General features: G+C 64.8%; 88 protein-coding genes and 1 tRNA gene (2 of these 89 running past the window's edge). 50 read left to right on the top strand and 39 right to left on the bottom strand.

The window, feature by feature from the left end; translation table 11 throughout:
- A protein-coding gene (locus tag FHW78_RS09015; protein ID WP_183639562.1) for a DUF3667 domain-containing protein crosses the window boundary here: on the bottom strand, nt 1-601 show its 5' end (the start). Its footprint begins 635 nt before the window's first position; 601 of the gene's 1236 nt are visible here — the first part of the coding sequence; it begins with the start codon at nt 599-601; the stop codon falls past the left edge of the window.
- A 99-nt stretch (nt 602-700) separates the two neighbouring features.
- Between FHW78_RS09015 and FHW78_RS09010 the strand changes: the two genes are divergently transcribed.
- Both FHW78_RS09010 and sppA read left to right on the top strand, forming a co-directional pair.
- Nucleotides 701-2068 (top strand): MATE family efflux transporter, encoded by a 1368-nt coding sequence (locus FHW78_RS09010; protein ID WP_183639561.1) that lies wholly within the window; start codon nt 701-703, stop codon nt 2066-2068.
- 90 nt (nt 2069-2158) lie between these two features.
- A complete protein-coding gene (gene sppA, locus FHW78_RS09005) occupies nt 2159-4072 on the top strand; it encodes a signal peptide peptidase SppA (RefSeq protein ID WP_183639560.1) in 1914 nt (637 codons plus the stop codon).
- 279 nt (nt 4073-4351) lie between these two features.
- On the opposite strand, the gene FHW78_RS09000 is transcribed toward sppA, so the two are convergent.
- Nucleotides 4352-4573, bottom strand: a complete 222-nt coding sequence (locus FHW78_RS09000) for a hypothetical protein (protein WP_183639559.1) — start codon at nt 4571-4573, stop codon at nt 4352-4354.
- A gap of 57 nt (nt 4574-4630) precedes the next feature.
- Here FHW78_RS09000 and FHW78_RS08995 point away from each other — a divergent pair, with 57 nt between their 5' ends.
- Complete coding sequence (locus tag FHW78_RS08995; RefSeq protein ID WP_183639558.1) at nt 4631-5407, top strand: SDR family oxidoreductase; 777 nt, start codon at nt 4631-4633, stop codon at nt 5405-5407.
- 54 nt (nt 5408-5461) lie between these two features.
- Here FHW78_RS08995 and FHW78_RS08990 read toward each other — a convergent pair whose 3' ends face one another.
- From FHW78_RS08990 to FHW78_RS08940, 11 genes are all read right to left on the bottom strand, one after another.
- Nucleotides 5462-6085: a DUF4124 domain-containing protein gene (locus FHW78_RS08990; protein WP_183639557.1), complete on the bottom strand. Its 624-nt coding sequence runs from the start codon at nt 6083-6085 to the stop codon at nt 5462-5464.
- The gene (locus tag FHW78_RS08985; RefSeq protein ID WP_183639556.1) at nt 6085-6801 is read right to left on the bottom strand and encodes a DUF4124 domain-containing protein; all 717 of its coding nucleotides are present in this window, start codon (nt 6799-6801) and stop codon (nt 6085-6087) included. Before FHW78_RS08985 ends, FHW78_RS08990 begins: the two co-directional genes overlap by 1 nt.
- Nucleotides 6802-6847: 46 nt before the next feature.
- Complete coding sequence (locus FHW78_RS08980) at nt 6848-7411, bottom strand: Sua5/YciO/YrdC/YwlC family protein (protein WP_183639555.1); 564 nt, start codon at nt 7409-7411, stop codon at nt 6848-6850.
- A gap of 68 nt (nt 7412-7479) precedes the next feature.
- Nucleotides 7480-10038 (bottom strand): DNA topoisomerase I, encoded by a 2559-nt coding sequence (locus tag FHW78_RS08975; RefSeq protein WP_183639554.1) that lies wholly within the window; start codon nt 10036-10038, stop codon nt 7480-7482.
- Between the two features lie 172 nt (nt 10039-10210).
- Complete coding sequence (locus tag FHW78_RS08970) at nt 10211-11161, bottom strand: RDD family protein (protein ID WP_183639553.1); 951 nt, start codon at nt 11159-11161, stop codon at nt 10211-10213.
- 12 nt (nt 11162-11173) lie between these two features.
- A complete protein-coding gene (locus tag FHW78_RS08965) occupies nt 11174-12076 on the bottom strand; it encodes an RDD family protein (protein ID WP_183639552.1) in 903 nt (300 codons plus the stop codon).
- Nucleotides 12077-12107: 31 nt separating this feature from the next.
- Nucleotides 12108-13202, bottom strand: coding sequence for an RDD family protein (locus FHW78_RS08960; protein WP_183639551.1), 1095 nt, complete (start codon nt 13200-13202; stop codon nt 12108-12110).
- 99 nt (nt 13203-13301) lie between these two features.
- On the bottom strand, nt 13302-14015 hold the full coding sequence (locus FHW78_RS08955) for a GYF domain-containing protein (RefSeq protein ID WP_183639550.1): 714 nt from the start codon (nt 14013-14015) through the stop codon (nt 13302-13304).
- 30 nt (nt 14016-14045) lie between these two features.
- A complete protein-coding gene (locus FHW78_RS08950) occupies nt 14046-14519 on the bottom strand; it encodes a DUF494 family protein (RefSeq protein WP_141455174.1) in 474 nt (157 codons plus the stop codon).
- A 42-nt stretch (nt 14520-14561) separates the two neighbouring features.
- Nucleotides 14562-15701 (bottom strand): DNA-processing protein DprA, encoded by a 1140-nt coding sequence (dprA, locus tag FHW78_RS08945; RefSeq protein WP_183639549.1) that lies wholly within the window; start codon nt 15699-15701, stop codon nt 14562-14564.
- A 76-nt stretch (nt 15702-15777) separates the two neighbouring features.
- Nucleotides 15778-16947, bottom strand: coding sequence for a LysM domain-containing protein (locus FHW78_RS08940; RefSeq protein ID WP_183639548.1), 1170 nt, complete (start codon nt 16945-16947; stop codon nt 15778-15780).
- Nucleotides 16948-17078: 131 nt separating this feature from the next.
- Between FHW78_RS08940 and def the strand changes: the two genes are divergently transcribed.
- The 6 genes from def to FHW78_RS08910 all read left to right on the top strand — a co-directional run bounded on the left by def (nt 17079) and on the right by FHW78_RS08910 (nt 24119).
- Nucleotides 17079-17594 (top strand): peptide deformylase, encoded by a 516-nt coding sequence (def, locus tag FHW78_RS08935; RefSeq protein WP_183639547.1) that lies wholly within the window; start codon nt 17079-17081, stop codon nt 17592-17594.
- 103 nt (nt 17595-17697) lie between these two features.
- Nucleotides 17698-18618, top strand: coding sequence for a methionyl-tRNA formyltransferase (gene fmt, locus FHW78_RS08930; protein ID WP_183639546.1), 921 nt, complete (start codon nt 17698-17700; stop codon nt 18616-18618).
- A complete protein-coding gene (gene rsmB, locus FHW78_RS08925) occupies nt 18615-19925 on the top strand; it encodes a 16S rRNA (cytosine(967)-C(5))-methyltransferase RsmB (protein WP_343205551.1) in 1311 nt (436 codons plus the stop codon). Before fmt ends, rsmB begins: the two co-directional genes overlap by 4 nt.
- A 64-nt stretch (nt 19926-19989) precedes the next feature.
- A complete protein-coding gene (locus FHW78_RS08920) occupies nt 19990-21252 on the top strand; it encodes an O-antigen ligase family protein (protein ID WP_183639545.1) in 1263 nt (420 codons plus the stop codon).
- A 12-nt stretch (nt 21253-21264) separates the two neighbouring features.
- Entirely contained in the window at nt 21265-22938 is a 1674-nt protein-coding gene (locus tag FHW78_RS08915) for a glycosyltransferase family 39 protein (protein ID WP_183639544.1), read from the top strand.
- Nucleotides 22939-23081: 143 nt separating this feature from the next.
- Nucleotides 23082-24119: a glycosyltransferase gene (locus FHW78_RS08910; protein ID WP_183639543.1), complete on the top strand. Its 1038-nt coding sequence runs from the start codon at nt 23082-23084 to the stop codon at nt 24117-24119.
- 106 nt (nt 24120-24225) lie between these two features.
- On the opposite strand, the gene FHW78_RS08905 is transcribed toward FHW78_RS08910, so the two are convergent.
- The 4 genes from FHW78_RS08905 to FHW78_RS08890 form a co-directional block, all read right to left on the bottom strand.
- A complete protein-coding gene (locus tag FHW78_RS08905) occupies nt 24226-24795 on the bottom strand; it encodes an RICIN domain-containing protein (protein WP_183639542.1) in 570 nt (189 codons plus the stop codon).
- Between the two features lie 289 nt (nt 24796-25084).
- Nucleotides 25085-25642, bottom strand: a complete 558-nt coding sequence (locus FHW78_RS08900) for an RICIN domain-containing protein (RefSeq protein WP_183639541.1) — start codon at nt 25640-25642, stop codon at nt 25085-25087.
- 311 nt (nt 25643-25953) lie between these two features.
- Nucleotides 25954-27861: an asparagine synthase (glutamine-hydrolyzing) gene (gene asnB, locus FHW78_RS08895; protein ID WP_183639540.1), complete on the bottom strand. Its 1908-nt coding sequence runs from the start codon at nt 27859-27861 to the stop codon at nt 25954-25956.
- Between the two features lie 2 nt (nt 27862-27863).
- Nucleotides 27864-28682 carry a glycosyltransferase family 2 protein gene (locus tag FHW78_RS08890; protein WP_183641290.1) on the bottom strand — a complete coding sequence of 273 codons (819 nt, stop codon included), beginning with the start codon at nt 28680-28682 and terminating at the stop codon, nt 27864-27866.
- Here FHW78_RS08890 and FHW78_RS08885 point away from each other — a divergent pair.
- Entirely contained in the window at nt 28678-29742 is a 1065-nt protein-coding gene (locus FHW78_RS08885; protein ID WP_183641288.1) for a CDP-glycerol glycerophosphotransferase family protein, read from the top strand. The genes FHW78_RS08890 and FHW78_RS08885 overlap by 5 nt on opposite strands.
- 4 nt (nt 29743-29746) lie before the next feature.
- Here FHW78_RS08885 and FHW78_RS08880 read toward each other — a convergent pair whose 3' ends face one another.
- The 4 genes from FHW78_RS08880 to FHW78_RS08865 are packed head-to-tail and all read right to left on the bottom strand — an operon-like array spanning nt 29747 to nt 34181.
- The gene (locus FHW78_RS08880; RefSeq protein WP_183641286.1) at nt 29747-31240 is read right to left on the bottom strand and encodes a PH domain-containing protein; all 1494 of its coding nucleotides are present in this window, start codon (nt 31238-31240) and stop codon (nt 29747-29749) included.
- 44 nt (nt 31241-31284) lie between these two features.
- Complete coding sequence (locus FHW78_RS08875) at nt 31285-31806, bottom strand: PH domain-containing protein (RefSeq protein ID WP_183639539.1); 522 nt, start codon at nt 31804-31806, stop codon at nt 31285-31287.
- Complete coding sequence (locus FHW78_RS08870; RefSeq protein ID WP_183639538.1) at nt 31806-33245, bottom strand: SEL1-like repeat protein; 1440 nt, start codon at nt 33243-33245, stop codon at nt 31806-31808. Before FHW78_RS08870 ends, FHW78_RS08875 begins: the two co-directional genes overlap by 1 nt.
- A gap of 36 nt (nt 33246-33281) precedes the next feature.
- Complete coding sequence (locus tag FHW78_RS08865) at nt 33282-34181, bottom strand: lauroyl acyltransferase (protein WP_183639537.1); 900 nt, start codon at nt 34179-34181, stop codon at nt 33282-33284.
- Nucleotides 34182-34233: 52 nt separating this feature from the next.
- On the opposite strand from FHW78_RS08865, the gene dtd reads away from it, so the two are divergent.
- The 3 genes from dtd to FHW78_RS08850 all read left to right on the top strand — a co-directional run bounded on the left by dtd (nt 34234) and on the right by FHW78_RS08850 (nt 36813).
- Nucleotides 34234-34674, top strand: coding sequence for a D-aminoacyl-tRNA deacylase (gene dtd / locus FHW78_RS08860; RefSeq protein WP_183639536.1), 441 nt, complete (start codon nt 34234-34236; stop codon nt 34672-34674).
- Nucleotides 34675-34786: 112 nt separating this feature from the next.
- Complete coding sequence (rpoD, locus tag FHW78_RS08855; RefSeq protein WP_183639535.1) at nt 34787-36643, top strand: RNA polymerase sigma factor RpoD; 1857 nt, start codon at nt 34787-34789, stop codon at nt 36641-36643.
- Between the two features lie 94 nt (nt 36644-36737).
- Nucleotides 36738-36813: transfer RNA gene (locus FHW78_RS08850), tRNA-Ile, on the top strand.
- A 125-nt stretch (nt 36814-36938) separates the two neighbouring features.
- Here FHW78_RS08850 and proC read toward each other — a convergent pair.
- Genes proC through FHW78_RS08815 form a run of 7 tightly spaced genes read right to left on the bottom strand, consistent with a single transcriptional unit; the run spans nt 36939 to nt 46624 of the window.
- Nucleotides 36939-37760 (bottom strand): pyrroline-5-carboxylate reductase, encoded by an 822-nt coding sequence (gene proC, locus FHW78_RS08845; protein ID WP_183639534.1) that lies wholly within the window; start codon nt 37758-37760, stop codon nt 36939-36941.
- Nucleotides 37757-39757 carry a S9 family peptidase gene (locus tag FHW78_RS08840; protein ID WP_255443174.1) on the bottom strand — a complete coding sequence of 667 codons (2001 nt, stop codon included), beginning with the start codon at nt 39755-39757 and terminating at the stop codon, nt 37757-37759. Before FHW78_RS08840 ends, proC begins: the two co-directional genes overlap by 4 nt.
- Nucleotides 39754-40746, bottom strand: coding sequence for an alpha/beta hydrolase (locus tag FHW78_RS08835; protein WP_183639533.1), 993 nt, complete (start codon nt 40744-40746; stop codon nt 39754-39756). Before FHW78_RS08835 ends, FHW78_RS08840 begins: the two co-directional genes overlap by 4 nt.
- A complete protein-coding gene (locus FHW78_RS08830) occupies nt 40743-41381 on the bottom strand; it encodes an FMN-binding negative transcriptional regulator (protein WP_183639532.1) in 639 nt (212 codons plus the stop codon). The genes FHW78_RS08835 and FHW78_RS08830 overlap by 4 nt, the downstream gene beginning before the upstream one ends.
- The gene (locus tag FHW78_RS08825) at nt 41381-42820 is read right to left on the bottom strand and encodes an amidase family protein (RefSeq protein WP_183639531.1); all 1440 of its coding nucleotides are present in this window, start codon (nt 42818-42820) and stop codon (nt 41381-41383) included. The genes FHW78_RS08830 and FHW78_RS08825 overlap by 1 nt, the downstream gene beginning before the upstream one ends.
- Nucleotides 42817-44352, bottom strand: coding sequence for an amino acid permease (locus FHW78_RS08820; protein ID WP_343205550.1), 1536 nt, complete (start codon nt 44350-44352; stop codon nt 42817-42819). The genes FHW78_RS08825 and FHW78_RS08820 overlap by 4 nt, the downstream gene beginning before the upstream one ends.
- 22 nt (nt 44353-44374) lie before the next feature.
- The gene (locus tag FHW78_RS08815) at nt 44375-46624 is read right to left on the bottom strand and encodes a TonB-dependent receptor (RefSeq protein WP_183639530.1); all 2250 of its coding nucleotides are present in this window, start codon (nt 46622-46624) and stop codon (nt 44375-44377) included.
- 268 nt (nt 46625-46892) lie between these two features.
- Between FHW78_RS08815 and FHW78_RS08810 the strand changes: the two genes are divergently transcribed.
- Together FHW78_RS08810 and FHW78_RS08805 are read left to right on the top strand one after the other, a co-directional pair.
- On the top strand, nt 46893-47405 hold the full coding sequence (locus FHW78_RS08810) for an Lrp/AsnC family transcriptional regulator (RefSeq protein ID WP_183639529.1): 513 nt from the start codon (nt 46893-46895) through the stop codon (nt 47403-47405).
- Nucleotides 47406-47720: 315 nt separating this feature from the next.
- Nucleotides 47721-48428 (top strand): hypothetical protein, encoded by a 708-nt coding sequence (locus tag FHW78_RS08805; protein WP_183641280.1) that lies wholly within the window; start codon nt 47721-47723, stop codon nt 48426-48428.
- Nucleotides 48429-48502: 74 nt separating this feature from the next.
- On the opposite strand, the gene FHW78_RS08800 is transcribed toward FHW78_RS08805, so the two are convergent.
- The 4 genes from FHW78_RS08800 to FHW78_RS08785 are packed head-to-tail and all read right to left on the bottom strand — an operon-like array spanning nt 48503 to nt 52682.
- Nucleotides 48503-49198 carry a hypothetical protein gene (locus tag FHW78_RS08800; protein ID WP_183639528.1) on the bottom strand — a complete coding sequence of 232 codons (696 nt, stop codon included), beginning with the start codon at nt 49196-49198 and terminating at the stop codon, nt 48503-48505.
- Between the two features lie 40 nt (nt 49199-49238).
- Entirely contained in the window at nt 49239-49799 is a 561-nt protein-coding gene (locus tag FHW78_RS08795; RefSeq protein WP_255443172.1) for a hypothetical protein, read from the bottom strand.
- A complete protein-coding gene (locus tag FHW78_RS08790) occupies nt 49796-50899 on the bottom strand; it encodes a BsuBI/PstI family type II restriction endonuclease (RefSeq protein WP_183639527.1) in 1104 nt (367 codons plus the stop codon). Before FHW78_RS08790 ends, FHW78_RS08795 begins: the two co-directional genes overlap by 4 nt.
- A 1-nt stretch (nt 50900) precedes the next feature.
- Nucleotides 50901-52682, bottom strand: a complete 1782-nt coding sequence (locus tag FHW78_RS08785; RefSeq protein WP_183639526.1) for an Eco57I restriction-modification methylase domain-containing protein — start codon at nt 52680-52682, stop codon at nt 50901-50903.
- A gap of 310 nt (nt 52683-52992) precedes the next feature.
- Between FHW78_RS08785 and FHW78_RS08780 the strand changes: the two genes are divergently transcribed.
- From FHW78_RS08780 to FHW78_RS08740, 9 genes are all read left to right on the top strand, one after another.
- Nucleotides 52993-54591 carry a hypothetical protein gene (locus FHW78_RS08780; RefSeq protein ID WP_183639525.1) on the top strand — a complete coding sequence of 533 codons (1599 nt, stop codon included), beginning with the start codon at nt 52993-52995 and terminating at the stop codon, nt 54589-54591.
- Nucleotides 54592-54948: 357 nt separating this feature from the next.
- Nucleotides 54949-55254: a hypothetical protein gene (locus FHW78_RS08775; RefSeq protein WP_183639524.1), complete on the top strand. Its 306-nt coding sequence runs from the start codon at nt 54949-54951 to the stop codon at nt 55252-55254.
- 200 nt (nt 55255-55454) lie between these two features.
- The gene (locus FHW78_RS08770; RefSeq protein WP_183639523.1) at nt 55455-56444 is read left to right on the top strand and encodes a cyanophycinase; all 990 of its coding nucleotides are present in this window, start codon (nt 55455-55457) and stop codon (nt 56442-56444) included.
- A 1278-nt stretch (nt 56445-57722) separates the two neighbouring features.
- Nucleotides 57723-60719, top strand: a complete 2997-nt coding sequence (locus tag FHW78_RS08765) for a TonB-dependent receptor (RefSeq protein WP_183639522.1) — start codon at nt 57723-57725, stop codon at nt 60717-60719.
- Between the two features lie 470 nt (nt 60720-61189).
- Nucleotides 61190-61660 carry a hypothetical protein gene (locus FHW78_RS20170; protein ID WP_343205549.1) on the top strand — a complete coding sequence of 157 codons (471 nt, stop codon included), beginning with the start codon at nt 61190-61192 and terminating at the stop codon, nt 61658-61660.
- A gap of 491 nt (nt 61661-62151) precedes the next feature.
- The gene (locus tag FHW78_RS08755; protein ID WP_183639520.1) at nt 62152-62583 is read left to right on the top strand and encodes a hypothetical protein; all 432 of its coding nucleotides are present in this window, start codon (nt 62152-62154) and stop codon (nt 62581-62583) included.
- 182 nt (nt 62584-62765) lie between these two features.
- On the top strand, nt 62766-63074 hold the full coding sequence (locus FHW78_RS08750) for a hypothetical protein (RefSeq protein WP_183639519.1): 309 nt from the start codon (nt 62766-62768) through the stop codon (nt 63072-63074).
- Between the two features lie 186 nt (nt 63075-63260).
- Nucleotides 63261-63587 (top strand): hypothetical protein, encoded by a 327-nt coding sequence (locus tag FHW78_RS08745; RefSeq protein WP_183639518.1) that lies wholly within the window; start codon nt 63261-63263, stop codon nt 63585-63587.
- A gap of 445 nt (nt 63588-64032) precedes the next feature.
- Nucleotides 64033-64404, top strand: a complete 372-nt coding sequence (locus FHW78_RS08740; RefSeq protein ID WP_183639517.1) for a YciI family protein — start codon at nt 64033-64035, stop codon at nt 64402-64404.
- A gap of 181 nt (nt 64405-64585) precedes the next feature.
- On the opposite strand, the gene FHW78_RS08735 is transcribed toward FHW78_RS08740, so the two are convergent.
- Genes FHW78_RS08735 through FHW78_RS08725 form a run of 3 tightly spaced genes read right to left on the bottom strand, consistent with a single transcriptional unit; the run spans nt 64586 to nt 69039 of the window.
- The gene (locus FHW78_RS08735; protein WP_218533433.1) at nt 64586-67432 is read right to left on the bottom strand and encodes a TonB-dependent receptor; all 2847 of its coding nucleotides are present in this window, start codon (nt 67430-67432) and stop codon (nt 64586-64588) included.
- Between the two features lie 54 nt (nt 67433-67486).
- Entirely contained in the window at nt 67487-68482 is a 996-nt protein-coding gene (locus FHW78_RS08730) for a FecR family protein (protein WP_183639515.1), read from the bottom strand.
- Nucleotides 68479-69039, bottom strand: coding sequence for an RNA polymerase sigma factor (locus FHW78_RS08725; RefSeq protein ID WP_183639514.1), 561 nt, complete (start codon nt 69037-69039; stop codon nt 68479-68481). The genes FHW78_RS08730 and FHW78_RS08725 overlap by 4 nt, the downstream gene beginning before the upstream one ends.
- 823 nt (nt 69040-69862) lie before the next feature.
- Between FHW78_RS08725 and FHW78_RS08720 the strand changes: the two genes are divergently transcribed.
- From FHW78_RS08720 to FHW78_RS08700, 5 genes are all read left to right on the top strand, one after another.
- The gene (locus FHW78_RS08720) at nt 69863-70087 is read left to right on the top strand and encodes a helix-turn-helix transcriptional regulator (RefSeq protein ID WP_183639513.1); all 225 of its coding nucleotides are present in this window, start codon (nt 69863-69865) and stop codon (nt 70085-70087) included.
- Between the two features lie 230 nt (nt 70088-70317).
- Nucleotides 70318-74472: an OmpA family protein gene (locus tag FHW78_RS08715; protein ID WP_183639512.1), complete on the top strand. Its 4155-nt coding sequence runs from the start codon at nt 70318-70320 to the stop codon at nt 74470-74472.
- Between the two features lie 18 nt (nt 74473-74490).
- Nucleotides 74491-78219 carry a hypothetical protein gene (locus tag FHW78_RS08710; RefSeq protein ID WP_221188929.1) on the top strand — a complete coding sequence of 1243 codons (3729 nt, stop codon included), beginning with the start codon at nt 74491-74493 and terminating at the stop codon, nt 78217-78219.
- Between the two features lie 74 nt (nt 78220-78293).
- Nucleotides 78294-81248 (top strand): right-handed parallel beta-helix repeat-containing protein, encoded by a 2955-nt coding sequence (locus FHW78_RS08705; protein ID WP_183639511.1) that lies wholly within the window; start codon nt 78294-78296, stop codon nt 81246-81248.
- A 154-nt stretch (nt 81249-81402) separates the two neighbouring features.
- Nucleotides 81403-81615 carry a helix-turn-helix transcriptional regulator gene (locus tag FHW78_RS08700; protein WP_183639510.1) on the top strand — a complete coding sequence of 71 codons (213 nt, stop codon included), beginning with the start codon at nt 81403-81405 and terminating at the stop codon, nt 81613-81615.
- Between the two features lie 447 nt (nt 81616-82062).
- Here the strand turns inward: FHW78_RS08700 and FHW78_RS08695 are convergent, their stop codons facing one another.
- Nucleotides 82063-83217 carry an SDR family oxidoreductase gene (locus FHW78_RS08695; protein ID WP_343205548.1) on the bottom strand — a complete coding sequence of 385 codons (1155 nt, stop codon included), beginning with the start codon at nt 83215-83217 and terminating at the stop codon, nt 82063-82065.
- A 196-nt stretch (nt 83218-83413) separates the two neighbouring features.
- Between FHW78_RS08695 and FHW78_RS08690 the strand changes: the two genes are divergently transcribed.
- Entirely contained in the window at nt 83414-83785 is a 372-nt protein-coding gene (locus tag FHW78_RS08690; protein ID WP_183639509.1) for a YciI family protein, read from the top strand.
- 296 nt (nt 83786-84081) lie between these two features.
- Here the strand turns inward: FHW78_RS08690 and FHW78_RS08685 are convergent, their stop codons facing one another.
- A complete protein-coding gene (locus FHW78_RS08685; protein WP_183639508.1) occupies nt 84082-85155 on the bottom strand; it encodes a LacI family DNA-binding transcriptional regulator in 1074 nt (357 codons plus the stop codon).
- Between the two features lie 460 nt (nt 85156-85615).
- Here FHW78_RS08685 and FHW78_RS08680 point away from each other — a divergent pair, with 460 nt between their 5' ends.
- From FHW78_RS08680 to FHW78_RS08650, 7 genes are all read left to right on the top strand, one after another.
- Nucleotides 85616-88792: a TonB-dependent receptor gene (locus tag FHW78_RS08680; protein ID WP_183639507.1), complete on the top strand. Its 3177-nt coding sequence runs from the start codon at nt 85616-85618 to the stop codon at nt 88790-88792.
- Nucleotides 88793-88958: 166 nt separating this feature from the next.
- A complete protein-coding gene (locus tag FHW78_RS08675) occupies nt 88959-89702 on the top strand; it encodes a SapC family protein (protein ID WP_141455216.1) in 744 nt (247 codons plus the stop codon).
- A 3-nt stretch (nt 89703-89705) separates the two neighbouring features.
- Nucleotides 89706-90728: a cupin-like domain-containing protein gene (locus FHW78_RS08670; RefSeq protein WP_183639506.1), complete on the top strand. Its 1023-nt coding sequence runs from the start codon at nt 89706-89708 to the stop codon at nt 90726-90728.
- Between the two features lie 24 nt (nt 90729-90752).
- A complete protein-coding gene (locus FHW78_RS08665; RefSeq protein ID WP_183639505.1) occupies nt 90753-92282 on the top strand; it encodes a tryptophan halogenase family protein in 1530 nt (509 codons plus the stop codon).
- 199 nt (nt 92283-92481) lie between these two features.
- On the top strand, nt 92482-93975 hold the full coding sequence (gene xylB, locus FHW78_RS08660) for a xylulokinase (protein WP_183639504.1): 1494 nt from the start codon (nt 92482-92484) through the stop codon (nt 93973-93975).
- A 36-nt stretch (nt 93976-94011) separates the two neighbouring features.
- Entirely contained in the window at nt 94012-95346 is a 1335-nt protein-coding gene (xylA, locus tag FHW78_RS08655) for a xylose isomerase (RefSeq protein ID WP_183639503.1), read from the top strand.
- A 51-nt stretch (nt 95347-95397) separates the two neighbouring features.
- Nucleotides 95398-96807 (top strand): sugar porter family MFS transporter, encoded by a 1410-nt coding sequence (locus FHW78_RS08650; RefSeq protein ID WP_141455221.1) that lies wholly within the window; start codon nt 95398-95400, stop codon nt 96805-96807.
- A gap of 276 nt (nt 96808-97083) precedes the next feature.
- Here FHW78_RS08650 and FHW78_RS08645 read toward each other — a convergent pair whose 3' ends face one another.
- Nucleotides 97084-98145, bottom strand: a complete 1062-nt coding sequence (locus tag FHW78_RS08645; protein ID WP_183639502.1) for a LacI family DNA-binding transcriptional regulator — start codon at nt 98143-98145, stop codon at nt 97084-97086.
- Nucleotides 98146-98339: 194 nt separating this feature from the next.
- On the opposite strand from FHW78_RS08645, the gene FHW78_RS08640 reads away from it, so the two are divergent.
- The 10 genes from FHW78_RS08640 (at nt 98340) to FHW78_RS08595 (ending at nt 111950) form a co-directional block, all read left to right on the top strand.
- Complete coding sequence (locus tag FHW78_RS08640) at nt 98340-100460, top strand: alpha-glucuronidase family glycosyl hydrolase (protein WP_255443272.1); 2121 nt, start codon at nt 98340-98342, stop codon at nt 100458-100460.
- A 50-nt stretch (nt 100461-100510) separates the two neighbouring features.
- Entirely contained in the window at nt 100511-102457 is a 1947-nt protein-coding gene (locus FHW78_RS08635) for a sialate O-acetylesterase (protein WP_183641272.1), read from the top strand.
- A 92-nt stretch (nt 102458-102549) separates the two neighbouring features.
- On the top strand, nt 102550-104241 hold the full coding sequence (locus FHW78_RS08630) for a glycoside hydrolase family 43 protein (protein WP_183639500.1): 1692 nt from the start codon (nt 102550-102552) through the stop codon (nt 104239-104241).
- Between the two features lie 12 nt (nt 104242-104253).
- On the top strand, nt 104254-106959 hold the full coding sequence (locus FHW78_RS08625; RefSeq protein WP_183639499.1) for a glycoside hydrolase family 3 protein: 2706 nt from the start codon (nt 104254-104256) through the stop codon (nt 106957-106959).
- Between the two features lie 61 nt (nt 106960-107020).
- Complete coding sequence (locus tag FHW78_RS08620; protein WP_183639498.1) at nt 107021-108526, top strand: MFS transporter; 1506 nt, start codon at nt 107021-107023, stop codon at nt 108524-108526.
- The gene (locus FHW78_RS08615; protein ID WP_183639497.1) at nt 108523-109560 is read left to right on the top strand and encodes a glycoside hydrolase family 43 protein; all 1038 of its coding nucleotides are present in this window, start codon (nt 108523-108525) and stop codon (nt 109558-109560) included. Before FHW78_RS08620 ends, FHW78_RS08615 begins: the two co-directional genes overlap by 4 nt.
- Entirely contained in the window at nt 109550-110386 is an 837-nt protein-coding gene (locus tag FHW78_RS08610; RefSeq protein ID WP_183639496.1) for an aldose epimerase, read from the top strand. The genes FHW78_RS08615 and FHW78_RS08610 overlap by 11 nt, the downstream gene beginning before the upstream one ends.
- A gap of 37 nt (nt 110387-110423) precedes the next feature.
- The gene (locus tag FHW78_RS08605) at nt 110424-110576 is read left to right on the top strand and encodes a hypothetical protein (RefSeq protein ID WP_181444231.1); all 153 of its coding nucleotides are present in this window, start codon (nt 110424-110426) and stop codon (nt 110574-110576) included.
- Between the two features lie 275 nt (nt 110577-110851).
- Complete coding sequence (locus FHW78_RS08600; protein WP_183639495.1) at nt 110852-111337, top strand: hypothetical protein; 486 nt, start codon at nt 110852-110854, stop codon at nt 111335-111337.
- Nucleotides 111338-111365: 28 nt separating this feature from the next.
- Entirely contained in the window at nt 111366-111950 is a 585-nt protein-coding gene (locus FHW78_RS08595; RefSeq protein WP_183639494.1) for a TetR/AcrR family transcriptional regulator, read from the top strand.
- A 14-nt stretch (nt 111951-111964) separates the two neighbouring features.
- On the opposite strand, the gene FHW78_RS08590 is transcribed toward FHW78_RS08595, so the two are convergent.
- The gene (locus FHW78_RS08590) at nt 111965-112456 is read right to left on the bottom strand and encodes a lipocalin-like domain-containing protein (protein WP_183639493.1); all 492 of its coding nucleotides are present in this window, start codon (nt 112454-112456) and stop codon (nt 111965-111967) included.
- A 105-nt stretch (nt 112457-112561) separates the two neighbouring features.
- On the opposite strand from FHW78_RS08590, the gene FHW78_RS08585 reads away from it, so the two are divergent.
- The 3 genes from FHW78_RS08585 to FHW78_RS08575 all read left to right on the top strand — a co-directional run.
- On the top strand, nt 112562-113410 hold the full coding sequence (locus FHW78_RS08585; RefSeq protein ID WP_183639492.1) for a LysR family transcriptional regulator: 849 nt from the start codon (nt 112562-112564) through the stop codon (nt 113408-113410).
- Between the two features lie 155 nt (nt 113411-113565).
- On the top strand, nt 113566-114351 hold the full coding sequence (locus FHW78_RS08580) for a phytanoyl-CoA dioxygenase family protein (protein WP_183639491.1): 786 nt from the start codon (nt 113566-113568) through the stop codon (nt 114349-114351).
- Nucleotides 114352-114880: 529 nt separating this feature from the next.
- Nucleotides 114881-115343, top strand: the 5' portion of a protein-coding gene (locus FHW78_RS08575) for a TIM barrel protein (RefSeq protein WP_255443270.1). 368 nt of this gene lie beyond the right edge of the window; the window shows 463 of its 831 coding nt (coding positions 1-463); it begins with the start codon at nt 114881-114883; its stop codon lies off the right edge, out of view.

The following is a 115343-nucleotide window of genomic DNA, read 5'->3' as shown; positions in this document are numbered from 1 at the left end:
GTGCCGGCGTGGCGGTGGGTCCGGTGGCCTCCAGGGGCTGCTGCAGCGAAGGGTGGGTGGGATCCAGCTCGGCGATGCGTTCCCGCGCCTGTTCGCGCAGTGCCTTGATGCTGCGATCGAAACCGGTGCTGGCGCCGGGGATGTCGCCGACCGCCGCCTTGCCTTCGAGCAATCCGCGAATGGCTTCGTCGCGCTGGCGTTCGACTTCGGCGACGGTCGTCTCTTCCTCGAAATTGCTCTTGACCACCGCGTCGGACGAGGGTTCGCCGATGTGCACGGCGAACTGGGCGATGAAGAAGGTCAGCACGCTGACGATCACGAACAGCCGCAGTGGCGCGACGTAGGGCGCGCGGTGCCCGGACAGGTAGGCGTTGGCCAGGCGGCCCGGCGCGCACAGCGCACGCAGGGTGCGGAAGATACGCCCGTCCAGATGCCAGAAGGATTCGAACACTTCCTCGATGGCGTGGCCGGCATGCCGCAGCGGATTGTGCGATGTCTGCCCGCAGTGATGGCAGAACTCGCCCTGCAACGGCGTGTCGCAGTTTTCGCAAGTGGCGGGTGCATGGTCGTCTTGACGCAAGGCGTCGGTCTGGCTGCTCATCTGCGGTTGTGCTTCCCCTGGCGCGAGCGGGTAAGATACCGGCCTCCCGTGACCCGGTGCCAGCGCGCGACCGCGCGACCGTAGTCCGGCGGTCTCCCCATGTCCTCCACCGTCTCCCATTCGCCGCGTTTCGGCGATGAGGTCCGCGCTTCCGCGAAACTTGCCCTGCCGCTGGTGTTGGGCCATGTCTCCACCGGCCTCATCGGCTTCGTCGACAACGTCATCGCCGGGCACCACAGCACCCAGACCCTGGCCTCGGTCACGGTCGGCACGGCCCTGCTATGGCTGCCGATGATGGTGCCGATCGGCACGCTCATCTCGCTCACCGCGTCGGTGTCGGAACTGGATGGCGCGAATCGCCGCGACGAAATCGGGCCGCTGTTCCGCCAGGCACTTTGGCTGTCGCTGGGCCTGGGCCTGCTGATGTTCGGCTTCCTCAGCCTGGCGCCCTACGCGCTGGGCGCGTTCGGCATCGCCCCGGACATCATTCCCGGCGCGACCGGTTTCCTGCATGCGATCCGCTGGGGCGTGCCGGCGCTGACCTTCTACTTCTGCATGCGCTATCTCAGCGAGGGCATGCACTGGACCCTGCCGACCATGTTGCTGGGCTTCGGCGGCCTGCTGGTGCTGGCGCCGGTCGGCTACGTACTGACCTTCGGCAAGTTCGGCCTGCCTGAAATGGGCGCGGCCGGACTCGGCACCGCCTCGGCGATCACGATGTGGGTGCAGGCCAGTTGCTTCGCGCTGTACCTGTGGAATTCGCGTCGCTTCGCCCACCTGAAGCTGTTCAGCCATTTCGAACCGCCGCGCTGGGCCGCGATCGGGCAACTGCTCCGGACCGGCCTGCCGATCGGCATCACGGTGCTGATGGAGGGCAGCCTGTTCATCGTGACCGCGCTGCTGATCGCGCGGCTGGGCGCGGTGTCCGCCGCCGCGCACCAGATCGCCATCAATGTCGCCGCGCTGTGCTTCATGGTGCCGATGGGCGTGGCCGAGGCCACCACCGTGCGGGTGGGCCATGCGCTGGGCGCCGGCGATCCGGCCGGCATCCGCCGGGCCGCGCATGCCGGTTACGCGATCGTGCTGGCCACCCAGGCGCTGTCCGCGCTGGTGCTGTTGTTCGGCCACGACGCGGTGGTGTCCCTGTACACCCAGGACCTGGCGGTGGCGGCCCTGGCCGGCACGCTGCTGTTGTACGCGGCGGCCTTCCAGTTCCCGGACGGCATCCAGGTGCTTTCGGCCGGCGCGCTGCGCGGGTTGAAGGACACCCGCGCGCCGATGTGGCTGGCGATGTTCTCCTACTGGGGCCTGGGCATGCCGCTGGGCGCCGGTTTCGGGCTGTGGCTGGGCTGGGGTCCGCAGGGCATGTGGCTGGGCCTGATCATGGGCCTCACCGCCGCCGCCATCAGCCTGGGCTGGCGCTTCAACCGCAGCAGCCGGCGCCTGCTGGCAGCGGACGCGACTTGACCGACATTGGCGCACGGTGACTAAAGGGGCATGCCGCCCCGGGGGCCGACCCGTTAAGCTGGCCCCAGGAATACCGGAGTCTCCACCCCCATGAACCAACCGCCTCCCGCCCGCGGACCCGTCGCCACCTTCTTCGTTGGCGCCTGGAACGTGGTGAATTTCGCCCGCAAGCTGTTCCTGAACGTGCTGTTCTTCGGCTTCCTGCTGTTCCTGATCATGTTCATGATCCTGCTGGCCGGCATCAGTTCGAGCAGTGCGGTCAAGCCGGTGATCGATCGCACCACCCTGGTGGTCGCGCCGGAAGGACGCCTGGTCGAGCAGTACAGCACCGACCCGGCGACCCGCGCGCTGGCCAAGCTGCTCAACGACAAGGACGCCGAGGAAATCCAGCTGCGCGATCTCGTGCGCGCGATTGACGCGGCGCGCGAAGACAAGAAGATCGAGCGCATGATGCTGCGCGTGGACAAGCTGCAGCCGACCGGTTACGCCTCGCTGCGTGAAGTCGCCGCGGCGCTGGAGCGCTTCCGCGCCTCGGGCAAGCAGATCGTGGCGTTCGGCGAGAACCTGGGCCAGCACCAGTACCTGCTGGCGGCGCAGGCCAACGAGGTCTATCTGGATCCGATGGGCGGCCTGTTGCTGGAAGGCCTCGGCCGCTATCGCCAGTATTTCCGCCAGGCCCTGCAGGAAAAGCTGGGCGTGGACGTGCACGTGTTCCGGGTCGGCGAGTTCAAGTCCGCGGTCGAGCCCTATGTGCTGGACGCCGCCTCGCCGGAATCCAAGGAAGCGGATCTGTTCTGGATGAACGACGTGTGGCAGCGCTATCTGGGCGACGTCGCCAAGGCACGCAAGCTGACGCCGCAGCAATTGGCCGCGGGCATCGATACGCTGCCGGAAGGCATCGCCGCCGCCGGTGGCGATCTGGCCAAGTTCGCCCTCCAGCAGAAGCTGGTGGATGGCCTGAAGACCCGCGAGGACGTTGAGAACCTGCTGATCGAACGCGGCGTGGCCGACGAGGATTCGGACACCGGTTTCCGCCAGGTCACCCTGGAGGGCTACCTCGCCCACCTGGACACGCAGCGCGCGGCCACGCTGGACAAGCGGCCGCAGATCGCGGTGGTGGTGGCCGAAGGCGAAATCACCGACGGCGAACAGCCGGCCGGCCGCATCGGTGGCGAATCGACCTCCGCGTTGCTGCGCGAAGCGCGTGACGACGAGGACGTGAAAGCGGTGGTGCTGCGCGTGGATTCCCCGGGTGGCGGCGTGTTCGCTTCCGAGCAGATCCGCCGCGAGGTGGCCGCGCTGAAGGCCGCCGGCAAGCCGGTGGTGGTGTCGATGGGCGATCTGGCCGCCTCCGGCGGTTACTGGATCTCGATGAACGCCGATCGCATCTATGCCGACCCGTCGACGATCACCGGCTCCATCGGCATCTTCGGCATGATTCCGACCGTGCCGCGCACGCTGGAGAAGATCGGCGTGCACACCGATGGCGTGGGCACCACGCGCTTCGCCGGCGCGTTCGACATCACCCGTCCGCTGGATCCGGCCGTCGGCCAGGTGATCCAGTCGATCATCAACAAGGGCTACGCGGATTTCACCGGCAAGGTCGCCGACGCGCGCAAGAAGCCGGTCGAGGCGGTGGACGAAGTCGCCCGCGGCCGCGTCTGGAGCGGTGCGCAGGCCAAGGAGCGCGGCCTGGTCGACGAACTCGGCGGCATGCAGGCGGCGACCGACTACGCCGCGAAGCTGGCCAAGCTCGGTGCCGCCGACAAGTACCGCGTTCGCTACATCGAGCAGAACGCTTCGCCGTTTGCCCAGTTCATGGGCCGGATGGCCGGAAGCCGCATCGGTGCGTTGTGGCTGAAGGATTCCGACATCGCCCGCGCGATGCTGGCGCAGCGCCTGCCGGAAGCCAACACGCAGTTGCGATTCGTCGAGGAAGCCCTGCAGGACCGCCAGGGCGGCGCGCCGGTCAAGGCGCTGGCGTACTGCTTCTGCGGATTCTGATCGCACGACGCGCGCCAGTGGCGGCAAAAAAAGAGCCCTCCGCAAGGAGGGCTTTTTTGTGGCTTTGCTTTGCCTCCCCCTTCTCCGAAGGGGGACTGAGGGGGATTTGCTCTTCCGCGCAAAAGCAAGCCCTCCCCAATCGCCGCATGGCGGGTCAATCCCCCGGTCGCCCGCGGCGCCCACCCCCTTCTGCGAAGGGGGTATTCGTGGAGGCGTTCCGCAAGCGCGCGGAGGTTTTTTGTCGCCGGTCTGCCACCTGCCGATACGGTTCGCGCGGGGTTACTGCTGCTCGGCCGCGTCGATCGCGGCGCGCTGCTCGTCGGCCGCCTTGCGGGCCGCTTCCTCCACCGCCTTGGCCTTGTCGATGGGGGCCTGGAGGGCATCGCGCAGGTGGGCGGCGCTCGCGGCCTGGGGTTCCGGTGGGCGCTCGGTCGGCGGTGGCGCCGGTCGGCAGGCGCACAATGACAAGAGCAGCAGGCAGGCGATCGGGCGCGTTTTCATGCAATGCCCCTCCGGTATGGCTGGCGGTATGCTACCCCCATTCGAACGGAGTGGCGCATGGCATCCCATCGTTGGCGATTGGACGGGCAGACTGCATTGATCACCGGCGCCAGCGCCGGCATCGGCCTGGCAATCGCGCGCGAGTTGCTGGGGTTCGGCGCGGACGTGATGCTGGTGGCCCGTGACGAGGATCTGCTGGACGCTGCGCGCGACGATCTGGCCGAGGAATTTCCCGAGCGCGAAGTGGCGACAATGGCCGCCGACGTGGCCGACGACGAGGAGCGGCGCGCGATCCTCGACTGGGTGGAGGATCATGCCGACGGCCTCAATCTGCTGATCAACAACGCCGGCGGCAATGTCACCAAGGCGGCGGTGGACTATACCGAGGACGAGTGGCGCGGCATCTTCGAGACCAATCTGTTCTCCGCATTCGAACTCTCGCGCTACGCCCATCCGCTGCTGACCCGCCACGCCAGTTCCGCCATCGTCAACGTCGGCAGCGTGTCCGGCATCACCGCCGTGCGCAGCGGCGCGCCCTACGGCATGACCAAGGCCGCGCTGCACCAGATGACCCGCAACCTGGCCGCCGAATGGGCCGAGGACGGTGTGCGGGTCAACGCGGTGGCGCCGTGGTACATCCGCACCCGTCGCACGTCGGGACCGCTTTCCGACGCGGATTACTACGAGGAAGTGATCGCGCGCACGCCGATGCGCCGGATCGGCGAGCCCGAGGAGGTCGCCGCGGCGGTGGGATTCCTGTGCCTGCCGGCGGCCAGCTACGTGACCGGCGAATGCATTGCCGTGGACGGGGGCTTTCTTCGCTACGGATTCTGAGCCGATGCCCACCCGGAGGTGGTTGCTGCCGCTCAAGTTGCTGCTGCCGCGGGTTCAGCCGCCGCAGGTGCTCTCGGCCAGGATGCGCTGCACACGCTCGAACTCGGCCTTGTTCTTCTCGCTGGTTTCCGTGCGGGTGAATCGCCAGGCCACTTCGGCTTCGTCGCGGCGCTTCTTCCACGCTTCGCACAAGCCTTCGTCGGGAACCCGGGCGCAGGTGTCCCGCACCACTTCGCAGGCCTGGCCCGCGCCGCCCTGCGGATTGCCATCCAGCCCGATGGTCTGCAGCGGCTCGCAGCGCGAGGCGGGCTCGCTGTCCTCGGTCAGGTAGCCGCCGCCGTCGCGGGTGGTGCAGCGGAACAGATTGGGGGGCGGCAGGTGCGCGGCCGTCGCGACCGGTGTGTATTCGGCTGGCGCCGTCGCTGCCGCCGGGACCGCGGCTTCGGGCGCAGCGGCGGGCGTCGCCGGTGGGGCGGCGGCGGGCGTGGATGCCGCCGGTGCCATCGGTACGGTCGCCAGCGCCGGCATCCGCTTGACCTGCTGCCGGCTGCCCTTGGGGCAGGGCATGTTCTGCACGGTGAGCGCGCCGGCGGCATCGGTGCACCGGTAGATCACCACTTCGTCCGCATGCGCGGCCGGGGCCGCCAGGAGCATCAGCCAGGCGAGACGGTAGGACATCAGGGATTCCCGCAATCGTTGGCCATGCGCGCATCGATGCCACGCTGTTCCAGATCCAGCGTGCGTCGCTCGCTGGGCATCGCGCTGCCGTAGCGGCGCAGGATTTCATAGCGGCGATCGGACAGCCGCGCGCAGACTTCCGCCTGCGGCAATTCGTGGCATTGGTCGCGAACCCAGATACCACCCGCCGGCACGATGACGTTGCCGGGCCCATGCCCGGGAGGACGCGGTGTCGGAGGCAGCGGCGTGGGATTCCCGCTCTGGAACGTGATGTTGCCGCCGTTGCCGATCGGGATATGCCCGGAGATGCTGCCGCCATGCGGACGGGGCCAGGCCGGATAGGGATAGCCACCCGCCCAGTAGGGCACGAAGCGCGGGCGGCCTTCGCCATCGTCGCTGGTATAGCGCTCGCCGTCCGGGGTGATGCATTCGTACATCGCACGCGGCGGATTCCGGTAGACGATGCGCTCGGTGGGCGCCGGAACCGGCGGCGCGGGCGTGATGCTGGGCATCGCCGGTCGCGCGACCGGCGCCGGATCGCGTGGCCGCTGCATGCTGCGGGTCTGTTGGGTCTCGCCGGGCAGGCAGGGAGAATCCCGCAGCGCCACCTGCCCCTGCTTGCCGACGCAGCGGTAGATCGTCACTTCCTGCGCGGCGGCGATCCCGCCCACCGGAGCGAGCGGGAAAAGCAGGCAGGCGGCCAGGACGATGCGCATGCCCGCATCTTGCGCGCGAACGGCGGCAGGGACAATGCGGACGGATTCAGGCCCGGAACTGCGCGCCGGTACGGGCGTCGCGGATCGAGGAGGGGCGATCCAGTCCGCCGGTTTCGCCTTCGCTGACGCCGTCCAGGCGCTCGAGCAGCGCGGGATCCAGACCCGCGCGATCGCGCGGTGCCGGTTGCCCGCTCAGGTTGGCGCTGGTGGAGACCAGCGGGCCGCCGAAGCCCCGGCACAGCGCGATGACCGTGGGATGCGCCGTGACCCTGACGGCGATGCCGTCATGCTCGCCGGTAAGCCAGCGTGGCACCCGTGCGTTCGCCGGCATCACCCAGGTGTGCGGACCCGGCCAACTGGCCAGCACCTCGGCCAGCCGATCGGTCGGCAGCGCGTCCAGATCCAGGCAGGCGCGAAGCTGTTCCAGATCGGCGGCGATCAGGATCAACCCTTTCTCGACCGGACGCTCCTTGATCGCCAGCAGGCGCCGCACGGCGGTTTCATCGAACGGATCGCAGCCCACGCCCCAGACGGCTTCGGTCGGATAGGCGATAACGCCGCCGTGCTGGAGCCATTCCACGGCGGCGGACAAGGGCAGGGGATCGTTCATGGCGCGATTCTGCCACGGCAGGCCCGCGTGTCCACCGCGCCCCGCGGGGCGCGGCTTGAGGCAGCGAATCAGAACGGCGCGTCGTCGCTCTGCTTCTTGGCGACCCGCTTCTTGCCGGGTTCCACCTTGGCCGGGGTCAGCAGCGACTTGGCCGGTTCGGTGACGGTCACGGCGGCCTTCTTCGCGGTGGCCTTCTTGGTGGCCGGGCTCTTGGTCGCGGTGCTCTTGGTCGCGGTTTTCTTCGTCGCCGTCTTCTTGGCGGCGGCCTTCTTCGGCGCGGCTTCCTTCTTCACCGCGGCCTTCTTGGCGGTGGCCTTCTTGGCGCCGAAACCGCGCCGCGCGGGCTTGCCGGTTTCCTCCAGTAGCTGCTGCACTTCGGCCAGGGTCAGCGAGGCGGGCTCGCGATCCTTGGGAATCTTGCCGTTGAGCTTGCCGTCGCTGATGTACGGACCAAAGCGGCCGTTCAGCACCTGGATGTCGCTGCCGTCGAATTCCTTGATGATGCGGTTGCGGGCGATTTCTTCCTTTTCGTTGATCAGGAAGACCGCGCGGGCCAGATCGATCGTGTACGGATCGTCTTCCTTCTTCAGCGAGGCGTAGGTGCTGCCGCGCTTGGCGAACGGACCGAAGCGGCCGATGCCGACGCTGACTTCCTCGCCGTTGTCCTGGCCCAGCTTGCGCGGCAGCTTGAACAGCTCGATCGCTTCGTCCAGGGTGATGGTGTGCATCGACTGGCCCGGACGCAGCGAGGCGAATTCGAGCTTCTCGTCGGTGTCCTTGTCGCCGATCTGGGCGTAGGGCCCGAACCGGCCCAGGCGCACGCTGACCGGCTTTCCGGACTTGGGATCGGTACCGAGTTCACGCGCGCCCGTGGCCTCGCTGCGATCGACCGATTCCTTCTTCTCCTCGATCAGTTCCTTGAACGGGCCCCAGAACTTCTCCATCAGCGGGACCCATTCCTCCTCGCCGCGAGAGACCGCGTCCAGCTCGTCCTCGAGCCGGGCGGTGAAGTCGTAGTCCACGTATTGGGTGAAGTGGCCGCTGAGGAACTTGGAGACCGCGCGGCCCACGTCGGTAGGCTTGAAGGCGCGGCCTTCCATCTCGGTGTACTTGCGGAACAGCAGGGTCTGGATGATCGAAGCGTAGGTGGAGGGACGGCCGATGCCGTATTCCTCCAGCGCCTTGACCAGCGCGGCTTCGGTGAAGCGCGGCGGCGGCTGGGTGAAATGCTGGTCGGCGTGGATGCGGTCCAGCGGTACCCGGTCGCCCGGTTTCATCGGCGGCAGCTTGCGGCCTTCGTCGTCGTCTTCCGCGCCCTTCTGGTCCTTGCCTTCCTCGTACACGGCCAGGAAGCCGGGATCGATCACGGTGGTGCCGCTGGCGCGGAAGCTGTGCTCGCTGCCCGCGGCCAGGTCGACGCTGACGGTGTTGAGCGTGGCCGGCACCATCTGGCAGGCCACCGCGCGCTTCCAGATCAGTTCGTAGAGCTTGCGCTCGTCGTCGCTGAGGAAGCGGGCGACCTGGGCCGGGGTGCGCAGTGCCGAGGTCGGGCGCACGGCTTCGTGCGCTTCCTGCGCGTTCTTGGACTTGGTCTGGTAAGTGTTGGGCTTGTCCGGCAGCGCCTGGGTGCCGTAGTCGCGGGCGATGACGTCGCGGATCTCGTTCAGCGCCTCGACCGACAGGCTGACCGAGTCGGTACGCATGTAGCTGATCAGGCCGACCGTGCCTTCCTCGCCAATCGCCACGCCTTCATACAGCTTCTGCGCGACCTGCATGGTCTTGCGGGTGGTGAAGCCCAGCTTGCGCGCGGCTTCCTGCTGCAGGGTAGAGGTGGTGAACGGTGGCGCGGGCCGGCGCTTGCGCTCCTTGCTGGTCACGTCGGTGACGTGCAGCGAACCCTGCGCGGCCTGCTGGATGCGCATGCGCGCGGCTTCGGCGGTGTCGCCGTCGGTGACCGTGAACTGCTCGAACTTCTGGCCGTCCAGGCGGGTGAGCTTGGCGGTGAAGGACTGGCGCGGGTGCGCGCATTCGGCCTCGATGGACCAGTACTCGCGGGCGATGAAGGCTTCGATTTCCTCCTCGCGCTCGACGATCATGCGCAGCGCGGGCGACTGCACGCGGCCGGCGGACAGCCCGCGCTGGACCTTGCGCCACAGCACCGGCGACAGGTTGAAGCCGACCAGATAGTCCAGCGCGCGGCGCGCCTGCTGGGCATCGACCAGTTCGTTGGCGATCTGGCGCGGCTGGTTCATCGCCTCGCGGATGGCCCGCGGGGTGATTTCAGTGAACACCACCCGGTGCAGCGGCTTGTCCTTGAGCAGGCCGCGCTCCTTCAGGATTTCCGCGATGTGCCAGCTGATCGCCTCGCCCTCGCGGTCCGGGTCGGTCGCCAGATAGATGTCTTCGGCCGCCTTGGCCGCCTTGGCGATCGCATCGACGTGCTTCTCGTTCTTGTCGATGAGGTCGTAGCGCATCGCGAAGCCGTTGTCCGGATCCACCGCCCCCTCCTTCGGCACCAGGTCGCGCACGTGACCGTAGGACGCCAGGACGTGGAAGTCCTTGCCGAGGTATTTGTTGATCGTCTTGGCCTTGGCCGGCGATTCGACGATGAGGAGGTGCTTGGACATGTCCTTCCGATGGGCGGTGGGGGCGGCGCGTGGCCGGCAAGGGTGGCGCAAAAGCGGGCGGCAGAGAAGCCGACGCCCGGAGCCGTGGCCCCGGGCGTTCAGGTTTCGCTATTTACTAGTGGAATCATGCCCGGGCACGGCTGTCAACCCTGAACGGGTTCCGTGAAGCCCGTCACCTTCCGAAAACGCCTCCCATGGCGGCGACCAGCGCACCGGCCGCCAGCAGGAACATCAGGGACAGCAGTCCCCCCAGGGCAAGGGCAATCCAGGTGACCACGCCCAGCTTCGGCTGCTGGCGCTCCGGATAGTGGGTGTAGGCCCACTTGTCCACCACCAGCGTGCCGCAGATCAGGTCGTGCAGGGCCTGCTTGCGGCCGGTGAAGGCCGCCATCAGGTAGCCGGCCATCAGCAACAGCGTGCTGACGAAGGTCGCGAAGAACCGGCCGATGGCGCGCCAGAAGCTGATCGGCGCGCCCTGCGTGTCCACCACCTTGATGCCGATCGCCATCTTGCCGGGCGTGGCCTGGCGGGGAGAGGCATGGAACCAGGCGAAATAGCCGGCCATCACCACGATCTGCACCAGGTAGGACGCGACCTGCAGCACCACGACAAGCAATGGCTGGGTCGCGCCGGCCATGACCAGCGGCAGCATCGCGAGCCCGGTCACGGTGCTGATCACCGTGGTGATGATGGTCAGCAGGAAGCTGTCGATGACATAGGCCGCCGTGCGTTTCCAGAAACCGGCATAGACGACCTCGCCGCCCTGCACGACCTGGGACACGAGCCCGACCGCGGCCTCGGGCGCGGCATACGGGGACGCGTCCGTTTCAGGCATGGTGTCCGGGGGCGGGAACGACGCGGTATCGGTAACGGCCTCGGCCGTCGACCCGTCCTTTTCTTCCGCGACTTCTTCCGCGACAACCGGCGGTTGCTGGAAACGCGCGCCGGTGTCCAGGCCCAGTTCCCGGGCGAAATCGCCGGCTGCCTGCCATTGCGACAGGCCGTCGCGCCAGATCAGGGTCGCGTGGGAAATCCGTCCGCCGGCCAGCAGATCCCGCAGCATCGCGGCATCCACCGGGCCCTGCGGCTGCCGCGCCTCGTCCGCGTAGTACCAGTGCTTCATCGCCCGCCGGGATTACTGGTTGCCGCCGGCGATGGCGGCCATGCCCATGGCGAACACGAAGAAGCCGATATAGGCGACGAAGAACAGGCCCGCCAGCACGATGATCGTCCAGGTCACCGCGCCCAGGTCGCGGCGCTGCCGTTCCGGATGGGCGGTGAAGGCCCAGCGGTCCACGACCAGGGTATCGGCGATCATGTCGTGCAGGGCCTGCTTGCGCTCGGTCAGGCCGACGGTGAATGCTGATATCAGCGTCGTGACGCCGCAGCTGACCAGGTTGAGGAAGAAGTACGCGCACCAGCGACCGAAGCTGCGGCCCAGGGTGAGCGCCTGGCCATCGGTGCGTGCCACCTTGATGCCGACCGCGAGCTTGCCCAGGGTCGCCTGCGACGCGGACGCGTGCATCCAGGTGAAGTAGACCGCCTGGGCCAGGATCGGCAGCACATAGAAAGCCAGGATGAAGGTCACCCCGAGGGTGCCGCGCATCATGTCGTTGGCGAATGCCTGCGGATTCAGCGCGGCCGCGCCGCCGGTGAGCATGAGGCCGACCAGGGCGACCACCAGGGTCACCACCATCATCACCATGCCGTCGATGAAGGAGGCGGCGAAACGCTTCCAGAAACCGGCCATCACCACCTGGCCGGCGAACACCGGCGCGGACTGCAGCGGAACGTGTGCGGCCGGTGCCGCGTACGGCGAAGCCGGCTCGTTGACCACGGTGGCAATGGCGGGCGCGGCGGCCGGAATCGCCAGGCCCAGTTCCGCGGCCATCTCGCCCAGCGGGCGCCAGCCGTCCATGCCTTCGCGCCAGACCAGCGCATCCGGCGTGATTTCGCCGCGCTGGAAACGCGTGCCCAGTTCTTCCGTGCTGATCGGACCCTGGCGCTGCTCGCCGATGGCGAAAAACCAACTGCTCATTTTCTGTACCGCTCCTGTTGCTGTTGCTTGTTCAACCGAACCGCTGCGTGGTCGCGGCCAGGCCGATGACGAAGAAAATCAGGACCACGCCCGCCACGATGACCAGACCATACAGGCCCAGCACCACGATCGCGACCAGACCCAGCTCGCTGCGCTGGCGCTCCGGCTCGCTGGTGTAGGCCCATTTGTCGACCACCACGGTGTCGCAGATGATGTCGTGCAGCGATTGCTTGCGCGCGGTGAACGCGGCCATCAGGTAGCCGATGAAGAGCGTCAGCGTGCTGAGGATGGTGGCGAAGAAGCGTGCCAGCGCGCGCAGGAACGAGATCGGTTCGCCATGGCTGCGCACCACCTTGATGCCGATCGCCATCTTGCCCGGCGTGGCGTAGTTGAAGGTGGAATGGAACCAGGCGAAGTAGAGCGCGTTCAGGGCCAGCGTGCTGAGCGAGGTGGTGATCGCCGTGGCCAATTCGCCACCGCCGGCGAGATCGCTGAGGATCACGCCGAACAGTTCGCCGCACAGGCCCACCACCAGCGACAGGATGAAGCCGTCGATGATCGTCGCGGCCGCGCGCTTCCAGAATCCGGCGTAGACGACATTCTGGTCAGCGACGAAGGAGGGCTGCGCCTGCAGCGGCGCGCGTGCGGCCAGGTACGGGTTGCGGGAGGCAGCGGTCTCGCCGGTGCCCGCCGCGGCCATGCGCTCGATGATCTCCGGACGCTCGTACACCGGCGTGGGCGAAGGATCGCTGCCGAGATTGAACACCGCGCGGCTACCCACCGGTGCGGCCGATGGTGCCGGCATCCGTTCGGGCGGCGCGGTGACGGCGGCTGCGACCTCTTCGGCTTCCACGCGTGCGATCGTCGGCGGCGCGGGAACCGTTGGTGGCGCCGGAGGCGCGAACGCGGCGGGCGACGCGGGTGAGGCATCGAACGGTGCCCGCGGCATCTCCAGCAGGCCGAGCTGCTGGGCCAGGTCCGCCAGTGGTCGCCACTGCATCATTCCGTCGCGCCAGACCAGCGTGTCCAGTGCGATCCGTTCGCTGTGGAAGTGCTGTTTCAGTTCATCCGTGGACAACGGGCCGAGCGGTTGCCGCTCGGCCCCGGCGTAATACCAAGTGGACATGCTGGTTTCCCCAAACCGTTGCGCTGCGAACGTTACCGCAAGCGCTCGTCAACGCCTAGATGGGCGACCACCGCGGGGCGGGATCGCCGGCATGCGGCGTCAGCCGCGGCACCGCTCCGGCAGCAGCGGGTCCTCGATGTCCGAGGTGCAGCCCCAGCTGCGGGACTGGCCGTCGTAGAAAATCCAGATGGCGTGGTCGTCCATGCGCGAATTGCCGGTGCCGCGGACGCGCACCTCCACTCCGCACGTGCCGTCGTCGAACTCGCCGACGAGAATGCCGGCGACATGCGGGGATGCGTAGGCGGCTTCCGGCTGGAAGCCGTCGGCGTCGTTGTCGGGGCAGCGGCCTTCGGCCAGATGGCGTTCAATCAGCGGCTTCAGCGCGTCGCCCGCGGCGATCGGTTCCATCAGCTTGGCGCGCGAGGTGTATTGCTGGTACGCGGGTATGGCGATCGCCGCCAGGATGCCGAGAATGGCCAGCATGGGAATGATCGCCGCCAGGCAGATGATCAGGATGATCGTGCCGCGGCTCATCCCTCGCGGTGCGGGCGCGATTGCCGGAGCGCCCGGGCGCGGGCTGGCGTGGCCCGGCGCGCCGGGAAGCGGCGGCGGCATCGGCGCGGTGGCCGACGCGGTAGCGTCCAGGCCCAGCTCGGCGGCCACGCTGCGCAAGGGTTGCCATTGCGCCATGCCCTCGCGCCAGACCTGGGAATCCAGCATCAACTGGCCCCGCCGGAAGCAGGCCGCCAGTTCCTCCGTGGTCAGTGGTCCAACGTTCCGCCCCGGTCCTTCCGCGTAATACCACTGGGCCATGCTTTCCCCCGAAAGCAGGTTGAAGTCGGCTCAGTGTACCGGTTCAGGTTCGTCCACGAACATCTGCGTTTCCATCCACGCGTAAGCCGCTTCCGAGCCGGGCTGGTTGAACAGCACCATCAGCACGACCCATTTCAGGTCGTCCAGATCCAGCTCGTCCTGATCCAGCGCCATCGCCCGATCCAGCACCAGTTCGCGCTGATCGGCATCGAGGATGCCGTGCTGTTCCAGGAACATCAGGAAGCCGCGGCCTTCCACGTCGAGCTTTTCCAGCTCCGGGCCATGGAAGATGCGGGTCGGGCCGCCCACGCGCGGTTGCGGCGCGCCGGGCCGCTGATCGGCCAGGGCGTCGAGCCAGTCGAAAGCCTTGTTGATTTCGGCGGGGCTGAAGCCGGCCTGGATCAGGCCGTTCTGGAGAGAGTCGCGATCACGGACGGGGTCCGCGTCCTCGGTGAAATAGTGTTCAAACAGGTACAGCAGTACATCCAGGATGCTCTCTTTCATTGCCCCTCGGCCTGCGCACGGTGGCGCTGTGGAGGAAAGAAACTAGCCTTTGCGGCAGTAACGGCCGTGTTCGACCGATACGCGCCCATCCAGTTCCATGGCGAGCAGCATGGAGGACAGGGCGGCGGTCGTCAATCCGGTCCGGTCCACCAGTTGATCCATACCCGTTGGGTCGTGACCAAGCGCGCGCCACAACTTCTGGTAGTCGGGGTCCCGGCCGCAGCCGGCCGGAAGCGACCGCTCGGGAGGGGTCTGTTCAGGTTCGCCGAGCTGTTCGCGCAGGATCCGGACCGTCCCGGCCAATTGCGGGGCGAGGGCGTCCAGCAGTTCGTCCCCGCGTTCGATCAGGCCGGCCCCGTCGCGGATCAGGCGGTGGCAGCCGCGCGCCATCGGATTGTGGATGGAACCGGGCACGGCGAACACGTCGCGGCCGCTGTCCGCCGCCTGGCGGGCGGTGATCAGCGCGCCGGAGCGCTCGGCGGCCTCGATCACCAGCGTGGCCAGCGACAGGCCGGCGATGATCCGGTTGCGGCGGGGAAAGTGGCTGGGATGCGCGCCGGTGCCCGGAGGATGCTCGCTGACCACCGCGCCGTGCGCGGCGATGCGATCCCGCAATGGCGCGTGCCGGCGTGGATATGCCTGTTCCGGACCGGTGCCCAGGACCGCGACGGTGGTTCCTTCGACCTGGCCCAGGGCGCTCTCGTGCGCGGCGGCGTCGATGCCGGCGGCCATGCCGCTGGCCACCACGACCCCCGCCCGGGCCAGCGCGGCGGCGAACGCCGCGGCGTTGTCGCGTCCGCCGGCGGTCGGCGAGCGGCTGCCGACCACGGCCACCGAGGGACGCCACAGCAGTGCCGGATCGCCATCGACGAACAGCGCCAGCGGCGGATGCGGGCAATGGCGCAGCAGCGGCGGATAGTCGCCCGAATCCCAGCCGATCAGGTGATGGCGGGGCGAAGCAGCCAGCCACTCCCGGGCGATTGCCAGTCCCGCAGCGGCCGGCGCCGCGAAGGCGCTGACCTGGCCATCGTCCAGTCCGGCCGCCCGCCATCCGCGCGGCCCGGCCGCGAACGCGGCGCCGGGGCTGCCATGGCGTTCCAGCAGGCGGCGGCGGGCGGCGCTGCCGCCGCCGGCCAGGGTCAGGCGCAACAGGGCCTCGGAGTCGTCTTCGTGGCGGGACATGAGGCCAGCCTAGTGCGGAGACGACGACGGCGCCCTCGGGCGCCGTCGCGGTGTTGCGTAGGGTTTGTCCGAAGACTCAGTAGGTGGCGTCCGGATGCTTCAGCTCGTAGCCCACCCGGGTGGCCTTCACCCCTTCCATCACCAGCCCGTAGCTGACCTTGTCGAAGGTGCGGAACACCATCACGTGCGCGGCGTACTCGTCCGGCAGGCTGACCCGGCCGGCGCCGTTGCGCGGCGAATCGTCCATGCGCGAGGAATTGGGCCAGCGCACCTTGTTGGCGACGTGATCGCCCCGGCGCCAGACCGACAGCACGGTGCCATTGTCGATGCCTTCGCGGCTGCCGCCGGAAATGGCGACGACGTCGCGCGGACCACCGGACGTCAGCGCGTTGGCGACGGCCAGGATCTGCAGCTTGCCTTCGGCGATGGCCGTGGCCGGCGGATGCGGGAAGAACTGCAGGTCGTACGGCTTGGCCTCGACCGGGACCACGCGATCGCCGGCACGGACTTCCTTGCCGCTGTCCTGCAGGGTCAGGGTGACCGTTTCGCTGCCGGGCACGAGGCCGCGGGTGATGGTGCCGACGTTGACCTGCTCAAGCTCGTAGCCCAACAGTTCGACCGGACCGCCGTCGGACAGCGCCGAGCTGGACCACTGGCGGTTCCAGTCCGCCGGCGCGCCCTTGATGCGGGCGCCGCGGTAGTCCAGGTCTTCCTTGTAGGTCAGGTACTCGCCACTGGATTTCACCCGGGTCTGGGTGTAGCGCAGGCCCGGGCGCACGATCGCGTAGCGCTGGCCGGGCTGGGCCTGGTCCAGCCCGAGCACGTACACGTTCTGGCCGGCGGTGGCGCGCAGCATGTTCTCTTCCAGCCCGGCGACGTACGGCAGATGCTGGAAGCTGTCGGCGATGCTCAGGTTCTTCAGGAACGGCTCGACGTCGGACAGCGGAATCGCGTTCAGCGGGGCTTCCTGGCGCGGACCGGCCTGGACCGCCACGCGATCCAGATAAGCCAGGCTGAGCACGTCGCCGGGGTAGATGAGATGGGGGTTCTTGATCTGCGGATTGGCCTGCCAGATCTCCGGCCACAGCCACGGCTTCTTCAGGAAGCGGGCGGAAATGTCCCAGAGGGTGTCCCCCCGCTTGACCACGTACGTGTCCGGGTGGTCCCCCGCCATTTCTGCGGCGGCGGCATAGCTGCCCACGGTAATCGCCGCAACGGCGAGAACCGTACGAAAATGTTTAAACATGGCTGTATCTACCTGATTCCCCGACAGGTGGTCCGCACTATAGTCCAGAAAACCCGGCGCAACGCAAGCGCCCGAGTTAGAATCCGTGAGGCCTTGCCGGATTCCACTGGCGCCCCCATCTCGGACACACCATGGCACTGCTTCCCATCCTCGAATTCCCCGATCCCCGGCTGCGCACCAAGGCGGTGCCGGTCGACCCGGCGCGGGTGACCGAGCTGGCCTTCCAGACCCTGCTGGACGACATGTTCGAGACCATGTACGAGGCCCCGGGCATCGGCCTGGCCGCCAGCCAGGTGGACGTGCACCAGCGCTTCATGGTCATCGACATCAGCGAAGAGAAGAACGACCCCCGGGTCTTCATCAATCCGGAGATCGTCGACCGGGCCGGCGACCAGGTCTACCAGGAAGGCTGCCTGTCGGTTCCCGGCATCTATGCCGACGTCACCCGTTCCAACGAAATCACCGTGCGCTTCGTCGATCGCCGGGGCCAGGCGCAGGAACTGCGCGCCGACGGCCTGCTGGCGGTCTGCATCCAGCATGAAATGGATCATCTCGACGGCAAGCTGTTCGTCGACTACCTCTCGCCGCTCAAGCGCGAGATGGTGCGCAAGAAGCTGGCCAAGCAGCGACGTCAGGCAGCGGCCTGACGGCCGCGGGATTGGTGATTCGGGATTTGGGATTCGCAAGAGCCAGGTTGCGGGTCGCGCCGGCCGCCATCCTCCTTCTTCCTCTCCGGATACCTCGTCTTCCATGAGAATCGTTTTTGCCGGCACGCCGGCGTTCGCCGTTCCCAGCTTGCGCGCGGCGCACGCGCGCAATGAAGTCGTCGCGGTGTACACCCAGCCGGATCGGCCCGCCGGCCGCGGCCGCGGGCTGACGCCTTCGCCGGTCAAGCTGGAGGCGATCCAGCGCGGCATCCCGGTACTGCAACCGGAATCGCTGAGGAAGAAATCCTCGCAGGAAGCCCTGCGCGAACTGGCCCCGGACCTGATGATCGTCGTCGCCTACGGCCTGATCCTGCCGCAAGCGGTGCTGGACATCCCGCGTTACGGTTGCTGGAACGTGCATGCGTCGATGCTGCCGCGCTGGCGTGGCGCCGCGCCGATCCAGCGCGCGATCGAAGCCGGCGACGCCGAAACCGGCGTCTGCCTGATGCAGATGGAAGCCGGGCTGGATACCGGCCCGGTGCTGCTGTCCCAGCGCACGCCCATCGGCGAACAGGAAACCGGCGGGCAACTGCACGACCGCCTGTCCGAACTGGGCGCGCGCGTGCTTGCCGACGGGCTTGGCCTGCTGCGTGCGGGCATGCGCCCGGTGGCGCAGCCGCAGCCCGAAGCCGGTGCCACGTATGCGCACAAGCTGGAAAAGCACGAAGCGCGGCTGGACTGGTCGCAGCCGGCCGACGCGTTGGCGCGCAAAGTGCGCGCGTTCGAACCCTGGCCGGTGGCCGAGGCGAGCGTGGCCGGCGAACGCCTGCGCATCCATGGCGCGGTCGCGCTGGATCTGGCGCACCGGGCCGAACCCGGCACGCTGCTCACGGCGGGCCGGCAGGGCCTGGACATCGCCTGCGGCCAGGGCGCGCTGCGCCTGCGGGTGGTCCAGCGCGAGGGCGGCAAGGCGATCACCGCCGCCGACTACCTCAACGCGCGCCGGGATCTGGTGACCGCGTGAATCCGGGCACCGGCGCCGCCGTGCGCGCACTGGCCGCGCGCATCCTCGATGCGGTCGCGCACCGGGGGCGTTCGCTCAAGGCGGAACTGGCCGCCGGCCTGCCGCGCCTGCCGGACCCGCGGGATCGCGCGCTGGCCGAAGCGATCTGCTTCGCCGCGTTGCGCCAGCGCGTCCGCTATGACGAAGCCCTGCGCCGCTGGATGCAGAAACCGCTGGGCCGGCGCGACGGCGAACTGCGGGCGCTGTTGTGGGTCGGCTTCGCCCAGATCGATGCATTGCAATTGCCGGCGCATGCCGCGCTCTCTACCACTGTGGAAGCCGCGCGGGAACTGAAGCGCTCGCACCAGGCCGGGATGGTCAACGCGATCCTGCGCCGCGCGCAGCGCGAAGGCCTGCCGGCCGCCGCACCCGAACAGGCCTGGCCGGCGTGGCTGCGCGAGCGAGTGCGCCAGGACTGGGCCGGGCAGGCCGATGCGGTTTTCGCCGCGAGCGCCGAAGCCGCCCCGCTGTGGCTGCGGGTCAACCGCGCGCGCATGCCGGTGGCGGATTATCTGGAGCGCCTGCGACAGACGTTGCCGGAACTCGTCGCGTCCGCCTCGCCGTTGGCCACCGATGCGATTCGCGTCGATACGCCGGTGGCGGTCGCCGCGTTGCCGGGCTTCGCCGACGGTGACGTGTCGATCCAGGACGGGGCCGCCCAACTGGTGGCCGATGCGCTGGCGCCCGCCGCCGGCGCGCGGGTACTCGATGCCTGCGCCGCGCCCGGCGGGAAGGCGGCGCACTTGCTCGAACGCGACGGCACCTTGCGTCTGCTGGCGATGGACGTGGATGCACGACGCCTGCAACGCGTGGGCGAAACGCTCGCGCGGGTCGGCGTGCGGGCGCAACTGCGCGCCGCCGATGCGGGCGAGCCTTCGATCTGGTGGGACGGCCAGCCGTTCGACGCGGTCCTGCTGGACGCGCCGTGTTCGGCGACCGGCATCGTCCGTCGCCAGCCCGACGTGCTGCTGCACCGGCGGCCGGAGGACATCGACGCGCTGCGCGCGCTGCAGGCACGCCTGCTGGATGCGGCGTGGACCCTGCTGCGGCCGGGCGGCATGCTGCTGTATGCGACCTGCTCGATCCTCAAGGACGAGAACGAGCGCCAGATCGACGCCTTCCTGGCGCGCACGCCCGACGCCCGCACCGAAGCGCTGGACCCGCGCTTCGGCCATGCCTCCGGCGCCGGCCGCCAGCGCCTGCCGGGCGAGGATGGCATGGACGGCTTCTTCTACGCCAAGCTTGCCAAGCATCTGCGAACATCGTGACGGTAGCAGAGTAAAGACCACTGTCCATGGCAACGCAGGCGAATCGCTCAGCGCGGGTAACGATGTGAAGAATATCCAGAAAAAGGATGTTTCAGCCGTAGTGCTGGGACACAGCGTTGCCCGTTTGGCCGTCCTCTTGCTCGGTTGCGCATTGGTCGTGGAAAAAGGATTGCTGATATTCGGGGTCTTGCTCGTGGTGTCGTCGTTGGTAGCTTGGCGGCAACAACCGTCACCGCCCTCGATATGGCCCTATGGACTGAAAACGGTGGGTTGGCTCGCGGTTGCAACGAATGTCGTCGTACTGTGCTCGCTGCTATTGCACGACCAACCCTTGCGGACTCTGGACAATGTCAGCCGGCTGTTGCTGATTCCATGGTGCGCATGGCTGGCGTCGACGATGGATATCAGGCGAAGTGATCTGTGGTGGAGCAGCGTCTCCGGACTAGTGTTGGCGTTTGCCGTGGCCTGCTGGCAGGTGAGTACCGGGACAGAGCGGGCTGGACTGGGGAATCCGATCGTGTTCGCCAATCTCATCCTGGTCCTCCTCGTGGTGGTCACGTTCCTGGGGCCGGACTTCCAGCGTCCTTCGGCGAGCCTGTTGCGATGGCTTGTGGTGGGATTGGGAGTCGCCGCTATTGTCATGACGGGGAGCCGAGCCGCACTCGTCACGTCCATCCTGCTGATGCCGATTTCGGTGGCTTGGAAGGAGGAACGGTGGAACTGGCGTCGATTTTTCGCATTCCTTGGCATCAGCCTAGTGGTGATATTGCTGATTGGGAACACGCCATCGTTGGTCGACCAGATGCGACTCGATGCCGTCGTCCCCAATGTGAATGCTTATCTCAAGGGCGATCCGGATTCGCCAATTGGCGCAAGATTCCAGTTATGGAAAATGGCATGGGATACGTTTCTTCAGCACCCCATCTCCGGTATCGGAATCCAGCGGTTCGGCTCGCTTGTTGATCAGCTACCGGGATGCGAGACGCGTTCGCCCATGGGAATGTGCGTGTTGGGCCATGCACACAACGACTTGGCGGAATGGGCCGCGACAATGGGGATTCCGGGATTGCTGATGATCTTGGCGATTTATGGCATTCCGATCGCGTTGTTCATGCGTCTGGGGCGAGCTGCAATGGACCTCGAAACGAAGACTGTTGCCCGGACCGGACTGGTGGTTGTGTTTGTATATGTCGTGGCCGGATTGTCGCAATCGATGTTCGCCCATGCGTTGAGCGCAAGCGCGTACGCGATCATTGTCGGATTTCTCCTAGGGCAGTCCGGCCGTCGTCGTGTTTCCCTGAGTACCGGAACGTCCGCTATCTCTTGAGAATCTTCTGACATGTCCAAAGTAATCAAAGAACAGCATTACTTCTGGTGGTTCCTGCTGTTCGCGTTGGTGGTAATCGGCGCGGGGCTGGGCATGCGCGCGCCGTGGCCGGCCGACGAGCCGCGTTTCGTGCTGGTGGCCAAGCAGATGTGGGAGTCCGGCCAGTGGCTGTTCCCGCACCGCGGCCAGGAGCTCTATCCGGACAAGCCGCCGCTGTATTTCTGGATGATCGCGTCCATCTACGCGGTGGTGCGCCACTGGAACGTCGCCTTCCTGATTCCGTCGCTGCTGGCGGCGCTGGGCACGCTGGTGCTGACCTACGACTTCGCACGCCGTACCTGGAACCGCCAGGCCGCGCTGTGGGCGGCCGGCGCGGTGCTGTGCGCGATGCAGTTCGTCTACCAGGGCAAGCGCGCGCAGATCGATCCGACCGTGGTGTTCTTCATCACCCTGGGCATGTACGGCCTCGGCCGGCACATGCTGCTGGGACCGAACTGGCGCTGGTACTGGCTGGGCTGCTTCTCCGCCGGCCTGGGCGTGATCAGCAAGGGCGTGGGTTTCCTGCCGTTGCTGGCGCTGATTCCCTACGCGCTGATGCGCTGGCGCGGCTGGCAGGGACTGACCGAGCCGGCGCCGAAGGGCGCGGGCCGATGGTGGCTGGGCGGGGCCAGTTTCCTGTTGGCGATCGCGCTGTGGTTCGTGCCGATGGTGGTGACCGCGTTGACCAGCGGGGATCCCGAGCACCGTGCCTATCTCAACGAAATCCTGTTCCGCCAGACCGCCACCCGCTACGTCGCCGCATGGCACCACCAGGCGCCGCCGTGGTACTTCCTGGAAGTCATCGCGCTGTTCTGGTTGCCGTTCTCGATCTTCATTCCCTGGCTGATCAAGCCGTGGCGCGAGGCCTGGCGCCAGCGCGACGCGCGGGTGTGGTGGCCGCTGGCGTGGATGCTGCTGGTGCTGCTGTTCTTCAGCGCCAGCCCGGGCAAGCGCGATATGTACATCCTGCCCGCGCTGCCGGCGCTGGCGTGGGCGGCGGCCCCGTTCCTGCCCGCATTGGGCGAGCGTCGCGGCGTGCGCGCCGGGTTGCTGGTGTTCGCGGTGGCGCTGGGCGGCTTGCTGCTGGTAGCCGGAGGCATGGCGCTGACCGGCGATCCGCGTTTCGAACTGAAGCTGGAAGCCGAGCGCGGCCTGGCCGGCGATCCGCATGCGGATCACCTGTGGCTGGCGCTGGCGGTCATGGGGGGACTGATCGTCGCCGCCGCGTTGTGGCTGCGGCGCGCGCGCGCGATCCCGCTGACCCTGGTGACCGTGCTGGTGCTGTGGGTCGGCTACGGCATGGCGCTGGCGCCGTTGCTGGACGGCGAGAACTCGGCGCGCGACGTGATGGCCGAAGCACGCGCACGCGCCGGCGTGGACACCGCCATCGGGCTGGTGGACTGGAAGGAACAGCAACTGCTGCAGGCGCAAGGCGAGGTGACCGAGTTCGGTTTCCGCGCGCCGGTCGAGCTGCAATGGCAGCGCGGCCTGGCCTGGCTGCGAGAGACTCCTGAACAACGCGTGTTGATGATCCAGAACGAGTCACTTCCCGCATGCGTCGAGCGCCCATCCGCAGTGCCTCTCGGTACCGCAAACCGACGTAGCTGGTGGCTGGTCAACCATCAAGCCTCTATTGACTGTGAATGATTTCGCGCATTCAGCCCCAGCCCAGCATGCTGAACGCCATCGGTTACCGCTGTGCGCCTGCCGTGGCAAATCGTTACTGTAGATAGGGGGAAGGCTACAATGTTGCTGTTCAGTGTAGGTGTACTTTGATTGGGGACAGGCGCATGCGCGTCAATCTGATTGCTTGGGACAACGGCGTGGGTTTGAGCCGAGATCTGCGGTTGATCCAGCGGACACTCCAACGAAGCGGAATGGTGGTTACTCTTCAGCCGGCGAGAGGGCGGGGAAAGCTGCGCAAGTGGTTTGGGCCATGGGTGCGACGAGTCAAGACGTGGTGGGGACTCGTGCGCAACGGTCGATACGGCTTTGACATCAACCTGCAACTGGAGCATCTGAAGCCCGAGTTCCTGCCGCTGGCAGGGCGCAATATGTTCATTCCCAACCCGGAATGGTGCCTGCCCAGTGATGTGAAGCTGTTGCAAAAGATGGATCGGGTTCTCGTCAAGACCCGGCATGCGGTTGAGATTTTCCAACAGCTTGGGTGCGATGTGAAGTACATCGGATTTACAAGCGAAGACCGCTATGACGGCGGCGCGGTTCCGCGTCAACGAACTTTTTTCCATCTAGCCGGGCGCAGCAGCGCAAAGCAGACGGATGTGTTGCTGGAAACCTGGCTGCGCCATCCGGAATGGCCGCTGCTGACCGTAATCCAGCACCCATCGAAAGCGAAGGCGCTCGCACCCGTCCACAATATCCACCACCGGATCGACTACATCGACGATACGGAACTCCTGCAGTTGCAGAATGAGCACCTGTTCCATATCTGTCCCTCGGAAACCGAAGGTTTTGGTCACTACATCATGGAAGGTCTGAGTGTGGGAGCCATCGTCCTGGCCACGGATGCGGAACCCATGAACGAACTGGTGAGCAATGAACGCGGCATACTAATTCAGCATGTCGCCACGCGGCCACAGAATTTGGCAACCTGCTATCTGGTGGATGGTGCCGTGATAGAACGGGCGGTGGCCGAGGCACTGGCGTTGCCAGAGGAAGAGATCGTGAAGCGCTCGGCCGCGGCGCGAGCCTTCTTCAAACGATCAGACGAGGCATTTGCATCACGCATGGGACAGGCTGTATCTGATGCCGGTCAGATAGCTCCCGCCCGTAGGGCGTTTCTCAATCTCTTTGGACGTAACGTGTAGACGGCGAAATACCCGGAAACACGTAGGCATCCCAAGCAGTCATACCCATTTTCCTGACAGGGCACTCGCCGGCCGCTGGGACCGGCGAGTGCTTGTGGTCAACGCATCAGAGTGGCCAGATCGGCGGACCCTGGACCGGGATGAAGGTTCCCCTGAACATCTGCTGGGGCCAATAGCTCGCGGAAGCGCAATCCCATTGCTGCAGTACGGTTCCGTTGCTCGAGTACGGAGCATCCATGCATTTACCGCTACGGATGTTCATGAACTTCGAGCGGTCACCCATATTGGGGCCACGGGTCAAACGAATCCATTGCTGGCTTGGGTTGTTGACGTCACAGATCCGCTGCACGAGGCGGGCGCCGTTAGCAATGGAATCGTTCTCGACGGCGATACAAGTGGCATTGTTGAAGTTCTGGAACATAACCCGGATTTGATCGTTGCCGGCATAGGGAAGGCCATAGACCCACCAGAGCTGGTGGTTGTAGTTGTTTGCACATCCCCAAAGCTGCAGAGTTACGTTGTTCGACATGTCGCCTGCGGTAAAATCCAGGCACTTGCTGGCATTGTTATCCAGACGCATCTGGAAAACTCCGACAATGTCCAATGCTTCGCTGCGGAACGATACAAGCAGGCCGGCAGCCAGCGCGGTTGCGGACAGTACGCGAGCAATACTCATACGCTACAACTCCTTGTCATTTTGAATAATCTGCGCGCGGATCATCCACGCGCTCTACCATTCTGGGTGATCATCTGGGATGAAAATTGTGATGTGAAGCGAGATATGGCAATCGAAGATGTTTTCGCACATGCGTGCGAAAAAGGCTTCGCAGTACCTATAAACGGAGCGTCGATGCTATGTGGCTAGACGAGAGAAAACGAAAGATTATGAGAGCATGGCGCCACCCTGATCGGATGGCGCCATGTCACCACGCAGATTTTCGGTATGTAAACCGCGTGCTACGTGATTATGGGGCGTACGGAGGAATCTCTACTGCCCTGAACATTTGCTGCGGCCAGTAGCTAGCAGAAGCGCAGGTCCATTGCTGCAGCACGGTTCCGTTGCTGGAATACGGCGCGTCCATGCACTTGCCGCTGCGAACGTTCATGTACTTGGACTTGTTGTAAAGATAGGGATCGCGAGTCAGTCGAACCCACTGCTGGCTGGGATTATCCAAATCGCATGCGCGTTGGACGATACGCGCACCGTTAGCGAGCGAGTCATTCTCAACCGCGATACAGGTGCCATTCGAGCGGCTGATAAAGTTCACACGGACCTGCTGGGAACCGGGCGTCCAAGGGTAAAGCCATGCGAACCATTGTTGCTTGTCGGTCTGGCAGCCCCAGACCTGCAGCGTGACGTTGTTGGAGGTATCACCCTCCGCAAAATCCCAGCACTTGCTGAAATCGCTATCCAATCGCATCTGGATACGAGCTTTGATAATAGGCTCTACCGCCTGGCTGCTCGCGGACGCGAACAAGGAGACCAACAACAATGCACCGGAAAAAACGCGAACCATACTCATGAATACAACTCCATTGTTTGAGTAGCAGAAGCGTATTGACTAATACGCTCGCTCATTCTCCGTTCAGCGGCCTAAACAAGCAAGCATGCAGATCGAACACCGTCTTCATACTGTCAACTTGGAGGCGGATATTCCTCCACTTGGGCGATGGGGAACATCGAGGTGGCCGTGCGCGTTGCCCACGCGAGCAAGTGACGCTCCGTCTTTTTGCTGATCGAGCTGACAGCAGAGTTGGATATCGCCGCGAGCGCAATGGAGCGAACTCAATGCACTGACGCGCCTCTTGCTCGTATCGAAATTCGTAATTGCATTCATTGTTGCTCGCGCCACGCCTGGAACATCAGCACGCCCCACAGGTGCGTGTGCCACTTGCGCTGGCCGGCGAGGAATTCGCCCCAGATGGCGCGGATCGGCGCCGGATCGAAATGCCCTTCCTCGCGCAGGCGGCGCTCGTCCAGCTGCGCCTCGGCCCAGTCGCGCAGCGGACCGCGCAGCCAATCGCCGACCGGCGCGCCGAAACCCGACTTGGGCCGATGCACCAGCGCGGTCGGCAGGTAGCGTTCCAGCAGGCGCTTGGGCAGGTGCTTGAGCTGGCCATCGCGGTACTTCATCGCCAGCGGCAGCGACCAGGCGAACTCCACCACCCGCCAGTCCAGCAGGGGCGCGCGCGCCTCCAGCGCCACCGCCATGCTGGCGCGGTCGACCTTGGTCAGGATGTCCTCGGGCAGGTAGCAGGCGAAATCCAGCGCCATCAGTTGGTCGGCGGGACCGCCGTTGGCCGGCAGCGCGGCCGGATCGTCGTAGGCGGTGATCGCGCGGTGGGCACCGCGCACGACCGATTCCGGCCGCCGCCAGCGGCTGACCCGCTGCAGGGCGACGCCCTGCAGATCGCCGGTCGCCAGTTCCGCGCGCGCGGCGGCCAGTCCGCCCAACCGCGAGCGTTCGCCAGGATTGCCGGCCAGCCGGGCCAGCAGGCGCCGCGGCAGGCGCGCCAGCCGCGCGTCGTTGCGCAGCGCGCGCAGGTAGCGGCCATAGCCGAAGAACAGTTCGTCGCCGCCATCGCCCGACAGCGCCACCGTCACGTGCTGGCGGGCCAGCCGGCACAGCAACGCGGTCGGCAACTGCGAGGAATCGGCGAAGGGTTCGTCGAACATCCGCGCCATGTCCGGCACCAGATCCAGCGCGGCGCGGCCGTCGGCGTGCAGTTCGGTGTGATCGGTGCGCAGGTGCCGCGCCACCGCGGTGGCATAGGCGCTCTCGTCGTGGTCGGTGTTGTCGAAACCGATCGAGAAGCTGCGCACCGGCCGCGCCGACTGCGCCTGCATCAGCGCGGTCACCAGCGAGGAATCGGTGCCGCCGGACAGGAACGCGCCCAGCGGCACGTCCGCCTCCATGCGCAGCGCGACCGCGTCGCGCAGCAATGCATCCAGCGCGTCCAGCGCGGCGCCCTCGTCGCCGTCGAAACCCTGCGCGATCGCGGCTTCCTGGCGCTGGCGCGCATTCCACCAGTGCAGTGGCGCGCGCAGCGGATCGTGGCCGGCGTCGCCCGCCGCCAACGCGGCCGGATCCAGGCGCAGCAGGGTGCCGGCCGGCAGCTTGTGCACGCCGCGCAGGATCGCGTACGGCGCGGGGATGTAGTCCAACCGCAGCAGCAGCGCCAGCGCGTCGGGATTCACCTCGTGGCGCAGGCCCGGATGGGCGCGCAGCGCGGACAGCTCGCTGCCGAACACCAGCGTGCCGTCCGTCGTCCAGCCGTAATACAGCGGCTTCTTGCCGACCCGGTCGCGCGCCAGCCACAGGGCCCGCTCCTGGCGATCCCAGGCCGCCAGCGCGAGCATGCCGTTGCCGCGCTCCAGCGCTGCCTGCACGCCCCACTGGGCGATGCCCGCCAGCAGCACTTCGGTGTCGGAGTGGCCGCGGAACCGGTGTCCCAGCGCTTCCAGCTCCGCGCGCAGCGCGGCGTGGTTGTAGATCTCGCCGTTGAAGGCGATCACCCAGCGGCCGTCGGCCGACACCATCGGCTGGTGGCCTTCCGGGCTCAGATCCAGGATCGACAGGCGCCGGTGCGACAGCACCAGGCCGATATCCGCGTCCACCCAGGTGCCGCTGTCGTCCGGACCGCGGTGGGCAATGGCCTCGCCCATGCGCCGGCCAAGGGCGTGGAGTTCGTCCGCGCCCGTGCGCGGTTGGGGCGACCAGGCGCCAGCGATGCCGCACATGGTCAGGCCTTGTTCGCAGGTTCGGGGGAAACGGGAGTCACGACCGGCTGCCCGGTCTGCAGCAGCCACAGCATGACGGTCTTCTGGCGCACGTAGTTGGCGCGCACGTAGGCGTAGACCAGGCCGTGCCAGCCATCGAGGAAGCCGCCGCGCAGCAGGTAGCCGCGCCAGAAGCGCCAGGCCGGCGACAGCACCAGCTTGGCCAGGGTGGCGCGCTTGCCGCGCGCGAAATCGTGCTCGGCCATCATCCGCGCGTAGCGCTGGGTCTTGAGCAACTGCTGTTCCAGCGAACGGTACGGGTAATGGATCAAGTCCCCGCGCAGGGTCTTCACCGCGCCGTCCACGCTGGCCGCTTCGTGCACCTCGCGCTTGCCGCGCCAGCCGCCACGGCGGCGGTCGAACAAGCGCAGCACCCGATCCGGATAGGCGTTGCCGTGGCGCAGGAAGCGGCCGAAATAGTCCGACAGGCGGGCGAACCGGTAACCGGCCGCGCCCTCGAAACCGGTCGCGCGCGCCGACTCGATGGCGCCGCGCAAGGTGTCGTCCACGCGCTCGTCCGCGTCCAGGCACAGCACCCAGTCATGCCGGGCCTGTTCGATCGCGAACTGCTTCTGGCTGCGGAAGCCGTCGAAGGCCCGTTGCAGCACCCGCGCGCCCGCCGCCTGCGCGATCGCCACCGTGGCATCGGTGGAATACGAATCCACCACCACGATCTCGTCGCAGAACGCCAGCGAGGCCAGGCAGTCGCCAATGCGGTCCGCTTCGTTAAACGCGATAATGCAGGCCGAAATCGGGACCCGGTGGTTCGAGGAGGCGTTGATGGCGGATTACCTGTTGTTTGCGACGGAACGCTATGCGCTGCCCATCTTGCAGCCGCTGGCCGATGCGCTGCAAGCCGCCGGACACGGCGTGCACGCCTGGTTCGTCGATGGTGCCGCCGGCTCGCGGCTGCCTGCGCCGGTGAGGATGATCGAACACGCGCGCCAGGCCGTCGACCTGCGCCCGCGCGCGGTGTTCAGCGCCGCCAACTGGGTGCCGACCTTCGTGTCCGGCGCCAAGGTGCAGCTGTTCCATGGCTTCAACGTGGAGAAGCGCGATGCCGCGCGCGGCCACTTCCGGGTGCGCGGCATGTTCGACCTGTACTGCACGCAGGGGCCGGCGACCACCGCGCCGTTCGAGGCGCTGGCCCGTGAGGCCGGTCACTTCAAGGTGGTCGAGACCGGCTGGCCCAAGCTGGATCCGCTGTTCGGGCCGGAGGACGCGCGGGTCCGGCAATGGCGCGCGCAGGCCAACGGGCGGCCGGTGGCGATGTTCGCGTCGACCTTCACCGAACGCCTGAGCGCGGCCCCGCACCTGCATGAGGCCATCGCTGCGCAGGTGGCCACCGGCGAGCGCTTCTGGCTGCTGACCCTGCACCCCAAGTGCGCGCCGGACCTTTTCGCGCGCTATCGCGCGCTGGCCGGCGCGAATGCCGTGTTCGTCGAGACCGAGGATCTGATCAGCGCCGAGCGCGCGGCCGACGTGCTGGTGGCCGACACCACTTCGGTGGTCAGCGAATTCGTGGTCCAGCGCAAGCCGGTGGTGACTTTCCGCAACCGTGCGCCCAAGCCGCACATGATCGACTTCGACGATCCGGCGCGCCTGCCGGAGATGCTGGCGCGCGCGTTCGCACCGGACGACGCGTTGCGCGCCGCGCTGGCCGACTACGCCACCGCGATCCATCCGTATCACGACGGGCATTCCTCGCAGCGGGTGATGATTGCCACCGAGCGGCTGCTGCGCGGCGAACTGGGTCGGCTGGCCCGCAAGCCGTTCGGCAGCCTGTGGCGCGGGCTGCAGATCCGCAAGGACCTCGGCTACTGGGGACCGGCCGCGCGCTGAGCGCTCACCAGCGCAGGCGGCGGCGCGCCAGCGCCTGCGCCAGTCGCTCGTAGATCGCCCGCGCTTCCGGCTCGGGCAGGAAGCGCAATCGCAGGGGCGAGGCCAGACCGCTGTCGCCGGCGGTGTCCAACCACAGCGTGGCCGTGCCCAGCCAGCGATCGATCGGCGAGCGCGCCAGCCGCAGCGCCTGCAGCTTGTCGACCTCGGCGAACCGCCACCAGCGCCACCACCAGCCGCCGCGCACCGCGATCAGTTCATCGCCGGCCGTGTAGCCGGAACGGCGCGCGTTCTGCCACGCGGCCCAACCGGTCAGCGGCCAGGCCAGCAATGCCAGGCCCGCCCAGGCGCCGAACGGAAACCACAGCGCGAGCGCCAGCAGCGGCGTGAGGATCAGCCCGGGTAGCCACAGCCGCCACGCCGCCCGCGCCGGCATTGGCTGCCAGTGCGTGGGCGGCCAGTCCGAATGCGGCAGCAGATGGCGGACCAGCGCATCGCAGGCGTCCCGCGTGGCGATCGGCGCCAATACCTTCAAGGCCCGGCCATCGTCGTGATCCACCCGGCTGGCCACGGCGGTATCGATGTGCAGGCTGCGCCGCTTCAGCCAGCGTTGCACCACGCCTTCGCGCAAGGTCCAGGCCTGGATGCGCCGGCGCGACACGCTGGTGCGCAGGCGCGTGAGCAGGCCGCGTTCGACGGTCAGGCGGCGATCGGATTCGCTCAGGCGAAAGCCATGGAACTGCACCAGCGCCAGCAGCACCGACAGCAGGCGGGTCAGCACCAGCACCAGCGCGAGGATTGCCAGCGCGGCGAGCGCGCCGCTCTGCCACGTCCATTCCAGATGGCTCGCGTAGCCGAAGGCTTCGCGCGAATAGCGCCGCACCAGCCCCGCCATCATCTTATCGGGCAGCACCTGCCAGGCCAGGCCGAACGCCGCCGCGACCACCACCATGCCGCGGTTGGAGGCCAGCCCGAGCCGGATCACTTCGGTCAGCGGCAGCGCCAGCAAGGTGTTCGAAGCGGGCGGGGACGGCGCATCGGTCATCGATGCCGGCGCGGCCTGGCCGCGATGCCGGATCAGGTTCTCCAGCGCGGTGGCCGCCGACAGGCTCAGCACCCGCATCTCCGCTTCGGGCTTCTGCCCGCCGGCCGACTCCAGCCGTACTTCCGCCACCTGGAACAGGCGATGCAGCAGCGACTGGTGGATGCCCACGTTGTGGATGCGCGCGAACGGAATCTCGCGCAGGCTGCGATGCAGCCAGCCGCTGCGGATGGTCAGGCCATCGCGGCCAATCCGGTAGCGATAGGTGAAGTACTGGACCACCGACAGGATCACCAGCACACCGACGGCAATCAGCGGACCCAGCGAGGCCCACAGATTGTCCGGATCCCCGCGTCCGCCGAACACCACCAGCGCGATCAGCGGCAGGATGAACTGCTTGAGCTGCTGCACCAGCACGAACAGCCACGACCACGGATGCAACCGCTGCTCCACCGCCATCGGCGCGTCGGCAGCGGAAGGAAGCGGGGGAGGCTCGGGAACGCTCACAACGCGTCGTCGAGGTCGAGTTGCCGGGCCAGTCGATCGCGCAGGCGTTCGGCGTCGGCCGCGTCCATCGCCTGCACGCTCACCGTGGCCTGGCGGGTGCCGGCGGTGTGCACGACCAGCGTCGCCAGGCCCATGCCGCGTTCCAGCGGGCCGCGTTTCAGGTCCAGGTGCTGCACGCGCGAAATCGGCACATGGGTTTCGCTCTGCCACCAGTTGCCGCGCCGCACCGCGAAGCCGGACTCGTCCAGCTTCCAGCGCGTGCGCAGGTGCCGGCGCAGGCTCAGCCAACCGCACAGCACCGCGCCGATCAGGAACACGGCCGGCGCGGCCAGCCACGGCGACAGCCAGCCGGACGCCTGGCTGACGAACGCCGCGCCCACCGCCAGCGGGATGCCGATGATCGCGCCGCCCAAGGCGGCCAGCACGCCACCGCGCGGCGGCACGGGCTGCCAGCCGGACGCGGTGTCCGGCGCGGCGGGCGGTGTCGCGTCTGGCGTTTCGACGGGGAGGTCGCTCATCAGCGACTCTCCGCCTTCGCCTGTTCGTACATGCTGTAGTCGAGCACGTAGTCGCGACCCTTGCGGTAGTCGGACAGCCGTCCCTTCATGCGCTTGAGGGTGGCGGCCAGCGCCTTGCGGTCGGTGTACTCCTCCGGGGCCTTGGCCACGGCCTCGGTCTGGTAGGCGACCGCCTGTTCGAATTTGCCGTTGGCGGCGAAGGCCGCGGCGACAGTGTCCAGTTCGCCCGACGACAGCTTGTCCTTGCGTTCGATCATGAACCGCGCCAGCTCCAGCGCGCGGGCCGGGTCACGCTGCCCGGGGACCGGGCAGGTCGCCAGTGTCCACACCTGTTCGTTGCGCGCGTGCTCCACGCCCGCTTCCTCCGCGCGCGCCTGCCAGTCGACCGCCTGCCGGCAGTCCTGTGGCAGACCGGCCAGTCCCTCGGCGTAGAAATGCGACAACTCCACCATCGCCATGCCATTGGAGGCATTGGCCGCGCGCTGCAGATGCGGCAGCACGCGCCGGTAGAGGGCATCGCCGAACTGCGAAGGGTCCTGCATCAGCAGACCGGCGGTATACATCGCCGCGCGCGTGTTGCCGTTGTTGCTGGCGCGTTCCAGCCACTCCAGCGCCTGCTTCGGATCGCGCTGCACGTACTGCGGATTCTCGTCCAGCATCATCGAACCCAGCGCCAACTGGGCCAGGCCGTCCTCGGCCTCGGCCTTGCGCCACAGCGCCTCCACCCGGAAGCGGAACACGCTGTCGTAGTCCGGCCACTGCTCATTGAGGCGGATGCGCGCGGCGGCATCGTCCACCGGCGCGCGATCCAGCACCGCCAGCCGCGGCGGCTCCGCTTCCAGGATCCGCCCGAGCACGAACTCGGTCATCTGGGTGCTGGTGACGCCGGCATTGGTGGCGGACTGGTCGAAAGCCGCCGACGCCGCCAGCGCCGAGGATTCCAGCCGGTACTTCCAGCCGTCCTTCTCGCGCACGAAATCCGGGCCGAACTGGAAATTGCTCTCGGTCGGCGGGCCCAGCTCGGACACGGCGTGATCGCCGGAAATGGTCACGTGGGTCAGCGAGACGGGGCCATCCTCCTCGTCGCTGCGCACCGAAATCCAGCCCTTGCTGGCGAACAGGCGCGCCAGCGCGACGCCGTCCATCTTCTTCAGCGCGGCCTCGTCCTGGGTGGCGCGCAGCAGGTAGGCCTTGATCCGATCATCGGAAGGCAGGCGCCGCAGCTGGTCGGCCGAGGCGTACAGCGCGGCGTCGCGCAGGAAAGTGAAATGGGTGAAGCTGGAGGCCGCCAGCAGATCCGCGCTTTCGGGCTTGTTCGCGTTCACCAGCTCCGCGTAGCGATCCCAGGCGCGGCTGACCGCGTTCATTTCGGCCAGATCATCGCCCGCCGCCAGCGCCGGCGCCGCCCACAGCGCCAGCCACAATCCCATTGCACGCATGTCGTCCCCTTGTCGCGTTCGAATCGTCACGCGGGTTCAGAGGTAAGGATTGTCCTCGCCGCTGCCCGGTGGCCGCAGGGTATAGCGTTTGTACGTCCACTGGTACTGGGCCGGATCGCGACGCGCGATCCGCTCCACGCCGGCGTTGAGCGCGGTCACCGCCACCACCGGATCCGGATCGGCGATGGCCGGCTCGGCCGGTTCGATGTGCAGGGCGAAATCCGGGCCGTCGCCGATCCGCTCGCACCAGGCGAACAGCACCACCGCGCCGGTGCGCTCGGCCAGCCGCGACAGCAGCGTCATGGTCAGCGCCTGCACGCCGAAGAACGGCGCGAACTCGCCGTCGCCGGCCTTGGGCTGCTGGTCCGGCAGGATCGCCACCACGCCGCCGTCCTTGAGCTGCTTCCACAACTGGCGCACCGCCGGTCCCTCGGCGCGCACCTGGGTGATGTTGGCCGCGCCGCGCGCGCGCAGCAGGAAGGCGTCGCCCACCGGCGACTCCGGCACCCGGTACACGAACGCGTACGGCCCGCGCGAGGCCAGCCACTGGTTCAGCAGTTCCCAGTTGCCGTAGTGGGGCGCGGCGATGATCACGCTGCGGCCGGCGGCGCGGGCCTGGTCGTACAGCTCGGCGCCGTGCAGCTCGCGCAGGCAGGCCAGGTTCCGCGCGTGCGGCTGGGTCCAGAAGCGCAGGGTTTCCATCAGCTGGCGGGTGGTGGCGCGCAGGATGTCCCGGTGCAGCGCCTGCCGTGCGCGGTCGTCCAGGCCGGGGAAGGCCAGCTCCAGGTTGCGCCGGGCCACCCGGCTCTCGCGGGCGTCGGTGCGCAACCACAGCCAGGCCAGCCGGTTCCCCAACCACCGCAGCAGCGGCCAGGGCAGGCGCATGAACCAGGCGATCGCGGTGTAGAGGAGGAGGGCGGTGGTCTGCGGCTTCATCGTGATCAGTCTAGCGGTTGACCGTGACCGGCCGGGCCGCGAGCATGGCCGCATGCTTGCCTTGATACAGCGGGTCACCCGGGCGTCGGTGACCGTGGACGACGAAACCGTGGGCGCCATTGGTGGCGGCCTGCTGGCCCTGGTGGCGGTGGAGCCGGGCGATGCCGAGCCGCAGTTCCAGCGCATGGCCGAGCGCCTGCTGGGCTACCGGGTGTTCGCCGACGACGCCGGAAAGATGAACCGCTCCCTGACCGATACCGGCGGCGGCCTGTTGCTGGTCAGCCAGTTCACCCTGGCCGCCGATACCCGCTCCGGCATGCGTCCCAGCTTCACCACCGCCGCCCCGCCGGAGGAGGCTGAACGGGGATTCAACCGACTGGTCGAAATCTGCCGGCAAAAACACGCGCCAGGGGTGGAAACCGGGCGTTTCGGCGCCCATATGGTCGTCAGCCTGGTCAATGACGGGCCCGTGACCTTCCTGCTCCGCCCCTGACGTCAAGACAGGCGGACACAGCGTCCCCACGATGGTTTTCAGGGACGAGGGGTGGCCCGGGCTGGTATAATACTAGGTTCCTTCCTCCTCTCCTGCCGGTGGCGCAACCTCCATGGCCAACGAACGTCCTGCCCAACAATCTGAAATCAAGCTGCTGATCAGCAAGGGTCTTGAGCAGGGCTACCTGACCTACGCCGAAGTCAACGATCACCTGCCGGACGACCTGGTCGACCCGGAACAGATCGAAGACATCATCGGCATGATCAACGGCATGGGCATCGACGTCCATGAAGTCGCCCCCGATGCCGAAACCCTGCTGCTGTCCGACGGCAACACCGGCGGTCGCGAAGTCGACGAGACCGCGGCCGAGGAAGCCGCCGCCGCGCTGACCTCGCTCGACACCGAAGGTGGCCGCACCACCGACCCGGTGCGCATGTACATGCGCGAAATGGGCACCGTCGAGCTGCTGACCCGCGAAGGCGAAATCGCCATCGCCAAGCGCATCGAGGAAGGCCTGGGCCAGGTCCAGGCCTCGCTCGGCAACTTCCCGTGGTCGATCGAACTGCTGCTGGAAGAGTACGAACTGCACAAGACCGGCAAGAAGCGCTTGGCCGAAGTCGTGGTCGGCTTCAACGACGTCGAAGAACCGGCGGAAGAAGTGCCGGAAGCCGTCGAAGCCTCTGACAGCGACGCCGACAGCGACGACGAAGACGAGGATGGCGGTGACGACGCGGCCGAAGAGGCGGCGCCCACCGGTCCGGATCCGGAAGAAGTCGCCCGCCGCATGCAGGCGCTGGCCGACGGCTACGCCAAGTTCAAGAAGGCGCACGCCAAGAGCGGCCCGGACAACAAGGCCGTCACCAAGATCCGCACCGAGATGGCCGAGGTCTTCGTCACCCTCAAGCTGCCGCTCGCCCTGACCGACACCCTGGTCCGCAAGCTGCGCGACGTGGTCAACGAGATCAAAGACCACGAGCGCCGCGTGATGCACCTGTCGGCCAACATCGCCAAGATGCCGCGCAAGGACTTCCTGCGCGCCTGGGAAGGCAACCAGACCAACCTGGGCTGGGTGGACGAAGTCCTCAAGCGCAAGCAGAAGTGGTCTTCCGGCCTGCGCGAGGTCAAGGACCAGATCATCGCCGAGCAGGAAGCCACCATCGCCGTCGAACAGGCGATGCACCTGCCGCTGGCCGAGATCAAGGAAATCAGCCGCGCCATGGCCTACGGCGAAGCCAAGGCCCGCAAGGCCAAGAAGGAGATGGTCGAGGCCAACCTGCGCCTGGTGATCTCCATCGCCAAGAAGTACACGAACCGCGGCTTGCAGTTCCTCGACCTCATCCAGGAAGGCAACATCGGCCTGATGAAGGCCGTGGACAAGTTCGAATACCGCCGCGGCTACAAGTTCTCGACCTACGCCACCTGGTGGATCCGCCAGGCGATCACCCGCTCGATCGCCGACCAGGCGCGCACCATCCGTATCCCGGTGCACATGATCGAGACGATCAACAAGCTCAACCGCATTTCCCGCCAGATGCTCCAGCAGTACGGCCGCGAAGCCACCCCGGAGGAGCTGGCCAAGGAAATGGACATGCCCGAGGACAAGATCCGCAAGGTCATGAAGATCGCCAAGGAGCCGATCTCCATGGAAACCCCGATCGGCGACGACGAGGATTCCCACCTGGGCGACTTCATCGAGGACACCAACGTGGAGTCCCCGATCGACAACACCACCAACATCAACCTGCAGGAAACCGTGCGCGACGTGCTGGCCGGCCTCACCCCGCGGGAAGCCAAGGTGCTGCGCATGCGCTTCGGCATCGACATGAACACCGACCACACCCTGGAAGAAGTGGGCAAGCAGTTCGACGTCACCCGCGAGCGCATCCGCCAGATAGAAGCCAAAGCCCTGCGCAAACTGCGCCACCCCAGCCGCTCCGAGCAGCTGCGCAGCTTCCTGGACATCGATTGATTCCAGCCAGCAGGCAAACCGAGCAAACGAAGAACCCGCCGCAAGGCGGGTTCTTCGTTTCCACCCCCGCCCCCCGCTACAATGCCCCGGCAGCGGGCCTATAGCTCAATGGTTAGAGCAGAGGACTCATAATCCTTTGGTTCCAGGTTCGAGTCCTGGTGGGCCCACCAAAAGCACTCCGGGCGTGCTCGATGTTCGGGCCGCAACACGCCGTCACTTCCGATGTCGTTGCGAATGAGCCGGCTGCGTATCCCCCACCCAAGTGGACGATTCAGTGCACGGGCCTGTCGCAGGTTCAACCGAACTGTCCCGCCAGCGCTCGTCCGCGTGCATGCGCGGCGTCTACGGCCTCATCGATCAGCTTCGCCCAACCGCTATTCTCCAGGGTCTGAATGGCCGCTTCGGTGGTTCCTCCAGGAGAGGTGACCCGTCCGCGCAGTTGCGCCGGGGATTCTCCCGAGACTTGCAGCATGCGCGCGGCGCCAAGCAGGGTTTGCACCACGAGATGGTGTGCGATCTCGGGCGGCAGATCGCGCGCGCAGGCGGCGCCCTCCATGGCTTCGGCCAACCGGTACAGATAGGCCGGGCCACTGCCGGAGATGGCGGTGACCATGTCCATCTGTGTCTCGTGCTCGATCCAGACGGTGGTGCCGGTGCTGCTGAAGACCGCCTCGGCGACCGTCCGCGACGTGACGTCCAGCGCGGGATCCGCATACAGCGCGGTGATTCCCGCGCCGATGGCCGCAGGCTGATTCGGCATGCTGCGCACGAGGGTGTCGATCCCCAGCCATTGCCTCAGCTGCGCATGGGTGATGCCGGCCATGACCGAGATGACCAATGGTCGCGTCCGCGCCGCCTGTCCGGCCAGCGCCTCGCAAACCGCGCGGGCCACCTGTGGTTTCACTGCCAGCACCCACAAGTCGGCGGTGGCGACCGCGTCGATACCCTGCTCGAACACCCGGACCTGCAACTGCGTGGACAAGGCATCACGGGTGGCCGCCACGGGATCGGCCACCGTGATCCGTGCCGGATCCCGGCCCTGGCTCAGCAATCCCTCCACCAGGCAGCGCGCCATGTGCCCGCCCCCGATGAAGGCGACCTCCATACCGAAACTCATGGGGACCGCCCCGTTCCCAGTTGCCGATCCAGCCAGTCCAGAACACGTTGCTGTACGTCGCGACCGTGGGCGGTTTCGAAGAACCAATGCGGTCCTCGCGGATAGGTGACCATGGTCACCGGCGTGCCGTTGAAGACGAGTGCGCGATGCAACATCTCGCCCTGCGACAGCGGCACGCGCTTGTCCTCTTCGCCATGCAGGATAAGCACCGGCACTTTCACCCGGTCGGCGTAACGAATCGGCGAGTGCGCGTCATAGCGCGTGCGCTGCGTTACCGGATCACCGAAATAGCCTGGCAGGTAGTCGGGCGTGTCGGTGGTGAGCGCCATCGCGCCGATGTCGATGACGCCCGCTCCGACAATCGCGGTGCGGAAGCGATCACTCTGCGTGACCGCCCAGGCCGCCATGTAGCCCCCGTAGCTCCAGCCGCCGATGGCCAGTCGCCGAGGATCGACCACACCTTCCTTTTCCAGCATGTCCAGGCCATCGAGGATGTCCTGGAAATCCCCGCCGCCCCAGTCGCCACGCGCCATTTCGGCGAAGGCATGGCCGCCGCCTTCCGAGCCGCGTGGATTGGGCAGGAACACCGCATAGCCGTGGGTCGCCAGCAGCTGCGCCCAGTCATGCCAGGAGCCCAGCCAGCCCGACCACCAGGCCCATGCCGGGCCACCATGGCCCTGCACCAGCGTGGGCAATGGCGTGCCGGGTTTCCAGCCGGGCGGCGTGACCAGCAGGCCGGTGATGCCCAAACCATCGCGCGAGGACGTCCAGGCCAGTTCCCGCACCTGGCCGTGCGCCCATCCGGCGACCTGCGGATGCGTGTCGGTGCGCGCGGTGAGCTTGCCGCCATCCAAGGTCCATACCTCGGCGGGCTGGTCGTCACGAATGCCCAGATAGGCGCTTCGACCGGTGCTCGTCGTGGTGAATGAAGCAAACGGAATCCGGGGCCGTGCGACTTCGCGCCACTGACCGGTCGTCGCATCCAGACGCAGGAACGCACCCCGCACACCGCGCTGGCCCAAGCCCAGCAGGGTGCGATCATCCTGCCAGCGCGCCAGCCACAACGTGCCGTTCCAGCCGGGCGCCAGCACCGTCTTCCGATCATTCCCGAGGTCGTGCACGGTGACGTCGGCGACCATGCCGTACTCGCCCAGGTGGCCATAGAGCAGTCGCGTTCCGTCGGGCGACCATTGCAGGGGATGCGCCGACGCGCGCGCTTCCAGTTCCTTGGCCAGCTCGCCGGTATCGGCGTCAATCAGCACCACGCGCGAGCGATACCAGTAATCATTGAGGGTGGTGCCACGGGATACCCGCATGGCAAGGCGTCGCCCATCCGGGGACCAGGCCAGGTCGTGAACCTGGAGATCCGGCGCGGTCAGTGCCCGGGCTTCCCCGTTGCTCAGGTCACGCAGCCACACGCGTGAGAACTGTGTGGAGTGATCCGCCAGCGCCGCGTCATCCTTGGCCTCGCGTGCGGCGACGGTGGCGGCACTGGGTGCGTCCGCAGCCAGATAGGCGATGCGACTTCCGTCGCGCGCGACGTCGAACGCACTGACATCACCGGGCGAATGCGTCAGGACGGTTGGATTTTCGCCGTTCGCGTTGACCCGCCACACCTGGGCGTCGGCCACGTCCTTGGAGTCATCCGCCGCGGATGAAGGTCGAGTGGAGATGAAGTACAGGTAGCCGCCGTCCGCACTCCATCGTGGATGTTCCTCGTTGGCGTCTTCGGGAGCGATGACTTCCTGGGCGTCCCCTTTGCCCGTCGCCGGCACGCGCCAGATGCGACTGAGCGGCCGTTTCCCGTGGCTCCGGGGTGTCCCCACGGTATAGGCGATCCAGCGGCCCTCGCGATCGATCTGCGGATCGCCGACGATCTTGAGCGCCATGATCATGTCCGGCGTGGGGATCACCGGTGACGCCTGTGCCAAGGCCAATGTCGGTAGAGCCGCCATCATCAGGCCGATGACGAACAGACGGTGAAGCATCGGCCTCATGCAGGGAGTCCTTGCGAGGAGAAAACAGGAGTGTGTCGGCGTATCCATTCTGCCCCACGGGCAATGGCGTCGCGCGCCTGATCGGAGACCGACATCGCCTCGATGAAGCTGTGTGGCGCGCCGGGATAGACGTGGGTGCTTACCTGCACGCCGGCCTGTTCCAGCCGCTGCGCCATGGCTGCGTTCTGTTCGGCCAGGACGTCGCGGTCGCCCCAGAGCAGCAGGGCGGGTGGCAAGTCATGCAGTTCCGCAAGAAGCGGCGCCGACAGCGGAGTGACCGTGCGTTCCGCCTCGGGCCCCAGATACGCGGCCCAGAACTCGTCCATCTCCGCGCCGCTGAGCATGTCCTCGGATGTCCCCAGGCTCTGTCGCGCAGCAGCGGATAGAACCGGCGTCCAGGCGCCATAGTTGAGGACCAACGCCGATATGCGCGCCAGCTGTCCGGCCTGGCGAAGGCGCAGCGCGGCCGCCACGGCAAGATTGGCGCCGGCGGAATCACCGCCCAACGCAATACGCCTGGCATCGATACCCGCATCGGCGCCGTGCTCATGCAGCCAATCCAGCGCGATGACGGCCTGGTCGAGCGCGGCCGGATAGGGATGTTCGGGGGCCAGACTGTAGTCGATTGCCACCACCACCCGGCGCGAAGCGTCGGCGTACTCCCGCAGAAGACGGTCATGCGTATCGAGTCCGAACATGCACCATCCGCCGCCGTGGAAGTACACGAATGCGGGGGAGGGCTGCGCCTCCATGACCTGCGGATACAACACGCGCAGACCAAACTCACCGTGCGCAGAGGGCAGGCGATAGTCCCGGGTGGCAAGCATGCGCGGACCGCCCTCACGCCACGGCGTGCGCGCCTGGGCCGCGATGAGCCGGCGCTCGGGCCAGTCCAGCGCGCGGCCACCGCGCAGCCGCGCGCCTTCCCGGCAGACGTCTTCGATGAAACGGCGGATCTGCGGGTCCAGCGCCTCCAGGCTGCGGCTCATGCGCGCTCCTTCGCATCACCGGCGAAATCCCGCATCCAGCCGACCAGTGCGTGCTCGCCACCGGCTTCCAGACCCGTCAGCAATTGAGCGAAGTCATGTCGCGCTTCGTCCTGGCCAAGCTTGAAGGTGGCTCGCACCTCGCGCACCGAACCACGCAACGCCACAACGCCGGAGGCCAATCGCGCATAGCGCTCGCCCATCTCCTCCAGCGACCAGGCACGCGGACGATCGGACTCCATCTGCGCCGTCAGCGCCTCGAGTTCCGTCCGGATGTCATCCTCGTCCGAACTCACCGTGACCTCCAGGTCGAAAGCCACGGCGGCATAGTTCCAACTGGGCGCCTGGGTGCGGTCATCCAGCCAGCTGGGAGACACATAGGCCTGCGGCCCCATCACCAGCGCTTGCGCGCGGCCGTCGCGTTGCAGGCGAGCGACATGCGGATTGCGCCTGGCCAGATGGCCGCGCAGCGCCAACAGCGTGCCGTTGGGGTCGCACTCCGCGCGCAACGGAAGCGGAGTGAACGCGGCATCCTCGCCACCGCATGACACAAGCCAGGCGAGCGGATGGGCGGCCAACAGGCGCAGCACGTCGTCCTGCGTTCGCGCCGCGTAGCGGCTGTCACGGGCATGTCCCATCAGCGGATCTCCTTCACTGCGGCGGCGGCGGAAACATCAGGCCAACGGCCATGCCAGGGCGCCGCCTGTTCGAGTTCGGCCGCCAGTTGCAGCAGCAGCGGTTCCTGCCCGCGATCGGCGGCGAACTGCACGCCAATCGGCAATCGATCGCTTTGCCCCAGCGGCAACGATATCGCCGGCGTGCCCGCCAGATTCTGTAGCGGGGTATAGCTCATCCAATGGAACATCGCGGGAAGCAGTTCTTCGAAATCGCGATCCGGCGTCAATTCGCCCAGCCGGGGAGGCGGGCTGCGCAGCGTCGGCGTCAGCAATACGTCGATATGTTGATGAAGTGCGGCGAACGCGGTGGGCAGCGCGGCCACGGTCGCATACGCCTGTTCCAGCTCCGCCACCCCGCAACGCGTGCGATGGTAATGGGCGAGTCCGTGCGTCCACGGCTCCAGCGATCGGGCGGCGAAGTCGTCGCCACCTTGCGCGACCGCCATCTCCACGGCATCCAGGCCAAGCCTGGACCACAGCGTGTACAGCGCCTGCCATACCTCCGAACCGGGCAGCGGATATTGCGTGGTCTCGACCTCGTGGCCGAGCGACGAACAGAGTGCGATCACGTCCTCCAGCACGCGGGAAACCGCAGGATCGGGCGCCAACCCGGGCAAGGAGGCGTCAACCACGCCGATTCGCAAACGCCTGGGCGGGCGCGTCAGCGCCTGCACGCTGAAGTCGGCATCCGGGTAGGCGGCCGCGAACGCCCAGGCCGTATCGCGCACACTGCGCGACATCAGGCTGTCGGCCACGATCAGATCCTCGATGGCATGGCGACCACGCACCGCCACCGTGGCGCCGCGCCCGGGCTTCAGGCCGACCACACCACAGGCAGACGCTGGAATACGGATCGATCCGGCGCCGTCGCTGCCATGGGCCAATGGCACGATGCCGGCGGCGAGCGCGGCGCCCGCGCCACCGCTGGAACCGCCGGGCGAATGATCCAGGCGCCAGGGATTGCGCGTGACCGGGCCGAGCAGGGGCTCGGTGGATCCCATCAGACCGAACTCGGGCATGGCGCTCTTGCCAATCGCCACCAGTCCGGCCGCATCAAACCGCTGGACGAAGGGCGGCGCGTCGGTCGCCGGAACACTGCTGCGCGAACGCGAGCCGCCACGCGTGGGCATGCCCGGATAGCGCACCGAATCCTTCGGCAGCCACGGCACGCCGGCCATCGGCGCGTCGGGGGAAACGCGCGAGGCGCGATCCAGCGCGCCCTCGAAGTCGGCATGGCTGAGCGCGCCCAGCGTGGGATCGAGATGGCGTGCGCGCACGATGCCGGCGGCGGTCAGCTCGCGTGGCGAGAGCTCGCCGCGACGCACCAGGGCGGACTGATCGTGCGCATCCAGGCAGCCCAGCTGCAGCGCCTGGGCCAGGGGAAAAGCTTGAGAGGTCATGCGTTGGAATCCTGGACTTGCCGGCGTGCCCGGCGCTGGCCATAACCGAGATAGAGCAAGGCGCCTGCCAATACGTAAACCACCAGGATGCTGGCGGGCAGCACATCGCCGCGCCGCACCTGCGCCACCATGTCGCCCAGTACCGGGGCCATCATCGCCAGGCACATCACGATGCCCAGCACGGGGACCACGCCAATCCACGTGCGGCCTATCCACACCCCGCCCAGCGGCACACGAAAACCGCCGCGCAGGTCCGGACGCCGGGAACGCAGCCACATCACCGCGATGCACACCACGATGAAGGCCGAGGCGATGCCCAGGCAGATCAGATCGCCCAGGATGCTGATGGGCAGCAGCGCCGCCAGCAGCGCGCTGGCCGCGCCAAAGGCCACGCTGGCCAGCCAGGGCGTCCCCAGCTTTGGATGCACGCGGGTGAAGAAGGCCGGCAGCAGGCCATCGCGGGCGATGCTCAGGCTGATACGCGAGGCGCCGTAGGCATTGGCCAGCAACACCGAGCCCAGTCCGGTCAGTGCCCCGATCTTGATCAGCACCGCGAAGCCGGGCCAACCGATGCGATCCACCGCCAGCGCCACCGGGTCCGGCACGCCGAGTTCGCGGAAAGGCACCAAGCCGGTCAGCACCGCGCCCGCGGCGATGTAGAGAACGGTGCAGACCACCAGCGAACCGAGGATGCCCACCGGAACATCCCGACGCGGCTGGCGCGCTTCGGCGGCCGCCATCGAAACGGTCTCGAACCCGAGGTAGGCGAAGAACAGCATCGCCGCCGCCCGCAGCACGCCAGGCCAGCCATAGGCAAAGCCGCCTTCGTTCGCCGGCAGGAACGGCCGCCAGTTGGCCGCATCGATGAACTGCGAACCCACCGCCACGAACGCCAGCAACACCGCGATCTTGATCAGCACCAGCACCAGGTTCGCCCAGGCCGAGCGCCCCACGCCGGCAATCTGCACGGCCGCCGCGGCCAACACCGCCAACATCGCGACCAGATTGATGCCGCCGCTGAACGCCAGTTCGGTATGCCCGCCCTGCTGACTGGCGGTGACGCTGGAAGTGGCCAACGCCAATGGCACCGCGACATGCCAATCACCCAGCAGGCTGGTGAGATAGCCGGCAAACCCCGCCGCCACCGCCGCGGCCGCCAGCAGATACTCCAGGATCACCATCCACGCCAACGCCCACGCCGCACCCTCGCCCAGGGTCACCTGGCAGTACGAATACGCCGATCCCGACACCGGGATGACCGAGGACAGCTCCGCATAGCACAGGCCGGTGAACCCGCAGGCCAACGCCGCCAGCACGAAGGCCAGCACCACGGCGGGACCGGCGAAGCTGGCCGCCGCCGTGCCGGTGACGACATAGATGCCGGCGCCAAGAATGTTGGCCACGCCCAGCACCAGCAGGCTGCCGGCGCCCAGCCGCCGATGCAGGCCGGCACGCTCGCCATCGGCCACCACCGCCTCCAGCGACTTGCGGCGGGTGGCCAACTGCCAGCGTCCCATCGAACGCGCTTTCACTAAGCCGCTCCCTTCCATCGCGTCAGTAGCGCCAATGCACGGTCACGCCGTAGGTGCGCGGCCGCACCACGCCCTGGCCGATGCCATTGGTCTCGGGCACGGTGCGGGTAATGCCGCGCTTGTCGGTGAGATTGCTGCCGAACAGGGTCACCTCGGTGTTGCCGAAGGTCATCCGGTAACGCAGATCGAACAGGTTGTAGTTGCCCTGGCGATTCGGAGTGACGCCCGGCACCGCGGAGTTGAGGTCGCTGATGCCGCCGCCGACATACTGGTGCGACAGCGAAATCGTCGGCGAGAAGCGCGTGTCGAAGTGGTAGCTCAGCAGATTGCTGACCGTCCAGTCGGCCGAACCCGGCAATTGCGAACCGGCCGGCGCGGTGCCGTAGTAGAGGATGAACAGATCCTCGTCCAGCCGCGCGCGCTGCCAGGTCGCCGAACCCTGCCATTCGAACGCATCCGTCGGACGCCAGGTGGCGGCCATCTCGATGCCGCGGCTGTAGGCCTTGCCACCATTGCTCGCGTAGTTGAACAGGTCCGGCGTCTGCAGGCGCAACTGGATGTCCTTCCAGTCCACGTAGAACAGCGTGGCATCCAGCAGAAGACGGCCATCGGCCCATGTGGTGCGCGTACCGAGTTCGTAGTTGATCAGGCTGTCGCTCTTGGAACCCGACGGCACCGGATACGCGCTGAGGCCGGCGGTGTTCGGCTCACCAAAGCGAAAGCCCTCCGAGACCAGGCCATAGACCATCACATCGGCGCTGGGCTGCCAGGTCAGCGCCACCTTCGGGTTGAAACCGTCCTCCTCGGTCTGCTGCCGGGAAATGATCGGATTGCCGGGATAGGTCGAGAAGCCGACCTGGGTGCTGGTTGTTTGCACCTTGTTGCGGAACAGGCGGCCGCCGGCGGTGAGCTTCCATTGTTCATTGAAATGGAAGCTGGCCTCGCCAAAAAGCGCGGCCTCCGAGCCGGCGAGATCGGTGAAGTAACTGTTGAATATCTGCCCGTCCGGCGCGATGACCGCGCCGCTGCCCGGCCCGAACAGCGGCGACCGGTCGAACGCTCCCGCAGCGCCTTCGGCGCCGATGCGTTCGTACAGATCCTTGTCCGAGTCGAAGTACATGCCGCCAATCAGCCAGTCCACCCGGCCGCCCGGCTTGGACGCCAGACGCAGTTCGATGCTCTTGCCCCGGCTCTCGCCGCCGGACACGATGTACAGCGGCGTGCTCAGGTCCAGGCCCAGGTCGGCGTTGTAGGCCGCGCGGATGGGCGTGTAGTCGAACCGCCAGTCCTGCTGCTTCTTCTGGTGCGCCAGCAGCGCCGTCAGATCCGCAAAGCCGAGATCCTGATCCAGCCGCAGGCTGTGCACGGCAATCTTGGTGTTGGTGAATTCCGGCAACGCGGTGTTGCGCTCCAGGTCACCGAGGCCAACGATCTGGTAGCTGTTGTCGTCGCTGTCGCTGTTCTGCAACAGGCTCAGCCAGGTCAGGGTGGTCGCTTCGCTCGGAGTGAGCACCACCGACAGGCGGCCGCCCTCCAGCGTGCTGTCATTGGCGCCTTTCCGGCCCGTGCCGATGTTGTCCAGAAAGCCCGGCGCATCGCGGTACTGCGCCACCGCGCGCACCGCCAGCAGGTCCTCCTTGAGCGGCACGTTCACCATCGCCTTGGCGGCAAAACCCACGTCGGCGTTCTTGGTCTGGCTGACGGTGAGCTCGGCGGAGGCATCAAACCCGCTGGCATCGGCCACGTTGGCCACGTAGTTGACCGCGCCGCCCATCGACGCCGATCCGAACAGCGTGCCCTGCGGCCCGCGCAGCACCTCGACGCGATTGAGGTCGAAGGCATCCACATCGGGAATGGCGATGGTCCAACCCGGCTCGGTCAGCGGCACCTCGTTGAGGAAGTAGCCCGTGGTCGGCTGGCCCTGCACATTGCCCGAGCTGGTGGCGATGCCGCGCATCACCACATGGGAAACGCCGGGCTGGTAACTGTTGAACACCACGCCGGGGGTGCGCTGGATGTAGTCGGCCAACGACTGCGCGCCCAGGTCCTGCAACTGCTGGTCGGTGACCGCCGAGACCGAACCGGCAATCTCGCGCACGGACTCGTTCAACTTGCCGGCGGTGACCACCACGGTTTCCAGGTTGGTGGCGGCGTCCGGGTCGGCTTGCGGCGCCGCGTCCTGTCCCCAGGCAGGCGTACTGGCCATCAGGCCGAAACAGCAACCGAAACGGATGGCGCGGGTGAGCTTGCGAAGACGCGGATGCGATGACATGACACGGTTCCCCGGGATGGCGATGGAAAGGGCCGCCGGCGGCTTTCGCGCCTCGGCCAACATGGCTGACCCGAGTGAAAGTGAAAAAGGCCACCGCTGTCCAGCAGAATCAACGGGTGCCGGAACGGAAGTAACCGGTTGATTCAAATGGTATTGCTGGTCGGTAGACCGAAGATGTGGTTGGTCTCCCGCAAAAAATATGCAGAATCTGCGGCGAGGACCGCCAAATGGTGAACAACCTGCGGCACCCCCCAACCGCCGGACAGCCATGACCGCCAAAACGCCGGACCGCATCGACCTGAAGATCCTGGATGTGCTGCAGCAGGACGCGCGCATCACCAACCAGGCCCTGGCCGAGCGGGTCGCGCTCTCGCCCAGCGCCTGCCTGGCCCGCGTACGCACGCTGGAGGCCAAGGGCCTCATCCGCGGTTACCGCGCCCACGTGGCCGTGGACCGCATCCGCTCGGCGACCGTCGTGCTGGCCCAGGTCTCGTTCAAGCAGCACGCGCTGGAAGAATTCACCGAATTCGACCGCCGCATCCTGGCCATGCCCGAGGTCGTGGAGGCCTGCCGGATTTCAGGCGCCTACGACTACCTGCTGCGGGTCATCGTCAACGACGTACACCACTGGAAAGACATCGCCCGCCTCCTGCTCGGCGGCGACTACGGCGTGGAGAAGATCGTCTCGTACTTCCTGATGGACGAGGTCAAGCCGTTCAGTGGGTACCCGCTGGTGGAGGCGTCGTCTACGCGGCGTGGGGGGCGGGGGGAACTTGGGTGATCCGCTCGGTACAGTCGCTTGCGACGGTCGGTTTTCGCAGGCGGGAGCGAGAACCAGCACATTGAAGTTATTTAATTCGTTAGAATGACCATCTCAGAAAAAGCAGTTAGTTTATTGACGTTTTTTCTTGGAACGAGCGTTTTTTGGGGAGGCCAATCCGTTTTTGCCTTCGCACGAGTCGTAAACGGATATCTGAGAGAAGTTACGCAAGACGACTATATATCGGGTCTGCGTGGTTGTTTACTGGTCGCAGATGCCAATTCTAGAGTTATGGTGAAGGGGTGATGATGGATTTGGAAACCGGAAAACGGGTAAATCAATCTTCGTGAAAAAGTGGTCTCGAACTTCGATGCTGCAAATTGGGAAGAGATCGGCCTGCTTACTGGCCATTCCAAGGTCATCGATAATCATCCTCGTCTCCTGAGAAGTCTTTATTGGGGCGATGAGGACTATGCAGGGAATGTCTTGGTAGTTCTTTCAGAAATAGCAAAGAAAAATCTGGCTGCGATTGCAGTCATTGAAGATTACGTGAAAAACCAATTCCCTGAAGAATCGGTATTCATATCCGCTAAGCCGTCAGAGCGAAAAATCACGTTTGCGCCAAGCGTTTTTTCAACTCCAGATTCGAATGTGGAATCCGACTTGGTAGCGGTGATGATGCCTTTTGGCGCTGAGTTCTCGCCAGTACATCGCGCCATCGTCGCCGCCAGCAACGAGGTGGGCCGCCGTTGCCTTCGTGTCGATGACATCTGGGAAGAGAGCACAATCATCCAAGATGTTTTTAATCTCATCTTCCGGGCCCACGTCGTTGTCGTAGACTTTAGTGGAAAGAATCCAAATGTTATGTATGAGACAGGAATTGCTCATACATTGGGAAAGCATGTGATTCCTATTTCGCAGTCACTTGACGACGTCCCTTTCGACATCAAGCATCATCGTGTCCTTAAATATCTCCCTAATGCCGAAGGAATGCAGGCACTTCAATCCGCGCTTGCCGTAAAACTAAGGCAGGTGTCACCCTAATACTGACCAATTTGCCGAATTTATAAACGAAAATTGGCAGGTCAATGAATTCTGGCTTGTGGTTCAGAGGCTTGTCATTCCTTGGTTGCCGTTTTTAATTGTTTAGCCGGTGAAAAGCCTAGCCCTTTGATAAAGGTGCTGCATCTTTCTTCCAACTCACTCATTGTTGCAGTCCACTCGAGGATCTTAGGAGGACTACCGGACCACATCCTGATTTCAATGTTTCTATAACGGTCCTTCCGTTCCTGGCGTTGTTGATCAAGCAGTGTACTGTCAGGCCGCTCTCTACAATCTCGTCGGAAGGATTCCATCTCTCGCGTCGCTTGGCGGATGTCTTCGATTCCGTCGAGAAGTTGGCTAGCCAATTCCTTAAACCTAGGCTCCAATGTGACACTGGCCCTAAAGGAAGCTGCCCGAAAGGCATCAATTGACGTCACATGGTCTATATATGTCTGCTCACGCCATCCATCGTGAGCGCGAATCCTGAAGTCATCGTCTGATTCGCCAGGATAGGCCTGCATTCGTAATGATTCTTGCCCACGCTGGTACGGGTAATACATCAGCTCAAGGCAACGCAGGGCAATGCGGCCGTGTACGACCAGATCTTCAGCCAGCGCTTGCCCGCGTTGAAGCAGGATTTGCTGCCGCCAAACCGTGCGGGCCTGCCAAGCGGCTACAGCAAGGACAACAGTAGCAACTGCACCTACCCATGCACCAATGGTTCCAAGAAGCGGAATAATCGAAGCGTGACTTGCGATCCCAGATGACATACGAGTTCCCCGATTGTCTCGTGAGCAAGCTCATTCCGCCTCAAGATACTGATTGGAGCCAGAGAGCAGGAGCGACGAGGTGGTCAATGTCTATGTTGTATATTTCGTGGCCGGAACGGATGACGTACCTAGAATGCACAGTTTCTCCTGCTCGGTAGTAGCGGGATTCTTGGAGAAATCGTGGTCGATCGATACCACCGAGCAACCACATTCTTTTTTCGGCAATCTGGTATGTCAAAAAGAAGAACTGATCGACAGGTTCTGCGGAATGCTTTGCTGAAATCTGGGCTGTATAACCGGGTCTGGGCGCCACCTGACGTTTGACGGCCTTGACCCCGATGCTAACGCCTGTTGGCGATACGAAATCCGCACTTCCGGCGGCGTTATCTCGGATCCATGTGAAAGGTGCGGGACGCAGGCTCCGAACCCAAGAGTCGAAGACGATCTCCCCGAGATCGCCTACCCATCGCTCGTCACTAGCGACTTCTTGATACAGATTCCTATAGAGCCGGTCTCTCTCACCTCGAATGCGTTTAGCATCAACCTCTTGCTGTTCACTAACAGCGATCCAAGTTCCCTTCCATGACGTACCTGCGTTCATGAGTCTTGCTGCGCCCCACGGCTCAAGAAACTCAACGATGAAGCGCTATGCATTTCAATGACATGGTGAGGCTCGGAAACGCACCAAGCGTAAGAACCCCACGCAAGTTCGGAAACTCCTTTCCGGAACACCGAGGTTCCTCTATCTTGATAAGCGGTGAGAAACGCAAGGTTCTTTTCATCGAATCCCGCTGAGAGCGCCAAGGCCGTTAGCGCCACTTTTCGCTCGCGGGTAATGGGACCGTCGCTCGCGACCACTTCCACGAAAACGACAAGCATCTCGGATCCTTCCGCCCCCTCATGACCCAGGTCGACAAGAATGATGTCGGGCAACATCTTGGACGGGTCTATATTTAGCTTCAACGCTTTCATCAGCGCATCGTCCTTCGCAACCACCTTGTTGCCAGATTCGCTGATCCAAAGAACGGCTGGTTGCTTCAGGAATCTGGGCGCGAAGACTTCAATGACTGCTTTGGTGATGACACTGGATGGGCCTGGCTTAAGCGACCGGACTTCCCGCTGACCAGGAAAGGTCACTGCTACGGCATCAAGCGCGGAGGTGATGCCGTGCTTAACCAGCTGAACGCGTGACAGAGCGGCTTTAGATAGATGCCTTGCTTGCCAAGCGTCGATCTTTGCGTGAAGTTCATTACCCGTCAGACCTGGCCGAAAAAGATCAGCGAAGGAAGATGCCAGCGCATAGCGAGGCTTGGATGAAGTAGGGGCCAAACCCTCGCGTTCAATCACGGCACCCATCGAAATGAACGCAGTTCGGATAGTCTCGTCTCGCACTTGTTCGCGGCTATTGCTTGCGTACCAGGGGAGCTGGGAACGCTCTTTCTGGTTGGAAAGAGACTTCTTAATCCACGCAATCCGCTGTTCCTCATCCAAAAGAGCGCCTTGCTCCGGAGACATCTCGGTCACTTGACTCGGCCGAAGCCATTGGTCGCTCCCTTGGATAGCGCCCACGTAGAACATCGTGTAGATGACTCGGACAGCTGTCTCGCGGATGGCATAGTTCCGATGTTCGATACCATCGGGAAAAATCACGGGCAAGCGTTCCCTGATCACATCCATCGTGGGAACTTGTGGAAGGGTCACTTCATCGTACTCCGTAACAGAGGGCTATTTCTCGCTCAATCATGTCGGCTGGAGCTTTATTGTTGACCATCAGATCGATTCGCCGTAGGTCGCGGAAAGATGGCATCGGAATGGCGTTCAATTCATATGCCGAAACGGCAACACTGCCACTAATGCAACGAAATGCTCGGTCGACGACTTCACTGTTGAGTAGGGCAGTCACAGTGGCAGGCGATACCTGCAGGGAGGCACCGGCTTGCGGAGTCACCATGTTCAAATGATTCTCCACAACAACACCACGATGCTTATTCAAGAATTCTTGAGGTAACAAGGCCGCCATAAGTCGGCGACTCTGTTCTTTTGATGTTGTCCGTTGAACCAGCACGCAAGAGCGATTCGTAATCAGGTGCTGTTGACGTTCGCGAACTTCAACATAAGGCAAGTGATTGCGGCGCTCTGCGCTGTATTTGAATCCTTGGGATGTGACCGACTCTGCCCAGACTAAAGGTAGGGATTTGGCAGTTGCTTTGTGCATCAACTGGTCTTTGTGCCGATTCCATACGAGAGGCCCTGTGGATACCGAGTAGCCTAGATCTGAAAGGCGCGTAGACATTTTTGACAGCGATTGCAGGAAGTCGGCATCTGATGCATTCCGGGGAAGAATCCAAGGGGCACCAGAAACGTCGATCTTCACCTTGCCAATATGCTCAATCCTGGCCGTATTCAGTCCTTGAGGCACGAGGACCGATACAGTGACTGGCGTGATCTTTTCCTTCTTTAAATAAGTGGTCAGTAGAGTCTCCTGAAGAACATTGTCGAAAACTCCATTTCGATCAGCAACAAAATCGAAGGCTACGGGAGCCGCTTCCTGAGTAAGCAATGTACGGAGTGCTTTGAAGTACTGTCCTCCCAGGAAAGACGTGGGAGTCAGATAGGCGACCACACCACCTGATTTCGTCAAGCGGAGTGCCAAGTCCGTGAATAGCCCGTAGAGATTTGCATGTCCGAAGAGCGAACGTGCGTAGCGCTTTCGCAGAGGTTCTGGCAATGAAATCCGACCATATGGTGGATTACCGATCACCAGATCAAACTCTCCAATATCCTGGGGCTCCAAAGCATCTGCAACGACTACTACGTCAGCCAGACGCCTCTTTGCCTTTACACAGAGAGGCATGATTGCAGCTTCAAGCAGAACTCGTGTCATCCATGCGGCAAAGGGATCGATTTCGATGCCACGCAAGCGCTTGCCAAGGCTTTTTAGCAACCAATCGGCCGAAGCACCTTTCGCGCGGTCTACCATTCGTAGAGCGACAGGCGCCAGAAAGGCGCCGCCGCCACAAGCAGGATCAATGACACGTCCGTAGGTAAAGTCGAAGCCAGCCTCCTCAGCAAGGTCCAGCAGCCTGGCGACCAACGGCGGGGGCGTGTAGAACGCCCCCAATTCAGACCGCAATTCCGAAGGCAATGTCACTGTATATATCGAGCCGACGAGATAGCCCGCGTCCTCGACAGGGAACTGAGCAATCAATCCACCGATGCTGTGGGCAACTCGCCGGACGTCTTCAGTTAGCCGAGGAAGGCCTTCGGGCCTAGGCTTCACTTTCATGGTAGTACGGTGGCGTTGGGCTACCTCTTCCCAATACGCCTCAATAACTTCTGCACAAAAGGCACGACCATGGGCCAGGCGGCTCTTGTCTGTCTTCTTGGATTCCGCGTATCCCTTAGCCATAGCTTTGCAGGCCTGATAGCGCTGCAGGAGTGAATGGCTCGAGTCGGTAGGGGAAAGAAAAGCTTCAAAATTCATATACATACACCCGCCGCCAGCTAGCTGGTAACTCGATTTGGCAGGCGATCACGTCACTGACAGCCCATCCTGCTGGATGGTAAAAGATAACATCTGCCAGGACGGTACACAGCCCACCCCCTTGCCTGAAAGGGAGGCGAGTCCGTCGCGGAATACTCCCCCCCTAGGCCCCGCTTTTTTCGCAGATCGGGCTCTCACCCACTGAGATCGCGGGCGTTTCGACTCTGGAAGGCAGAGGTCACTGCGTGCGCGCGGAATTTCAGCATCGTCCGTAGAGGGCCGAATCGACGTGTACTTGAAAGAGGGTGGAATGGACGAGCGTATCGCGCGGCTGAAGACATCGAAAGAAGCAGGCATACTGGTTGAGAATGCACGACGGCTTGGCAAACTGGAACTGGCAGCGCAAGCCCAACAGCGTGCAAATGAACTTAGAGCTATCGAGGAGGGCTATAGAAGTCCCGCCGAGCAGGCCATTGCTGCGGCGCTCTACGCCTATGAAGAACAGCAGAGCCGGCTAAAGGGACGTACCTTTCGCGCAACCCGAACCCGCCAGATGCTATCTAAACACGGAGCATTGGCTGCGGCCGAACGCATGGTTTTGCAACGCAAACCTTCTAGAGGATTTGAAGTTCTCGAAGACGCGGGTCTGCAGGAACTCAGTTTTGAAGCAATCATTGATCGCTTCTCTGATGAATTCTCTACTCAGGCCGTACAGGCCGCGCGAGCCAGGCTAGAAGGTAAACCTGCGTCATTCATATCCTCGCCGAGCACCTCCTCTCATGACCAAGCATTGAACATGACGATTGCTAACCTTCCCGTCGTCTTGGATGCAGAAGCGGAAGCGTTTATAGAAGGATTTATGGATCCCGGAGTATGGTTTCAGGCGCGCTGGCTCCCGCGTTACACCGCCATCATCAGGGATATCTCCGATGCCATGGCAGCGGATCGCCCTCAGGACGTCTTTGAAATTTTGTGGAAGAGCGCTGAAAACAGCATCAGTAACGCTGGCCAAGGCATTCTGAAATACGACACTGTAGAAAGGATGCGTCAAGAGCTTGTCGAAGTAATCCGAGATATCTATGCGGATGGAAGTCCAGAGAACTTCAATCAAATCGTCGCGCGGTTCAACGATTGGAAAAGAAAGGGCCATGTCGGAATGGTGCCTCGTTTATTGATCGCCAGGGCCTTCGCTGGAATCCATCCGCGCCTGTATCACACTACCGTCGATTCCCATAGTCAGAATCTGGTTATTGATTGGTTCGCTGCGCATACTAATTTCAGAGCTCCGCGATCCGATAGCTGGTCGGTCCAAGCTCGAGCTTTGGTCATTCATATAGATCGAGCAGGAGTTTTTGGAGACAACTTCCTTGTTCGAAACATCTTTCCTTGGTTCGTCATAGAACAAATTCGTGCTCGTAGCTCGTCAAAAAGCCTCAAGCCAGGACATTCACCGCGTCCGGAGGTCGCGTTTGCGAACCTTCCATCACGTCAGCGGATCATTTCGCTTCGACACAATGTCATACAGACAGCTCTATTCTCTAAGCTGTCTGTGGAATTTGGTAAGGATAGAGTGTGGACTGAGTACCCTACGGGTACGGGTGGGTACGCTGATGCCATTGTTAGACACCCAGATGGTTACTGCCAACTATATGAAATAAAAATTGCTGATACGTCGGCGAAGGTAGTGAGGCAGGCGATTGGACAATTGTTGGAGTACGGATTTCGACCGGGGGGCTTGGAGGCAAAAAAGCTATTTATCGTTGGAGAACCGGTATTGGATGATGTGACGCGTTCATTTCTGGTCCGTCTGCGCGAAGATTTCAATATCGAAATCGACTATATGCAAGTAGAGCTGTTCGATGAGTCAGGGGTCCCTGTGCTTCAGAAGCCAGTAGAGCAAGAGTTTTAGCTTCAGGATGGCCTCTTTGTTGATAAGAATCATTGCTATGTCAAAGTGCACTCGTCATCCGACTAACATTGAACGCCAAAGCATTGAACGCGTTCGATGACGAAGGCAGACTCGTCGCCGGAGTCTAGAAACTCCACACAAAGCGGTTCCACCTCCGACAAACGGGTGGATTCTTGTGCACTGGTTCTTCATGAGTGCATGACCGACGCAAGATGCTCCGCGTCGGGAGGGCGGCTAATAAAAGACCTCGTCTTGAGGGAATACGCCCGCCGGCTTTGTGCGGTTTTCTAGCCTCCCGACATCCCCGTTTGCGTTTCAGCGAACGGGGTTCTTTCCCCACGGACTGGAGTACCGCCGATGAGTTCTGATGCCCCCGCGACCCCGTTGCCACGCACGGGTTATTTCTTTTCCGAAGCCGCGATCTACGAGCTGAAGCAGTTGCGCAACCAGCTCAATCTGATGAGCTGTCTCAGCGCTGCGTGTGGTGGCGATGAGGACAACGAGCCGACCATGGCGATTCACCGCTGGTATGCGAGCTTCGAGAACATGGAGCGCCAGGTGGACCGGATCATGAGCCAGTCGGAGTGGATATCGGTCCGGCCGGCTGAGCCTGGTGACGGCCTGAAGCGGAAGGTGCTGAAGCGCAAGCGCGCGATGCGCTAGCACCGGGCGACGGCCATGCCAGGGCGATGTGTTCCGCTCTGGCATGCGTTGACGGGGCAGGGCCTGTCCTGGAGAGCCAGGGTACGGGCGTAAGAGGGGTTTTCGGGCATGGCGCCCACACGCGACCGCCTGTCGCGGTGCGTGGGGGATTGGGACAACTGGCTCGTCTGGGTTTTTGTCACCCAACGATGAGGTGTTCCATGCGCAGTCTGCTGCTGTTCCTGTTCGCTTCGGTCCTGGCTACTACCGCGATGGCCGGCAAGGCCCCGCCTTACACGTATGTCCGCGTCGGCAGCGCGAGCGATGTCTCGCCGGCCACCACGTCCGGCACCGTCCTGATGGGCGGCGGCAGCGATGTGGATGCCGCCTTCCAGTGGCTGTGCAACCTGGGCGGCAACGGGGATTTCCTGATCATCCGCGCCACCGGTGCCGATGCCTACAACCCGTACGTGCAGGGCCTGTGCCCGAACGCGAACTCGGTCGCCACGCTGATCATTCCGGACGCGACGGCGGCAAACCATGCGGACGTCGCGGCCATCATCGCCAAGGCGGAGGTGGTGTGGATTGCCGGCGGCGATCAGTCCAACTACATCAATTTCTGGAAGGGCACGCCGGTGCAGTCCACGCTCAACGCGCGCATCGCGCAGGGCGTGCCGGTGGGCGGCACGAGCGCCGGTCTCAACGTGCTCACCCAGTTCGTCTACAGCGCGAACGCCAGCCAGGGCGCGACCAGCAGCCAGGCGTTGGCGGATCCGTTCAACCGCTATCTGACCTTTGACCGTAACTTCGCCGCGGTGTCGACGCTGCAGGGCATCATCGGCGACCCCCACTTCGCCGCGCGCGACCGCATGGGCCGCAACCTCGCCTTCCTGTGCCGCGTGGCGGCCAACGGCTGGAGCTCGGCGCCGCGTGGCATCGCCGTCGATGAAGCGACCGCCTTGCTGGTCGCCAACGGCGGCTATGCCAGCGTGGTCGGCACGGGCAAGGTGTACTTCCTGCAAGCGCCGGGATTGCCGCAGGTGTGTTCGGCCAAGCAACCGCTGACCTACCGCAACATCGGCGTCGCGCGCATCGCCGCCGGCGATGGTTTCGATCTGGTCACCTGGGCGCCGGTAGGTGGGGCCACCTACACGGTCACGGCCGAAGCCGGTGTGCTGAGTTCCACCCAGGCGGGTGGTTCGGCTTACTGAAAGCCCGCCCATACAGCGCCCGAAAGGGCGATGTCCATGGCGGTGGACAAACCGCAGTCGATGGCCATGCCAGGGCGATGTGTTTCGTCCTGGCATGCGCCGCGCGGCTCTGTCGGGTGGTAGAACTACCCGACACCAATGGAGATGGGCCGCAGTGCGGCCCATCCGTTCACCCTTGCAGCATCAACGCCTGGTCAAGGACAGATCTGGCTGACTTGCGCATTGCAAGACAGAGAGCCGCCTACCGGGTAGCTGCCTGCGCACCCCAGAACCACCGTGCCGGCACCCGTGGCGGAAACCGTCTGGCCCTCCAACATGAGTCCACTGAACCCAGGCGCCGTAACAAAGCATCTGGAGCTGGTACCACCGCCGGATGCAAACGTGCATTCAACGATCGCCGGTCCCTTTATGGCTGCGAGACCCTGCGTGGTACCTGCCCAATTCGCGGAGCCCGAGAGAGTCTGTTCAGGCGAACAGGTGGTGTCATCAACCTTTGCGGAACAAGACAATGACCCACCCACCGGGTAGGTCCCGGTACACGAAAGAGTGACCGTGCCTGGCCCGCTGGTCCCGATTGATTGTCCGGCCGTCAATAGACCACTCCAGCCGGGGGCTTGAATGAAGCACCGGGAGCTGGTGCCTCCCCCTGATGCGGATGTACACGTGACCTTGGAGGCCGACGACATCGAAGCACTACCCGTGGTCGAACCGTTGCTGTTTGCCGTCGCGTAGATTGTTTTCGTTGTGGCGCCAGCGGTCGCGGCGAAAAATAGTCCAGTCATCAGAACCGCAAACACGCAGGATGACATCTTGCTCTTCATGGATTCACTCCTTGATTAGACGATTGATTCTTCCACCACCTTGCCGCATCCATTTGCGACAGGTTTCCAATTGTTTCCCGCCATAAGCAGGTTGATTGTGACGTGGATCAGCAATCTGCACCTGGCCGCAGTTCTGGAGGACACGATGCGCGCACACGACGGCGCCGCGTTCCTCGACCCGACGGCCAACGCGTAGGAACCCGGGGGCGGTCAGCTCTGCCACCAGGCAGCCATCGATGTACGGGAAGACTTGGCGGCCACGCCAGGGCGACATGTTCCGCCCTGGCATGCGCCGCGCGGCCAAAGCGCAAAAACGGCAATGGCGCTGCAAATGTGAGAATAAATACTTTGAAATCAAATACTTGCAACTGAATCTTTCTCTTCCTATGGTCGTTGCCGGTCCGCGTCGCGCGTTCGCGCACGCGGACCGTTTTTCTGCAAACGACAGAGGGGAGTCATGCAAGTCCGTAACCAATCCAGATTCAAATACCACCCACTCCGGGGAGCGGTACTGCTGGCCTTGGCCGCGTGCGTTCCGGTTGCCGCCATCGCCCAGGAGTCCGAATCACCACCGGCCAGCGAAACCACCGACCTAGATAAAGTGACGGTCACCGGTTCGCGCATCCAGCGCGTGGGCTTCGTCACCTCGTCGCCGGTGATGGCGATCAGCGCGGAGGACATCCGGGCGCTGGGCGCGACCAATATCGGCGATCTGATGGCGCGGATGCCGCAGTTGACGCCCACCTACACGCTGGGCAACTCCACGCGTTTCATTGGCACGGCGGGTCTGGGCCTGCTGGATCTTCGTGGCATGGGAACCTCGCGCACGCTGGTGCTGGTGAACGGACGGCGTCATGTCGGATCCAGCCCGGGCTCGACCGCGGTGGACACCAACACGATTCCGGTGGAATGGATTGAGCGGGTCGAGGTCATCACGGGCGGCGCTTCGGCGGTCTACGGTGCCGATGCGGTGGCCGGCGTGGTCAACTTCATCATGAAGAAGTCCTTCGACGGTTTCGAGCTTCGCGGCCAGCATGGCGCGGCCGAGGAGGGGAGTTTCAACCGTTCTTTCGTCAGCTTCTCGGCCGGGCGCAACTTCGCGGATGACCGGGGTTCGGCTGCCTTCTCGCTGGAATACAGCAAACAGGATCGGTTCGGACGTGGCGATCGCAAGATCGGGCGTGAATACCTCATCACCGTGCCCAATCCCAACTACGACCCGTCGCGACCGTCCAGCCAGGACAACCCGCAGACCCTGTATCAGGGACCGGGTGGCCTGCATTCCCTGTCCACCGGCGGCACCTTCACCCTGGGGCGTTTCGACTTCCGGGACCCGACCACGTATGGCAACCGCTACCTGTTCAATCCCGACGGGACCTTCCGTCCCAACCGCTACGACGGGGTGGTGACCAGCAATTCATCGTGCGTGGATTGCGACTTCCTTGATCTGGATGCCGTGGCGAATCTCCAGCCGGCGTTCGACCGGACCAGCTTCAATACGGTCATCAACTTCGATCTGAATGACGCGCACCGGTTGTTCTTCGAAGGCAAGTACAGCAAGACCGAGTCCCACTACCTCGGGCAATCCAGCTTCGACCAGCCCATCCGCATCCGGCGCCAGAACCCGCTGGTATCCGCCGAGCTCGGCGCGTTGATGGACCAGCACGGCGTCAGCCTGCTGTCGTTGAACCGTTTCAACCTGGATGCGGGACGCCGGGGCGAGGAGGTCGATCGCCAGACCGTGCGAGCCGTTTTTGGCGTGGAAGGCTTCCTGGGCAAGGACTGGACGTACGAGGCGTCCGTCAACTTCGGCCAGACGACGATTGATCGAGTCAACTTGAACAACCGTATCAACGAGCGCTGGCAGGCAGGACTGGACGTGGCCCGCGACGGAAACGGCAACCTGGTCTGTCGGACCACGCTCGATCCGTCAGCGATCAATCCGCACACCGGCACGGTCTATTCGCCGCTCGCCCGCACCGGTTGCGTACCTTTCAGCGTCTTCGGCCATGGCGCGGTCAGCCAGGAAGCCGCCAACTGGTTCAACACCAACTCCTTGAACAGTTCCAAGCTGGAGCAACGGGTGTTCACCGCCTCGGTGGCCAACAGCAACCTGTTCACGCTGCCGGCCGGCGATGTCGGGTTCGCCGGTGGCGTCGAATATCGCAAGGAGACCAGCCGCGAGAATACCGATCCGTTGTCGGCGCTTGGTTTGACCTTCCTCAACGCCATTCCCAGTCAGGGTGGCGAGTACGCGGTCAAGGAGGTCTTTGCCGAGACCACTGTTCCGCTGCTGGCTGACCTGCCCGGCGTGGAGCGATTGGCTCTGGATCTGGCGGGACGCTATTCCGACTACAGCAACATGGGATCCACGACCACCTGGAACGTGGGCATCGACTGGACCGTCCTGCCTTCGCTGCGCTTCCGTGCCACCAAGGCCCGCGCCGTCCGCGTGCCTTCCATCGGCGAGCTTTACAGCGGGCAGATGGAGAACTACGCGTTCATCGCCGATCCCTGCAACTACAACCAGGTCAACTCGAACCGGCCCGACACGGCCAAGGATCCGGCGCTGCGGCGGGCGAACTGTTCGGCACTGGGTATTCCGGTGGGTTGGGTCGACAGCTTCAGCGCCACCCGGCCGGGCATCAGCGGCGGCAATCCGAAGCTGCAGCCGGAAACCGCGGAGAGCCTGTCGTTCGGGTTTGTCTGGCAGCCCGAATTCCTGGAAGGATTCGGCATGTCCGTGGATTACTGGCGCGTTACCCTGGAAGACGCCATCGGGCGTGTCACCGGACAGACCAACGCCACCCGCTGCGTGGATTCGCCCAGCGGCATCGACAACAAGTTCTGCTCGTTCATCACCCGCGCCCCGGTGGGTGGGTATACGGATGCCAAGGGCAATGACTTCCCCGCCCACAGCATCACGAGCTGGACGGGCATCAACGAGAACATGGCGAAGTCGCGCCGGGAAGGTATCGATGTGGAGATGGACTACCGCTTCGGCCTGTTCGAGGGCGATGCGGTCGTGCGCTTCACCGGCACCCGGATGCTGCAGCACCGCGAATGGAGCTTCCAGGACTTCCCGGACGAGTTCGAGGAGTACGTCGACTCGATCACCTCGCCCCGCTGGCGCGCCAACCTCCAGGCCAAGTACAACCGCGGCAACTGGCGCGGCTCCTGGGACGTGAACTTCGTGCACCGCAACCTGCGCGTCAGGCCGTCCAGCTACGAGAGCAACCCGGGCTCCGCCCGACCCATCCGCAACGCGTCCCACGCCGTCCACAACATGCAGGTGGGCTACCGCTTCGCCAAGACGGACGTCAGTACCTATCTCGGCATCGACAACGTCTTCAACCGCAACCCACCGCTCAACTACTTCGGCTCCGGCACCGGCTCCGCACTCTACGACAGCATCGGTCGCCTGCTGTATGTAGGCGCGACCTACCGATTCTGAGTTTCCCCCACGATCCCCTTGGACCCGGCGCAAGCCGGGTTTTTTTATCCACGCAATGTAAGAACAGAGATCAGAGTACCTTTTCAGTGTTCTGACACCCAAATTTTAACGCCAATCCGGGCAGCATGCGAAAGGGTAAAGTTGAGCGCTAGATAAGTGCCAGTATGGAAGTGGATGTTAGCCGCTTTTTAAGCGCCGACCGAAGCCGGCGGAACAAGACGAAAGATGCTGATGTGCGTCGAAACTTCCTTGACATCGGGCACCCTCCAGGTTCATTGAAGCGGGGCGGTGAGCGGGGTGTCGCATCAACCCGCCGCTACGACTTCCGCCTGGACGCGGACACCCGGGGAAACCCGGCGGACACCAATTCTCCGTCCTGCGTCCACTTCCTGGGCCTCATCACCCGCGATACCTCCTCGCTGGGCAACGGTAAAGTGACTCGCTACGCTGCCTATCCCGTCAATCAGGCGATGACCCGATCGGAAGGATTCGACGCCACCTGGAAGTACGCGCTGGATACCGACCGCTGGGGAAAATTCAACTTCCAGCTTAACTACACCCACGTCACAAAGCTGGACCTGCAACGGTTCGCCGATGACGAGGTGGAGAACATCCGCGACCACCGCCGCTACTTCAACTATCGCAGTCGCGCCAACTGGCTGGTGGGCTGGGAGAAGAACGATTGGCGCACCAACCTGTACGGCTATCGCTACGGATCACTGCCCAGTTGGGACGAAACCCATCGCATCGCGTCTTACTTCCTCTGGAACCTGGACGTGCAGAAGAAGATTACGCCCAAGGCCACCATCGGCTTCAGCGCGGTCAACGTCTTCAACAAACTGCATCCCCGAGACGACAGCTTCACCAGCTATCCCTTCTTCTGGCGTTCCTACAGCCCAGTGGGGCGGCAGGTGTTTGCCAACTACCGGGTTACCTTCTGATTTGCCGAAGTGTCCTTTGCTGTCCCCTTGGACCCGGCGTTAGCCGGGTTCTTTTTATACAGTCGTGAGCAGGTTATGCCATCTATCCGCGCATGCGGAGTGGGTTCCTAAACCGTGCAGGATCTCAAGACCTGTCATCAATGAGAAAGACGCCTGTTGCTCAGAGGGTTGTTTCCAAAAAAAATGCCCCGTCCTAAGACGCTGCGTCGTCACCTTCGGTGCTCTATCTGGCGGGCTGATAGGCCCAGGCCTCCCCAGAAAGAAGGCAGAACATGCCAAACGTCGAAAAATGATATCTTCGCTTTAGGATAGGGGGATATGGATATCCAAAGAAATTCTGATGTTTGGCGAAGGATCTTCACCTCCAGGGTCACTGCGCTGCGATCATTGCAGGAGCTGGGGGAGGACTAGCTTGCCGTGGACGACAGGAATCGTGGGCTTTGGCTTGCTTTCCAGCGGGGTTCGAGCAAATGGCGCTATGGAGAACGCCAATGAATGTGGATGCGAGTAACAGAGTTCTTATCAGGCGCCACTCAGCGTTTAACACGTTGCAGCAGCCACTTTTCCACTACTCGCCTGAATCTGGAAAGATCGATCCAGAACCCAACATTCGTCTAGAGGCCAGTGGATGGCTCATCGATTTTGAGAAGGTCATTGCTGGTGCGAGTAGAGTCATCTTCTTTCGTCACGATGGTGCGCGCTATATTTCGTTGGGTAATCGTGTTTTTGAGATGGGGGGAAAATCATCCGTTGAGCATCGGCGAGGAGTTTTTGTCTCAGAGTTGAAAATCGTAGACGAGCGAGGCGGCGAGCACACGGTAAAGTATGTTACCCCCTGGTGGCGTCTTATATTTGATGATGGTAGTCATCCTGATCTCCAGTTCCCGCTCGAAGCATTTTCCAAACAATACGCAAATATGTGATCTTTAAAAGAAGGTGGAGAAAACAGGGGTGCGGCATCTCGTCACAACGAATGCCTTGCAGGAGAAGCGGCGCGCAGCGCTGGAAGAGGAGGCTTGTGCGTCGTCGGCGTTGCCCCCATCCGCCTTCGGCACCTTCCCCCGCCAGCGGGGGAAGGGACTCGTTAGTCTCCATGGAATTAATGATGAAAGTAGACATTGATTTTTCAGTTTTCACTTCTCCAAGTGATGCCTATGGAAATGTCACGGGGAGCCTTGAACTTTGCGCTTTGCCGGTTGTAGGAGACAGGGTTTCATTCTTATTTGCTCGGGAATCTTCTTTGCCTGGTTCCAGTTTCGATGGATTTCTTGTGGTGACAGAGAGGAGATTTGATGCTGAGCAAGGCACTTGCACGATGGGCTTGGAGGAGTTGGTGGCAACGTCAGCCTCTGAAGCCGAAATGCTCATGAAGTACTTTGAGGCTGGGTTCGGGCTCTTGGCTTATCGTTACTAGTATTTTTTGGGACGCATAAAAAAAAACAGAGGTCGGAGCACTTTCTGATGGCGAGGGCCAATACAGAGAGTGCCGTTCTGGCCCTATTTCTAGAATGACAAGCACTGGCGCAGCCAAAGAAATAGGTTGCAATGTGGTGGAGTACGACAGGCACATGGCTCTTCAACTTCCAGGGATACCTGATCCATGAAGTGCTACGTCTTTGTCGATTGCAATATGGTTGATGGCAGGCATGCCGGGTTTGCGGCCGGGATGTTCGATCTGTCTAGAACTCCCCAGTTGAATGACTACTTGTCGATCGGAAGTAGCTTGGAGATAGGCAAGACCGCCAAAGGTATGTCATTCAAGGTTTCAGAAGTTCGGGTGCCCGGTGAAGCAGTCAAAGCATCGAGCGACATTGAATGGATGGTGTCATGCGATGAAGATGTATTTCATGATAGCGACGCTGTTGAAAGATCAGCGCAGGCGCTGGAACGAATGGGCTTTGTTAGTGACCCCGCCTCCACCGCCTGATCCTGCAGCCCATAGATGAGGCTCGATGGTGCTGCTTCTGTTAGCGTTGGAGTTAAATTGTGAATCTATCGAAGTTCATTATTCCAGTAGCGATAGCCCTTATAGGGCTGCGAATTTTTTCCTCTCAGTTTTTCAGGAGCAGCAAGTACGGGTTTTCGTTTGATTTTGGGGCATACCATGAATTCATTGGCGGTGGTGTTCTTGTGCTTGCTGCATTGCTGATGTGGATTGCTGCGAGAGGCGGCGGCGACACGAGACATCGATCAGGGTAGCCACGACGGGGAGCTAGGCGTGAGTTAGATAATCCGGGAGCCCGCTAACAGAGCGGGCTTTTTTTTTGCGCGATGAAGGCAAACGAAGCTGTCGTCCCCGGTTTTGCGTAAGCACGGTCGATTTCCGGCCCTCCGCTTCGTCGTCAAACACACCCCTGTTCAAAGGAACTCCCATGAAGTACCTCGGCCTGGCCTATTACTCCCCCGAAAAGTTCGCCGAAATGAGTCCAGACGAAGTGGAAGCGCTGGAGAGCCAGTGCCCCGCACTGGACGAGAAGATGCTCGCCACCGGCAAGGTGCGGGTGTCAGCGTCACTGGGCGATACCGGAAGCTGGCGGACGCTTCGTCCGCGTGGCGGCAAGACGCATGTCACCGATGGGCCTTACGCCGAGGCGAAGGAAGTGGTGGGTGGCCTGTTCATCATTGAGGCGGTCAGCCCTGAGGAGGCATTGCGCATCGCCTCCATGCACCCGGCCGCCATCTTGGGCGAAGAGGGAGGGTGGGCTGTCGAACTCATCCCCATGGACTTTTATCTGGCCCCATAAGGGCTGGAACAAAAATGCGTTGAAGGTTCTGGGGAGCCGATGCTTCTCCTTGGCGATTACCCGACCAGTGACACCAAGGGAAGCGTGATATGGACGGAGGTTCCGCCCTCGGGCGGGCATTCGATGCTGATCTCACCGTCCGTGTCCACCACGATGTTGCGTGCTATCGCGCTGGTCCTTATCAGAAACGATACGTCGCTGACACGGTGAAGTAGCGCCCGTAGACGTCGTCGACCGCTATGTTGTAGCCGCCGGTGTAGTAACGATAGTCCACGGGACGTCTGTCAAGCAGGTTGTTGATGCCGAGCGAATATGACCAGCCTTCCGGGCTTGAATAGCGGGCATTGAGTCCAAAAAGCGTCGCCGCCGGATTGGCGCACTTGCCGGCATCGCGATTGGCCTCGGGGCAAGCCTGTCCGGCGGAATAGGCGTACGAGGCGCCGAAATGGCGCATGGTCAAAGTCGTCGTCCAATTGCCATGTTGCCATCGCACGTCGCCCAGCAAGGTCAGCTTGGGCGTGTCATGGCCGGCGCGCTCGACCGCTTTGGGCTCGATGATGCTCGACGTGGCATATCGACTGAGATAGTGGGCCGCCAGGCGGAAGCTGATCTCTCCCAGTTCGTCGTTTCTCAGCAGATAACTTGATTCGAACTCCCAACCTCGGGTTTTGGACTTGCCGATATTGGCCAGGTACCTGTTGGCGCGATAGAGCACGCCGTTGGCGTCGCGAACCAGGCCATCCGGGAAAAGAGATGGGTAGCGATAAGCATCGGCAATACCGAACTCATCGGTGCGCGATACACGGTAGGTGTCCAGGGTTGCGCGGAATGCCGGTGTCGGAGTCCAGGCCACGCCGAGGGTCAGGCTGCGAGAGAACTCCGCGCGCAGACGAGGATTGTCGCTCACGCCATACTCGACCCGGCATCGATCCGGACCTACCTGGACGCACGGCAGCAACTGTGGAGTGATGCGCATGTACAGGATTTCGATCGCCTCTTCGAAGGGCACACGTGCATCGTTGAGACTGGGCGCCCGATAGCCTTGCCCGAAGCTGCCACGGACAAGAAAGGACTGGCTTGGGTTCCACTTGAATCCGAACCGGGGAGACGTATTGGACCGAAACCCCCGGTGATGATCGAGACGGGCGGCCAGATCGACCTGTAGCGTCCGATGCAGCGGTAGATCGAGTTCGGCGAAAATGGCGGAATCGCGACCACGAAGATCGTACGGTTCAATGACGGCCGGGCCAAATGAAATGCTGTTGTTGATCTGCAAGGGATCCGGATTACTCCGTCGCCGGGCGGAATGAATCGCCATCCCCACCACAACCTGCGCGGTCGCACCAAAGGCATCGAACAATGGGCGGTTCGAGGTGGCTTCCAGCGTGTCCACTGAATAGTATCCGGTCGGCCGGATGGAGGCTCTCATCTCGTTCATGACATCCGTATTGTCCGACCCGTCGATACGGATACGATTGACGTTCTCCCTCACCTTGGCCACAAGGAAAACGTTATCGATGGCGCTACGAACCCGACTCTCGCTGCGGGAAAGCGCGACGTTCCAGTTCCATCCGCCTGCCAGCCCTTCGAGGCCGATCGATACGTGATTTAGGATATTCGTGCTGTGGTTCCGGGGAGATCCGAATTCATAGAAGGGGTAATAGACATCCGCGTCCGGGATGGGAGCCTTTGCATAGTCCGGGTGAGAGGGAGTCATGGGAAAAAAGCCTCGGCTCGGCGAATACTGCAGCGTCTGCTCGCTCAGGCCATGCAATCCGGAGAAGTACAGTGAGAATGAACTGCTCAGCTCCTGATCCCATCGGACAAGCAGGGATCTGTTACGCAAGCCGGGCTGCAAGGTTCGATACCTCGCGGAGTCGAAACGACAATAGGGGGAATCCGGATTCTCCCCTGCTGCCTGGCACTGAGGAAGCGAAAGTAAAGGCTTGTCATCCCAGGTCGCGAACCCGAGGAATGGGCGATCGTCCGCTAGTCCAACCCGGGAGCGGTCATTTGTATGCCATCCGCGCCGGTCACCACCGAGTTCGTCTTGCGAAGAAGTCGTCGCCGCAAGCAGTAGATTTCCGCCTGATCCTGTCCGCGTTCCAAAGATCATGGAGGTTTGGCGAAACTGGGCATCCGCCTGCTGCGAGGTACCGAACCGCGTGGAAATCTCGCCTCCCTCATGATCTTTCTTCAGGATGATATTGATCGTGCCCGCCATAGCGTCCGCGCCATAGATCGCGGAAGCGCCACCGCGCAGGATCTCGATGCGATCAACGAAACTCAAGGGAATGCTGTTCAGATCGATCAAGCCACCAAGATCGCTGGATGCGAGCCCGAAGGGGGCAATACGCTTTCCGTCCAGCAAATAGAGTGTTGCGCGCGGTCCGAGAGAATAGAGGCTGGCGCCCGAGGCAACCACCGTCGGGTAGTACCGTCCTTCGCTGGCCACCGTCATGGGGTGGTGACTCACCAGGCCGGGGCGCTCACTCAGCAAGTCGTGCAGCGTTTGTCGTCCACTGCGTTCGATTTCGTCCGCGGTTATTACGGTCACGGGGACGGACAATTCCAGGGAAGATTTCGGAATGTGCGTGCCGGTGACGTCGACGGTAGCGAGCCCGGTCACGCTGACTTCAGAGGTGGTTTCCGTCTGTCTGGAAAGGACGCTGGCGACGCGGACCTGATTCTTCACGCTCCGCAGAAGGTAGGTGTTGGAATTCACCGAAACCGCGGTCAGGCCATGCTCCGCCAGCAGTCGGGCCAGACCGACTGCAATCGTATGGTCTCCCCGCAAACCGGGGCTATGCTTGCCACGCACCAGCATGGGTGAGTAAAGCAACTGGATATTTGATTGATTGGCAAAAGCCTGCAGGGCTTCGTCCAGCGTACCCGGGACGATTTCGTACCGGGATGACGCGGGAGAGACCCTCGGCCCCGCGCAAGCGTTTTGCGTGGCGATGGCCAGGAACGTCAGAACGAATAGGCACGCCAGTCGGCGTCTGAGGGATTCGCGATACACAGTCATCACGCGGTGTTTTCCGCAAGACTGATCGGCATGGTCGACCGTGCTCCCCAGCACCTACTGCTTCGTTGTGGACAGTTCGATCCGATTTCCGGCGACGGGCTTCGCCTGCAGGCCCCAGCCCTGGCGCAAGGTGGCGAGCAATCCCGATTGGTCGCCGGCATTGAATACGCCGCTGACCCGGATCTCTCCGATTTCACTCTCGGAGAGAATCAATTGTTCATGAGAGTACCGATTGAACACCACGATCAAATCGGCCAGGCGTTCTTCCTTGAATACCAGTCGTCCCCGTGTCCAGCTCTCCGCGACACTGCCATCAATGCTTTGGGGGGATCCCAGCTTGCCATCCGCGTCATAGGCCAGTTGTTGCAACGGATGTAATTCGATGGCGTGACCGGGTTGACTTCCGTTTGCATCCACGATGACGCGCCCCTCCAACAGGGCGACGACCGTGTTCCCATCCTGCCGTTCCACCTGGAAGACGGTGCCCAGTGCCCGGACGCTGCCGACTCCCGAGGTCACCACGAACGGTCGATTGCCATCATGCGCGACGCTCGCCTGCATACGACCCCTGAGCAGAACGACGTGGCGCTGCGATTGTCCGTAAGCCACCTGAACGAGCGTGTTGGTATCCAGAACCAACGCAGATCCATCCGGGAGATCGACTCGGCGCTGCTTCCCTATCTCCGTTGCATACTCGGTGGGCTGGGCGTTCCGGAAATCAGCGAGCAGCCAGAGCGCCGCGCTCACGGCCAACATCAGGACGGCGGCCCAGGCCAGGGGACGATGCCAGGTACGCCTGCGTCGCGCGGTCGGTATGCGGGTGGTCGGGCGCGGATCCGCGCCCTGCAGCGTCGCATCCGCGCGTAATGCCCCGGCCAACTGGTGAATGCGTTCAACCTCGGCGTAATCGAGCGCATTCCGGGGGGACATGGCTAGCCAGCCCTCGAAGGCGGCGTGGTCGGACGCGCTGCATTCGGGTGATAGCAAGCGTGCCAGCCAACCTTCAGCCGAATCGGGAAAACCCTGGAGAGGAGGTGTCGCGGTGTTCATGGGAGCTCTCCTGGTGCGCCCATGGGGCGCGTTTGAATGGAGAGCTGCTTCCTGAGTGAGGTCAGTGCTTTCCCCATGTGCTTCTCGACCGCTTTGACGGAGATGCCGCAATGCTTGGAGATTTGACTGTAGCTCATCCCTTCGATGCGGTTAAGCAAGTAGATTTCCCGACAGCGTTCCGGAAGGAGACTGATGGCCGCGCGTACCCGTGCCAGCTCTTCCCGGTTTTCCGCCCATTGCTCCGGCCGCGGCATCTCGTCCTGGATGTCGTGCGCCTGGAGATCCATATCGGACAAGGATGTCTGATGCATGCCGGATTGCCGCCGCCGGGAATCGTGGAGCGCGTTGAGTGCAATCCGGTAGAGCAGCGGTCTCAGGGCTTCGACCGGCAAGTCGCGATAGCGTGTCAGCTTGTAGAGGCTTTCCTGCGCGATGTCCTGGGCGTCGTCGAGCGAGAGCCCCCGGCCACGCAGATAGCTGACCAGCATCGGGCGTTGCTCGCCCAGAAATCGTTCGAAGACCTGATGGCTGATCCCCGCGTCCAAAGTGGCACTCATTGGCCCCCGCTCGCAGAAGGAAGTCGCCTTTGTGACTGATTTTAACCAGCCTCAAAAGTAATTTCACTACCTCCAGGGACCGTGACGAGCTACGGCCGGGCCTTGTCCACACGCGGTTTCAAGGCGAACAGGACCCGTTGACGAGGCGTTGATGGATGCTTGCTGGATAGAGGTAATCACTCCTCGTGCCGGCCCCGTTTCTAGACGTCTGTCTCCTTCTGTGGCCTGCGCTGGGTGGGGGGGTAGGGAGGTGCGGGGTGTTTTGCGTTTCCTGGGGGAAAGGAGGAAAGGGGCAAAGCCAGCTTCCAGAAGCCGGAAGGTGCATGGACAAGAACCCTGTGACCCGGGGGCGCGAGGCCGTTCGCGAGGTGATTGCCAGAGGGGGACTGGAGAGACGCGCCGTGAAGGGCCACCACGCGGGCTGGATTGTGAGTATCGATCACAAAGCGTGATATCCGACACGATTCTTCGTGTGCCTCCCCTCGGGGTTGCAAGTGCATGAGGCCATTCGAATTCTTGGGGCGTTGCTGCCTCGGAGATTGCGGCGCTTCGTGAAGGATCGTGCGTCGTGGCGGTACGGAAGCCGATGGGGATGGGGCCGCGTGCCGGCAGTGTGCCGCAAGTGATGTAGAGCAAGGCACGGTTGTTGCATGCGCCACGGGGTCATTGCCTGAGCCTCAGGCACCAGACCGGATAGCGCAGGTCCAGGCTGTGCAGAAGGGACGATGTGCGCGCGAAAACCCGGCCTGTCGTTATCCACGGAGGTAGGGAGGGAGGCTTGATCTTGCGTTTCTACGGGGAACCATGATTCGGGGCGGAGACGATGGAAGACATGGCGGCGCGCATACGTATCGCGCGCCTGCGGGCGGAAATGACGCAGAGTCAGTTGGCAGGCCGGATCGGGGTGACGCGTAGCGCGGTTGCAAACTGGGAAATCAGCACGCGCCCAAAACCCAATGTCGCGAACCTGGTTTCAATCGCGATTGAAACGAATGTTTCGTTCGAGTGGCTGGCGCTCGGGCGGGGGGACATCGAACTCAAGGTGTGAGTGATCGGGCAACGTAGCGGTCATCGAGAGCCTAGGGGGATTCACGGCATTTCCGTGTTCGGGGTGACTGCGACTTCCTTGTGCGTCCTGACATTTGGCTGACGGGGATGGCTTCGTATCCGATTTTCGATTTTTTTCATGGTGGGACGCCTGTGTGGCGTATCGCAGGCGTGTGATGGTTTGGACGCCAAGTTTGGGGGTCGTTCTGCGTGTCGCCTGATTCCAGATTCATGATGTGGCCGCGCCGCATTTCATTCTGCACGCTCGCGGGTTGGCTTGTGCTTGCCGCCACGTCTTCGCTTGCACAAACCGCGAGCAATACGGTTACGGTTTCCCCGCCGACGGGTGTGATTGATCCCGTGTGCGAGGTTGGGAATCCGCTTTGCAACAGCGCGACGGATACCGACACGGTCCTGTATGGGGTCACCCTGGGCAAGCAATGGTCCGGCGGAGTGGCCGGCAATGCGGTCGCATTGACCATTGGCGGCACGGGGGTCGTCAACGCGACTGCCGGCAGCTCCAGTGCGCCCGGTACGACCACCCATGCGACGGCCGGTGTGCCGGGCGGTACTTCGATTACCCTCACGGAAGCCTTCTCCGTCGGCGACGTGGCCGGCTATGTGGTCACGCTGAGTTGCAATGGCGCGTCCGTGCCGGTGACTGTCGATACCAGCACCCAAGTCGCGACGGCGACATTTACCACGCCAGCCACCGGCGCCGTCGTCTGCGAGTACACGAATACCGCGCTGAGCCAGACCCTGACGAAAGCGCTGACCAGCAACGCCGACGGCGACAACAGCGGCACGGTGAGCCTCGGGGATGTGCTGACCTATACGGTCACCGTGACCAACACCAGCACCACCGGCAACCTGGCCAACGTGGTGGTGAGTGATAGCAAGATCACACCTGGTTCGACGACCTGCGCCAGCGTGGCGCCGGGGGCGACCTGCGTGCTGGCGGGTACCTATCTCGTGACCGCGGCAGACGTGGCGGCGGGCAGCATCAGCAACACCGCGACCGCGACCAGCCCGGTCTGCCCGGTGGGCAGCGCGGATCCGGCGTGCACCCGTACCGTGGTGACCCCGGCGGCGCCGCTAAGCCAGACATTGACGAAGGCGTTGACCCACCATGCCGATGGCGACAACAGCGGCACGGTGAGCTTGGGGGACGTGCTGACCTATACGGTCACCGTGACCAACATCGGCACCACCGGCAACCTGACGAACGTGGTGGTGAGCGACAGCAGGATCACGCCCGGTTCGGCGACCTGCGCCAGCGTGGCGCCGGCGGCGACCTGCGTGCTGGTGGGCACCTATGTTGTGACCGCGGCGGACGTGGCGGCGGGCAACATCCGCAATACGGCGACGGTGACCAGCCCGGTCTGCGCGGTGGGCAGCACCGGACCGGCGTGTTCCACGACCGTGGATACGCCTACCGCACATCGGGTCATTGATGCCGTGGACGACGCCTATACGGGGATCAGTGGTGCGGCAGGTAACACCAATGTGGGCAACGCCTACACCGGGAACGACACGCTGAACAACAAGCCCGTGAACCCGACCGACATCGTTGGCGCGGTGACGACGCCGGCAACGCCAATCAACGGGGGGCCGGTGCCGGTACTGGACGCGGCCACTGGCGTGGTGAGCGTGCCGGCGGGCACACCGGCGGGGAGTTATACGATCGCTTACCGGATCTGCGAGAGGGTGGATCCGACGAACTGTGACACGGCGACCATCACGGTAACGGTTACTGCGCCGGCAATCGACGCGGTGGATGACATTTCGCCGTCGATCAACGGCAGCACGGGAGGCACGACGCCATCGGTGCTGACCAACGACATGCTGAACGGTCAGCCGGTGGATCCGTCCGAGGTGACGCTGACACCGGGGGCCGGTCCGAACCCGGGCCTGACGATGAATCCGGACGGCACGATCACGGCGGCGCCAGGGACACCGGCGGATACGTACACGTATCCCTACCAGATCTGCGAAGTGGCCAATCCGACCAACTGCGACAGCGCCAATGCCACCGTGATAGTGGGGGCGGCTCCCATCGTGGCCAACGATGACACGTACACCGGCATCAATGGCGCGACGGGCAACGCCAACGCGGGCAACGCATACACCAATGACACGCTGAACGGCCAACCGATCACGGATGTGTTCGCGATCACGGGTGCGGTACTGACGCCGGCGACGCCGATCAACGGCGGCCCCGTGCCGGTGCTGGATCCGACAACGGGCGTGGTAGGCGTGCCGGCAGGAACGCCAGCGGGAAGCTACACCATCACGTATCAGATCTGCGAGCGGCTGAATGCGACCAACTGCGACCCGGCCACCATTACGGTGACCGTGGTTGCGCCAGTCATCAATGCCGTGGATGACACGTCGGAACCGATCAACACCGGGGCAGGCGGTATCACGCCCAGCGTGCTGATCAACGACACGCTGAATGGAAGTCCAGTCGCGCCCGTTGCCGTTACCGTGGTTCCAGGCGCCAACCCGCACCCGGGCCTGACGATGAACCCGGATGGCACCATCGCCGTGACGCCGGGCACGCCGTCGGGCACCTACTCCTATCCATACACGATCTGCGAAAGGCTCAATCCGACCAACTGCGATACGGCGGTGGCCACGGTGACCGTCATTGGCCAGGCGCAGCTGCGCCTGGTGAAGACGGCCGGGGTTCGGGAAGCCAAGGTCGGCGATCTGGTCCGCTACACCCTTACGGCCGAGAACGTGGGCGATGCCGATCTGATCAACGGCTATCTCATTGATACGGCACCGGCAGGTTTCACCTACGTGGAAGGCTCGCTGTCGGTGGTTGATGGCGACAACGCAGGTGCCGTGTCCGGCCAGCACCCGATCCGCTTCGGCGGCCTGGATGTCCGGGCCGGCCAAACCGCAACCCTGGTCTACCTGATGCGAGTCGGCGCGGGCGTCCGTCCGGGTACCCAGGTCAACCAGGCGCAGGGCTACTCGCCGACGAATCGCCCCATCTCCAACGTGGTGGCGGCCGAAGTCGCCTTGGTCGCGGATCCGCTGGTGGATAACAGCCTGATCCTCGGCACGGTGTTCGACGATCGCGATGGTGATGGTTGGCAGGACAGCGCGACGATGAGCGGAATCCGCGTGCGGGGCGGCTTCAGCCGGTCGGCCTACGTGCCCAATTCGACCACGATCGATCGCGGCACGGGGCCGCAGCCCGAGCCGGATGCGAGCTCGCCGATGCTGCACGGCATCGCGGTGGACACGATCGGTGGCCGCCAGTCGGTGGCCGATCCGGAGCACGCGCATCAGGTGGTGATCCGGCAGACGCTCCGCTCACCGGACTTCACCGACGACTTCGTGCTGACCAACGCGCAGGGTGTGACCGTGCGCATGGACAAGGCCGGCAACACCACGGTCGAAAAGTCCGGTGAAGCCGCCAAGGGCCTGAATGCGGCTGCGCCGAAGGTCGAGCGCAGGATCGCGCAGGACGAGAGCGGCTATGTGGTGGACTACACCATCTCGAATGCCGGCATCGACGAACGCGGCATTCCGGGTGTGCGCATCGCGTCGGTGGAAGGCCTGGTGATCGAGACCGATCAGTTCGGGCGCTATCACCTTCCGGATACCTTCGGTGGTGCCGACCGCGGCCGTAACTTCATCCTGAAGGTGGATCCGTCCACGCTGCCGGCCGGTGCCGGGTTCACCACCGACAATCCGCTGCTGCGCCGCCTGGTGCCGGGCTTGCCGGTTCGCTTCGACTTCGGCGTGAAGTTGCCGGTGGAAGAGATTCCCGGTGGCAGCGAGCAGATCGAGCTGGAGATGGGCCAGGTGTTCTTCGCCCCGGGCAGCGCCGAGGTGCGGGCCGAATACCTGCCCGCCATCGACAAGATGGCCGACATGGTCGAGCGGTACCACGGCGGCGAAGTGATCATCGCCGCCAATGGCGAAACCGACGCGCTGGCGTTCGACCGGGCCACGGCAGTGAAGGCCGCCTTGATGGGCAGGCTCAGCGTCGAATCGGCCAAGGCATTGCAGGTCAGCGTCCGCACCAACGTCGATGATCCGGACTCGCTGCTGGTCGGTGTGGGGGATGGCGGCACCCTGCTGGGCACCGTGCTGTTCGACACCGACAAGTCGTTGATCCGGCCCGAGTTCGAGCCACTGTTGGACAAGGTCGCGGCGGCGCTGGAAAAGATGGGAAGCGGCCAGATTGGCATCGTCGGTCATACCGACGTTCGCGCCTCGCGCGAATACAACATCGCGCTGGGCCAGCGTCGGTCCAGGGCAGTGTACGAGGCATTGGCAAAACGCCTGAGCCCGGAGGTGCGAGCAAAGGTCCGTGTGGAAGTGAATGACGATCCGGCCGCCGCTGTCGGCGCGAAGCGGAAGTAGGGGGCGCGGATCATGAAGATGAGAATGAAACTGCTCGACTACACGCTGACCGGAATCCTGGCGGGCATGGCGCCGCTTGCGGGCGCGCAGGAAGCGGACTCCCGGGCGCAGGCGCAGCAGGGCGCGGCGGAAGGAATGGCCCGACCGCTCGACTGCACCGATGAATCCTGCACTTCGCAGGACGGCCTGTTGTTTCGTCTGCGGACCCGCAGTTACGACAAACCGATTACCCGGGATACCGACAAGCAATCCTCATCGATGGAACTGCAGCCGGATCGCCGCGTCACCGTGGCGACCGAGCAGCCGGGCGAGGCGGTTGCCTCAGGAAAGTTCTCGGTTCAGCTGCCCGCTGGCGGTGCGATCTGGGCGACCGAAGACCCGACGCTGGGCAATCCCTCGCTGACCGTCTCGGCGCCGTCGCTGGTGCCGTTCGACGGCCAGGCAATCGTCAAACCGGTGCAGTTCTATGTGCGCAGCAACTACTCGGCGTTCGTGCAGCGTTATGAGCTGTACGTGTACCGAGCAGCCGACGCGGATCTGATCGAACCCATCGCCATGTTGCCGCTGAAGGTCGGCAACCTCGCCAGCACCGAGTGGGATGGCAAGCTGCCAGAGAAGTACCCGTTCCGCCAGGGGGACGAGCTGGTTTACGTGCTGCGCGCATACGACGCCCGGGGCAACTTCGACGAGACGTACCCGAACAGGTTCCAGCTGGTCAAGCCGGAGGAATTCGAGCGCGGCGCCAACCTGCTGCGTGACAGCAGCCAGAAAACCCTGGGCAGGTCGCTTGGCATCGAACAGGCCCAGACCCTGCGACTCATCGATGCGGCGTTCGCGCAGAACGGCCTGCGCCAGCAGAACATCCCCTTGCACGGTTCGCGCATCCGCATCCAGGGTCGCAACCTGCCCGGCCAGGCACAGCTGTGGATCAATGGCGAAAGCTATCCGGTCGACATGGAACGCAAGTTCGTCGCCGAGTATCTGGTGCCGGTGGGCAAGCACAGCTTCGATATCTCCGTTGGGGGGGATCCCGCCAGCGACAGGGAAACGCGCGATGCCAGGGATGGCGTCGCCTCCCACGTGCTGAACGTGGACGTGACCGGAAAGTACTTCTTTGGCGTGGGCCTGGCCGACGTGACCTTCGCGGAGAACAAGGTCAGCGGTTCGTCGGCGACATCCTTCGCCGACGTGCGTTACGACGACGACGTCATTAGCGACGGTCGTCTGGCGTTCTACGGCAAGGCCAAGTTGCGGGGCAAGTACCTGGTCACCGCGCAGGCGGACACCACCGAGAAGGACCTCGAGCACCTGTTCGATGGTTTCGGGCAGGCGTACCTGCAGGACATCTTCCGTCGCCTCGACCCGGATCTTTACTACCCGGTATATGGCGACGATTCCACGGTCTACCGCGACGTGGATACCATGGGACGCTTCTACGTGCGAATGGATTGGGACCGGAACCACGCGCTATGGGGCAACTACCAGACCGGCATCACCGGGACCGAGTACGCGCAGTACGTGCGCTCGCTGTATGGCGCGGCACTCGACTGGCGTTCGCGTGGCACCAATCCGTGGGGCGACCCGAAGAGTGAATTGCGCCTGTTCGGCTCCGAGGCGCAGAGCGCGCCCGGGCACAACGAGTTCATCGGCACCGGCGGCAGCCTGTACTACCTGCGCCATACCGACATCCTGCCCGGATCGGACGTGGTGGTACTGGAGGTGCGGGATCCGACCACCGGCCGCGTCGAGCACCGCGCCACGCTGACCCGTGGCGCCGACTACGAAATCGACGAACTGCAGGGCCGCGTCCTGCTGACCCGGCCGTTGTCGCAGATCACCCGCGACAACGTGCCCACGCTGACGCGCGACACTCCGCTGGACGGGTTCGAGCAGCGCCTGCTGGTGGACTACGAGTGGATGCCGTCCGGGTTCGATCCGGACGACGTTGCCGCCGGCCTGCGCGGCAAGCAATGGTTCGGCGACCACATCGCCGTCGGTGCCACCTACGTGGACGAGAACCGCGCCGGCGAAGACTACACCCTTGCCGGTGGCGACCTGACCCTGCAGGCGGGCAAAGGCACCTACCTCAAGGCGGAGTACACGCAGACCGAGTCGTCCGCAGCGCCGATATTCTTCTCCGACAATGGCGGCCTCAGCTTCAGCCGGATCAACGATATGGCGGGTCGCCGCGAAGGTGACGCCAGGGCGATCGAAGCGCGGGCCAACCTGAAGGAGCTGGGATGGACCGAACAGGATTGGAGCACGGGCGCCTGGTGGCGCCGGGTCGGCGCCGGATACTCGACGGGCCGCTACGGAAGTGGCGAAGAGATGACCGAATACGGCGCCGAAGTGCTGGGGCAGTTCACCCCCAGTGTCGGTGTCTATGCGCGCTTCAGCAAGGCCGAACGCGGCGATGAAAGCCTGACCCAGGCACAGCTGACCGGCGAATGGCGCATCGAAGAAGCCCGCATGCTCAGTGGCGAACTGCGTCGCGTCGAGGAACAGCGCATGGGCGGCGATGTCGTCGGCACGCTGGCCGCGCTTAAGTACACCCAGCGACTGGGGACAAGCGTTGATCTGTACGGGCAGGCCCAGCTCACGGTGGACGACGATGGCGGCCGTTATGCCGACAACGATCTGTATACATTGGGTGCCAAGTACCTGTTCAACGACCTGTCCAGCGTGGGCGTGGAGGCCAGCAGCGGCGATCGCGGTGATGCGGCCACGGTCAACGCCGAATACCGGCTCGATCCCGAGCACACGATTTACGGAAGCTACACCTACAGCACCGACACCACCGGGTTCGATCCGCTGTTCAACCCCCACCGACAGACGGGCTGGACCCTGGGCCAACGCTGGCGCCTGTCCCATCAAGTCAACCTGTTCAACGAAAGCCAGATGCTCAAGGAGCGTGGTGAGTCGGGGCTGGCGCACACCTTCGGCATGGATTTCTATCCGGCGCTGGGCTGGAATCTGGGCTTCACCCTGATGAAGGGCGAGCTTGCCAACGTGGATGGCGGCCAAGTGCAACGCAGGGCGATCAGCCTGAATGGCGGGCGCACCTCGCCGGATACCGACTGGCAGAGCAAACTCGAATGGCGCCAGGACACCGGCGCCGAGCGGCGTGAGCAGTGGGTCAGCACCCACCGCCTGATCCGGAAGATCAACGACAGCTGGCGCATCGCCGCGCGGCTGAATTATTCGAAGACCACGGACGAGGTGGCTGCGGCAGCAGGCGCGAAGTTCATCGAGGGCAACTTCGGCTTTGCCTACCGTCCGTGGGACAGTGTCCGCTGGGGCTTGTTCGGGCGCTACACCTACCTATACGACCTCGCCACGCTGGGACAGGTGGGCGGCGCCGACTACGACCAGAGAACCCAGGTGGTCTCGCTGGAGGGTACGTACAAAGTGACCGCGCAGTGGGAGTTCGCCGCGAAGGTGGCGCGCCGGGAGGGGGAAGTGCGTCATGGCCGCAATGCCGGCCGCTGGGCCGATTCGACCACGAACTTCGCCGCGGTATCGGCGCGCTACGACCTGGCCGGGCAGTGGCACGCACTGGCGGCGTACCGCTGGCTGGATGTGAAGCGCGGCGGCAGCACGAGCGGCGCGCTGGTCGGACTGGATCGCGATATCGGCAGGAACTTCCGTATCGGCGTGGGCTACAGCTTCACCGGCTTCAGCGACGATCTGACCGACTTCGACAACGATCACAAGGGCTGGTTCATCAACCTGACAGGCAGGTACTGATGCCTGGCAGCGGTTCAGGGCACGAATTCAATGAGCGGAGCAGTCGTCCGGCGGCGCATGCGGAACGAGAAGAAATGAAGAAGAACACAGGGAGTTTCCAGTCTCCGGCGCTTCATCGACGAAATTTCTGGCAGGCAGCGTTCCGCTGTGCGGAATTGCGGCGTCAAAAGGTAATGGGATGGGTTTTCATGGCGGATAAAAACAGCAAATCCATGCGTCTATCCAGGATGTCCTCCCAGGTCACGAGGCTTCTTCTGATTGCACTGGTGTCTGTCTCATGTCGTGCATACGCGGACACCTACACGGTGACCACGCTGGGTGATACGGCGGGATCGTGCACAGGGGCAAGCCCCAGCTTCAGCTGCACAACGCTGCGCGCGGCCATCGATGAGGCCAATGCCACCACGGCAGTGGATGACACCATCGTATTCAGCGTATCCGGTACCATCGTGCTTGCTTCGACGCTTCCTGACGTCACTGACACCTTGGTCATCGATGGAGGCAATGCCGTCAATCTTGCAGGCGGATCCTTCGATACGCTTTCGTTCTACGACGCCGAAGCCGACAACAGCCAGCTTCTGAATATGGGATTCACCGGAACCGCCGATTTCGGCAGTACGGTGCGTGTTGGCGGTGTCTCGAACATGCTGATTCAGGGAAATACGTTCACGATGGGCGTGACAACGGGAAGTGCCATCCTGGTGAGCGACAGCGATAACGTCACCACGAACGGCAACAACATCACGGGCGGTGTCTACAGCATCAACTATTACAATACCGCCAGCTCACCCTATCTTGCGAACCCGGCCTACAACGGCACCATCACCAACAACACGGTGACGGGAGGCTCTTCCGGTATTGCCCTCTTCACGGCTGACAATGTGCGGGTTGATGGCAATAGCATCATCAACAGCACGGGCATCGGCATCCGATTAGGCATGCAGTTCGACGGTTCCTACGGTGCCAGCAACAATACCATCACCAACAACACGGTGACCGGTGGAAACGGTGCTGGCGTATCCGTCACCGGTTACGGTAGCGGAACACAGATGGGCGTATTCAACAACAATCTGATCCAGGGAAACACGATCACTGACAATCGCGGGTCCGGGGTACTGCTTCCCAGTACCGGCTTGGTTCAGACCAATGGCAACGTCGTCACCGGAAACATTATTACAGGTAACCGGGGGGATGGCGTCAACATTACCGGCATCAACGCCGCCGATAACATCGTATACGCCAACACCAACATTTCCGGGAACCTGGGACTGGGTATCGACCTGGCCACCAATGGTGTTACCCCGAACGATGCGGGAGACGCCGACACCGGGCCCAACGGCGTGCAGAACTTTCCAGTGATCAGCGGAATTTCGGGCAACACCGTCAATTTCGTTCTCGACACGGTCGCAAACGCCAACGGCTACCGAATCGACTTCTACAACAACCCGGGCGGTGTGGACCCCACCGGCTACGGCGAGGGCCAGGTCTGGCTGGGGTCGTGCATCGTGGCCAATCCCAGTGCCAATATTCCAAGCAGTTGCGCCGTCGCGGGTGTGGACGCTGCCACCTTGCGCATGACAGCGACCCGCTGCCTGACGGCGGCCTGTAGTTCGGGCGCGACCTCCGAGTTCAGCGGCCCGTCCACCACCAACCTGACCATTACCAAGACCGACGGGCAGGCGACGTACACGAACGGACAAAACCTGATCTACACGATCGTGGCGACCAACAACGGCGCCAACCCGATCAGCGACGCGACCTTCACCGATCCGGTGGTGAGCGGCCTGTCGGCGAACAGCGTCGCCTGCGGCAGCGCTACCCTCGGCTCGCAGTGCCCGACGGCCGCCAATACCACCGTGGCCCTGATGCAGGGCACCGGTATCGTTGTTCCGTTGCTGACCCCTGGCGGCAGCGTTACCTTCACGGTTACAGCGACGGCCACGGCCACGAGTGGCAGCCTGACCAATACGGCTACTCTGGCCGTGCCGACGGGCGTGACCGAGTCGACACCGGCCGACAACACGGCTAGCGACACCGACGTGCAGAGTGGCAGCATTGTCATCGTCAAGGACGCGTTGCCGGACAGTGCTCAGGATTTTTCCTTCACCGCCACCGGCACGGGCCTGGGCAACTTCAGCCTTGACGATGACGCCGACACTGCGTTGCCGAACATGCAGGCCTTCACCGGTCTGGCGGCGGGCGTCTACACCGTGACGGAAACGGCCGTGGCTGGCTGGACCCTGTCCAACCTGGTCTGCGCCGACCCGGATGGCGGCAGCACGGTGAACCCGGGCACAGGCGTGGCCACCATCGATCTGGACGAAGGCGAGACCATCACGTGCACGTATACCAACAGCAAGCACGCCGTCCTGCGTCTGCAGAAGTCCCTGCCCGACGGTCGCTTCAATGTCGCGGATCAATTCACGCTGAGCATCACCGGTGCCGGTGCGCCTGCTCCCGTCACCACCGGCGGCAGCGGCAGTACCGCTACCGGCATGGTGACGGCGGGCTCCGCGGCCATCGGTGCGTCCTATACCCTGTCGGAATCGGCGGCAGCCGGAGCGGATCTGGCGAGCTATGCCACCACGTACAGCTGTACCAATGCAATGTCGGGTGGACAAACCCCTGGCGGCAACGGGACCAGCTTCAGCGTGACGCCGGCAGCAGGGGATGATCTGACCTGCAGCTTCGTCAATACGCGGAATCCGAAGGCGGACTTGTCGGTCACCAAGACCAACACGCCGTCGTCAGGTCCGGGCGACCAAGCCAACGATACGGTAACCAGCGGAACCGCCGCGAACTATACGATCGTGGTGAGCAATGCAGGTCCGGATGCGGCGGATGGCGCGCTCGTGCGAGACACGGCCATCGGTTTGACCTGTACGGCGGTGAGCTGCAGCGGTGCGACGGGTGGGGCCGTGTGTCCGTCGGTGCTGGACGTGAACACCCTGCAGAACACCGGCGTGGCCATTTCCACATTTCCAGCCAATAGCAGCATCACCCTTGTCGTCACGTGCAGCGTGCCGTAGGCGTACTGCGGTGACGCATTGCTCCTCTGCTTCGCCGAAGCATTGACCTTCCATGAACGGACCCTCCGTGCCGGTCACGGGCGGAGGTAGGGAGGTAGGGGTCAGGATGCGTTTAGCTCCTGAGGAAGATGGCGGAGCTAGCGGAACAATGGACATGGCAACGCGTGTGCGCGTGGCGCGTCAGCGTGCGGGGATGACACAAAGCCAATTGGCGGAGCGGATCGGCGTGTCACGCGGAGCAGTCGCCAATTGGGAGGTCAGCGAGCGTCCGAAGCCCCGCGCAAGCCACTTGGTGGACGTGGCGATCACAACAGACGTCTCGATCGAATGGCTGGCGACCGGTCGCGGTGGGATCGCGCTTTCATGAACGACAGGACACGTTCATCCGGAGTGCGGGAGCGGGGCGGCCCGCCAGGCGCGCGAGCATCGGAGCGCAGGAACGACCGGCGACCCATTGGGCGGACGGAAGGCGTTTTTTCTCTGCTTCGGCTAGCGGACAAGCGAGTGAGTATGCGCGCTGCCCTGCTCGGATTCGTATTTCCGTGCCTGGTGGAATCCAGCTGTCCTCCGCTGCCCCCTGGCGCGGGTGGCTTGCAGGATCAGACGGTGACTGGCCACGGCTGTCTGGAAAGCGTCGAGCGCAGGCAAAATGCTCCCGTGGTACCGAGAAGCAGTGCCACGTTTGGTTGAGACACGATGGTCCGGGCCAGCGACTCCCAAGCGGTCCAGCAGTGGTTGGAACCGATTCATGCGGGTCCCGCTCGCGGGGCGCGATCCGGTCCGTTGGACCGGATCGTCTGGTGCATCGACCAGGTCAGCGGGTCGTGTAGCCACCGTTGGCAAAAATGGTCTGTCCGGTAATCCACCAGCCATCGGTGACAAGGAACTTGACGATGGGCGAAATGTCCTGGATGTCGGTCAGGCCGGTCTTGCTGTACTTGCTCAGGGCCGCGGCGGATTTGTGGTAGGCCACCGCGTCAGGCTGTTCTTGCCCATAGAAGAACGAGGTGTCCATCGGGCCGGGGCCGATCGCATTGACCGAGATGCCACGCTCGCCGAATTCTTTCGACGCCGCACGCGTATAGTGTTCGACGGCCGCTTTGCTGCCCGGGTATATCGCATAGAACGGCGTGTATGCCGCCAGCAATGAACTGACAATCGTGACGATGTTTCCGCCGTCGGTGAGGTTTCGTCCGGCTTGCTGGATGAAGAAGAACGCAGCCTTGGCGTTGGCGTCGAAGCTCTTGTCATAGTCCGCTTCTGTGATTTCCAGGATCGGCTTCTTGATCACAACGCCAGCGGTATTGATTGCGATATCGACCTGTCCGAAATGCGCCTTGGCCTGTTCGAACAGCTTGGCGTTGTTCTCGACCACGGCCAGGTTGCCCTGGAACAGGGTTGCATCCGCGCCCTTGGCCCGGAGTTCTGCGGCGGTTCTTTCGGCGTCGGATCTCGACGAGTCGCTGTTGTAGTGGATGGCAATGCCGCGAGCGCCAGCGTCGACGAACTGGTGCGCCACGAGGGCGCCAAGGTTCTTGCCGCCGCCCGCGATCACCGCAACTTTGTTCTTCAGCGAACGCTCAGTCATGGGGCTCTCCTCGGGTTGTAGGACGTGCTGTGAAAGATGCATCTGCGGCGGCTGGTCAGATACCTGATGGAGCCGGCCTCCGCCAGAAAATCCTAATCGGGCGAAATCAGAAAATGTGCGTGCGATCGCTTTTTGTGATTGATAATCACAGGGCTGCGGGTGGCAGTGATTTTTGGGCGGCATGGATGTTGCCCGTCTACGGCCGAACGGCATGACATGTGAATGCGAGAAGCTTTTGCATCCTGAATCGTCCTGCGGTGCGGGCAGGGCCGCTGTAAAACGGTCGTGCCAGTAGGGACACCGCCCGGCCAACGGGTCAGCGTCCCCTGGATTGCTGTTTGAACCGATGACAAGCCAGGCAGCCCTGGAATCGATCTGCATCAGACGGGAAACTCGCGGTCCAGGATGGGAGCCCTCGAACCGAATCCATAGCGGAATCAACTCGGACGTCCTGCAATGACTATGGATGCCACAGGACAAGCGGATTTTCCGGGGCCATCAGCAGCGGTATCCGAGCACGGTCGATTTCCAGCCCTCTGCTTCGTCGTCAAATACACCCCTGTTCAAAGGAACTCCCATGAAGTACCTCGGCCTGGCCTATTTCTCCCCCGAAAAGTTCGCCGCAATGAGTCCAGACGAAGTGGAAGCGCTGGAGAGCCAGTGTCCCGCCCTGGACGAAAAGATGCTCGCCACCGGCAAGGTGCGGGTGTCCGCGTCACTGGGCGATACCGGAAGCTGGCGGACGCTTCGTCCGCGTGGCGGCAAGACGCATGTCACCGATGGGCCTTACGCCGAGGCGAAGGAAGTGGTGGGTGGCCTGTTCATCATTGAGGCGGACAGCCCTGAGGAGGCATTGCGCATCGCCTCCATGCACCCGGCCGCCATCTTGGGCGAAGAGGGAGGGTGGGCTGTCGAACTCATCCCCATGGACTTTTATCTGGTTCCGTGAGGGCTTGAACAAAATGCGCTGAAGGTTCCCGGGAGCCAATGCGCGCCTTTCTTGGCCGTTATCCGGCCGGCGACGCCAAGGGAAGCGTGATATGGACGGAGGTTCCCCTGACGGGCGGGCATTCGATGCCGGTCTCGCTACCGCGTCCGCGTACGGATGAATCCGGCGTTGCGGATGCTTGCCGTTGCTTCTCGCCTTCCCGGACGGCCTGCTCGCGACGCCAATGGCGTGAGTCACTGAGCACTTCATCGGTGGCCCGCACCACGCATGTCACCTGGCCTCTGTCTCCCAACCTTCTACCGTCCGCCCGTCTTGCGCTTGGCGAGGGTTTCGACCGACGCGCGCTTCACCAGTTGATGCGGGACGACATGGTTGACCAGGGTGCGCGCCGAGGTATTCGGGCGCCGGATTTCACGCAGCAGGATGTCGATGGCCGCATCGGACATCGAGGCGACCGGCTGGTGGACGGTGGTCAGTTCGGGCCAGACCATCGTCGCCGCCGAGGTGTCGTCGAAGCCAACCACGGAGAGATCGCGCGGCACGTCCAGGCCGCGGCGGTGGGCGACGGAGACCACCGCGGAAGCCATGTCGTCATTGCTGGCGAAGATGGCGGTCGGCGGGCGGCGCAGGGACAGCAGGTTCTCCGCCGCTTCCAGGCCCGAGCGGTAGGTGAAATATCCGGGTTGGACCAGTGCCTCGTCGAAGGCGAGGCCGGCCTCGGCCAGGGCTTCCTGGTAGCCGCGCAGGCGATGCGCGCTGGCGGTCTGGTTGGGATCGCCCTTGATGTAGCCGATGCGGGTATGGCCGTGCGCGATCAGGTGCGTGGTCATTTCGTGGCTGGCGCGATGGTCGTCGATGCGCACGCAGGAAATCCGGTCGCTGAAATGCGCCGACGCGATCGCGACGACCGGAATTCCGGCCTGCGCGAACTCGGCGACGATCGCCTTGGACTCGCATAGCGGCGGCGGCAGGATCACGCCCGCCACGCTCTGCGCCAACTGCCGCGCGGCGGCGCGCTGGCCTTCCGCGTCGAGGGTGTCCCAGGTGGCGATCACCAATTGCGCGGCCGCGCGCGCCGAGCCGCGCAAGGCGCCGACCAGCAGCTCGCGCAGGTAGCTGGAGCTGGGGTTGGTGTAGATCAGCGCGATGCAGGTGTGCTGCGCTGCGGCCAGCGCGCTGGCGGCCAGGTTGGGCCGATAGCCGAGTTCGCGCACGCTGCGCATCACCCGTTCGCGATTGGCGTCGCGAACGCCTTCGTGGCCATTGATCACGCGGGACACGGTCATCGGCGAGACGCCGGCGTGCGCGGCGACTTCGTCGATGGTGATGGCCCGTCCCTTGCGGCGGACCGACTTGCTGGTCTTGTTCATGCGGGAATTCATCCGGTCATTCTGCGTGGTTCAGGCGGGCTGCGGGCGGGAAACCTCCATTACACGCGCAGTCCCGTGGCTGGAATCGTTTCCATCACGGTTCCTCCCAACGTACTCGGCGCGGTGTTTCGGGGACTTTGCGTCGATTTGCTGCGCTGCATGGTGACAAGGACGAAGAGGCGTGATTAGTCTGCGGCCCAACGTAATGGTAGCGCTACCACTCGACTGCTGCACAGCCCGGTCAATGGCCTGCCCCTCCATCGCGCACTAGTCGTCCAAACACGTTTTGAAGCCGGAATACCAGGTCGTGCGTCCTCGGACGCCGCGCCCGGTTCCGGTCTGGAAATAACGGGCCATGCCCGTGGGCGCCCTTGGGAGGGCGATACATCCATTGATCGTGAAAGGGGAGATCCATGAACGCGTGCAGTTTCCGTGCAACTCCAGACCTGAGGGCAAGTTCATGAGCCGGAAGTTGGCGAGATTCAAATCGAAGGCCATGTTCACCTTCGTGGGGGGCGTGCTGGTCATCAACCCCGCGTTCGGCCAGGACGCCGCCACGCAGGCCACGCCTGCGGACACCACCCAGCAATCCACGTCGCAGGCGACCGACCAGGCCAAGACCCTGGACACGGTCGTGGTCAGCGGCATCCGCAGCAGTCTGGATCAGTCGATGGGGATGAAGCGCGACGCCATCGGCGTCGTCGATGGCGTCACCGCCGAGGACATCGGCAAGTTCCCGGACACCAACCTGGCCGAGTCCCTGCAGCGCATCACCGGTATCTCGATCGAGCGCCGCGACGGCGAGGGCGCGCAGATCACCGCGCGTGGCTTCGGCCCGCAGTTCAACATGGTGACCCTCAACGGTCGCCAGATCCCCGGCGCCGACGCGTTCGGCGCGCCGGGCCAGATCCCGATCGGCGGCGTGGACGGCGGCACCCGCGCGTTCAATTTCGCCCAATTGGCCTCCGAGGCGATCAGCGCGCTGGAGGTCTTCAAGACCGGCCAGGCCACCGTGCCCAGCGGCGGCATCGGCGCGACCATCAACATCCAGACCGATCGGCCGTTCAACCACACCGGCGTGGTCGCCAGCGCCGGCGCCAAGGCGGTCTACGACGACTCGCAGCCCTTCGACACCGACATGACGCCCGAAGTCTCGGGCATCTTCAGCTACACCAACGACGACAAGACCTGGGGCGTCGGCCTGGCGGCCAGCTACCAGAAGCGCCACGGCGGTTCGGTGCAGGCGACCGAGAACGCCTGGAACATCCAGCGCTGGACCGGCACCGATCCGGCGCTGCGCGCCGGCGCGGAGGTGGTCAACGCGCCGGCCATCGGCCAGCTCTACGCGATGCCGAACGACCTGCGCTACGCCTTCGCCGATTTCGAACGCGAGCGCATCAATGGCCAGGCGGTGATCCAGTTCGCGCCGATCGACAGCCTGACCCTGACCCTGGACTACACGTACTCGACCAACGAGATCTCCGAGGATCGCGGTGAGCAGACAATCTGGCTGCAGCGTGCCAACAGCTTCACCCACCTGGCATTCGACACCAACGAGGCCGTCGCCACGCCGGTCTACCTGCGCGACATCGTAGGTGCCAAGGACTTCGGCTACGAGCAGCAGCACAACGAGCAGAAGTACAAGCTGGACTCGCTGGGCTTCAACGCCAAGTGGGACGTCAGCGATCGGTTCCGGCTGAACTTCGACGCCCACAACACCAAGTCCAGCAGCAAGCCGAACGACCCGCTGACCGGTGGCGGCGCGACCTACTTCAGCCTGGCCGGCACCAACAACTGCACGGTCGGTCCGTATTGCGGCGGCAACTGGGCGCAGGAGCTGCGCTTCAACAACGGCCTGCCGCTCGGCGCCCGCACCTGGTATCCGGACGCGGCATCGGCGGTGGCCGGCACCGGCGGCACCCTGAATCCCGACTTCCCGCCCGAGCAACTGGGCTCGCAGGTGCTGCGCATCAACGCGCAGACCCAGGAAACCGAGATCAAGCAGGGCCGGATCGACGGCGAGTTCGATTTCGAGGATGGCCGCTTCCAGTTCGGCGTCGATTCCTCGCGCATGACGATGAGGCGGCGGCAGGCGACCGAGATGTACGCCACGCTCGGCGACTGGGGCGTGGCCAATGCCGGCGACGAACCGGGCCTGACCGATCTGCTGCGGCGGACCAGCATCATCGGCCTGTTCGACGACTACAGCGCCAACGGCGCGGCGCCCGGCGCATGGCGAGGCAACACCAGTGACCTGGCGCGGTGGGCGGCCGGCGAGTACGGGGCGAGCAACCGCTACAACCCGCAACTGGCGGCCGACAACAAGATCGAGGAAAAGACCGATTCGGTCTACCTGCAGCTGGAAATGCAGGGCGAGCTCGGCGGCATGGCCACCCAGACGCGGATTGGCGTGCGCTACGAGCGCACCGATGTCACCTCCACTTCGGCGGTGGCCGTGCCCAACGCGATCGAGTGGTCGGCCAACAACGACTTCCGCATCCTGCGCTCGGACGAGGTGCAGCCGTTCAGCGAGACCAACCGCTACAGCTACCTGCTGCCGAACCTGGACTTCGGGATTGACTTCACCGACACCCTGAAGGGCCGCGCCTCGTTCAGCAAGACGATCGCGCGTCCGCCGTACGGCAACCTGTACGCCGGTCCGAACCCGAACCAGCCGACCGGTTCGGTGCTGGTCAATCCGTCCACGCGCGCTGGCGGCGACGCCCAGAACCCGGCGCTGGAGCCGCTGGAATCGGACAACCTGGACCTGGCGCTGGAGTGGTACTTCGCCGATGCCAGCTACGTGTCGGTGACCTACTGGAACAAGGCGGTCGACAATTTCATCGGCAACACCGTGGTCCGCGAATCGCTGTACGGCCTGACCGACCCGACCTCCGGTCCGGATGCGCAGGCGGCACTGGACTTCCTGCAGAGCCAGGCTTGCGTCACCCAGGTGAGCGGCGCCGGCAACGACGTCGACGCCGCCTGCTCGGCCAACGACACGGCGCTGTTCACGGCCCTGGCCATGCTGCGCAACGCCGGTGCAACCGGTGGCCTGGCCGCCTACGACGGCAGCTCGGCGCAGGTGCTGGAGATGGAGACCGACTACAACCTGGTCGGCGAGGCGGACGATCCGTTGTACCTGTTCGACGTCAACCGGCCGGTCAACCAGAACAAGGCCAAGCTGCGCGGCTGGGAAATCGGCGGCCAGTACTTCCTCGGTGACAGCGGTTTCGGTCTGTTCGCCAACTACACCATCGTCAATGGCGACGTCGGCTTCGACAACACGGTGCTGGACCGCGACCAGTTCGCGCTGCTGGGCCTGAGCGACACCGCCAACCTGATGCTGATGTACGAGAAGTATGGCTGGTCGGTCCGCCTGGCGTGGAACTGGCGCGACGAGTACCTCATCGCGGCGAACCAGAACGGATCCAACCGCAATCCGTACTACGTCGAGGAATACGAGCAGTGGGATCTCAGCGTCAACTACGCGCTGTCGGACCGCTGGTCGCTGGGCTTCGAGGCGATCAACCTGACCGGCGAGGACGTGCGCTGGCACGGCCGCTCGGAGAAGCAGGTAATCAAGCTGGTCGATCAGAGTCCGCGCTACATGCTCGGTGTCCGCTACAAGTTCTAGGGTCCTGCGATACCGCCCTCTCCGGCTATCGTGAAGGATGGGATCGCTGCTCCGGCAGCGATCCCTTTTCACCCACCGGTCGCCCGCCCGGCTTTCGGCGGCGGCCCTTCCAATTCCGGCAGGGACGGTGCATAACTCCGCGCACGCCACCCGGTCCCGAATCACCATGGCACGACACGAACTGCTGAACAACGTCGCCCACAAGGACCTGCGGGTCATCACCCGCTTCGGGCCGGAGTTCGGCGACGATGTCGGCATGGTCACCGCGTTCCCGACCGAGTTCGCCGAATTGCAGCGCGAGTATCCGATTTTCTTCCGTCGCGACCGCAACCGCGACGGCGCCTGGCAGGCGGTCGCCCTGCTGGGCTTCGACGCGCGCGAGAACTTGTTCCTGCGCGATGGCCGCTGGAACGCCACCTACCTGCCGGGCATCGTCGCCAAGGGGCCGTTCCTGATCGGTTTCCAGGAGCGCAGCGTGGAGGGCGAACTCCGGCGCGAACCGGTGATCCATGTCGACCTGGATCATCCGCGCGCCAGTTTCAGCGAAGGCGAAGCGGTGTTCCTGCCGCACGGCGGGCACAGTCCCTACCTGGATCATGTCTCGGCGGTGCTGCGCGGCGTCCGCGACGGCATCGAATCCGGCGCGTCGATGTTTGCCGCGTTCGACGCGCTGGAGCTGATCCAGCCGCTGGACCTGGAATTGCAGCTGGACGACCAGCACCGGGTGAGCCTGGCCGGCCTGCATGGCCTGGATCGGGAACGCCTGGCCGCGCTGGACGCGGGGGCGTTGCACGGGCTCCACCGCGCCGGATATCTGGAAGGGGCGTATCTGATCCAGGCGTCGATGCAGAACCTGCGCCGGTTGATGGCCGAGAAGCAGCGTCGCCTGCGCCAGGCACGGGCAGCCTGAGCGATGTTGCCTGCCGCCACGCCGCTGCCCGAACTGGCGCTGTCGCCAGGTGAGAACGTGCCCGTGCAGGCGCTGCTGGCCGGCGGCGAGCCGGTCGTGCTGCGCGGGGTCGCGCGCGATTGGGAACTGGTGCGGGCCGGCCGGAGTTCGATGCGCGCCGCGATGGACTACCTGCGCGATCACGACAATGGCCAGCCGGTCACCTATTCGTGGGGCGCGCCGGAGGTGGCGGGACGGCCGTTCTACGATGCCGGCTTCACCGGCTTGAACTGCGAGGTGCGCCGCGATGGCCTGGGTGATGTACTCGACGGGATCGCACGACACATCGAAGACGAACGGCCACCGACCTACTACGTGGCGTCGTTGCCGGTGGACGCCCGTCTTCCGCGCCTGCGCGCCGGCAACGATCTCGGGCTCGCGGCCCAGGGCATCCACGCGCCGCCGAGCATCTGGATCGGCAACCGGGTGACCGCGTCATGCCATTACGACGCCCTGAACAACATCGCCTGCTGCGCCGTCGGACGGCGCCGCTTCACCCTGTTCCCGCCCGAACAGATCGCCAACCTGTATCCGGGACCGCTGGCGCCGACGCCCGGCGGGCAGGCGGTCAGCATCGTGGATTTCGCCGCACCGGATCTGCAGCGCCACCCGCGCTTCGCCGAGGCGTGGGCGACCGCGCGCGAGGCGGTGCTCGAACCCGGCGACGCGATCTTCATGCCGAGCCTGTGGTGGCACCACGTGCAGGGGCTGGAGCCGTTCAACGTACTGATCAACTACTGGTGGAGCAGCGCGCCGGCCTATCTGCCGACGCCGATGCACGCGCTGTACCACGCGCTGTGGACGATTCGGGATCGGCCCGAGCGCGAGAAGCGGGGATGGCGCGCGATTTTCGATCATTACGTGTTCGGCGCCGCCGATCAGGCCGGCGCGCACCTGCCCCAAGATGCGCGCGGGGTGATGGGGCCGCTGGACGAAGCGATGGCGCGGCAGCTGCGCGCCATGCTGATCGACAAACTCAATCGCTGACCGGCACGCCGGGAGAGGGGACGGATGGAAGCTGGACGGATACGCAGGGTGGTGATTGCCGGTGGCGGCAGCGCCGGCTGGCTGGCGGGCGCCGCGCTGGCGCACCAGTTCCGCGGACTGCTGGACATCACCCTGATCGAATCCGAGCAGATCGGCACGGTCGGCGTCGGCGAATCGACGGTGCCGCCGATCCGCAGCTTCCATCGCTTCCTGCAGATCGACGAGCAGGAATTCCTGCAGGCCGTGGCCGGCACGTTCAAGCTGTCGATCTCGTTCGAGCATTGGCGCCGGCACGGCGAGCGCTATATCCATCCGTTCGGCATCACCGGTCAGGGCACCCTGGTCTGCGCGTTCCACCATTTCTGGCTGGAGAGCCTGCGCCGCGGCCATGCCTCCGCGCTCGGCGACTTCTGCCTGGAAACCCAGGCGTCGCTGCGGGATCGGTTCGCCCTGGGCGGGCAGCCCGCGGTCAACTACGCCTACCACCTGGACGCCGGGCTGTACGCGCGTTTCCTGCGCCGGCATGCCGAGCGCAACGGACTCAAGCGGATCGAGGGCAAGATCCGCGAGGTGCGCCAGGACGCCGGGACCGGCGACGTGCGCGCGTTGCTGCTGGAGGATGGCCAGGTGATCGAGGGCGATCTGTTCATCGATTGCACCGGCTTTCGCGGTCTGCTGATCGAGCAGACCCTGCAAACCGGCTACGAGGACTGGAACCGCTGGTTGCCCAGCGACCGCGCGGTGGCGGTGCAGACCGAGCCAACCGGCGCGCCGGTGCCGTACACGCGCGCGATCGCGCATGCGGCCGGCTGGCGCTGGCACATCCCGTTGCAGCACCGGGTCGGTTGCGGCCTGGTGTTTTCGAGCCGTCATATGTCCGACGACGAAGCCAGCGCCAAACTGCTGGCCGACGTCGGCGCGCCGCCGGTGCGCGATCCGTGGCGGGTGCCGTTCCGGACCGGGCGTCGCCTGCGGGCCTGGAACAGGAACGTGGTGTCGCTGGGCCTGGCCAGCGGTTTCATCGAGCCGCTGGAATCGACCAGCCTGCACCTGGCGATGACCGCGATCGTGCGGTTGATCGAACTGTTTCCGCTCGATGGCATCGATGACGCGCTGGTGCGGCTGTACAACGAGACCAGCCGGATCGAGATGGAGCACGTGCGCGACTTCATCATCCTGCATTACCACGCCAACCAGCGCGAGGAACCGATGTGGCGCGAATGCCGCCACATGGAATTGCCCGATTCGCTGGCGATCCGCCTGCAGGCGTGGCGCGAGCGCGCGCACGCCTGGCAGGGCGCCAACGAACTGTTCCGCGTCGATTCCTGGACCCACGTGATGCTGGGCCAGGGCCTGCAGCCGCAGGCGCACCATCCGCTGGCGCGTGGCCTGTCCGACCCGGATCTGAAGCGCCTGCTGGACGGCATCCGCGCGCCGATCACGCGGGCGGTGGCGGCGATGCCGGCGCAGCAGGACTTCATTGAACGCTACTGCCCGGCCAACGCCGAGGTGTGGCGGCAACGTCCTGCCCCGGCGCGGGAGCAGCGGGCGTGAAAGCGCACGGTCCGCCGTCCGCAAGTCCTTGTCGGGACGGGGATTCTGCGCCGCAGCATGTACTCCGGCGCGGTCGTGTATACAGTGGCCGCAGGCTAGGGACCGGGCCGCGGCAGCGGCTTTCCCGGCGGTATTCGCGGACGCGGATTTTTTTTACCGCCGAAATGGTAGCGCTAACTTTCTGTTCCGGGGACTTCGCATGGCACTGACCGCAGGCATCGACGCAGGCACGCAAAGCCTCAAGGTGGTGGTGTACGACCCGGAGGCCCGCGCCGTGGTCGCCAATGCCAGTGCGCCGCTGGCATTGACCAGTGGCGAGGACGGCAGCCGCGAGCAGCATCCGTCGGACTGGGTGGAGGCGATGCGCGATTGCTTCGATCGCATCGCCCCGACGATCCGCGCGCGCGTGGATGCGCTGGCGGTGTCCGGCCAGCAGCACGGCTTCGTGGCGGTGGACATCGACGGACAGGTACTGGCGCCGGCCAAGTTGTGGAACGACACCAGCACGGCCGGCGAGTGCGTCGACATCATGGCGGCGGTCGGCGGCGCGCAAGGCGCCATCGAGCTGGCCGGCAATCCGATCCTGGCCGGCTATACCGCCTCCAAGCTGCCGTGGACGCGCAAGCATCGTCCCGAGGCCTACGCGCGGCTGGCGACGATCCTGCTGCCGCACGACTACCTGAATTTCGTGCTGACCGGACAGCGCTTCTGCGAGTACGGCGATGCCTCCGGCACCGGTTGGCTGGACGTGCGCACGCGCGGCTGGTCGAAGGCGATGCTGCATGCCACCGATCCGGATCGCGATCTGGCGGCCTGCCTGCCGCCGATCGCCGCGCCGGACGCGCTGTTCGACATCATGCCGGCGATGGCCGCGAAGCTGGGCCTGCCCGCCACCGTCAAAGTCGCGGTCGGCGGCGGCGACAACATGATGGCGGCCATCGGCACCGGCTGCGTGGCCGAAGGCCGGCTGGCGATGAGCCTGGGCACCTCGGGCACGCTGTTCGCGTACTCAGACACGCCGGTGGTCGATCCGGCCGGCGCGTGGGCGGCGTTCTGCTCGTCCACCGGCGGTTGGCTGCCGCTGATCTGCACGATGAACTGCACGGTGGCGACCGAGCAGGTCGCGCGCCTGTTCGGCTTCGACGCGCGCGACGGCGACGCGCTCGTGCAGTCCACGCCGGCCGGCGCCGACGGGCTGGTGATGCTGCCGTTCCTCAACGGCGAGCGCACCCCGGATCTGCCGCTGGGCAAGGGCGTGCTCGCCGGCCTGGACATGCACAACCTCAGTCCGGCGCACCTGTATCGCGCGGCGATGGAAGGAGCGACCTACAGCCTGAAGTACGGCTATGACGCCTTCGTCCGCGCCGGGATGCGTTTCGATCGCATCGTGCTGACCGGCGGCGGCGCCAACAGTGCGGCCTGGCGGCAATTGGTGGCCGATGTGTTCGGCCTGCCGGTGGACGTGCCGCGACAGGCCGAAGGCGCGGCCTTTGGCGCGGCCCTGCAGGCGCTGTGGGCCCGCGCTCGCGCGAACGGCGACTCCGCGTCCATCGCCACCGTCGTGCAGGCGCATGTGACGACCGACCCGGCGTTGTCGGCCACGCCCGATCCATCACGCAGGCAAGCGTACGCCAACGGCTACCGGCGCTTCCTCCAGTACCTCGATGCCGTCACGCCGCTGCAGCGCGGCTGACGCTTCCCCCTCCGGCACAACCCAAGGAAATCCAGCATGAGCACGCAGCCCTTCATCGGCGCCAAGGAATACTTCCCCGGCATCGGCCGCATCCCGTTCGAGGGCCGCGGCTCGGACAATCCGCTGGCCTTCAAGATCTACGACGCGAACCGCAGGATTGGCGGCAAGACCATGGCCGAGCACCTCAAGTTCGCGGTCTGCTACTGGCATACGTTCTGCAATGCCGGCCATGACCCGTTCGGCCCCGGCACGCGGCACTTCCCGTGGGAGGCCGGTTCGCCGATGGCCACCGCCGAAGCCAAGGTGGATGCGGCGTTCGAATTCTTCACCAAGCTCGGCGTGCCGTACTGGTGCTTCCATGATGTGGATCTGGCGCCGGACGCGGAAGACATCGCCACCTACGAAAAGAACCTCCGGCACATGGTCGGCCTGGCCGGGGAGCGCCAGCGGGCGACCGGCATGAAGCTGTTGTGGGGCACCGCCAACCTGTTCTCGCATCCGCGCTACATGAATGGCGCCTCGACCAATCCGGACTTCGCCGTGGTCGCGCGCGCGGCGGTGCAGGTGAAGGCGGCGCTGGAAGCCACGGTGGAACTGGGCGGTGAGCACTACGTGTTCTGGGGCGGTCGCGAAGGCTACGCTTCGCTGGTCAACACCAACATGAAGCGCGAGATCGCGCATTTCGCCCGTTTCCTGACCATGGCGCGCGACTACGGTCGCAGCATCGGGCTGAAGGGCAACTTCCTGATCGAGCCCAAGCCGATGGAGCCGATGAAGCACCAGTACGACTTCGACAGTGCCACCGTGGCCGGCTTCCTGAAGGAGCATGGCCTGGAGAAGGACTTCAAGCTCAACATCGAGGCCAACCACGCCACCCTGTCGGGCCACACTTTCGAACACGATCTGCAGGTGGCGGCCGATCACGGGCTGCTGGGCAGCATCGATGCCAATCGCGGCAATGCCCAGAATGGCTGGGACACCGACCAGTTCCCGACCGACCTGTACGACACCGTCGGCGCGATGCTGGTGGTGCTGCGCCAGGGCGGGCTGGAGGGCGGGCTGAATTTCGACGCCAAGGTGCGCCGGGAGTCGACCGATCTGGAGGACCTGTTCCTGGCCCACATCGGCGGCATGGACGCGTTCGCGCGCGGCCTGGAGGTCGCGCACGCGCTGTTGACCGAATCCCCGTGGGAACAATGGCGCGCCGAGCGTTATGCCAGCTTCGACAGCGGCGCGGGCAAGGACTTCGAAAACGGTAGGCTGGACCTGTCCGGACTGGCGGCGCTGGCCGCCGGGAACGGTGAACCCAGGCAGATCAGTGGCAAGCAGGAGCGCTACGAGAATCTGCTCAACCAATACCTGTTGCGCTGAGCGGTCGGGTGGCCATCGCAACGGTCATGAACTGAGCAAGGGGAGGACGGCATGAGCCAGGCGTTGACGGAGAACGAGAACACCCGGCTGATCGTGTTGATCAGCGTGGTGGCGACCATCGGGGGATTCCTGTTCGGATTCGACAGCGGGGTCATCAACGGCACCGTGGACGGCCTGCAGCAGGCGTTCGGATCCAGCAAGGCGGGGCTGGGCTTCGAGGTCGCCTCGATGCTGCTGGGGTGCGCGGTCGGCGCGTTCTTCGCCGGCCGGCTGGCCGATCGCTGGGGCCGGCGCAGCGTGCTGATCATCTCGGCGGCGCTGTTCCTGTTGTCGGCGATCGGCGCCGGTGCCGCGCACAGTTCACTGGTGTTCGTGGCCGCGCGCGTGCTGGGCGGATTCGCGGTGGGCGCGGCCAGCGTGATATCGCCGGCCTACATCGCCGAAGTGGCGCCGGCGCGGTACCGCGGACGGCTGGCCACGGTGCAGCAGATCGCCATCATCAGCGGCCTGTTCGCGGCGTTCCTGAGCAACTATCTGCTGGCCCGCGCCGCGGGCGCCTCGACCGGGGCGCTGTGGGGCGGCCAGGCGGCCTGGCGCTGGATGTTCTGGATGCAGGCGTTTCCCTCGCTGCTGTTCCTGGTGCTGCTGCTGACCATTCCGGAAAGCCCGCGCTACCTGGTGGTCAAGCGCCGCAAGGACGAAGCGATGCGCGTGCTCACCCGTCTGTTCGGCGCGGGCGAGGCGCGCGTCAAACTGGCCGAAATCGATGCCTCGCTGTCCGAGGATCACCATCGCCCGCGCCTGTCGGATCTGAAGAACAAGGCCACCGGCCGGATTCGTCCGATCGTGTGGGTCGGCATCGGCCTGGCCACCTTCCAGCAACTGGTGGGCATCAACGTGGTGTTCTACTACGGCGCGGTGCTCTGGCAGGCGGTGGGCTTCTCGGAAAACGACGCCCTGCTGATCAACGTGCTGTCCGGCGCGCTGAGCATCGGTGCCTGCCTCGTCACCGTGCTGCTGATCGACCGCATCGGGCGCAAGCCGCTGCTGTGGATCGGTTCGGCCGGCATGGCGGCGTCGCTGGCACTGGTGGTGTGGGCCTTCGCCAGCGGATCGCTGGTGGACGGCCACCTGCAACTGCCCGGCGGCATGGGCACGCTGGCGCTGGTGGCGGCCAATCTCTATGTGGTGTTCTTCAACCTGTCCTGGGGACCGGTGATGTGGGTGATGCTGGGGGAAATGTTCCCCAACCAGATCCGCGGTTCCGCGCTGGCGGTGGCGGGTGCGGCGCAGTGGACGTCCAACTTCGCCATCACCGTGACCTTTCCGATCCTGCTGGCCGCCATCGGCCTGGCGGCGACCTACGGCATCTACCTGGCCGCGGCGGTGATCTCGGTGTTCTTCGTCCTTAAGTACGTGCACGAGACCAAGGGCAAGGAACTGGAACAGATGGAGGGGTGAGCCCGGACCGGCGCCGGCATCGCGATGAGCGGGCCGGCGTGGGAGTCGGCAGGCGTGGTGCGCCGTGCATCGCGACGCAGGTTTGTTCGGACGGAATACAGACCAGGGCGGACGGCCGGATCAGCTGATCAGGCATCCGTGTCATCGGGAGGGGCGGGAAACAGCATGGGCATGTGGAACCCCGATATCGCAAGCGCGCTGGTCCGCCGGGCCGGTATGCCGCTGCCTGTCGACGATGCCGCTGCCGGGTGCGGTGCGGGCAGGCCTTGCGACGCGCTAGCGACGTTTGGGCGGTGCCGCCACCGATTCGCGGCTGACCAGCCGGTGCGGGACCACGTGGTCCATCAGCACGCGGGTGCTGTCGTCCTTGCGGCGGATGCTGCGCAGCAGGATGTCCACGGCCGCGTTGGCCATGGACGCGATGGGTTGGTGGATGGTGGTCAGTTCCGGCCAGACCGTGGTCGCGGCCGAGGTATCGTCGAAACCGACCACCGAAAGATCACGCGGCACGTCCAGCCCGCGCCGATGGGCGACCGAGATCGCGGCGGCGCCCATGTCGTCGTTGCTGGCGAAGATCGCGGTCGGCGGCCTGCGGTGCGCAAGCAGTTTCTCGGCGGCCTTGAGTCCGGAGCGATAGGTGTAGTCGCCCTGCTGGACGAGGTCGGCGTCGACTTCCAGGCCGGCTTCGTGCAGCGCGGTGACGAAGCCGTCATAGCGCCGCGAGCTGGCGCTCAGGTCGTTGCGTCCGCGGATGAAGCCGATGCGGGCATGGCCGCGTTCGATCAGGTGCTCGGCCATCTCCTTGCCGGCGGTGAAGTCGTCGATCCTGACGCAGGAGATGTCGTTGCTGAAACGTCCCGAGGCGATCGCGACCACCGGCACGCCGGCCTTGACCAGTTCGGTCACCGCGACGCGGGATTCGCACAACGGCGGCGGCAGGATCACGCCATCGACGCGGCGGGCGAGCGCGCGCGCTGCTTCACGCTCGGCTTCGCCACCCAGGCCGTCCCAGTAATCCACTACCAGCTGGATCGCGGTGCGCGAGGCCACGCGCAGCAGTCCCACCAGCAGTTCGCGAAGATAGGCGCCGCTGGGGTTGGTGTAGATCAGGGCGATGCGGGTGTGTTGGGCCGCCGCCAGCGAACTGGCGGCCAGATTGGGCGTGTAGTCCAGTTCGCGCACCGCCTGCATGACCCGCTCGCGGGTGGTGTCGCGCACTTTTCCCTGGCCATTGATGACGCGCGAGACCGTCATTGGCGACACGCCCGCCAGGGCGGCCACCTCATCGATAGTCACGCCGCTGCTCTTGCGGCGGATCGACTTCTTCGGCTTGTCCAACCTGTTTTCCCTTCTTCGATCATGGCCGCGTCTTTCCGCGACCGCCCGAACCCGGCCAGGCTCGCAGGATGATGATGGAACACATCACGCCCGCGTGCCCGCCTGGCCGGCGAATGTTAACGCTAACCTTGCGTCGGGGCGACCCGGGCCGGCGGCGCGTTCTGCCGGTGCTGGCCGAACTCGTGCTGCTGTGGATGGTGCTGATCGCGGGCGCGGCGCGGGCCGAGGACGGCTACGCGCTGTGGATGCGTTACGTGCCGATGGCTCCGGCACAGGCCGTGGAAGCCCGGGCGCGCCTGCGCGAATTGGTCGCGCCGGAGGCCACGCCGACCCAGCGCGCCGCGCGCGACGAACTGCTGCGCGGACTGGAGGGCTTGCTGGGGCGAGCGCCGCGCCTGTCCTCCGGCCCCATCGGCGAGGGCACGCTGCTGCTGGGCACGCCCGCTTCCTCGCGGTGGATCGCGACGCTGGGCGATGAAGTGCGCGGATTGGGGCCGGAAGGCTATCTCCTGCGCCAGACGAACATTGACGGAAAAGAAACCCTCGTCGTCGCAGGCGGCGGTGACATCGGCGTGCTGTACGGCGTGTTCCATCTGCTGCGGCTGTTGCAGACCGGTGCTTCGCTGCAGGCCCTGGAGATCCGCGAAGCCCCGCGGCTGAAGCTGCGATTGCTCAACCATTGGGACGATCTGGACGGGCACGTCGAACGGGGCTATGCGGGCGCGTCGCTGTGGGACTGGCACAAGCTTCCGGATTGGCGAGACCCGCGCTACACCGACTACGCGCGGGCGAACGCGTCGCTGGGAATCAACGGCACCGTCCTCAACAACGTCAACGCCAATGCCTTGAGCTTGACGCCGATGTACCTGGAAAAGGCGGCGGCGCTGGCGGATGTCTTCCGTCCCTATGGCATCCGCGTGTACCTGAGTGCGCGCTTCAGCGCGCCGATCGAGATCGGGGGGCTGGACAGCGCCGATCCGCTGGACCCGCGGGTGCGGCGCTGGTGGCGCGAGAAGGCGCGCGAGATCCACGGTCTGATTCCCGATTTCGGCGGCTTCCTGGTGAAGGCCAATTCCGAGGGCCAGCCCGGCCCGCAGGACTACGGCCGCTCGCATGCCGACGGCGCGAACCTGCTCGCCGACGCGCTGGCGGATTACGGCGGCGTGGTGATGTGGCGCGCCTTCGTCTATTCGCACGAGGTCCCGGACGATCGCGCCAGGCAGGCCCATGCGGAATTCGTCCACCAGGATGGCCGGTTTCGTCCGAACGTGCTGCTGCAGGTGAAGAACGGGCCGATCGATTTCCAGCCGAGGGAGCCGTTCCATCCCCTGTTCGGCGCGATGCCGAAAACGCCGCTGATGATGGAGCTCCAGATCACCAAGGAGTATCTGGGCTTCGCCACCCACCTGGCCTATCTGGGCACGCTTTATGAAGAGACGCTGCGCGCCGATACCCATGCGCGCGGCGCCGGATCCACGGTGGCGCGGGTCGTGGACGGTTCGCTGCACGGCGCGGCGCTGACCGGCATGGCGGGCGTGGCCAACGTGGGCGCCGATCGCAACTGGAGCGGTTCCCACTTCGATCAGGCCAACTGGTACGCGTTCGGCCGGCTGGCGTGGAATCCCCATCTGGCCGCGCGTGACATCGCCCGCGACTGGGTCGCGATGACCTTCTCGCCCGACCCGGTGGTGGTGCGGCCGGTGGTGGACATGATGATGGCATCGCGCGAGGCGGCGGTGGACTACATGACCCCGCTGGGCCTGCATCACCTGATGGCACGCGGTCATCACTACGGCCCCGGCCCCTGGGTCGACGGTGGCCCGCGCGCGGACTGGACCTCGGTCTACTATCACCGCGCCGATCGCGACGGCATCGGCTTCGATCGCAGCGTCAGGGGCAGCAATGCCGTGGCCCAGTACCTGCCGCCGGTGGCGCGCGTGTTCGGCGACGTCGATCGCGTGCCCGAGCCGCTCCTGCTGTGGTTCCACCACGTGCGCTGGGACCATCGCATGCAATCCGGGCGTTCCCTGTGGGACGAAATGGTTCACCGCTATTCGCGCGGCGTGGCCCGCGTCGGCGACATGCGCACCACCTGGGAGGGCCTGCGTGGCCGGGTGGACGACGCGCGGCATCGCGAAGTGGCCGCTTTCCTGCGCATCCAGCAGCGTGAGGCGCAGTGGTGGCGCGATGCGAGCCTGGCCTACTTCCAGTCCATCAACGGGTTGCCGCTGCCCGCAGGCGAAGCGCCGCCGCCGCGGCCGCTGGCGTACTACCAGTCCCTGCGATTTCCCTATGCGCCGGGAGATGGACGATGAACCGAGGAGCCTTGTTCGCCCGGGGCATCGCCTGCGTCGCGCTGTGGTGCATGGCGGCGCCATGCACGCACGCGCAGGAAGCGAACCGCCCGGCGTTGCTGCATGAGTTGTTCCAGGATCACGCGGTCTTGCAGCGCGATGCGCCGCTGCGTATCTGGGGCCAGGCCGCGCCGGGGCAGCAGGTCAGCGTGTCCTTCGCCGGCGCCGCGTCGGCGACGCGGGCGGGGAACGACGGCGCATGGGAAATCCGCCTGCCCGCGCAGGCGGCTGGCGGACCCCATGATCTGCGGGTCGAAGCGGGCGATGCCGTGCAGACCGTGCGCGACATATGGCTTGGCGATGTCTGGCTGTGCGCCGGGCAGTCGAACATGGAACTGCCCGTCTGGCGCTCGCTGGATGCGGGCGGGGAGATCGCCGCCGCCACGGATGCGCGCATCCGCCTGTTCACCGTTCCGCGGGCCGGTGCGATCACGCCGCAGTCGCACTTCTCAGAACCGACCGCCTGGCGGATTGCATCGCCGGAGACGGTGCGGGATTTCTCGGCGGCCTGCTTCTACTTCGCACGCGAACTGCGCAAGACGGTCGACGTGCCGATGGGACTGATCCAGGCGGCCTGGGGCGGTTCGCGGATCGAGGCCTGGACCAGTGTGGACGCGCTGCGCGCGGGCGGGCAGGGGGGCGAGGCGCTCGACGTGCTGTCACTGTACGCCGCCGACCCGATCGCCGCGGTCGCGCGCTGGGGCGCGCACTGGCAACGCTGGTGGAATGCGCGCAAGGAAACGGCCGCAGGTGACGAACCGTGGCGCGCGGATGCGCCGGTCGATCCGGCGTGGCGGCCGGCGCCCGCCGGACTCGGCGCCTGGGAGCGCTGGGGTGTCCCCGAACTGGCGGCCTACGACGGCATGGTGTGGTACCGCGCGCAGGTGGAACTGAGCGCGGCGCAGGCCGCGCGTGGGGCCGTGCTCGAACTGGGAGTGGCCGATGAAACGGACATGACCTGGGTCAATGGCGTGCCCGTCGGTAGCAGCTATGGCGCCGATGCCGCGCGCGCCTACGCGCTGCCGCGGGGCCTGTTGCGGGAAGGCGCCAACAGCGTGGTCGTCAACGTGCTGGATACCTGGCGCGAAGGCGGGCTCGCCGGCCCGGCGACCGCGCATGCGCTGCGCTTTGACGACGGCAGCCGGGTGCCACTGGATGCGGACTGGCGCTACCGGCCCGCGCCCGGTACCGACGCGCCGCCCAGCGCGCCCTGGCAGGCGGCGGCGGGTCTGTCGACGTTGTACAACGGCATGATCGCGCCGCTCGGTCGCTACGGACTACGCGGTTTCCTCTGGTACCAGGGCGAGTCCAACACCGCCGACGGCGCGCGTTACGCGGCGCGACTGCGCACGCTGCGCGCGGACTGGCGCCGGCAACTGGGCGACGGCCTGCCGATGCTGGTGGCGCAACTGGCCGGTTACGGCATGCCGCCTTCCGCACCGACGGAAAGTGGATGGGCGGAGGTCCGCGAAGCGCAGCGCCGGGTGGTGGCGGAGGAGCCGCGCTCGGGGTTGGCGATCGCGATCGACATCGGCGATCACTACGACATCCATCCGCCGAACAAGCAGGAACTGGCGCGACGGCTGGCGCGCGCGGCGCGCCACGTGATCTATGGCGAGCGCGCGCTCGCGCCTTCCGGCCCGGTGCCGCGCGAGGCGCGGCGGACCGCCGATGCGGTGGTGGTGACGTTCGATGGCGTCACCGGCGCGCTGGCGACGACGGGCGCGGCCGGTCCGATCGGCTTTGAGCTGTGCGGTGGCGAAGCGGACGGTTGCCGTTATGCGGACGCGACGATCGATGGCCATCGTGTGGTCCTGCGTGCACCGCCACGGTCCGGCGATGCCGGACGGGTGCGCTACTGCTGGGCCGACGGGCCGACCTGCACCCTGCGTGACGGCGCCGGCCTGCCCGCCGGACCTTTCGAACTTCCACTCACCGCGGCCGAGACGACCCGATGAACGCATCCTTTCGCAACGGAATTCGCGCGCGCGATCCCAATCCGGATCGAAACACGTCGCCATGCCCGCCATCGTCGTCCCGAATAAGGACGATGGGATGGCTGCTCGCCAGCGGCCTGGCCCTGCTGCTGGCCACCGCGCCGGCGCATTCGGCACCACCGGCCGACGCCGCCGCGCCGGTGTTCTTCGACTGGTTCGAGTACGCCGGCCGCGATGCCGCGTTCGAACCGGCGCTGCCCACCGGCCACTATCGCAATCCGGTGCTGGCCGGCTTCCACGCCGATCCCAGCATCGTTGCCGCGCGGGGCAAGTTCTACCTGGTCAATTCCAGCTTCACCTTCTATCCCGGCATCCCGGTGTTCGAGAGCGACGACCTGGTCCACTGGAAACAGATCGGCAACGTCATCGAGCGGCCCACCCAGCTGGATTTCGACGGGCTGAGCGTCTCGCGCGGCATCTTCGCGCCCACCATCGAATACCACGACGGGGTGTTCTACGTGGTCACCACGGCCACCGACAGCGGTGGCAATTTCATCGCCACCGCCCGCGATCCGGCCGGGCCCTGGTCCGATCCGCACTGGCTGCCGACCATCGGCGGCATCGATCCGTCACTGTTCTTCGATCAGGACGGCAAGGTCTACCTGCTCAACAACGACGAGCCGGTCGGTCCTCCGCGCTACGATGGCCATCGCGCGATCTGGATGCAGGAGATCGACCTGCAGCGCCTGCAGCCGATCGGCCCGCGCAAGGTACTGATCGATGGCGGCGTCTCCCCGGAAACGAACCCGATCTGGATCGAAGGACCGCATCTGTACCAGCGCGATGGCTGGTATTACCTGTCCGACGCCGAAGGCGGGACCGGGCCGCAGCATTCGCAGGTGGTGCTGCGCAGCCGGCAGGTGTGGGGGCCGTATGTGCCGTATCCGGGCAATCCGATCCTGACCCAGCGCGATCTGCCGGTCGATCGGTCGTTGCCGATCACCAACGCCGGGCATGCCGATCTGGTCGAAGGGCCCGACGGGACGTGGTGGGCGGTGTTCCTGGCCAGTCGCAATTACCAGCAGCGCCACTACAACACCGGACGCGAAACCTATCTGCTGCCCGTGCAATGGCGCGACGGATGGCCGGTGATCCTGCCGGCCGGCCAGACCATCCCGTACATCGCACGCGCGCCGTCGTGGATGCGCACCGATGCCGCGCAGGCGCCGTCCACCGGAAATTTCGTCCATCGCGACGAGTTCGACGGCGTGGCGCTGGCACGCGAATGGCTGCGCGTGCGCGTGCCCAGGCGGGATTGGGCGGATCTGGCCACGCGCCCGGGCGCGCTGGCCATCCATCCGCTCGCCGAAGGCCTGGACACGCTGCGCAACCCGGCTTTCCTGGGACGTCGGCAGCAGCACCTGCGCTTCGACGCCAGCACCGCGATGTCGCTGGCCGGAACCGGTGTCGCGGCCGGACTGGCCGCGTTCCAGAGCGAGACGCATTGGTACTTCCTCGGCGCGCGCCGAACGAGCGGCGGCAGGCTGCAAGTATTCCTGGAGGGGCGATGGGGCACCGGCCCCGCGCGCACGCTCGCCACCCGCGAGGTCGATGCCGGCGACGCGCTGCGGCTGAAGATCGACGGCGACGAGGGCGCCTACGGATTCGCGTTCGATACCGGCGATGGCCGCGGCTGGCAATCGCTGGTGCGCGGCATCGACGGCACCGTGCTGAGCACCGACCGGGCCGGCGGCTTCGTCGGCACGCTGCTCGGTCCCTTCGCGCGCGACGAACGTGCTCACTGAGCGGAGAGAACGATGACCATTCCCGATCCGACACACTTTTCAGCACCGCGCATCCCGCCACGCCTGCGCGCGCTGGCGCTGTGCGCGCTTGCGCTGCTGGCCGCGCGCCCCGTGGCCGCCGAAGAACCGGAGCCCTGGCTGGATACCCGGCGTGGCTTCGAGGAACGCGCGGCGGCACTGGTGGCGCGCATGACGCTGGAGGAAAAGGCCGCGCAGATGCAGAACGCCGCGCCCGCCATCGAACGCCTCGGCGTGCCCGCCTACGACTGGTGGAACGAGGGCCTGCACGGGGTCGCGCGCGCCGGCCAGGCCACCGTGTTTCCGCAGGCGATCGGCCTGGCGGCCACCTTCGACGTGCCGCTGATGGGCGAGGTCGCCACCGCCATCAGCGACGAGGCGCGCGCCAAGCACCACCAGTTCGTGCGCGAGGGCGCGCATGGCCGCTACCAGGGCCTGACCTTCTGGTCCCCGAACATCAACATCTTCCGGGACCCGCGCTGGGGCCGTGGCCAGGAAACCTATGGCGAGGATCCCTACCTGACCGCGCGCATGGGCGTGGCGTTCGTGCGCGGCCTGCAGGGCGACGACCCGACGCACCGCAAGCTGGATGCCACCGCCAAGCACTTCGCGGTGCATAGCGGCCCGGAAGCCGATCGCCACCATTTCGACGCCCGCCCGAGCCGGCGCGATCTGTACGACACCTACCTGCCCGCGTTCGAGGCGCTGGTGAAGGAGGGCCAGGTGGACGCGGTGATGGGCGCCTACAACCGCGTCTACGGCGAGTCGGCCAGCGCCAGCCGGTTCCTGATGCGCGATCTCCTACGGCGAGATTGGGGCTTCACCGGCTACGTGGTGTCCGATTGCTGGGCCATCGTCGATGTATGGAAGAACCACAAGATAGTGGCCACCCGCGAGGAAGCAGCCGCGCTGGCGGTCAAGAACGGCACCGAACTGGAATGCGGCGAGGAATACGCCACGCTGCCCGCCGCCGTGCGCCGGGGCCTGATCAGCGAGGCGGAAATCGACGAGGCGGTGACGCGGCTGTTCACCGCGCGGATGCGGCTGGGCATGTTCGATCCGGCGTCGCGCGTGCGCTGGGCGCGCATGCCGTACACCGTCAACCAGTCGCCGGCGCACGATGCGCTGGCACTCAAGGCCGCCCGCGAATCGCTGGTGCTGCTGAAGAACGACGGCATCCTGCCGTTGTCGCGCAGCCTGGAGCGCATCGCGGTGATCGGCCCGACCGCCGACGACACCATGGCGCTGCTCGGCAACTACTTCGGCACGCCGGCCGCGCCGGTGACCCTGTTGCAGGGCATTCGCGACGCGGCGCCGGGGATCCGGGTGACCTACGCGCGCGGCGTGGATCTGGTGGAGGGGCGCGACGACCCCGCTGCCACTCCGCTGATCGAAGCGACCTACCTGCGACCGTCCGCCGATTCCGTCGAACGTGGCCTGCGCGGCGAGTACTTCCGCAGCCGGGATCTGTCCGGCGCGCCGGCGCTGGTGCGAACCGACGCGCAGATCGGATTCCGCTGGGATCGCGGATCGCCCACCGACAACCTGCTCGCGCGTGGCGAGGCGGCGCCGGGGCAGGGGATACCGAGCGACGGCTTCAGCATCCGCTGGAGCGGCCAACTGCTGCCGCCGGTGTCGGGCAAGTACCGGATCGAGGCGGCGGCCGACGACGGCTTCCGCCTGTACCTGGATGGCGTGCGGGTGCTGGATCACTGGACCGCCAGCGATCGCCTGCGCAGCGATGGCGTCGAGCTGGATCTTCAGGCTGGCCGCGCCTACGACCTGCGCCTGGAGTACTACGATGGCGAACGCGATGCCGCGGTCCGGCTGGCCTGGCGCATGCCGGGCGCCAAGCCGCCGTTCGAGGAGGCGCTGGATGCGGCGCGCGACGCGGACGTGGTGATTTTCGCGGGCGGACTCACCGGCGATGTCGAAGGCGAGGAAATGACCGTCAACTATCCCGGCTTCGCCGGCGGCGACCGCACCGATCTGCGCCTGCCGGCGACCCAGCGCAAGCTGTTGGAAGCGCTGCACGCCTCCGGCAAACCGGTGGTGCTGGTCCTGACCGGCGGATCCGCACTGGCGGTGGATTGGGCCGACGCCAATCTGCGCGCCATCCTGATGAGCTGGTATCCCGGTCAACGTGGGGGCTCGGCGGTGGCCGAGGCGCTGTTCGGCGACATCAGTCCGGCCGGCCGCCTGCCGGTCACGTTCTACAAGGCGGATGAAGTACTGCCCGCATTTGACGACTATCGCATGCAGGGACGCACTTACCGTTACTTCGATGGCACCCCGCTGTATCCGTTCGGGCATGGGTTGTCGTACACCCGCTTCGACTACCAGCGCCTGCGGGTGGACAAGCGTACGGTGAAGCCGGACGCGACGGTGCGGATCAAGCTGCGGGTGGAGAACATCGGCGAGCGCGCCGGTGATGAAGTCGTGCAACTGTATGTCCGCCCCGTCCAGGCCCGGCCCGGCGATGCGCGGCAGGAGTTGCGCGGTTTCCAGCGCATCCACCTGCGGCCCGGTGAACGGCGCGCGCTGACGTTCGACCTGGTGCCTGAGTCCACCCTGCGACGCTACGACGAAGCACGCCAGGCCTACATTGTTCCACCCGGCCGCTACGAGGTGCGGGTGGGCGGCTCCAGCGCCGACGCGCGTGCCACTGCGCAATTCGAGGTGAAGGCCGCCGATGACTGATTCAACCGTGGGACCGGCATCGCCGGAATTGCATGGCACCGATGCCAGGGGGAAAACACGCATGTCCAGCCGCGAACAGCCGCTGTCGATCCGCGAGAAGCTGGGCTACAGCCTGGGCGATCTCGCGGCCAACCTGATTTTCCAGACGCTGATCACCTATCTGGCGTTCTTCTACACCGATGTCTACCGGCTGCCGCCGGCGACCGCGGCCACCATCATCTTCGTGGTGGGACTGCTGGGCGCGTTCGTGTTCACGCCAGTGATCGGCATCGTCGCCGATCGCACCTCCACCCGCTGGGGCAAGTTCCGGCCCTGGATCCTGTGGACCGCGGTGCCATTCGGCGTGCTGTCGCTGCTGGCCTTCAGTACGCCGGAACTGGGCGAGCGGGGCAAGATCATCTACGCGCTGGCCACCTACAGCCTGCTGGTGCTGGTGTACGCGGCCAACAACCTGCCGTACTCGGCGCTCAGTGGCGTGCTCACCGGCAGCATGGCCCAGCGCAACAGCCTGTCCTCGTACCGCTTCGTGGCGGTGATGATTGCCCAGTTCATCATCCAGGTGCTGCTGCTGCCGCTGGTCCTGATCCTGGGCGACGGGGATCGGGTGAGGGGATTCGAGAGCGTGATGACCCTGTTCGCGGTGGTTGGCACGGTGTTCTTCCTGATCACCTTCCTCACCACGCGCGAGCGCATCGTTCCCACCCGCGAGCAGTCCGCCGGCGTGTTGCAGGATCTGGCCGATCTGCTGCGCAACCGGCCGTGGCAGGTGATGCTGGCCCTGACGGTGCTGGTGTTCACCAACCTGGCATTGAAGGGCGGCACCTACATCTACTACTTCCAGTACTACATGAGCGAGGCCGCGCTGGCCGCTTTCCTGCGCGATTCCGGTTTCAATGGCCTGATCGCTTCGTTGAACGCCATGCTGACCGGCGCGGGACTGGCCGGCTTCCAGTGGCCGGAGGATCCGGCCACGTCCACCTTCAGCCTGTTCAACGGCGGTGGCATCGTCTGCATGATCCTGGGCATCGGCGTGTCGCGCCGCCTGGCCGATCGGTTTGGCAAGCGCGATGTCTTCGGCGTCGCGCTGCTGGTCTCCACGCTGTTCCTGCTGGCGTTCTACCTGTTTCCGCCCACCGCGGTGGGCTGGGTGTTCGTCGCCTTCATGCTGCACGGCTTCTGCTACGGCATCACCATCCCGCTGTTGTGGGCGATGATCGCCGACGTGGCCGACTATTCGGAATGGAAGAACCACCGACGGGCCACCGCGATCATCTTCTCGGCGATGCTGTGCGGGCTGAAAATCGGCCTCAGCACCGGCGGTGCGCTGGTCGCCGGCATCCTCGCCCATTACGGCTATCAGGCCGGGCTGGAAACTCAACCGGCCGCCGTGGTGGACGGCATCCGCCTGACCGTCAGCGTCTATTGCGCCCTTCCGTTCCTGATCGCGGTGGCGCTGCTCTTCATCTACGAGATCGACAAGCGGATGGAAGTGCGCATCGAGCACGAACTCGACCAGCGCCGCCGCGCCGTCGACCGCCCCCTGCACGCCGAGGTTTCCTCCCCATGACCGACATCCTCCCCCACGGAGAGCCGGCAACGCCGGCCGCCGAACTGGAACGACTGGCCGCGTGCGCCATCTCGCAGCCGTTGCTCACCCATCTGTACACCGCGGATCCGTCAGCGCATGTGTTCGACGGGCGCCTGTACATCTACCCGTCCCACGACATCGACGGCGGTGCCGCCTTCGACGACGACGGTGGCCATTTCGTCATGGAGGACTACCACGTGCTGCGGATGGATTCGCCGGATGGCCCGGCGACCGATTGCGGCGTCGCCCTGCACGTACGCGATGTGCCATGGGCGGAGCGGCAGATGTGGGCGCCGGACGCGGCTTGCCGCGATGGAAGGTATTACCTGTACTTTCCCGCCAAGCAGGCCGATGGCCTGTTCCGGATCGGCGTGGCCGTTTCGGATCGACCGGAGGGACCGTTCACCGCCGAGCCCGAACCCATCGCGGGCGCCTACTCGATCGACCCGGCGGTCTTCCGGGACGATGACGGCGAGCACTACCTCTACTTTGGCGGCATCTGGGGCGGGCAACTGCAGAAGTACCGCGACAACCGCCATGACGCCATGCACGAGGAGCCGACTCCGGACGCGCCCGCGCTCGGGCCGCGGGTGGCCCGCCTGGATACCGGCATGAAGACGCTGGCCGAACCCGCGCGCGAAATCATGATCCTGGACGAGCAGGGACAACCCCTGCGCGCCGGCGATCACGAACGACGGTTCTTCGAGGGCGCCTGGGTGCACAAGCATGCAGGCCGCTATTACTTCTCCTACTCCACCGGCGACACCCATTTGCTCTGCTACGCGGTGGGCGACAGCCCCTATGGGCCGTTCACCTACCAGGGCGTGATCCTCACTCCGGTGGTCGGCTGGACCACGCACCATTCCATCTGCGCGTTCGCGGACAAGTGGTACCTGTTCTATCACGACGCCCTGCTGTCGGGCGGCGCCACCCACCTGCGCACCGCCAAGTGCACGGAACTGCAGCATGACGCGCACGGCCACATCCGCACCATCCACCCCTATGGCGACTGAGATCCGTCGTTTGCCCCGGGACGATGCGTCCGCACCGATGCCGCCGGGCGAAACGATTCGTCTGCACAGGGGATCGCTGGAGGTCGATCTGGCACCGGCCGCCGGCGGCCGCGTCGCCCGGATCCGGTTCGACGGCGTGGATTGGCTGATTGGTCCCCACGATGGCTGGCCCGACACCATCGCGTGGGGTTGTTATCCCATGGTGCCGTGGGCCGGACGCGTGCGCGCGGGTCGCTTCCAGGCAGGTGGGCGCGCCTACCAACTGCCGGTGAACTTCGGGGGCCACGCCATCCATGGCCTCGGCTTTTCCCGCTCCTGGCGAATCGAGTCGCAGGATGACGACACCGCAACCCTGTCCCTGCTGCTGCCGCAGGATGGCTACTGGCCTTTTGGCGGTCTCGCGAGGCAGGTAATCACCCTGCACGACCACGGTCTGCGGCTGGACCTGTCGGTACAGGCCGGCGACCAGCCCATGCCGGCCGTGCTGGGCTGGCATCCCTGGTTCCGCAAGCCCGACCGGCTCGTCTTCCATCCCTCGGCCATGTATCCACGGGACCACGATGGCATCGCGACGCTCCCGCTGGTGCCGCCCCGGCCCGGCCCCTGGGATGACTGCTTCATCGCCGAAGACGGCGCCGTGCTGGAACGCGCGCGGCAACGACTCCACGTCACATCCGATTGCACGCACTGGGTGGTGTACGACGGCGCCGGGCACGCGACCTGCGTGGAACCACAGACGGGGCCGCCGGATGGATTCAATCTTGCGCCGCACATCGTTGAGCCGGGACAGGTGCTGGCAATGTGGATCGACTTGCGGTGGTCATGAAGCGTTGGCGGCTCCACCAGTATTGAACGCCGGGGGATTGAACACCTTCAATGGCAGCAACCGCCGCTTCGCCAAGCGCGTGGCCAAGCTGGGCGTTTTCCCCAAGCAGCTTGCTGCCGATAACGGCATCGACCCATCTGCGGGACAGCAACTGCTGAACACGCCGGTCGCTGACATCGATCCGATGTGACAAAGAGGATGAGCCTGCACGATATGCAAGATCGTGCAGGCCATCTCTTTAGAAAAGGGCGGTTTGCAGAAAGCACCTTTGTCCATGCGAGGCTCATGAGCGTGCCTCTCCGCGAACGGGCATTGACCAATGACTCTCCTGCAGTGCAAGGACAGGTGGCGGTCAACGGTGATCTCTATCACGAGTGTCCGCTTGAAGTGGGATGGCATTCACCTCATTGCATCACTACCTACTAGTAGGTAGAATTGCGTCAATCCCCTGACAGGAACGACCCCGTGGGCATTTCTCCTATTGGCTGGCTCCACACGCTGGGCAGCCTTCCGGCCATTCCCCTTGCCGCCTACATGCTGTTCAAGCACGGGCGGATCGTTCCCGAAACCCGCGCCGGGCGTGCGTATTTCTGGTTCATGCTGCTGGGGGTGCTGACGGTGTATCCGATTGCGCACCAGCCGGTCAGCGCCATCGTGGCGTCCGTCACGCTGGCGATGCTGTTGCTGGGCTATGGCATCGCGCGGTGGCGAACAGCGAAGACCTTCTGGAAACATGTGCAAACGATTGCTCTGAGCATCAGCGTGTTCCTGCTGATGGTCCCCACGGTCAGCGAAAGCCTGCGCAGGCTGCCGGTGGGCCATCCGCTGGTGACCGATTTGAAGGACCCGCTGCTGCTCGGCGTGCAGGGCGCGCTGTTCCTGGCGTTGATCATCGGCGTTCCCTTGCAGATGCTCGCGCTGCGCAGGCAAAAAATCCTCCAGGCCGGGTGAACGATTGATGCCTACTCCAGAAACAGACATGCAGCCGCAGTACTCGCCCAAGGCGCAGGAGATCATCCAGCGAGCGAACGAGCTGCTGGCCTCCGGCGGGTACAACGGTTTCAGCTATGCGGACATCGCGGAACGGGTCGACGTACGCAAGGCCAGCATCCACCACCACTTCCCCGCAAAAGTGGATCTGGTGAAGGCGACGGTGGCGCAGCATCGGGAGGCTACCCGGCGCGGCCTGCGCGCGCTGGACGAATCCACCCCGGATGCTTTCACGCGGCTGGTGGCCTATTCGCGCTACTGGGCGGACTGCATCCAGGCCTCCAATCCGCCCATCTGCATTTGCGCGCTGCTGGCGGCGGAATTGCCAGCAGTGCCGGCGGAAGTCGCGGATGAAGTGAAGGCGCATTTCAACGACCTTCATGCCTGGATTGGCCGGACCCTGGCGCAAGGCGTGGAGCAGGGCAACATGCGATTGAACGACACTCCGTCCGCCGAAGCGTCCGTGTTCATGGCGTCGATACACGGCGCGATGCTCTCCGCGCGGGCGACCGGCAATGCCTCGGTGTTCTGGGAGATTGCGAAGGCGGCGACCGACCGGTTGAGGTCGGTGTAGAGCCGGCGAGAGGCTTAGTCCAGCTTCCACACGGAAACCGGAATCGAGCCGTCCGGCCTGGCCGGCACCCGGTAGGTCAGCACGCCGTTGTCCAGGGTGTATTCGCGCTGCTGGCTTGTGCCTTCCCAGTTGGGGAACGAGGCGCCTTCGATGCGGAAGGTGAGGGTGTGCCGCGAGGCGTCGACCGCAATCGTGCCGTAGTGGGTGCTGGAACCCAGCGCGGCCGAGGCATATTCGTCGGCGCTGCCGCGTGCCTTGTCGTCCGATGCGAAACGCAGGCGTTCGGACTTGAAGATCTGCAGGGAATAGCGCCCCCGGGCATCGACGATCAGGCGGCCCGTGGGTGACTCGCCGTAGTCCCGGACGCGTTCTCCGCCGGGCAGGATCTTGTCCGCCGCGACCAGTGTCCAGGTGCCCCGCAGCGGCGATTCCGGTGAAGCGGCGCGGGCATCTTGCGCGGCCAGGCCGGCGAGCATCGCGAGGGTCATGCCGAGGATGGGATTCATGGCGGGGGGAACCGTGCGTGGGGTTGGCGAAAACGGTACCCTGCCGCCAGCATTTCAAAAATGCATTCATGATGATATCTGTCATTCCAAAATCGAATTCTTGAAATGAAGCCCCTGGACATCACCGCGGTGCGGGCCTTCGTGACGGCGGCGGAACTGCAGAGCTTCACCCGTGCCGCCGACGCGCTGGAGACCACGCAATCCGCCATCAGTCTCCGGCTGGGCAAGCTGGAGGCGCAGCTCGGCAGGCGCCTGATGGAGCGTTCGCCGCGCCACGTCCGGCTTTCCGCGGAAGGCCAGGCGTTCCTGGAGGTCGCGCGCGAATTGCTCGCGGCCCACGACCGCGCCGTCGCGGCATGGGATGTCGAAGCGCGCCGGCTGGTGGTCGGCATCAGCCACGAACTGATCGGCAGCGAACTGCCTTCGCTCCTGCGACGGATCAACGCCCACGATCCGGGTTTGCGGGTGGAGATGCGCGTGGGCGGCAGCCGGGATCTGATGGCGCTGTACGATCAGGACGAACTCGACGCGGCCTGGGTGCTGCGGCCGGATGACCGTCGTAAACGAGGCAAGGCGGTTTATTCCGAACCGATGGCCTGGGTGTCGGCACCCGGTTGGCGGCCGGTTCCCGGCCAGCCGCTGCCGCTGGCCACGCAGGGCAAGGCCTGCCGCATCCGCAACGCGGCCACGCGCGCCCTCGATGAAGCCGGCATCGCGTGGGAAGAAGTCTTCGTCGGTAGAGGCGCCGCCATGGTCGGCGCGGCCGCCGCCGCCGGCATGGCCGTTGCCGTCCTGGCGCCGCGCACGGCGCCTCCGGGCACGATGGACGCCGGCGAGGTGCTCTGCTTGCCGCCGATTCCCGCACAGGAAGTGATGCTGTACAGCAGCCTCAACGATCGCCGATCGCGCGAGGCCCTGCGCCTGATGTCGCTGGCTTTCCAGCAGGCACGTTGAGCCGTCGGGGCTGCGCGGCGCCCGCCTGTGCCACGGCCCGCCGGCAGTGGGATCCAATCCGTACTTTTTCTATGGCCTCAAGGTAAAGGCGCCGCATTGATCGGCTCCGGACCGGGGTATCTACTGCCGCTTCCGTCCTTCCCTCAGGTGCCGTCATGTACCCGGATGCAGATGCCGCGCAGATCGGATTCTTCCGGGAGCATGGTTACCTGGTGGTGAGGCAGGCCCTTCCGCAACCGGCGCTGGACGAACTGGAAAGTTACTGCGACATCCTCATCGCCCAGAAGAACGAAATGGCCAACGACTGGGCATGGAGCCAGGGCGAGTCCCGCGAGAACCGCAGTTTCCGCATCGTGCAATCGTCGCCGAGCAAGGTCTGGGCGGATATCGCCGGGCAGCCGTATCGCCGGTGGCTGGAACGTTTTTCGTCCCAGTTGATGGGATTGGACATGGCGTTCTGGTACGACCAGTTCCTCGGCAAACCGCCCGGCCATGGCGCGGTCACCGAATGGCATCAGGACGAAGGCTACTGGGGGCGCAATCTGGCCGATCGCGGCATCACCGGCTGGATTCCCCTGCAGGACGTGGACGCCACCAACGGCTGCATGCACTTCATCGACGAAGGGCATCGGCTCGGCATCCTTCCTCATCGCCTGGTCGAAGGCGTGCAGAGCGATCTGCTCACCTGCGCGGTGGATGAAACCCGCACCGTCATCTGCCCCATGCAGCGTGGCGACGTGGCGTTCCATCATTCCAAGACGCCGCACATGAGCACCGCCAACCTCGGCCCCGCCTGGCGCAAGGCGGTCACCAACCATCTCCAGCAACGCGACGCGGGAGGCGAGGGCGATCACTATCCGTGGCGGGTGAAGGTCAACCAGCGCACCGGCGAACGCAAAGCGGTCGGAAGCACGGACCAGAAAGACGACGGCGGAGCCTGAATGCCATCCTGAGCGCGTCGATGCCTGGCGAGCGCGCATCAAGGCGCATCCGGGAACCATCGTGGCCATGTTTGAGCAAGGCATCCGATCGACATGGCTGACGTTCCGTTCCGTTGATGGCGGACTTCTGTCAGGTGCATCGCGAGCCGTGCGTTCATCGCTCTGAACCCTGGTGGCAAGTCACCCGGCGCTGAGCGGAAATGACGCGACGAGGCGCGCGTCGTTGTTGTGCCGTGCAGCATAAGATTTCGTGTCCGGAGTCTTGCATGAACACGCGGGGCTGCTTTATGGTGCAATCGATTGCATCAGGGCGAATCTTCGAGGTTTCGTGCCGGTTGGGAGGCCGGGGATGGATGGATGTCTATTCGATCGAACCGGCGCAGCACGCAGGCGGCCGGTGCGCTTCCCGTGGCACTGGCGTTGCCTCGAAAGACTCGTTTGAGCAAGCTTTCCTTTGTGGTGTGAGGACGCCGGGATGAATCCCCTGGACCCGAAGTTCACGAGACGAAGTGCGCTGCGCGCGGCGGTGATGGGCGGTATCGGACTGGCCGCCGCCGGGGTGATGCCCGGGTTTGCCGCCGAAAAGCCGCTCGCGCTCAAGGGCAAGCTGAAACATTCCGTCGCGCGCTGGACGTTTCCGAAGCAGTCGGTCGCCGAGCTGTGCCAGATAGTGAAGGGGATTGGTTTCTCCGCCATCGACCTGGTCGGGCCGGAAGACTGGCCGACGCTGAAGGCGCATGGCGTGGACAGTTCGATGTGCAACGGCGCGGAGATCGACCTGGTGAAGGGCTTCGCCGGGACCGAGTTCCACGACGAACTGGTGGCGCGCTACACCCGCCACATCGACCTGGTGGCCGACGCCGGCTATCGCAACCTGATCTGCTTTTCGGGCAACCGCAACGGCATGGATCCCGAGCAGGGCCTGGCCAACGCCGAGGCCGGGCTCAAGCGCATCCTCGGGCATGCCGAGAAGCGCGGCGTGATGCTGGTGA

Origin of the sequence: Pseudoxanthomonas sp. OG2, assembly GCF_014192765.1 — a bacterium.
GTDB classification, from domain to species: domain Bacteria; phylum Pseudomonadota; class Gammaproteobacteria; order Xanthomonadales; family Xanthomonadaceae; genus Pseudoxanthomonas_A; species Pseudoxanthomonas_A beigongshangi.
Note: the sequence above shows the minus strand (reverse complement) of the source record. Positions and strands in the feature narration are given on the sequence as shown.

Excerpts from the sequence above, each read along its gene's own strand:
- FHW78_RS08955 (WP_183639550.1), bottom strand. The coding sequence starts at position 14,015 with ATGGCCCAGTGGTATTACGCGGAAGGACCGGGGCGGAACGTTGGACCA.
- FHW78_RS08585 (WP_183639492.1), top strand. The coding sequence starts at position 112,562 with ATGAAGCCCCTGGACATCACCGCGGTGCGGGCCTTCGTGACGGCGGCG.
- FHW78_RS08700 (WP_183639510.1), top strand. The coding sequence starts at position 81,403 with ATGGCAACGCGTGTGCGCGTGGCGCGTCAGCGTGCGGGGATGACACAA.
- FHW78_RS08685 (WP_183639508.1), bottom strand. The coding sequence starts at position 85,155 with ATGAACAAGACCAGCAAGTCGGTCCGCCGCAAGGGACGGGCCATCACC.
- FHW78_RS20170 (WP_343205549.1), top strand. The coding sequence starts at position 61,190 with ATGACCCGATCGGAAGGATTCGACGCCACCTGGAAGTACGCGCTGGAT.
- asnB (WP_183639540.1), bottom strand. The coding sequence starts at position 27,861 with ATGTGCGGCATCGCTGGCGCCTGGTCGCCCCAACCGCGCACGGGCGCG.
- def (WP_183639547.1), top strand. The coding sequence starts at position 17,079 with ATGGCACTGCTTCCCATCCTCGAATTCCCCGATCCCCGGCTGCGCACC.
- FHW78_RS08990 (WP_183639557.1), bottom strand. The coding sequence starts at position 6,085 with ATGTCCTACCGTCTCGCCTGGCTGATGCTCCTGGCGGCCCCGGCCGCG.
- fmt (WP_183639546.1), top strand. The coding sequence starts at position 17,698 with ATGAGAATCGTTTTTGCCGGCACGCCGGCGTTCGCCGTTCCCAGCTTG.
- FHW78_RS08680 (WP_183639507.1), top strand. The coding sequence starts at position 85,616 with ATGAGCCGGAAGTTGGCGAGATTCAAATCGAAGGCCATGTTCACCTTC.
- FHW78_RS08670 (WP_183639506.1), top strand. The coding sequence starts at position 89,706 with ATGTTGCCTGCCGCCACGCCGCTGCCCGAACTGGCGCTGTCGCCAGGT.
- FHW78_RS08795 (WP_255443172.1), bottom strand. The coding sequence starts at position 49,799 with ATGAACGCAGGTACGTCATGGAAGGGAACTTGGATCGCTGTTAGTGAA.
- FHW78_RS08785 (WP_183639526.1), bottom strand. The coding sequence starts at position 52,682 with ATGAATTTTGAAGCTTTTCTTTCCCCTACCGACTCGAGCCATTCACTC.
- FHW78_RS08840 (WP_255443174.1), bottom strand. The coding sequence starts at position 39,757 with ATGAGGCCGATGCTTCACCGTCTGTTCGTCATCGGCCTGATGATGGCG.
- FHW78_RS08950 (WP_141455174.1), bottom strand. The coding sequence starts at position 14,519 with ATGAAAGAGAGCATCCTGGATGTACTGCTGTACCTGTTTGAACACTAT.
- FHW78_RS08815 (WP_183639530.1), bottom strand. The coding sequence starts at position 46,624 with ATGTCATCGCATCCGCGTCTTCGCAAGCTCACCCGCGCCATCCGTTTC.
- FHW78_RS08985 (WP_183639556.1), bottom strand. The coding sequence starts at position 6,801 with ATGCGCATCGTCCTGGCCGCCTGCCTGCTTTTCCCGCTCGCTCCGGTG.
- FHW78_RS08650 (WP_141455221.1), top strand. The coding sequence starts at position 95,398 with ATGAGCCAGGCGTTGACGGAGAACGAGAACACCCGGCTGATCGTGTTG.
- FHW78_RS08865 (WP_183639537.1), bottom strand. The coding sequence starts at position 34,181 with ATGAAGCCGCAGACCACCGCCCTCCTCCTCTACACCGCGATCGCCTGG.
- FHW78_RS08590 (WP_183639493.1), bottom strand. The coding sequence starts at position 112,456 with ATGAATCCCATCCTCGGCATGACCCTCGCGATGCTCGCCGGCCTGGCC.
- FHW78_RS08725 (WP_183639514.1), bottom strand. The coding sequence starts at position 69,039 with ATGAGTGCCACTTTGGACGCGGGGATCAGCCATCAGGTCTTCGAACGA.
- FHW78_RS08635 (WP_183641272.1), top strand. The coding sequence starts at position 100,511 with ATGGCGGCGCCATGCACGCACGCGCAGGAAGCGAACCGCCCGGCGTTG.
- FHW78_RS08825 (WP_183639531.1), bottom strand. The coding sequence starts at position 42,820 with ATGACCTCTCAAGCTTTTCCCCTGGCCCAGGCGCTGCAGCTGGGCTGC.
- FHW78_RS08630 (WP_183639500.1), top strand. The coding sequence starts at position 102,550 with ATGGGATGGCTGCTCGCCAGCGGCCTGGCCCTGCTGCTGGCCACCGCG.
- FHW78_RS09010 (WP_183639561.1), top strand. The coding sequence starts at position 701 with ATGTCCTCCACCGTCTCCCATTCGCCGCGTTTCGGCGATGAGGTCCGC.
- FHW78_RS08750 (WP_183639519.1), top strand. The coding sequence starts at position 62,766 with ATGAAAGTAGACATTGATTTTTCAGTTTTCACTTCTCCAAGTGATGCC.
- FHW78_RS08640 (WP_255443272.1), top strand. The coding sequence starts at position 98,340 with ATGGTGCTGATCGCGGGCGCGGCGCGGGCCGAGGACGGCTACGCGCTG.
- FHW78_RS08735 (WP_218533433.1), bottom strand. The coding sequence starts at position 67,432 with ATGACTGTGTATCGCGAATCCCTCAGACGCCGACTGGCGTGCCTATTC.
- FHW78_RS08740 (WP_183639517.1), top strand. The coding sequence starts at position 64,033 with ATGAAGTACCTCGGCCTGGCCTATTACTCCCCCGAAAAGTTCGCCGAA.
- FHW78_RS08780 (WP_183639525.1), top strand. The coding sequence starts at position 52,993 with ATGGACGAGCGTATCGCGCGGCTGAAGACATCGAAAGAAGCAGGCATA.
- FHW78_RS08980 (WP_183639555.1), bottom strand. The coding sequence starts at position 7,411 with ATGAACGATCCCCTGCCCTTGTCCGCCGCCGTGGAATGGCTCCAGCAC.
- dprA (WP_183639549.1), bottom strand. The coding sequence starts at position 15,701 with ATGTCCCGCCACGAAGACGACTCCGAGGCCCTGTTGCGCCTGACCCTG.
- FHW78_RS08800 (WP_183639528.1), bottom strand. The coding sequence starts at position 49,198 with ATGTCATCTGGGATCGCAAGTCACGCTTCGATTATTCCGCTTCTTGGA.
- FHW78_RS08875 (WP_183639539.1), bottom strand. The coding sequence starts at position 31,806 with ATGAGCGACCTCCCCGTCGAAACGCCAGACGCGACACCGCCCGCCGCG.
- FHW78_RS08710 (WP_221188929.1), top strand. The coding sequence starts at position 74,491 with ATGAGAATGAAACTGCTCGACTACACGCTGACCGGAATCCTGGCGGGC.
- FHW78_RS08610 (WP_183639496.1), top strand. The coding sequence starts at position 109,550 with ATGGCGACTGAGATCCGTCGTTTGCCCCGGGACGATGCGTCCGCACCG.
- FHW78_RS08970 (WP_183639553.1), bottom strand. The coding sequence starts at position 11,161 with ATGAAGCACTGGTACTACGCGGACGAGGCGCGGCAGCCGCAGGGCCCG.
- FHW78_RS08625 (WP_183639499.1), top strand. The coding sequence starts at position 104,254 with ATGACCATTCCCGATCCGACACACTTTTCAGCACCGCGCATCCCGCCA.
- FHW78_RS08690 (WP_183639509.1), top strand. The coding sequence starts at position 83,414 with ATGAAGTACCTCGGCCTGGCCTATTTCTCCCCCGAAAAGTTCGCCGCA.
- FHW78_RS08910 (WP_183639543.1), top strand. The coding sequence starts at position 23,082 with ATGCGCGTCAATCTGATTGCTTGGGACAACGGCGTGGGTTTGAGCCGA.
- xylB (WP_183639504.1), top strand. The coding sequence starts at position 92,482 with ATGGCACTGACCGCAGGCATCGACGCAGGCACGCAAAGCCTCAAGGTG.
- proC (WP_183639534.1), bottom strand. The coding sequence starts at position 37,760 with ATGAGTTTCGGTATGGAGGTCGCCTTCATCGGGGGCGGGCACATGGCG.
- FHW78_RS08900 (WP_183639541.1), bottom strand. The coding sequence starts at position 25,642 with ATGAGTATGGTTCGCGTTTTTTCCGGTGCATTGTTGTTGGTCTCCTTG.
- FHW78_RS08810 (WP_183639529.1), top strand. The coding sequence starts at position 46,893 with ATGACCGCCAAAACGCCGGACCGCATCGACCTGAAGATCCTGGATGTG.
- FHW78_RS08770 (WP_183639523.1), top strand. The coding sequence starts at position 55,455 with ATGCGCAGTCTGCTGCTGTTCCTGTTCGCTTCGGTCCTGGCTACTACC.
- FHW78_RS08705 (WP_183639511.1), top strand. The coding sequence starts at position 78,294 with ATGAAGAAGAACACAGGGAGTTTCCAGTCTCCGGCGCTTCATCGACGA.
- FHW78_RS08965 (WP_183639552.1), bottom strand. The coding sequence starts at position 12,076 with ATGAGCAGTTGGTTTTTCGCCATCGGCGAGCAGCGCCAGGGTCCGATC.
- FHW78_RS08595 (WP_183639494.1), top strand. The coding sequence starts at position 111,366 with ATGCAGCCGCAGTACTCGCCCAAGGCGCAGGAGATCATCCAGCGAGCG.
- FHW78_RS08960 (WP_183639551.1), bottom strand. The coding sequence starts at position 13,202 with ATGTCCACTTGGTATTACGCCGGGGCCGAGCGGCAACCGCTCGGCCCG.
- FHW78_RS08715 (WP_183639512.1), top strand. The coding sequence starts at position 70,318 with ATGATGTGGCCGCGCCGCATTTCATTCTGCACGCTCGCGGGTTGGCTT.
- FHW78_RS08615 (WP_183639497.1), top strand. The coding sequence starts at position 108,523 with ATGACCGACATCCTCCCCCACGGAGAGCCGGCAACGCCGGCCGCCGAA.
- FHW78_RS08915 (WP_183639544.1), top strand. The coding sequence starts at position 21,265 with ATGTCCAAAGTAATCAAAGAACAGCATTACTTCTGGTGGTTCCTGCTG.
- FHW78_RS08665 (WP_183639505.1), top strand. The coding sequence starts at position 90,753 with ATGGAAGCTGGACGGATACGCAGGGTGGTGATTGCCGGTGGCGGCAGC.
- FHW78_RS08755 (WP_183639520.1), top strand. The coding sequence starts at position 62,152 with ATGAATGTGGATGCGAGTAACAGAGTTCTTATCAGGCGCCACTCAGCG.
- FHW78_RS08695 (WP_343205548.1), bottom strand. The coding sequence starts at position 83,217 with ATGCAGATCGATTCCAGGGCTGCCTGGCTTGTCATCGGTTCAAACAGC.
- FHW78_RS08620 (WP_183639498.1), top strand. The coding sequence starts at position 107,021 with ATGTCCAGCCGCGAACAGCCGCTGTCGATCCGCGAGAAGCTGGGCTAC.
- FHW78_RS08675 (WP_141455216.1), top strand. The coding sequence starts at position 88,959 with ATGGCACGACACGAACTGCTGAACAACGTCGCCCACAAGGACCTGCGG.
- FHW78_RS08830 (WP_183639532.1), bottom strand. The coding sequence starts at position 41,381 with ATGGGACATGCCCGTGACAGCCGCTACGCGGCGCGAACGCAGGACGAC.
- FHW78_RS08880 (WP_183641286.1), bottom strand. The coding sequence starts at position 31,240 with ATGGCGGTGGAGCAGCGGTTGCATCCGTGGTCGTGGCTGTTCGTGCTG.
- FHW78_RS09000 (WP_183639559.1), bottom strand. The coding sequence starts at position 4,573 with ATGAAAACGCGCCCGATCGCCTGCCTGCTGCTCTTGTCATTGTGCGCC.
- xylA (WP_183639503.1), top strand. The coding sequence starts at position 94,012 with ATGAGCACGCAGCCCTTCATCGGCGCCAAGGAATACTTCCCCGGCATC.
- FHW78_RS08870 (WP_183639538.1), bottom strand. The coding sequence starts at position 33,245 with ATGCGTGCAATGGGATTGTGGCTGGCGCTGTGGGCGGCGCCGGCGCTG.
- sppA (WP_183639560.1), top strand. The coding sequence starts at position 2,159 with ATGAACCAACCGCCTCCCGCCCGCGGACCCGTCGCCACCTTCTTCGTT.
- FHW78_RS08775 (WP_183639524.1), top strand. The coding sequence starts at position 54,949 with ATGAGTTCTGATGCCCCCGCGACCCCGTTGCCACGCACGGGTTATTTC.
- FHW78_RS08580 (WP_183639491.1), top strand. The coding sequence starts at position 113,566 with ATGTACCCGGATGCAGATGCCGCGCAGATCGGATTCTTCCGGGAGCAT.
- FHW78_RS08745 (WP_183639518.1), top strand. The coding sequence starts at position 63,261 with ATGAAGTGCTACGTCTTTGTCGATTGCAATATGGTTGATGGCAGGCAT.
- FHW78_RS08940 (WP_183639548.1), bottom strand. The coding sequence starts at position 16,947 with ATGTTTAAACATTTTCGTACGGTTCTCGCCGTTGCGGCGATTACCGTG.
- FHW78_RS08835 (WP_183639533.1), bottom strand. The coding sequence starts at position 40,746 with ATGAGCCGCAGCCTGGAGGCGCTGGACCCGCAGATCCGCCGTTTCATC.
- rpoD (WP_183639535.1), top strand. The coding sequence starts at position 34,787 with ATGGCCAACGAACGTCCTGCCCAACAATCTGAAATCAAGCTGCTGATC.
- FHW78_RS08995 (WP_183639558.1), top strand. The coding sequence starts at position 4,631 with ATGGCATCCCATCGTTGGCGATTGGACGGGCAGACTGCATTGATCACC.
- dtd (WP_183639536.1), top strand. The coding sequence starts at position 34,234 with ATGCTTGCCTTGATACAGCGGGTCACCCGGGCGTCGGTGACCGTGGAC.
- FHW78_RS08730 (WP_183639515.1), bottom strand. The coding sequence starts at position 68,482 with ATGAACACCGCGACACCTCCTCTCCAGGGTTTTCCCGATTCGGCTGAA.
- FHW78_RS08905 (WP_183639542.1), bottom strand. The coding sequence starts at position 24,795 with ATGAGTATTGCTCGCGTACTGTCCGCAACCGCGCTGGCTGCCGGCCTG.
- FHW78_RS08765 (WP_183639522.1), top strand. The coding sequence starts at position 57,723 with ATGCAAGTCCGTAACCAATCCAGATTCAAATACCACCCACTCCGGGGA.
- FHW78_RS08720 (WP_183639513.1), top strand. The coding sequence starts at position 69,863 with ATGGAAGACATGGCGGCGCGCATACGTATCGCGCGCCTGCGGGCGGAA.
- FHW78_RS08975 (WP_183639554.1), bottom strand. The coding sequence starts at position 10,038 with ATGTCCAAGCACCTCCTCATCGTCGAATCGCCGGCCAAGGCCAAGACG.